The 115343-nt window shown below is 32.5% G+C and carries 93 protein-coding genes, 3 tRNA genes and 1 pseudogene (2 of these 97 cut by a window edge); 74 read left to right on the top strand and 23 right to left on the bottom strand.

Annotated features, from left to right (window positions below; translation table 11 throughout):
- The 3 genes in view from Q0921_RS05345 to Q0921_RS05335 are tightly spaced (at most 22 nt apart) and all read right to left on the bottom strand, a layout consistent with a single transcriptional unit that may run on beyond the window.
- A protein-coding gene (locus Q0921_RS05345; RefSeq protein WP_299254329.1) for a hypothetical protein crosses the window boundary here: on the bottom strand, window positions 1-905 show its 5' portion. The gene continues 643 nt to the left of window position 1, outside the view; the window shows 905 of its 1548 coding nt (coding positions 1-905); the start codon lies at window positions 903-905; the stop codon falls past the left edge of the window.
- Between the two features lie 13 nt (window positions 906-918).
- Window positions 919-2664 carry a RagB/SusD family nutrient uptake outer membrane protein gene (locus Q0921_RS05340; RefSeq protein ID WP_299254326.1) on the bottom strand — a complete coding sequence of 582 codons (1746 nt, stop codon included), beginning with the start codon at window positions 2662-2664 and terminating at the stop codon, window positions 919-921.
- A 22-nt stretch (window positions 2665-2686) separates the two neighbouring features.
- Window positions 2687-5824: a TonB-dependent receptor gene (locus tag Q0921_RS05335; RefSeq protein WP_299254324.1), complete on the bottom strand. Its 3138-nt coding sequence runs from the start codon at window positions 5822-5824 to the stop codon at window positions 2687-2689.
- A gap of 668 nt (window positions 5825-6492) precedes the next feature.
- Between Q0921_RS05335 and Q0921_RS05330 the strand changes: the two genes are divergently transcribed.
- The 11 genes from Q0921_RS05330 to Q0921_RS05280 all read left to right on the top strand — a co-directional run bounded on the left by Q0921_RS05330 (window position 6493) and on the right by Q0921_RS05280 (window position 24661).
- Window positions 6493-7140 (top strand): T9SS type A sorting domain-containing protein, encoded by a 648-nt coding sequence (locus tag Q0921_RS05330; RefSeq protein ID WP_299254320.1) that lies wholly within the window; start codon window positions 6493-6495, stop codon window positions 7138-7140.
- Between the two features lie 73 nt (window positions 7141-7213).
- Window positions 7214-9862, top strand: coding sequence for a T9SS type A sorting domain-containing protein (locus Q0921_RS05325; protein ID WP_299254316.1), 2649 nt, complete (start codon window positions 7214-7216; stop codon window positions 9860-9862).
- Between the two features lie 104 nt (window positions 9863-9966).
- Window positions 9967-11235 carry an Ig-like domain-containing protein gene (locus tag Q0921_RS05320; RefSeq protein WP_299254313.1) on the top strand — a complete coding sequence of 423 codons (1269 nt, stop codon included), beginning with the start codon at window positions 9967-9969 and terminating at the stop codon, window positions 11233-11235.
- Between the two features lie 275 nt (window positions 11236-11510).
- A complete protein-coding gene (locus Q0921_RS05315) occupies window positions 11511-12932 on the top strand; it encodes a sulfatase-like hydrolase/transferase (protein WP_299254310.1) in 1422 nt (473 codons plus the stop codon).
- A gap of 839 nt (window positions 12933-13771) precedes the next feature.
- A complete protein-coding gene (gene galK, locus Q0921_RS05310) occupies window positions 13772-14926 on the top strand; it encodes a galactokinase (RefSeq protein WP_299254307.1) in 1155 nt (384 codons plus the stop codon).
- A 1-nt stretch (window position 14927) separates the two neighbouring features.
- A complete protein-coding gene (locus Q0921_RS05305; protein ID WP_299254304.1) occupies window positions 14928-15965 on the top strand; it encodes a UDP-glucose--hexose-1-phosphate uridylyltransferase in 1038 nt (345 codons plus the stop codon).
- A 34-nt stretch (window positions 15966-15999) separates the two neighbouring features.
- Window positions 16000-17025, top strand: a complete 1026-nt coding sequence (locus Q0921_RS05300) for a LacI family DNA-binding transcriptional regulator (RefSeq protein WP_299254301.1) — start codon at window positions 16000-16002, stop codon at window positions 17023-17025.
- A gap of 371 nt (window positions 17026-17396) precedes the next feature.
- Window positions 17397-20636, top strand: a complete 3240-nt coding sequence (locus tag Q0921_RS05295) for a DUF1553 domain-containing protein (RefSeq protein ID WP_299254298.1) — start codon at window positions 17397-17399, stop codon at window positions 20634-20636.
- 7 nt (window positions 20637-20643) lie between these two features.
- The gene (locus Q0921_RS05290; RefSeq protein ID WP_299254295.1) at window positions 20644-22149 is read left to right on the top strand and encodes a DUF1501 domain-containing protein; all 1506 of its coding nucleotides are present in this window, start codon (window positions 20644-20646) and stop codon (window positions 22147-22149) included.
- Window positions 22150-22172: 23 nt separating this feature from the next.
- A complete protein-coding gene (locus Q0921_RS05285) occupies window positions 22173-23282 on the top strand; it encodes a 6-bladed beta-propeller (RefSeq protein ID WP_299254292.1) in 1110 nt (369 codons plus the stop codon).
- A gap of 14 nt (window positions 23283-23296) precedes the next feature.
- Window positions 23297-24661, top strand: coding sequence for a DUF2231 domain-containing protein (locus Q0921_RS05280; RefSeq protein WP_299254289.1), 1365 nt, complete (start codon window positions 23297-23299; stop codon window positions 24659-24661).
- 49 nt (window positions 24662-24710) lie between these two features.
- Here Q0921_RS05280 and Q0921_RS05275 read toward each other — a convergent pair whose 3' ends face one another.
- On the bottom strand, window positions 24711-25601 hold the full coding sequence (locus Q0921_RS05275; RefSeq protein ID WP_299254286.1) for a phytanoyl-CoA dioxygenase family protein: 891 nt from the start codon (window positions 25599-25601) through the stop codon (window positions 24711-24713).
- A 92-nt stretch (window positions 25602-25693) separates the two neighbouring features.
- Here Q0921_RS05275 and Q0921_RS05270 point away from each other — a divergent pair, with 92 nt between their 5' ends.
- Window positions 25694-26584, top strand: coding sequence for an AraC family transcriptional regulator (locus tag Q0921_RS05270; protein WP_299254283.1), 891 nt, complete (start codon window positions 25694-25696; stop codon window positions 26582-26584).
- A gap of 63 nt (window positions 26585-26647) precedes the next feature.
- Here the strand turns inward: Q0921_RS05270 and Q0921_RS05265 are convergent, their stop codons facing one another.
- The 3 genes from Q0921_RS05265 to Q0921_RS05255 form a co-directional block, all read right to left on the bottom strand.
- A complete protein-coding gene (locus Q0921_RS05265; RefSeq protein WP_299254280.1) occupies window positions 26648-27454 on the bottom strand; it encodes an alpha/beta hydrolase-fold protein in 807 nt (268 codons plus the stop codon).
- 72 nt (window positions 27455-27526) lie between these two features.
- Window positions 27527-28651 carry a Zn-dependent alcohol dehydrogenase gene (locus tag Q0921_RS05260; protein WP_299254277.1) on the bottom strand — a complete coding sequence of 375 codons (1125 nt, stop codon included), beginning with the start codon at window positions 28649-28651 and terminating at the stop codon, window positions 27527-27529.
- Between the two features lie 166 nt (window positions 28652-28817).
- Window positions 28818-30413 (bottom strand): hypothetical protein, encoded by a 1596-nt coding sequence (locus Q0921_RS05255; RefSeq protein ID WP_299254274.1) that lies wholly within the window; start codon window positions 30411-30413, stop codon window positions 28818-28820.
- Between the two features lie 317 nt (window positions 30414-30730).
- On the opposite strand from Q0921_RS05255, the gene Q0921_RS05250 reads away from it, so the two are divergent.
- The 11 genes from Q0921_RS05250 (at window position 30731) to Q0921_RS05200 (ending at window position 45443) form a co-directional block, all read left to right on the top strand.
- Window positions 30731-33271 (top strand): glycoside hydrolase family 2 TIM barrel-domain containing protein, encoded by a 2541-nt coding sequence (locus Q0921_RS05250; RefSeq protein ID WP_299254272.1) that lies wholly within the window; start codon window positions 30731-30733, stop codon window positions 33269-33271.
- A gap of 119 nt (window positions 33272-33390) precedes the next feature.
- Entirely contained in the window at window positions 33391-34593 is a 1203-nt protein-coding gene (locus tag Q0921_RS05245) for a glycosyl hydrolase (RefSeq protein WP_299254270.1), read from the top strand.
- A gap of 15 nt (window positions 34594-34608) precedes the next feature.
- Window positions 34609-35625 carry an alcohol dehydrogenase catalytic domain-containing protein gene (locus Q0921_RS05240; protein WP_299254268.1) on the top strand — a complete coding sequence of 339 codons (1017 nt, stop codon included), beginning with the start codon at window positions 34609-34611 and terminating at the stop codon, window positions 35623-35625.
- Between the two features lie 23 nt (window positions 35626-35648).
- Window positions 35649-36413, top strand: a complete 765-nt coding sequence (locus Q0921_RS05235; protein ID WP_299254773.1) for an SDR family NAD(P)-dependent oxidoreductase — start codon at window positions 35649-35651, stop codon at window positions 36411-36413.
- Between the two features lie 32 nt (window positions 36414-36445).
- Complete coding sequence (gene aldA, locus Q0921_RS05230; protein ID WP_299254265.1) at window positions 36446-37897, top strand: aldehyde dehydrogenase; 1452 nt, start codon at window positions 36446-36448, stop codon at window positions 37895-37897.
- Between the two features lie 57 nt (window positions 37898-37954).
- The gene (locus Q0921_RS05225; protein ID WP_299254262.1) at window positions 37955-40147 is read left to right on the top strand and encodes a glycoside hydrolase family 3 C-terminal domain-containing protein; all 2193 of its coding nucleotides are present in this window, start codon (window positions 37955-37957) and stop codon (window positions 40145-40147) included.
- Window positions 40148-40160: 13 nt separating this feature from the next.
- Window positions 40161-41255: a mandelate racemase/muconate lactonizing enzyme family protein gene (locus tag Q0921_RS05220; RefSeq protein WP_299254259.1), complete on the top strand. Its 1095-nt coding sequence runs from the start codon at window positions 40161-40163 to the stop codon at window positions 41253-41255.
- Window positions 41256-41306: 51 nt separating this feature from the next.
- A complete protein-coding gene (locus tag Q0921_RS05215) occupies window positions 41307-42359 on the top strand; it encodes an aldose epimerase family protein (RefSeq protein WP_299254256.1) in 1053 nt (350 codons plus the stop codon).
- A 40-nt stretch (window positions 42360-42399) separates the two neighbouring features.
- Entirely contained in the window at window positions 42400-43422 is a 1023-nt protein-coding gene (locus tag Q0921_RS05210) for an L-rhamnose/proton symporter RhaT (protein ID WP_299254253.1), read from the top strand.
- A 72-nt stretch (window positions 43423-43494) separates the two neighbouring features.
- Entirely contained in the window at window positions 43495-45075 is a 1581-nt protein-coding gene (locus tag Q0921_RS05205; RefSeq protein ID WP_299254250.1) for a solute:sodium symporter family transporter, read from the top strand.
- A gap of 59 nt (window positions 45076-45134) precedes the next feature.
- Window positions 45135-45443, top strand: a complete 309-nt coding sequence (locus Q0921_RS05200; RefSeq protein ID WP_299254248.1) for a hypothetical protein — start codon at window positions 45135-45137, stop codon at window positions 45441-45443.
- Between the two features lie 665 nt (window positions 45444-46108).
- On the opposite strand, the gene Q0921_RS05195 is transcribed toward Q0921_RS05200, so the two are convergent.
- The 3 genes from Q0921_RS05195 to Q0921_RS05185 form a co-directional block, all read right to left on the bottom strand.
- A tRNA-Arg gene (locus Q0921_RS05195) sits at window positions 46109-46182 on the bottom strand.
- A gap of 15 nt (window positions 46183-46197) precedes the next feature.
- Window positions 46198-46272, bottom strand: a tRNA-Pro gene (locus Q0921_RS05190).
- Between the two features lie 58 nt (window positions 46273-46330).
- Window positions 46331-46417, bottom strand: a tRNA-Ser gene (locus tag Q0921_RS05185).
- A gap of 281 nt (window positions 46418-46698) precedes the next feature.
- Between Q0921_RS05185 and Q0921_RS05180 the strand changes: the two genes are divergently transcribed.
- From Q0921_RS05180 to Q0921_RS05165, 4 genes are all read left to right on the top strand, one after another.
- A complete protein-coding gene (locus tag Q0921_RS05180) occupies window positions 46699-48294 on the top strand; it encodes a hypothetical protein (RefSeq protein ID WP_299254245.1) in 1596 nt (531 codons plus the stop codon).
- A gap of 787 nt (window positions 48295-49081) precedes the next feature.
- A complete protein-coding gene (locus Q0921_RS05175) occupies window positions 49082-50101 on the top strand; it encodes a hypothetical protein (RefSeq protein ID WP_299254242.1) in 1020 nt (339 codons plus the stop codon).
- A 120-nt stretch (window positions 50102-50221) separates the two neighbouring features.
- Window positions 50222-50551, top strand: coding sequence for a hypothetical protein (locus Q0921_RS05170; RefSeq protein WP_299254239.1), 330 nt, complete (start codon window positions 50222-50224; stop codon window positions 50549-50551).
- A 141-nt stretch (window positions 50552-50692) separates the two neighbouring features.
- Window positions 50693-52300, top strand: a complete 1608-nt coding sequence (locus tag Q0921_RS05165; RefSeq protein ID WP_299254235.1) for a hypothetical protein — start codon at window positions 50693-50695, stop codon at window positions 52298-52300.
- Window positions 52301-52376: 76 nt separating this feature from the next.
- Here Q0921_RS05165 and Q0921_RS05160 read toward each other — a convergent pair whose 3' ends face one another.
- Window positions 52377-53615, bottom strand: coding sequence for an NAD(P)/FAD-dependent oxidoreductase (locus Q0921_RS05160; RefSeq protein ID WP_299254232.1), 1239 nt, complete (start codon window positions 53613-53615; stop codon window positions 52377-52379).
- A 103-nt stretch (window positions 53616-53718) separates the two neighbouring features.
- Here Q0921_RS05160 and hutH point away from each other — a divergent pair, with 103 nt between their 5' ends.
- From hutH to Q0921_RS05000, 32 genes are all read left to right on the top strand, one after another.
- The gene (gene hutH / locus Q0921_RS05155; protein WP_299254229.1) at window positions 53719-55248 is read left to right on the top strand and encodes a histidine ammonia-lyase; all 1530 of its coding nucleotides are present in this window, start codon (window positions 53719-53721) and stop codon (window positions 55246-55248) included.
- Window positions 55249-55349: 101 nt separating this feature from the next.
- Complete coding sequence (locus tag Q0921_RS05150) at window positions 55350-56489, top strand: WG repeat-containing protein (protein ID WP_299254227.1); 1140 nt, start codon at window positions 55350-55352, stop codon at window positions 56487-56489.
- Between the two features lie 138 nt (window positions 56490-56627).
- The gene (fabG, locus tag Q0921_RS05145; RefSeq protein ID WP_299254224.1) at window positions 56628-57359 is read left to right on the top strand and encodes a 3-oxoacyl-ACP reductase FabG; all 732 of its coding nucleotides are present in this window, start codon (window positions 56628-56630) and stop codon (window positions 57357-57359) included.
- A gap of 6 nt (window positions 57360-57365) precedes the next feature.
- Window positions 57366-58583 carry a beta-ketoacyl synthase gene (locus Q0921_RS05140; protein ID WP_299254221.1) on the top strand — a complete coding sequence of 406 codons (1218 nt, stop codon included), beginning with the start codon at window positions 57366-57368 and terminating at the stop codon, window positions 58581-58583.
- A 26-nt stretch (window positions 58584-58609) separates the two neighbouring features.
- Entirely contained in the window at window positions 58610-58855 is a 246-nt protein-coding gene (locus Q0921_RS05135) for an acyl carrier protein (RefSeq protein WP_299254770.1), read from the top strand.
- Window positions 58856-58863: 8 nt separating this feature from the next.
- The gene (locus Q0921_RS05130) at window positions 58864-59754 is read left to right on the top strand and encodes a lipid A biosynthesis acyltransferase (protein WP_299254218.1); all 891 of its coding nucleotides are present in this window, start codon (window positions 58864-58866) and stop codon (window positions 59752-59754) included.
- Window positions 59755-59757: 3 nt separating this feature from the next.
- Complete coding sequence (locus Q0921_RS05125) at window positions 59758-60681, top strand: dialkylrecorsinol condensing enzyme DarA (protein ID WP_299254215.1); 924 nt, start codon at window positions 59758-59760, stop codon at window positions 60679-60681.
- A 13-nt stretch (window positions 60682-60694) separates the two neighbouring features.
- Window positions 60695-61831 (top strand): beta-ketoacyl-ACP synthase III, encoded by a 1137-nt coding sequence (locus Q0921_RS05120; RefSeq protein WP_299254212.1) that lies wholly within the window; start codon window positions 60695-60697, stop codon window positions 61829-61831.
- Window positions 61831-62286, top strand: coding sequence for a hypothetical protein (locus Q0921_RS05115; RefSeq protein ID WP_299254209.1), 456 nt, complete (start codon window positions 61831-61833; stop codon window positions 62284-62286). The genes Q0921_RS05120 and Q0921_RS05115 overlap by 1 nt, the downstream gene beginning before the upstream one ends.
- A 37-nt stretch (window positions 62287-62323) precedes the next feature.
- Complete coding sequence (locus Q0921_RS05110) at window positions 62324-62725, top strand: hypothetical protein (protein WP_299254206.1); 402 nt, start codon at window positions 62324-62326, stop codon at window positions 62723-62725.
- The gene (locus Q0921_RS05105) at window positions 62722-63720 is read left to right on the top strand and encodes a BtrH N-terminal domain-containing protein (RefSeq protein ID WP_299254203.1); all 999 of its coding nucleotides are present in this window, start codon (window positions 62722-62724) and stop codon (window positions 63718-63720) included. The genes Q0921_RS05110 and Q0921_RS05105 overlap by 4 nt, the downstream gene beginning before the upstream one ends.
- 7 nt (window positions 63721-63727) lie before the next feature.
- Complete coding sequence (locus tag Q0921_RS05100) at window positions 63728-64486, top strand: ABC transporter ATP-binding protein (protein WP_299254200.1); 759 nt, start codon at window positions 63728-63730, stop codon at window positions 64484-64486.
- On the top strand, window positions 64479-65768 hold the full coding sequence (locus tag Q0921_RS05095) for an ABC transporter permease (RefSeq protein ID WP_299254197.1): 1290 nt from the start codon (window positions 64479-64481) through the stop codon (window positions 65766-65768). Before Q0921_RS05100 ends, Q0921_RS05095 begins: the two co-directional genes overlap by 8 nt.
- Complete coding sequence (locus Q0921_RS05090; protein WP_299254195.1) at window positions 65746-66192, top strand: thioesterase family protein; 447 nt, start codon at window positions 65746-65748, stop codon at window positions 66190-66192. Before Q0921_RS05095 ends, Q0921_RS05090 begins: the two co-directional genes overlap by 23 nt.
- Window positions 66189-67325 carry a beta-ketoacyl synthase N-terminal-like domain-containing protein gene (locus tag Q0921_RS05085; RefSeq protein WP_299254192.1) on the top strand — a complete coding sequence of 379 codons (1137 nt, stop codon included), beginning with the start codon at window positions 66189-66191 and terminating at the stop codon, window positions 67323-67325. The genes Q0921_RS05090 and Q0921_RS05085 overlap by 4 nt, the downstream gene beginning before the upstream one ends.
- Entirely contained in the window at window positions 67325-67939 is a 615-nt protein-coding gene (locus Q0921_RS05080) for a hypothetical protein (protein WP_299254189.1), read from the top strand. Before Q0921_RS05085 ends, Q0921_RS05080 begins: the two co-directional genes overlap by 1 nt.
- Window positions 67940-67941: 2 nt before the next feature.
- Window positions 67942-68199 (top strand): phosphopantetheine-binding protein, encoded by a 258-nt coding sequence (locus Q0921_RS05075; protein WP_299254187.1) that lies wholly within the window; start codon window positions 67942-67944, stop codon window positions 68197-68199.
- A 1-nt stretch (window position 68200) separates the two neighbouring features.
- Window positions 68201-69397 carry a beta-ketoacyl-[acyl-carrier-protein] synthase family protein gene (locus Q0921_RS05070; RefSeq protein ID WP_299254185.1) on the top strand — a complete coding sequence of 399 codons (1197 nt, stop codon included), beginning with the start codon at window positions 68201-68203 and terminating at the stop codon, window positions 69395-69397.
- Window positions 69397-70458: a beta-ketoacyl synthase N-terminal-like domain-containing protein gene (locus tag Q0921_RS05065; protein ID WP_299254183.1), complete on the top strand. Its 1062-nt coding sequence runs from the start codon at window positions 69397-69399 to the stop codon at window positions 70456-70458. The genes Q0921_RS05070 and Q0921_RS05065 overlap by 1 nt, the downstream gene beginning before the upstream one ends.
- 44 nt (window positions 70459-70502) lie before the next feature.
- Window positions 70503-71225, top strand: a complete 723-nt coding sequence (locus Q0921_RS05060) for a polysaccharide deacetylase family protein (RefSeq protein WP_299254180.1) — start codon at window positions 70503-70505, stop codon at window positions 71223-71225.
- The gene (locus Q0921_RS05055) at window positions 71218-71847 is read left to right on the top strand and encodes an outer membrane lipoprotein carrier protein LolA (protein WP_299254177.1); all 630 of its coding nucleotides are present in this window, start codon (window positions 71218-71220) and stop codon (window positions 71845-71847) included. The genes Q0921_RS05060 and Q0921_RS05055 overlap by 8 nt, the downstream gene beginning before the upstream one ends.
- Complete coding sequence (locus Q0921_RS05050; protein ID WP_299254174.1) at window positions 71828-72448, top strand: hypothetical protein; 621 nt, start codon at window positions 71828-71830, stop codon at window positions 72446-72448. Before Q0921_RS05055 ends, Q0921_RS05050 begins: the two co-directional genes overlap by 20 nt.
- Before the next feature lie 4 nt (window positions 72449-72452).
- Complete coding sequence (locus Q0921_RS05045; protein ID WP_299254172.1) at window positions 72453-72818, top strand: 3-hydroxyacyl-ACP dehydratase; 366 nt, start codon at window positions 72453-72455, stop codon at window positions 72816-72818.
- A 9-nt stretch (window positions 72819-72827) separates the two neighbouring features.
- A complete protein-coding gene (locus Q0921_RS05040; protein WP_299254169.1) occupies window positions 72828-73298 on the top strand; it encodes a hypothetical protein in 471 nt (156 codons plus the stop codon).
- A 76-nt stretch (window positions 73299-73374) separates the two neighbouring features.
- Complete coding sequence (locus Q0921_RS05035; RefSeq protein WP_299254166.1) at window positions 73375-75867, top strand: T9SS type A sorting domain-containing protein; 2493 nt, start codon at window positions 73375-73377, stop codon at window positions 75865-75867.
- 77 nt (window positions 75868-75944) lie between these two features.
- Window positions 75945-76385, top strand: a complete 441-nt coding sequence (locus Q0921_RS05030) for a hypothetical protein (protein WP_299254163.1) — start codon at window positions 75945-75947, stop codon at window positions 76383-76385.
- A gap of 57 nt (window positions 76386-76442) precedes the next feature.
- Complete coding sequence (locus Q0921_RS05025; RefSeq protein ID WP_299254160.1) at window positions 76443-77651, top strand: DUF2062 domain-containing protein; 1209 nt, start codon at window positions 76443-76445, stop codon at window positions 77649-77651.
- Window positions 77644-81324: a 1-acyl-sn-glycerol-3-phosphate acyltransferase gene (locus Q0921_RS05020; RefSeq protein WP_299254158.1), complete on the top strand. Its 3681-nt coding sequence runs from the start codon at window positions 77644-77646 to the stop codon at window positions 81322-81324. Before Q0921_RS05025 ends, Q0921_RS05020 begins: the two co-directional genes overlap by 8 nt.
- Window positions 81325-82866 (top strand): FAD-dependent oxidoreductase, encoded by a 1542-nt coding sequence (locus tag Q0921_RS05015; RefSeq protein ID WP_299254155.1) that lies wholly within the window; start codon window positions 81325-81327, stop codon window positions 82864-82866.
- Window positions 82867-82907: 41 nt separating this feature from the next.
- Window positions 82908-84533, top strand: coding sequence for a C45 family peptidase (locus Q0921_RS05010; protein ID WP_299254153.1), 1626 nt, complete (start codon window positions 82908-82910; stop codon window positions 84531-84533).
- A 69-nt stretch (window positions 84534-84602) separates the two neighbouring features.
- Window positions 84603-85163, top strand: coding sequence for a transposase (locus Q0921_RS05005; RefSeq protein ID WP_299254149.1), 561 nt, complete (start codon window positions 84603-84605; stop codon window positions 85161-85163).
- Window positions 85164-85241: 78 nt separating this feature from the next.
- Window positions 85242-86549, top strand: a complete 1308-nt coding sequence (locus Q0921_RS05000) for a phenylacetate--CoA ligase family protein (protein WP_299254147.1) — start codon at window positions 85242-85244, stop codon at window positions 86547-86549.
- 35 nt (window positions 86550-86584) lie between these two features.
- Here the strand turns inward: Q0921_RS05000 and Q0921_RS04995 are convergent, their stop codons facing one another.
- The gene (locus tag Q0921_RS04995; RefSeq protein WP_299254145.1) at window positions 86585-86860 is read right to left on the bottom strand and encodes a hypothetical protein; all 276 of its coding nucleotides are present in this window, start codon (window positions 86858-86860) and stop codon (window positions 86585-86587) included.
- 207 nt (window positions 86861-87067) lie between these two features.
- Here Q0921_RS04995 and Q0921_RS04990 point away from each other — a divergent pair, with 207 nt between their 5' ends.
- From Q0921_RS04990 to Q0921_RS04965, 6 genes are all read left to right on the top strand, one after another.
- Window positions 87068-87805 (top strand): hypothetical protein, encoded by a 738-nt coding sequence (locus tag Q0921_RS04990; protein WP_299254143.1) that lies wholly within the window; start codon window positions 87068-87070, stop codon window positions 87803-87805.
- A gap of 442 nt (window positions 87806-88247) precedes the next feature.
- Entirely contained in the window at window positions 88248-88670 is a 423-nt protein-coding gene (locus tag Q0921_RS04985; protein WP_299254141.1) for a hypothetical protein, read from the top strand.
- A 597-nt stretch (window positions 88671-89267) separates the two neighbouring features.
- Window positions 89268-90068: a sensor histidine kinase gene (locus Q0921_RS04980; RefSeq protein WP_299254139.1), complete on the top strand. Its 801-nt coding sequence runs from the start codon at window positions 89268-89270 to the stop codon at window positions 90066-90068.
- Between the two features lie 3 nt (window positions 90069-90071).
- Window positions 90072-90740, top strand: coding sequence for a response regulator transcription factor (locus Q0921_RS04975; protein ID WP_299254136.1), 669 nt, complete (start codon window positions 90072-90074; stop codon window positions 90738-90740).
- A 460-nt stretch (window positions 90741-91200) separates the two neighbouring features.
- A complete protein-coding gene (locus Q0921_RS04970; protein ID WP_299254134.1) occupies window positions 91201-91530 on the top strand; it encodes a YtxH domain-containing protein in 330 nt (109 codons plus the stop codon).
- 75 nt (window positions 91531-91605) lie between these two features.
- Entirely contained in the window at window positions 91606-92079 is a 474-nt protein-coding gene (locus Q0921_RS04965) for a hypothetical protein (RefSeq protein ID WP_299254132.1), read from the top strand.
- A gap of 57 nt (window positions 92080-92136) precedes the next feature.
- Here Q0921_RS04965 and Q0921_RS04960 read toward each other — a convergent pair whose 3' ends face one another.
- The 5 genes from Q0921_RS04960 to Q0921_RS04940 all read right to left on the bottom strand — a co-directional run bounded on the left by Q0921_RS04960 (window position 92137) and on the right by Q0921_RS04940 (window position 96285).
- A complete protein-coding gene (locus Q0921_RS04960) occupies window positions 92137-93330 on the bottom strand; it encodes a class I SAM-dependent methyltransferase (protein WP_299254128.1) in 1194 nt (397 codons plus the stop codon).
- A gap of 16 nt (window positions 93331-93346) precedes the next feature.
- Entirely contained in the window at window positions 93347-93925 is a 579-nt protein-coding gene (locus Q0921_RS04955) for a GrpB family protein (protein ID WP_299254125.1), read from the bottom strand.
- Window positions 93926-93958: 33 nt separating this feature from the next.
- Entirely contained in the window at window positions 93959-95047 is a 1089-nt protein-coding gene (locus tag Q0921_RS04950; protein ID WP_299254123.1) for an AI-2E family transporter, read from the bottom strand.
- Between the two features lie 64 nt (window positions 95048-95111).
- Window positions 95112-95633, bottom strand: coding sequence for a TrmH family RNA methyltransferase (locus Q0921_RS04945; protein ID WP_299254121.1), 522 nt, complete (start codon window positions 95631-95633; stop codon window positions 95112-95114).
- A 4-nt stretch (window positions 95634-95637) separates the two neighbouring features.
- Window positions 95638-96285 carry a DUF4159 domain-containing protein gene (locus Q0921_RS04940; RefSeq protein WP_299254767.1) on the bottom strand — a complete coding sequence of 216 codons (648 nt, stop codon included), beginning with the start codon at window positions 96283-96285 and terminating at the stop codon, window positions 95638-95640.
- A gap of 43 nt (window positions 96286-96328) precedes the next feature.
- Here Q0921_RS04940 and Q0921_RS04935 point away from each other — a divergent pair, with 43 nt between their 5' ends.
- From Q0921_RS04935 to Q0921_RS04910, 6 genes are all read left to right on the top strand, one after another.
- On the top strand, window positions 96329-97048 hold the full coding sequence (locus Q0921_RS04935) for a thioredoxin family protein (RefSeq protein ID WP_299254118.1): 720 nt from the start codon (window positions 96329-96331) through the stop codon (window positions 97046-97048).
- Window positions 97049-97169: 121 nt separating this feature from the next.
- The gene (locus Q0921_RS04930; protein WP_299254115.1) at window positions 97170-98999 is read left to right on the top strand and encodes a DUF885 family protein; all 1830 of its coding nucleotides are present in this window, start codon (window positions 97170-97172) and stop codon (window positions 98997-98999) included.
- Between the two features lie 37 nt (window positions 99000-99036).
- Entirely contained in the window at window positions 99037-99414 is a 378-nt protein-coding gene (locus Q0921_RS04925) for an ester cyclase (RefSeq protein ID WP_299254113.1), read from the top strand.
- 46 nt (window positions 99415-99460) lie between these two features.
- Window positions 99461-100042 carry a DJ-1/PfpI family protein gene (locus Q0921_RS04920; RefSeq protein WP_299254111.1) on the top strand — a complete coding sequence of 194 codons (582 nt, stop codon included), beginning with the start codon at window positions 99461-99463 and terminating at the stop codon, window positions 100040-100042.
- 57 nt (window positions 100043-100099) lie between these two features.
- Window positions 100100-100867: a CDP-alcohol phosphatidyltransferase family protein gene (locus Q0921_RS04915; protein WP_299254109.1), complete on the top strand. Its 768-nt coding sequence runs from the start codon at window positions 100100-100102 to the stop codon at window positions 100865-100867.
- Window positions 100868-100926: 59 nt separating this feature from the next.
- Window positions 100927-101664, top strand: coding sequence for an N-acetyltransferase (locus tag Q0921_RS04910; RefSeq protein ID WP_299254107.1), 738 nt, complete (start codon window positions 100927-100929; stop codon window positions 101662-101664).
- Between the two features lie 77 nt (window positions 101665-101741).
- On the opposite strand, the gene Q0921_RS04905 is transcribed toward Q0921_RS04910, so the two are convergent.
- Window positions 101742-103799 carry a lamin tail domain-containing protein gene (locus tag Q0921_RS04905; RefSeq protein ID WP_299254105.1) on the bottom strand — a complete coding sequence of 686 codons (2058 nt, stop codon included), beginning with the start codon at window positions 103797-103799 and terminating at the stop codon, window positions 101742-101744.
- A gap of 160 nt (window positions 103800-103959) precedes the next feature.
- On the opposite strand from Q0921_RS04905, the pseudogene Q0921_RS04900 reads away from it, so the two are divergent.
- Window positions 103960-104072 (top strand): annotated as a pseudogene (locus Q0921_RS04900) (IS1595 family transposase); the annotation flags it as partial.
- A 75-nt stretch (window positions 104073-104147) separates the two neighbouring features.
- Here Q0921_RS04900 and Q0921_RS04895 read toward each other — a convergent pair.
- Window positions 104148-104852, bottom strand: coding sequence for a 16S rRNA (uracil(1498)-N(3))-methyltransferase (locus Q0921_RS04895; RefSeq protein ID WP_299254103.1), 705 nt, complete (start codon window positions 104850-104852; stop codon window positions 104148-104150).
- Window positions 104853-104987: 135 nt separating this feature from the next.
- Window positions 104988-106010, bottom strand: a complete 1023-nt coding sequence (gene tsaD / locus Q0921_RS04890) for a tRNA (adenosine(37)-N6)-threonylcarbamoyltransferase complex transferase subunit TsaD (protein ID WP_299254101.1) — start codon at window positions 106008-106010, stop codon at window positions 104988-104990.
- A 126-nt stretch (window positions 106011-106136) separates the two neighbouring features.
- On the opposite strand from tsaD, the gene Q0921_RS04885 reads away from it, so the two are divergent.
- Both Q0921_RS04885 and pfkA read left to right on the top strand, forming a co-directional pair.
- Window positions 106137-110519, top strand: coding sequence for a translocation/assembly module TamB domain-containing protein (locus Q0921_RS04885; protein WP_299254099.1), 4383 nt, complete (start codon window positions 106137-106139; stop codon window positions 110517-110519).
- A gap of 25 nt (window positions 110520-110544) precedes the next feature.
- The gene (pfkA, locus tag Q0921_RS04880; RefSeq protein WP_299254097.1) at window positions 110545-111531 is read left to right on the top strand and encodes a 6-phosphofructokinase; all 987 of its coding nucleotides are present in this window, start codon (window positions 110545-110547) and stop codon (window positions 111529-111531) included.
- 639 nt (window positions 111532-112170) lie between these two features.
- On the opposite strand, the gene Q0921_RS04875 is transcribed toward pfkA, so the two are convergent.
- The 3 genes from Q0921_RS04875 to Q0921_RS04865 form a co-directional block, all read right to left on the bottom strand.
- On the bottom strand, window positions 112171-112731 hold the full coding sequence (locus tag Q0921_RS04875) for a hypothetical protein (RefSeq protein WP_299254095.1): 561 nt from the start codon (window positions 112729-112731) through the stop codon (window positions 112171-112173).
- Window positions 112732-112794: 63 nt separating this feature from the next.
- Window positions 112795-113175: a RidA family protein gene (locus tag Q0921_RS04870; protein ID WP_299254093.1), complete on the bottom strand. Its 381-nt coding sequence runs from the start codon at window positions 113173-113175 to the stop codon at window positions 112795-112797.
- Window positions 113176-113364: 189 nt separating this feature from the next.
- A protein-coding gene (locus tag Q0921_RS04865) for a putative LPS assembly protein LptD (RefSeq protein WP_299254091.1) crosses the window boundary here: on the bottom strand, window positions 113365-115343 show its 3' portion. 802 nt of this gene lie beyond the right edge of the window; only the last 1979 of its 2781 coding nucleotides appear in the window; the start codon falls outside the window, past its right edge; it ends in the stop codon at window positions 113365-113367.

Genomic DNA, 115343 nt, shown 5'->3' with positions numbered 1-115343 from the left:
CCGATTAATGAAACTAATAAAACATTTTTTTCTGAAGGATCTAGCCTTATACTTTGTATAGTTGCCGGAATGGAAGTACTGTTGTTTTCTATACTCAATGAAAACTGATCACTTACTATACTTGCTTCATCCATTTCTCTACTAAATTCCAACGCTAAAGTCCCATCTCTTTTCCCTGTTACTCTATCTAGAGTTACAGGATCTGTAGAAGGAATTACTTTTATTAAGTTTGTAAAAGATGAAACTGCAGTTCCTAACGGTCTATTGGTATTAGCTTCGACATCAATGTCATAAGAACCAATTCGTTTGTAAGTTACATCAATTTCATTAACTCCAGAAGCTGTCTCAGGATCTCCACCATCAAGTGTCCAATCAATATTTTGAGGTTCTCCTGTAAGTTCAAAAGTATATCGAATTGATCTACTTGCTATTACTTCATTTTCAGCATTATTACTGATGTCTAATGCTGCTCCAATAGTCCCGTCAGGATTGATATAATTTCCTTTAAGATTTATCGCTATAGGTTCGATTACTCGGACTACAATAGTTGTATCTAATTCACGTCCTCGTAACTGGCCATCAACATAAGCATCTTCTTCGAAGACTTGGTTTAAGGTAATATTATGTTCTCCAATCCTTGTAAAAACAGCTTTTACAACATCACTATTAGATGTTGTTACATTGGCAACACCCTCAGGGAAGGTCCAAATTCTGGAAATTACTCCTGTTGAGACATCTCCAAAAGTAAGATTAGAATTTAATCGGATTTGATTACCTTGACTTTGCTCAGAGGTAAAAATAACTCTTTGACTAGGAACATTGATGTCTACATCATCATCCTGACAACTTATAATAGCTATAGTGCTAATTATAAGGATTATCATATATCTTAACAGCTTTTTCATATTCATAAAAATTTTAATTACCAATTTGATCGTTTGTTTGTAATTCTGTAGCAGGAATAGGGAAATAGTTATGAATGGAGGCGTTATAGTTTTGACTTGCTTGACCAAAATCAGGTCTTACCTTTTCTCTTATAAATAGTGGAGCCACTCCGACACCACTCCCTGGTACATTTGGATTTACAATAACATCCAAAATTCCTGTTTGATTTTGAATTCTCCATAATTCATCTTGTAACAGTTCATTTAGGACATTACCAGCAATACCCCACCTTACTAAGTCTTTCCATCGATGCCCTTCAAAACAAAGTTCTAAAGGCCTCTCTACTCTTCTTAAATGAGTCATTACTGATGCTACTGATGCAGTAACAAAAGGTTGAGTACCATTTACTTGTTCGCTTATGTGAAATTGCGGAAAACCTCCATTGGCAATAATATAATCTCTTAGCGTTATAACTCCAGCTCTTCTTCGAATTCTATCAATAAATTCGATAGCGGTGTCAACATCACCATTTGCTTCCAGAACAGCTTCTGCATACATTAAATAAACATCTGCAAGGCGTATATGCCTGAAATTAATTTCAGAACGACTATTTCCATCTTCATTTCCTAAATGATACCAGTTAGAATATTTTTTAGCATAAGAACTTTGGCCAAATACCCATCCTGGTTTGTCATTTATGGGTAATCCATAATATAAGCCGTCACCATCAACAGGAACAATACTTGCACCCATTCTTTTGGATTGAATATTTCCATCATTGATAGGATTATTGGTGTCTATTTCGTCTCTTACAAAAAGTTCGTGAAGAAAATAAGTTGGTAGTACTACATTAAACGCTCCAAACTGTAACTGTCCGATAGATGGTGCAATTCCACTTGCTTCGGCTCCGGTCTCAAAAGTATTATTATCAACCACATTACCATTAGCTCCTGGATTGAATTCTGTAGAATAAGGAGTTTCTAAAATAGATTCAGTATTAAACTCAGTTAAATGCGAAAAGTTGTCTAGATTATTAGGAGCAAGGTTATAAATATTAGAATCTATTACTTCTCTAAACTCTGTTACTGCTTGTGTCCATTGTTTTGAGTATAAATACGTTTTTCCTAATAATGCGGTAGCCGCTCCCCAAGTTACCCTTCCTAATTGAGATGAAGGCCAAGCTTGCGGGAGGTTATCCTTAGCAAAGATAAGATCTGGTATAATTACTTGATTTGTAACTTCTTCTATTGAACTAAAAGGGGCAGCTATCTCTTCTGCAGTTCTAGGTACAGAAGTTCTAATGACGGCACCTCCATAGGTATGCGTTAATTGAAAATAATAGAAAGCTCTTAAAAAACGAGCTTGTGCTTCAATTGATCTAGCTTCCTCAATGTCATCAAATATTTCGATATTATTAGGGAGTTGTTCGAGAACTTGATTGGCTCTAAAAACTCCAATGTATAGTTCATTCCATTTGTTTACCACTTGTTCGCTTGCATCTCCAAAGTTTAAAGTAGCAAATTCGATTTGACGATAGAAATTTTCAGTGCCAGCTTCATCTCCTACGATCATCTCAAAAGCAAGTCCTGATCCACTAACGGCTTGAAATTGAAGAGCACCATATACTGTAGTTAATGCTGTATCAAAGTCATTTGGAGTTCTCCAAAAAGTTTCTTCGGTTATTGCATTAGAATTTTCTACATCTAACTCACAACCTGTCAGTAGTATCATACTAAGGAAGAAAGTAATGTAAGTATTTAAGTTGTTTTTAATTTTCATAATAAAATTGTATAAGTATATTTTAAAAACCAAGTTGAACACCAAATAGAATTCTTCTCGAAACAGGATAGGATAATTGATCTACTCCTCTGGTAAAGATCCCGTCTCCACCTATTTCAGGGTCAAAACCACTATAATCTGTAAAAGTAAAAGGGTTTTGGGAAGTTGTATAAACTCTGACCTTGGTAAATAAATTAGGTAAATTTTCTTTAGGAATTGAATACCCTATAGTGATATTTCTAATTCTCCAATACGATCCATCCTCTAAGAAAAAGTCTGATCTTGGTCTTGTGCTAGTGCTTACTAAACCTGCTCTTCTTGCTGGAATATTTGAATTTGGGTTTTGAGGTGTCCATTGACCAAATTGCTCTTCATGTCTACCATATACATATGCAGCTAGTCGTGCTCCATTATATACTTCTGCGCCATAAGAAAAGTAATTTTGTATAAAAAAATCGAAACCCTTATATTCAAGATTTAGATTAAAACCAGCTTCAAATTCTGGTTGTCCTGAGCCAGCATAAACCCGGTCATCATCATTAATAGTACCATCTGCAGTATCAGCTATTCCATCACCATTGGTATCTAAAGTAGGTTGGTTTATGTAAGCAATATCACCTATTCTGGCATCTGGTACTATTTGTTGATATGCTTGTAATTCTTCTTGCGTCTGAATTACACCTTCATTTTGTAGTAAGAAAAATGAACCTGCTTCAAATCCTTCAGCTAAAAAAGTAGTATTGTCAGCATTTCCTATTGTAAATATTGGAACTCCTCCAGAAAAACCTCTTCTTGTTCCATTAAGATCAGTAATTTCGTTAACATTTCGAGTAAAAGTACCTGAAACGCTCCATTTTAATCCATATGTCGTTTCATCTTTATAAGATAGAGAAAGTTCAAGCCCTTGATTCGTTAAGTTTCCTGCATTAATGATTCTACTTCTAAAACTATCATCTCTAGGAGCACTTGTTCCCGTAGAGGGAGGAAGTCTTTCTTCTAAAAGTAGATCTTTTCTATCATTTATATAGTAATCGGCTGTAAAACTAAGTTTATTCCTAAACATGGATAAATCAAGGCCAAAATTTCTAGATATCTTGGTTTCCCATTGGATATTTGGATCTACAATACGTCTACCAATTTGACCGAATGCCAGATTTTCTTCGGAACCAAAGATGAAATTAACTCCTGACTCTATTGTTGGTATAAAAGGTGTTGGGTTTGTCCCAGCAACAGTTTGATTTCCAACTTCTGCTATACTTCCTCTAAATTTAAAATTATTTATAAAGTCAAGTTTGGCATTTTTGAAAAACCGCTCTTCGCTTATGTTCCAACCTACAGAAAGTCCATAAAATAATTTGAATCTGTTTTCTGGTGCAAAATTAGATGATCCATCTCTTCTGATACTACCTGATAATAGATATCTGTCATCAAAATTATACTGAACTCTACCTAATAAGCCGCTTAATTTATTTGTACTATCAAATCCACTAGGGTTAATTGGTTCTTGTCCTTGTCCTAAAACATCAGTATCATTACTGGCAAGTCCAATTACCCCAGTATTAACAGTTTTTGTATCGAATTGTTCGTAAGATGCTAGAGCTAACAATTTGATGTTGTGATTTCCTATATCAAGATTATAATTCAGAGAGTTTTCAACGGTACTTCTTTGATTTAAAATAAAGCTTTCTTGTAAAATAGCATCCTCTCTTGACGCACCTGGTACAAAATCTCCATTAACATTAAATAATAAGTATTGTGGCCTTAGAAACTTTCTTCTAAAGTCCCAAGTATTTCTACCTAAGTTAATTTTATATGTCAACCCTTTTAGAATTTCATAGTCTAAGCTAAAAGCAACATTAGAGCTTTTTATTCGCCTTTCATCAACATCGTTAAGAAGTCTGGTTAAAAAACTTAATAATTCGGGCTGACCACTACCTACGCCTAGCTGAACTACTCCATTAACTGGCTCCACATCTGAAATAGCAGGCTGAAAAGGTTTTTGGGCAACTGCTTGTTCTAAAAGAGCAAAAGGCTCCTGTTGTCTAAGTTCATCTGTAATAGCTATACTTGTGAATATTTTTAATCTTTCTTTTCTGTATTGTCCGGTAATTCTTGTTGTTAACCGATTGAATCCAGAATTTATCAATACACCTTCTTGATCGAAATAGGATCCATTAATGTTTAGTGATAAATCTCCAACACCACCTGAGATGTTAAGATTATGGTTTTGTATAAGCGCATTATCATTTTGAACGTCTCCAACGAAGTCACTTTCAAAATCAAGAGCATTTGGGTTTAAAAAGAACGTGTTGTTTACAGTTCCATCAGCATCATTAATGGCTTGATCAGAAAAAAGCTGTTGGTTGGTATTCATTAAAGGTACTCCCGAAGTGATATTTTGAACAGCTAAATAAGTTGAGTAATCAACTTTAAGCTGTCCGGTTTTACCTTTTTTTGTAGTAATTAGAATTACACCATTAGCAGCTCTTACGCCATAGACAGCAGCAGAAGCTCCATCTTTTAATATATCTATAGATTCAATTTGCTCTGGTGCTATATTGGGATTTCCTTGAAAAGGAATTCCATCTACTACAAAAAGTGGCCCCAAGGAACCAGGACTTAAAGAACCTACACCTCTTATTTGGATATTCGCTTCTTCTCCTGGTCTACCACTACTTGCCTGAATATTTACACCTGCTACTTGTCCTTGTAACGATTCCGCAACATCAGATACCGGAGCTTTTGAAATAATTTCAGCAGTAACATTACTTACAGCTCCTGTTACTTCAATTTTACGTTGTGTTCCATATCCTATTACAACTACTTGCTCTAATTCTTGACTATTCTGTGCCAAAACGATATTCATAGTTGTTGAACCTCCAACGACCAAAGATTGTTTTATAAAACCTACTGAAGAAAACACTAAAACATCCCCTTTATTTGCTTTAATAGCATAGTTTCCATCAAAATCAGAAACTGTACCTTTTTTGGTTCCTTGTATCAATACGTTTACTCCTAATAGAGGCATATTACTTTCATCAGTAATTGTTCCGGTAAGATTAAATTCTTCTTGTGCTTTTGAACTAATAGAATATAGCATCAAAATACATATCAATAACCAATGATATTTTTTGTTCTTAATTGTTTTTTTGTTTTTCATAAATAATAAAAGAAACTTAAGTGAAATTTAATACTCGTTAATGATTTCTCATTTTTTTGAACCTAATTCATCCAAATAATCAAAACAAACATATTAAGCTTAAAGTTTTATTAAAAAAAAAACAACTAGACAAAATATAGACGAGTGAGTTTTTATGAATAAAACCGTTAAATTTTTGCCTGATTCTTTAATAAATACCAACGACTATTTGTGTTTTGATAATAAAACTAATAGAGAGGTTGTAGTTGTTACAGATTGCTATGAAAGACTATTGAACAATGCATAATAACTAGATTTTTATATTTTTAGTATTTAAAGATTTGAAAAGAATTTATTTACATAAACATAACCTATGAGTTATGGTTTTATGTATTCATTACATTTTTTTTACTTTTTTTAAAATTAATCAATTAAACCATAATTTTTTTAAAGTTTTGTTATGATAAAAGTAGAATTTTGTTCTTTTTTTTCATAGTTCAGTTTTAGTCTAGTTTGGTTTTTGCTTGTTCATTTTATTAAATATTAATTTTATAATTCTTTGTGTATTTAGAGTTATTTTTTTTCAGAAATATTTTTTCAAGCTATTTTTTTCCGACATCAATTGAGCTTGTGAGAGGGTATTAGTTCAGATATGCAACGTGTTTTTCTAATCTAAAAATGTTAATATTATGAAAAAAGCTACACTAATTTCTTTTTTGTTTACTGGTTTTATTGGTATTTCTCAATCTATTGTTTGGAACAACCCTATTGCGGCTGTGACTCCAGGCCAAACTATAACTTTAGATGTTTCTTATGATTCAGGGTCAGAAGATTTCTTCTATGTAGGTGTATTATTAAGAGAAGTTGATGCTTCTTTTAATATTGTAAAAGACTATAATCAAATATTTCCTATAAATGAGAGTGGTGGGCAACAACCAAATAGCCAGTCTAATGTTACTTTCAATTATACTGTAGACGACACAGCACCTAATTCCTCAGCATTACCTACAGGGAATCAATATTTAATGATTGTTTTTATGTCTTATAACAATGATGGAGGGTTTGTAAATGATAATATGCCGGTCACTGTTGATTCTACATTATCAATCGGTGATTTTGATACGAAAGAAAATTTCACGGCTTTTTATCCTAACCCGGTAAAAGATATAATACATTTTAATGATAATGTTGTTTCAAAAGAATATAGGATTATTGATATAACTGGAAGAATAATAAAATCTATAAATGCGCAAAAAACAATCAATGTAGAAGAGTTAACAACTGGTAGTTATTTTATAGAAACAGAAAAAGGTATCGGAAAGTTCTTCAAAATCTAATTTGGATACTAGTATTAATCAGCTTTATAAATCCTTTCAATAATAATATTTTAAATAGATACCTTTTTTTACTATGAATAAAGAAATAAGACACTCTCAATTTCACTTAAAAATAACCGTCATTACAATTGTCATTTTTGGTTTTAGTAAATTGTGGTCACAGGTAAATGTTGATGTTAATTTTGATGTTAATCATACTATTGATGCAGTTACTTCTTTCGATAGAGAAAAATTTATTACTTGTCATTCCGATCCAAGTGAAAACGACTTTAATGGAGACTTAGATAAGATGGAATATCTTATTAATGATTTAGATGTATATTTTGGGAGAGAAACGGGTAGGATGCGTTTTCAATCAAGTCAAGTGATAGAAGATCCTGCAAGAATAGGATTTGCAAGTCCTAGCGATATTACTGTAAAAGGTGATCAATCAAAAAATAATTATGCCAATAATACTATAAGACATTCGTATGAGAAAGGTCGCTTAATGACAGCTGCTCAGGATGTACCTTTTTATCCTAATGGCAATAATGCAACTGGACAAGGATGGTTTTTTTCACAAACAGATACGGCTTCAGAACCTTTTGGAACAGCTACCGGAGAATATATGGGACGTTTTCTTAGGGATTCTCACGGAACTGGTGGAACAACGGGAAATATTAAACCAACTTGGGTAGAAGTTATGAATGAACCTGTTTGGCCACTTGTTGATTTTAATTTACATGGCGGAGGAACTATTGACGATATTTTTAGAATGCATATTTCTGTTGCTGATGAAATAAAAAAATATTCTCCTGATACTAAAGTTGGAGGATTTACAACAGCTTTTCCGAATTTAGAAAAGTTAGGAAGGATCGATACATCTCCATTTGGACAATGGGAAGAACGATGGAAACGTTTTATCGATGAAGTAGGGCCTAAAATGGATTTTTATTCAATCCATTTATATGATTTTCCTGGTATTGGTGGAGGTTTAGAGCAATATCGCAAAGGTAGTAATATGGAGGCTACGATGGATATGATAGAGCATTACAATACTATTGTATATGGAACTGTTAAACCTTGGGTTATTTCTGAGTACGGGTCGCAACTACATGATTGGTATAATGAACCTTGGTCTCCTTTTAGAGACTGGCTTTTCTTGAAAGCACAATCTTCTATGTTAATGCAATTTATGGAACGGGCTAATGTAATCGAAAAAACAATTCCATTTACAGTAATGAAAGCAGAATGGGGATTTGGTAATTTTAGTAATAATGGAGTGCCTTATTATTGGAGAATGATGAGGAAAGAAAATGAACCTAGTTCTTACTCAGGAGATTGGGTTTGGTCAGAATATATTAAATTCTATGAGTTGTGGTCAGATGTAAAAGGTGTGAGAGTAGATACAAAGTCTACTGATCCAGATATAATGGTGGACGCATACATTAATGATGATAACGCCTACCTCATTCTTAATAATATCGATGAAAACAACCTCAATGTGCAGCTTAATGAGTTTGGATTAAATGGAAATTTAGTAACAGGTGTAAAAGTAAAACATTTGTATCTGGGTTTGGATAATACTCCAAAACTAGACACCATTTTGATGTCCGAAGTTCCTGAGAATATCACAGTGAATAAAGAAGGCTGCATGATAATTGAATATATTTTTGACGCACCTGTTATAATCAACGAGTCGTCTGCTGAAATTAAAACGTATGCCACAACTTACAAGCAACCTATTACTGCAAATACAGCGATTAATTTTACTATTCCTAATGTATCCATAGGAAGTTTTGGAGAAGGTGTTATACGATTAGGAATTGGAAGAGATAAGGATAAGAACAGGATCCCAATGGTTTCAGTTAATGGAAATAGTACAACAGTTCCATCAGATTATAGAGGAGATGATCAAAATGACAGAAATAGTTTTTTTGGAATATTAGAGGTGCCTGTATCTAATGATTTGTTATTGAACGGAGATAACATTGTGAGTGTAACATTTTCTGATAACGGAGGATTTGTAAGTAGTTGTGCTTTGCAAAGTTTTGAATTCTCAAAAGATATTATCAGATCAGGAAGTAATATTCAAAGAGACAGAATGATCACATTTAATAATAGAGAATCTTTTATTATAGGAAGTTTTTCGGATCCTGTTGTAGAATTCGGCCAAGTCATGGATATAAATGTCACCTATAACACAGAGATTATAAATAACGCAGAAGAAAATCTAAGCTATGTAGCTACTCAAGTTAGACAGTTGGATGGCTCTGGCGCTACAGTTAATACTAGTACATTTACAACATCAATTCCTGGAACGGCGGATAATACAGGAACACTAACATATCAATATACTGTCCCAAATAAATTTGACGATGATACGGATATACCTCTAACCGAGAATCTGCCCTCGGGACATCAATTGTTATTATTAATTTTTATGTCAGTTGATGGAGATAGTAATTTTGCCAATGCTAATGATACTATTATTATCGCAGAAAATGTCTTATCTGTAGGCGATATTATTAATCCAGATAACACAATACGACTTTACCCTAATCCATCCAAAGACAAAGTATATCTTAGCGGGAAATTCAACTATTGGAGATTGTATTCTTCCACAGGTAAATTACTTAAAGAAGGCGAAGAGAAAAATGTTAATACTTCCAATTTATCTTCAGGCCTGTATTTCATCAATTTTGATAACAAAGGGAAACCAATAAAACTGGTGAAACATTAATTTTTTTTAAATCTTTTCGATGGATGGCATTATTTGTAGAAGTGTTTAAATAAAAATAACGAAGACTTGTGAAAAAGGATGTTTAATTAATACTAGAAATTAAAATGTTTGAAAAATTGTTTTTTAATAATAACCTAAGATGTTCAGTGTTTTTCTTAATGGGTTTTCTTATTACTGGATGTGGTAGTGATGACTCCAGAACGAATAATGGACAGGTTGATAAGAAACCAGTAGCTGTCAACGATAGTTTAACGGTAGAAGAGGATAGCGTCTCCGGAGAGGCAAATAGAATAACCGTATCTACAAATGATACTTTAGGAACAGATGGAGACAATTATAGTTTAACAACTGATCCGATACAAGGCATGGTAACCGAAGTTAATGACGGTGTCTTTGAGTATATACCTAATTATAACTTTGATGGAGTAGATAGTTTCACTTATACAATAACTGATGCTAACGGTGATGAAGCAACTGCAAAAGTTAATATTACAGTGAATCCATATATTCCTTCACCAGATGATTTTGACAACATCAATCCCGATTTGCCTTCTTTCGTATCTATAGATGATACTACTCCTCTTGATAAAAAATGGGTAAAACTAGAAGCTATGTCTGATGAGTTTGATACTTGGGATAGTACTAAATGGTTTAAAAGCAATTGGAATTATGAAGTTCCTGTTTTTATGTCTTCATCTAATGATAATTCAGGAGTTTCTGATGGGAACTTATGGATAAAAGCTACTTTGAATGAATCTAATCCAGAGGAAAGATGGTTTCAAACAGCAAGAATTCATTCAACAGAAAAAACGAGCTACCCAATGTATACGGAAGCACGAATAAAAACAGCTCACATATCTGCTTATAATACATATTGGCTAAACAATGGTAATATTTCAGATAGAGATGAAATTGATATTATAGAAAACAACTCTAAACCTTCTTGTAATTGTCAACCCGATTTTCCAACCACCATGAATTCTCAGTATTTTCATGCGGATTCTGATTTAACTCCAGTAACTATAAGAAAAAAAGATAATTATAGTAACAATAACTTATCAGATGCCAATCCGCTAAGAGGAGTTCAATGGAACAAGGAATATCATACAGTAGGGGTATGGTGGAAGGATAGCAAAAATATTCAATTCTATTTGGATGGTGAGCTGGCAGGAAACGTTGTAGTAGGTAATCACGAAACAGGAGAGAATTTTCCTAATCGTATTTTTACAAGAGATTTAGAAATTATTTTTGATTTATGGACCAATGAAGCGAATTGGTTGGGTGGTCTTCCTCTTAAAAGTGATTTAAGCAATGATGATATAAATACTATGAGAATTGATTGGGTTAGAACTTGGAAATTAGAAGATAAATAATCGATTAGTAGATCGAATAAATACAGCAATTAGAACGGATTATTTTAGATGCATTAGTTTTTGATTTATAAAACGGAAAGAATGTAGATCTGAAAGAGATAACAACAGTTAAAACTTTAGAGTATAGAATTTAAACATCTTTGTGCTTTTGGATTAGATATTGAATTAACCTTTCAAACTTTTATGTTTATGAGTGTAACCTTAATATTCTTTTTAACTTATAAGTTTCGAGTTTAGTTTATAGTGAAAAACAAGTTTAATATATAAACATAAAAATGTCAAGATCTAAAAAAAACACCAATGAACACATTATAATATTATTGATTATAATTTTTATTCTAATAGTTCAATTTGTTAATTCTCAAGATCGTCCTAATATTATTTTGATAATTTCGGATGATGCTGGATATGCAGATTTTGGTTTTCAAGGAAGTATGGAGATGAAAACACCGCATTTAGATCAATTGGCCGATGAAGGTATGCTTTTTAATCAAGCGTATGTAACGGCTGCAGTTTGTGGACCTTCTAGAGCAGGAATATTAACAGGAAAGTATCAACAACGGTTTGGTTTCGAAGAGAATAATGTTCCGGGATATATGAGTAATTATTATATTCATGATGATGAAATGGGGTTGCCGCTAAATGAAAAAACTATTGCCGAGTATTTGAAAGATTTGGGATATCGAACTGGACTTTTTGGGAAATGGCATCAAGGAAATGCAGATCAATTTCATCCGACCAAAAGAGGATTCGATGATTTTTATGGGTTTAGAGGTGGAGCTAGAAGTTATTTTGAATATGATGAGAATAATCCAACATCAAGAGTTGAGGATTTGCTTGAAATCGGTTTTCGTAAGTTTGGGGAAACAAAAGATTACTTAACAGAATCTTTTGCAAAAGCTACAGTTAGCTTTATTGAAAGAAACAAAGATGTTCCTTTTTTTGCAATGCTCACGTTTAATTCGGTACACACACCAATGGAAGCAACTAAAGAAAATCTTAAAGAATTCCCTGATTTAAAAGGAAAAAGAAAACAATTAGCAGCAATGACTTTGGCAATGGATAAAGCGTGCAAACTTGTTTTTGATAAAGTAAAGGAACTGGAGTTAGAAGAAAATACTCTAATTATATTTACTAACGATAATGGAGGGCCTTCTGATACAAATGCATCTAGCAATAAACCTCTGAGTGGTACCAAAGCAAATCACCTAGAAGGCGGTATTAGAGTTCCGTTTATCATGAAATGGAAAGGTAGAATCCCTAAAAAATCAAACTATGATTTACCAATCAGTACTTTGGATTTATTACCAACGTTCTATGGCCTAGGAGGTGGGAATTCCAAAGATTTGCGTGATATTGATGGGGTAAATTTATTTCCCTATATATCTGGAAAAAATAAAGCTAGACCTCATGAAATAATGTTTTGGAAGAAGGAAAACAGAGGGGTAGTTCGTAAAGAAGACTGGAAACTAATTAGATATCCAGATAGACCTGCTGAACTTTTTTACCTTCCTAATGATATGTCAGAACAAAATGATTTAGCTTCGGAATATCCAAAAAAAGTAAAGGAACTGTTTAGGTTGTTGTTTGAATGGGAATTAACATTGGAAAGGCCAAGATGGCAATTAAAAAGAATGTATGAAGGCAAAGCCCTCGAAAGGATGGATCAGTATAGAATCAGAAATAATAGGCAATGATTAGTTTTTTTTAAGAAGTTTACAAAAATTGTGTCCAAAACCAATTATTATATATTACGAAAAAAACATTTTAATATAGGATTAGATAATGTTTTTTTAGGGTAAGGGAATCGAAACCATTTGTTTTTTTTTAATAATCAAACTGTGATAAAAAACCTCCTTTTTAGAAGATGATTTATTTTTCCGTTGAGTGTTTTTTAATAAATCAAGTGATAATATTTTTTTCTAAAATTATGAGGGGCCAGTTTTTTTTTAATTTGCTCATACAATAACTGTAACTACAGAAGTGTAAAGCTTTCTGGTAACAATTCAAATTCAATCGGGTAATATCTTCTTGCTGTGTATTTTGGTTTTTCCATAGCATATCTTACCATTAGGTTATGATTTAATACTATTTCAGGTAAATCATTTATAGAAAACCAGAATGCCTCGTGTGTGCTACCTAGATCCTTATTATGTTCATTTATTCAAAATTAAGGTATATTGAGCAATGCAAATACATCGTGCTTCAGGATTTCGGTTTACGTTGGAATATGTTTTAAGTTCTTTAGTGAATATTTGTTCTAAACCTGTCTCATTAGAGTTCTAATCCAACAAAACTCCCAATCAATAACCAATAACCTTTTAGAAGCTCCATTTCTCGTTTAAAAAATATAATTTTTCAAGTTTCTTTATCAAAACCAAAAGTGATACAGTCGATCGCAACAAACACTTTTTCTTTGTTACTATATCAATCGTTTTCCTGCTTTTAAGGAAAAACGATAAAAATATTATTAGTAAATATAATAAATGTATTTTTTACATTTATTATATTTGTTACTTTAATTTATACCACTACCATGAATAAAGAAAACAATTTTAATCCTGAGATCATAGTTGCCTCTCCTGGAAGAATAAACTTCATTGGCGGACATACTGATTATAACAATGGATTTGTACTCCCTGCAGCAATAGATAAAAAAATAAATTTTCAACTTAGAAAGAATGGAACGGCAAACATCTGTAATGTTCATAGTGAAAATTACAACAAATTTCTTGTTGTTGACCTTAATAAAATAGAACCTAGTATAGAAGGTTGGGAGAATTATATTTTAGGAGTTTTACAGCAGTTATTAAATCGATCTGATGGTATCATGGGATTTGATTGTGTTATTAGTAGTGAATTAGCTATTGGTTCTGGCTTAAGTTCTTCTGCCGCTTTAGAATGTGGATTGGCCTATGGAATCAATGAGCTGTTCAATCTTGGTTTGTCAAAACTTGAAATAGCAAAATTAAGTAGAGATGCAGAGCATGAGTATGTGGGTACAAAATGTGGAATTATGGATCAATATGCATCTGTTTTTGGAGAGGAAAATAAGGTGCTTTTTTTAGATTGTCATTCCTTAAAATATAAATTGATCCCTATGTACCTAACGGATTACAAAGTATTGGTTATTAATACTAACGTGGAACATAATCTTTCTAGCAGTAACTATAATACAAGAAGAGAACAATGTGAAGATGGAGTAGAAGTAATCAGAAGAAAATATAAATCAGTTTCTTCTTTAAGAGAGGTAACTTTAAAAATGCTTGCAGAGGTAAAAGAACTTATGTCACCTGTTATATATCAACGATGCCTTTATATAGTAGAAGAAAATATAAGAGTACAGAAAGCAGCAGATTATTTAAAAAATAATGACCTTAAGGAATTTGGAAAATTACTATATAAGTGTCACGAAGGATTAAGACATCAATATGAGATTAGTTGTGATGAATTAGACTTTTTAGTAGATTTTTCAAAAGACAAGGAATTTGTTATTGGATCTAGAATGATGGGTGGTGGTTTCGGTGGATGTACTATAAATATTATTCATAAAGACTTCATCGATGACTATACTCAGAAAATAAGCCAGGCTTATCAAGATCGGTTTCATATAAAATTGGATGCTTTTCAGGTGATGCCAAGTAAGGGAACTAGTCATCAGGTAATTACTGTTCAAGAAAAAAAACTTTAAAATGAAAGAGATTAATAATAATCCACATAGAAGGTATAATATACTTACAGGAGAATGGGTCTTAGTATCTCCACACCGAACCAAAAGGCCCTGGCAAGGAAAAGAAGAGAAACAAGTGATCGAAAAAAGGGCATCATATGACGAAGGTTGTTATTTATGTCCGGGAAATACTAGAGCAAGCGGAACTACTAATCCGAAGTATGATGGTCCTTATGCTTTTGTAAATGATTATTCGGCCTTACTACCCGATACTCCAGAAGAAAATTTCACAGATGGACTTCTACAAGGTATTTCAGAAAAGGGAATTTGTAAAGTTGTGTGCTTTTCTCCTGACCACTCTTTGACATTGCCTTTAATGAAAGAAGAAGACATACAAAAGGTAATTGAATTGTGGAAAAAAGAATATGAAGAGTTAAGTGAAAAACCATACATCAATCATGTACAGATTTTTGAAAATAAAGGTGATGTGATGGGATGCAGTAATCCTCATCCCCACGGACAAATATGGGCTCAAGAGTCCATTCCTTTAGAGGTTTCCAAAAAAACAAGTCAAATGAAAAAGTATTGGGGAACTAATACTAAGAGCTTATTAGAAACGTATATAAAGCAAGAATTAGACGCAGAAGAAAGAATAATTTATGAAAATGAGCATTTTGTCTCTTTGATTCCTTATTGGGCAGTTTGGCCATATGAAACGATGATTGTACCCAAAAAACATAAGAAAAATATCAAAGATTTAAACAAGGATGAAATAGCTTCGTTTGCTAATATTATAAAGGATTTGACGATTAGGTACGATAATTTGTTTAAAGTAAGTTTCCCTTATTCAGCCGGAATTCATCAAGCTCCAACTGATAAAGATTCTCATGAGGAGTGGCATTTTCATATGTCATTTTATCCTCCCTTATTGAGATCTGCAACCGTAAAGAAGTTTATGGTAGGTTATGAAATGTTTGCGGATCCGCAACGGGATATTACCGCTGAACAGGCAGCAAAAACACTAAAATCATTATCACCAAAACATTACAGTGATAATTAATTTTAAGTTTTTTTAAAATTGAAAATAGTTTAATATGAGCAAGCAAATGATGACATTAAAAAAACTCTCAGGATTATCTAATTTTTCGATATCCACTGTTTCAAAAGCTTTAGCGGATAATCCTGAGATTAGTGTAAAAACCAGAAATAAAATCAAAGGACTTGCCAAATTATACAATTATAGCCCCAACTTAACAGCAAAAAATCTAAAAGAAAGAAAAACAAGGACAATTGGGGTCATCATTCCTAATATTTTGGCACATTTTTTTGCAAAAGTATTGGCGGGTATCGAAAAAGAAGCTACTGAACAAGGGTATCATATTATTACTTGTATATCAGATGAATCTTATGAAAAAGAAGTAAAAAGTATTGAAATGTTAGCAAATGGAAGTGTTGATGGTTTTATTATTTCGATATCTAAAGAAACTTTTGTAAAAGAGAACTATCAACATTTACAGAGTGTTATTAACAAAGGATTGCCGGTTTTAATGTTCGACAGAGTAACAAATAGGATTGATTGCGATAAAGTGGTCATTAACGATTTTGAATCCTCTTATAATGCGACAAAAAAATTAATGAGATCTGGTTGTAAAAATATTGTTTTTGTGTCTCCAATTCATAATACTAGTGTGGGATTAGAAAGAGTTAGAGGATATAAAGAGGCTATTGAAGAGGAATTAATATATAAAGGAAAGCAAGAAACATTGATTATTGAGGATTATAAGAGGTTTTCTAAAGATTTCCTTGAGTTTATAAAACACAATAAAGTAGATGGAGTAATGGCAGCAGATGAGCTTTCAGGAATTTATACCATGAATTTAATTATAGGAGCTGGATTTAAAGTTCCAGAAGACATAGCAGTAATAGGTTTTACAGATGGTATTCTTGCAGAAAATAGTAATCCACCTTTAACTACAGTTGATCAGCATGGAACTAATTTAGGTAGTATAGCAATAAAAAAGATTGTAAATAGGTTAAATAATGCAACAGAAACAAAGGAGTATAAAACCACTGTTGTAGAAACTACTCTTATAGAAAGAGGTTCTACGATTTTTTCATAGTTATTGATTTATAGCGGATGGATTATGCCTCAATACTTAATTATATATTTCCCGTTTATAGCTATTCTCTATAGTATTTTATAAAAAGGGAGTGTTAGGGTACATTACACATAAAAAGTATATGTGCTAATAGATTACTTTTTTTCAATATTAAGAACGGTAATCATAAGATTATACTTATAAACGATCCAAATTATTTATGTAGATTCTCTTATTAAAAGCTAATAAAGAAGTAATGATTATGATCATTTAATGATATAGTTTAGTTTTAAAACAGTGATTGTCTAGTTTTTGTTCAGTTGGTGGAAAGTGCCAAAAAGTGATGATATAGTAGTTTTGGTCTCATAATATTAGTGATTAATTAATAGAAAATGAGAAAAGCTTCTTTTTTGATAATTTTTGTTGTTTTAGGCGTCTTTTTAGGATGTGAACCTTCATTGCCTATAGATGTAGCTGATGCTTATGAATCTTTACCTTCAACAGTAGATTATAATATACATGTAAAACCAATTTTATCTGATAAGTGTTTTTTATGTCATGGTCCAGATAAAGCAAAAATATCAGCGGGTTTACAATTGCATACTTCTGAATCAGCTTTCGCAGAATTACCAGATTCACCGGGTAAGTTTGCCATTGATCCAGGAAGTCTAAAAAAATCTGAAGTTTTTCATAGAATTTTATCGGAGGATTCCAAGATTATGATGCCAACTCCAGAATCCTACCTGAAATTATCTGCAGAGGAGAAGGCTATTCTTATTAAATGGATAGAGGATGGAGCAGAATATAAGGATCATTGGGCATTTATTCCTCCAGAGAAATCTAATACACCTGTATTGAAAACTGAATCTTCCATAGTAAACCCTATAGACAATTTTGTAATTAAAAAATTAAAAGAACATAATTTACAACTAGCTGAAAAAACAAGTAAAGAGTTATTGTTACGAAGAGTATCATTAGACTTAACTGGTTTACCACCTACTAAAGAAGAAATACTGAGTTTTATAAATGACGATACACAAGATGCATATGAAAAACAAGTAGATCGACTCTTATCTTCCAAGCATTATGGTGAAAAAATGGCTGTAGACTGGCTAGATTTAGCGCGTTATGCAGACACTCATGGATATTTTGTAGACCGCTATCGTGATATGAGTCCTTGGAGAGATTGGGTTATTACTTCTTTTAATAAAAACATGACTTATGACAAGTTTATTACTTGGCAATTAGCAGGAGATTTATTAGAAAACCCGACTAAAGAACAAGTTTTAGCTACAGGTTTTAACAGATTACATCCTCAGAATCTGGAGGGAGGTATTATAGATGAAGAATTTAGAGTGGAATATGTTTCCGATAGAACAAATGTAGTTGGTCAAGGTATTATGGGACTAACGGTGGCCTGTGCAAAATGTCACGATCACAAGTATGATCCAATTTCTCAAAAAAATTACTTTGAATTATTCAGTTTTTTTAATCAAGTAAACGAATCTGGTCAAATTCCTTGGGATTGGTCTATACCTGTTCCGACACTGCTACTTCCGACAGAAGAAGAAGAAGAAATGATGACTTATATTGAAGGTCTTATAACTGATTCGAAAAATAAGGTTGAAGAAATAGTATCTAATGAGAAGGAAAATGTAGATAAATGGATACGGAGCGAAAAATATAAAAAAGATGTTTTTATAGACTCAAAACATTTAGTTGCGAAGTATGATTTTCAAAACAAACCTATCCGTAATATTTTGAATTACAGTCAAAAAAATGAAATGAAAACTCAGTTTGCAGGTAATCAAAAAATAGTTTTAAAAGAAGGGTACCAGGGAAAAGGTTTAGAGTTTGATGGTGATGCCTGGTTGGATTTAGGTGATGTTGGAATTTTTCAAAGGAGCGAAGCTTTCAGTATAGGTATAAGGGTGTTCGTGCCTAAAGACCTTAAAGAAGGAGTTATTTTTCATAAAGCGCAAGGAACAAGATTGCATAGCTATCGCGGATACCATTTATCCATAACAAAAGACAATACATTTGAGTTGTTATTAGCACATGTATGGCCAGATAATGCTATTGTAGAAACTACAATTAATGAGGTACCAAGAGATGAGTGGATTCAACTAACACTTACCTATGATGGTTCTAGTACTGCTGGTGGATTAAAACTTTATATGAATGGAGAACAGATGCAAACTGAAGTGGATATTGATAATCTTTATAAAGATATTATTTTTCATGATTTAGAGGATTACATCTATTCAGAGCCAATAGAACCAGGGTTACAACTAGGAGCAAGATGGAGAGGTAAAGGTATAGCGGGTGCAGTAATTGATGATTTAATGGTATTTGATAAACAACTAACTTCTTTAGAAATTAAAAAACTAACGGCTCCCCAACTCTTAGAACCATTAATTTCAAAAGGATTCAATCAGCTCTCTAATAAAGAGAAAGAGAATTTAAAGTTATATTATTTATCATCTAAATCTGCACCTGTTAAAAAAGCTATTTCTTCTTTTCAGAAAGTGAGAACTACGTATGTTGATAGTGTGGATAATATACAAGAGGTAATGGTAATGAAAGACTCTCCAGAGCTTCGTAAAAATTATATTTTAGAAAGAGGACAGTATGATACTCCAGGAGAAGAAGTGTTTCCGGATACCCCCGAGAGCTTACCTGCGATGTCTGCAGATTTACCTAGAAATAGATTAGGCTTGGCAACATGGTTAACAGATCCTAAACATCCATTAACATCACGAGTAGCTGTGAATAGATATTGGCAAAATTTCTTTGGGACTGGAATTGTTGAAACTTCCGAAGATTTTGGGAATCAAGGTAGTTTACCTACGCATCCTAAATTATTAGACTGGCTAGCCACTGAATTTGTAGAATCAGGATGGGATCTTAAGAGATTAAATAAACTCATTGTAATGTCTCGTACCTATAAACAAAATTCGAATGCATCTGATAAATTACGTGAGTTAGATCCTGATAACTCTTTACTGGCAAGAGGACCTTCTAAGCGATTGTCAGGAGAGATGTTGCGAGATAATGCATTGTTAGCAAGTGGGTTGCTTAATACTAAGGTCGGAGGAGAAAGTGTGAAACCTTATCAACCAGATGGCCTCTGGAAAATGACCCATTTACCATATGAAAGAGATAAAGGAGAGAAATTATACAGAAGAAGTTTATACACCATCTGGAAGCGAACCGCTCCTAATCCTACCATTGCTACGTTTGACACTTCTACAAGAGAAATTTGTATGACTCGTAGACAAGAGACCAATACTCCTTTGCAGGCGTTGGTATTATTAAATGATCCGACATATATAGAGGCTTCAAAAGTATTGGGTGAAAAAATGACGACCTTCTCTTCAATAGAAGAAGGAATTAAAGATGTATACATTCGATTGACAGGAAAACAAATAACAATGCCAGAATTAGACTTATTAATAAACCTTCAAAAAGAAGAGCTAGCAAAGTTTAAAGGTGATCCTATTAAAGTTAAAGGATGGTTAACATCTGGAGATTTTGTTTTTGATAAAAATGATAACCTTCCAATGATTGCTGCAAATGCAGTGGTTGCAAGCACTATTATGAATTCGGATGCAACAATAACTAAAAGATAATACTATTATGTGTGATCACCATGATACATTACGATCTAATAACAAAGATCTTCAACAAATCGAAAAAATGTTGGATAGAAGATCGTTTTTAACCAAAACATCTCTAGGTTTTGGTGCCTTAGCGTTAGGGTCATTATTAAATGCGGATAAGGCCTGGAGTGCAGTAAAGAATAACACTAAGCCTGATTTGGAGATGTTTAGTAGAAATGATTTGGGGTTGCCGCACCATCTGCCCAAAGCCAAGCGAGCTATTTATTTATTTCAGAGTGGAGGACCTTCTCAAATAGAACTGTTTGATTATAAACCAAAGTTAAAAAATTTATATGGTCAGGAACTACCTGATTCTGTAAGGAAAGGGCAACGATTAACAGGGATGAGTGCAGATCAAACCTCTTTACCAATAGCGCCTTCTATTATAGATTTTAAACAATATGGAGAATCCAGAGCATGGATAAGTAGTGCGATGCCCCATTTGTCTGAAGTGGTAGATGATATATGTTTTATAAAATCAATGCAAACGGATGCTATTAATCACGATCCTGCGATTACCTTTTTTCAGACAGGTAGTCAACAAGCAGGTAGACCTTCGATCGGTTCATGGCTAAGTTATGGTTTGGGTTCTGACAATGAAAATTTACCCACCTTTATTACTTTAGTTTCTAAAAATGGAGGAGGACAACCATTGTATGCACGTCTTTGGGGAAATGGATTTTTACCAACTGAACATCAAGGAGTACAATTTAGAAGCGGGAAAGATCCAGTACTCTATCTTACGAATCCTGAGAATTATGACGGTCGTGACCGTAGAAATATGTTAGACTATCTAGGTAAATTGAACGAGGTACAGCATGGTTTTTATGGAGATCCTGAAATAAACGCACGTATGTCCCAATACGAGATGGCGTTTCGTATGCAAACCTCAATACCAGAGGTTACTAATATGAGTGATGAGCCCGAATATATTTTTGATATGTATGGCAAGGATAGTAGAGATCCAGGTACTTATGCTGCGAATTGTCTGTTAGGAAGAAAACTACTGGAAAAAGGAGTCAAATTTGTACAGTTATACCATCAAGGTTGGGATCAGCACATTGGATGTCCTAAAGGAGTATTAGGAAATGCGAGAAAAACAGATCAGGCGAATGCTGCATTAATAAAGGATCTGAAACAAAGAGGTATGTTCGAAGATACCTTATTGATTTGGGGAGGCGAGTTCGGAAGAACAGTATATTCACAAGGAAAGTTAACCGCTACTGATTATGGACGAGATCATCATCCTAAAGCCTTTACGATGTTTATGGCTGGAGCTGGAGTTAAACCAGGAATTACCTACGGAGAGACAGATGATTTTAGTTATAATGTTATTAAAGATCCTGTACATACTCACGATTTTCAAGCTACATTACTACATCTTTTTGGAATTGATCACGAACGTTTAATATATAAACATCAGGGAAGAAGATTTCGATTAACAGATGTTCATGGACATGTAGTGAAAGATATATTAAGTTAATCAATTATATAACAATATTTTAGATGCCATCAAGAAGAAATTTCATAAAAAATACAACTTTATTGGGAGCTGGAATTACTACAAGTACTTCTTTTGGATTTCATATAATGAAAAAGAGCTCGACAAAAAAAGAAGGGATTATCGGACATGGTAAGTATCAATACCGAATCGTAAGAGATTGGGCCGATATCAGTATTGTAAGGAATCCTATTCTTAATTGTCACGAAATGCAGATTGATAGTAAAGGCAGGTTGATTATGATGGGAGATCATACGGGTAATAATATTTTGATCTTTGATAAATCGGGTAAACTACTTGATTATTGGGGGACCTCCTATCCAGGAGGACATGGGCTAACCTTATTTGACGAAGGAGGCGAAGATGTTTTGTTTCTTACAGATTCTGGTTGGTTTTTGAATAAAAAAGGAGAATGGGTTCATCATAACGGAAGAGTCACTAAAACAACTACAGATGGTAAAGTTGTTTTTGATATTGGACATCCACAAACTATAGAGATTTATAAACCTGGAGATCATTTTTGTCCCACAGAAACAGCAATAGGACCTAATGGAGATATCTATGTAGCAGATGGATATGGAATGGATTATATTATTCAGTATGATACTAATGGTAAATATATAAGACATTGGGGCGGAAAAGAGAACAGTGATCCAAATTACAAATTAGACAATGCACATGGAGTAGCTATTGATTATAGAAATAAAGCAAATCCATTGGTTGTTTGTACCTCTAGAAACGAGCAATCTTTTAAATGGTTTACCTTAGATGGAAAGTATGTTAAAACTCTTCATTTGCCAAATATGCAAGTTTGTAGACCTGTTTTTGATAATCAAAATCTCTATGCCGGTGTTTGTTGGTCACAACCTAAAGTTGGAAGAACTACCTGGAAAGATCATACCGGATTTGTTACAATTTTAGAAGGAGACAAAGTAGTGTCAAACCCAGGTGGTACGGCGCCAGAATATAAAGATGGAGAATTGCAAAAATCTTATCAACTAAACAATAAACCAATTTTGCATGGGCATGACGTATGTGTGGATGAAGATAAAAACCTATACATCTGTCAATGGAACGCTGGCGGAACTCCTCCATTAAAATTAGAAAGAATTTAAAGAAAAGAAAAGTAATGAACGAAGTATCCGATATTGTTTTATTTTTTGGAAGATTTCATCCATTGGTAGTACATCTTCCAATTGGATTTTTGTTTTTTGCATTTATTTTAGAAATACTGGCAAAATTTCAAAAAAAAGATCGATTAAAAGTAGCAATCCCTTTAGCCCTATTTCTAGGTTCAATTAGTGCCATTGGAGCCTGTGTGTTAGGATATATGTTATCCTTAAGTGGAGATTATGATAGCCATGCTCTAGATAAACACTTCTGGTTTGGAGTAGCGACCACCGTTCTAGCGGTCTTTGCTTGGATTTTAAAAACAGAAAGAATAAAAAACGGTATTAGGGATTCTGTAAAACTGAATATTGCGACGCTTACTTTTATAGTGTTATTGCTAAGTGTTACTGGTCATTATGGAGGAAATTTAACACATGGATCGGATTATCTTACTACATATCTACCTTTTGGTAAAAAGGAAAGAATAGAAGAGTTTAAAATCAATACAATAGAAGAAGCACAAATTTTTACCAACGTAATAAACCCAATTCTTGATAGAAAATGTATAAGCTGTCATAATTCTTCTAAAAAGAAAGGAGGACTTTCTTTAGAGGGGGAAGTGGCTATTTTAGCCGGAGGAAAAAATGGTGCATCCCTAATCGCCGGAAATAGTAGTCAATCCGAAATCATAAAGCGAGTCCATTTGGATCCAACGAGTAAAGGGTTTATGCCTCCAGAAGGAAAAACGCCATTAACTAATGAAGAAATAAAAGTTATTGAATATTGGATAGATCACGGTCAAGCAAATTTTGAATTAACAGTAGGGAGTGTTGATACTCCAGAAGATATTAGAAAGATACTAGAAGAACAACTTCATCTCAATGGTAATAATACCTCAGGAGTAACTATGAGTAAAGCAGCCGAAATTCCTGACAAAATATTAAATAAATTAATTAATAAAGGGGTAAGCATACGCGAAATTGTAGCAGAAACCAATCAGCTAGATGTATCAATAGTATCAACAAACAAAGAAAAGTTGAGCAAACAGGGTATAATCGAATTGCTAGAAGAGTTGTCAAAAATAAAGAACAATATCGTTTGGTTATCCTTACCTTCTCAAGGAATTATAGATAAACATTTAGAAATTATAGGGACTTTTACAAATGTACGACGTCTGGGTTTACAGGAAAATAACATTTCGGATAAAGGTTTATCTTATCTAACAAACTTAAAACAATTAGAAAGCCTAAATCTTCATAGTAATACAGCTATAACTGATAAAAGTTTACAGAAGCTAACAAAAATTAAAAACTTAAAAAGAATATACCTTTGGGGTACATCAATCAATGAAAATAAAATCAAAAGTGATAAAACAATCTTTTGAACTAAAATGATCAAAATGTTATTTTTAAACAGATAAAAACAGGTCCATATTATTTAAAAATACCTGTAGATAAAAGAGGGAAAAATTTCCCATCCATTAATAGATCTTTTTTAACTGGTGGGACACCTTTTAGGATCACATCATCGGTATCAGATAATGTTCCATCACCAAAAACGTTAATAACGAAAGCTCTTCTCGGTTTTTCGGAATTATTCTCAAAAGAACCGTGAACCATTAGTGGATGATGAAAAGAAGCATGTCCTTTTTTCATTTCAATTGAAATAGGGTTATCGAGAGCTTTTGTTTGTTCTTCATTTAAAAACTCTAAAAGCCCAGTCATTTCTCCAGTTAAAGATGGTTTGTCAAGCAATCCCCATTTATGGCTTCCAGGTATATATTGTAAACATCCATTTTCTTTAGTTGCATCATCTAAACCAGTCCAGCAAGTAAGATGTTGCATTGGTTTCGTTCTTGTCCAGTATGAGTAATCCTGATGCCAGGCGACTACACCCCCATGTTTGGCTGGTTTACAAAATAATTGATCATGCCAAAAGCGAACATTTTGTTCTCCAAGAAGTTGATACGAAGCCATAACAAAGGCAGGGTTCCATAAGATATCGTGAAACCCTTTTGATACTCTCCAATGTCCTAGAGAATGAAAAATAACTCGATTAGGATCTTCGGATTCGTTAGAATGAAACTCGTATAAAAGATCATGTTTAGGATGGTTAGGGTCCATAATGTCTTGTAATTCGTCTCGTAATACATCGATTTGTTTGTTGTTCAGAACTTTAATATTGTGTATGTATCCATATTCTTTAAAATGTTCCACTTGATTATTGTTCAATCGATATTGTTCCCAATCTTTAGCATCTTTTGGCCATTCGAATAAGTCTGAAATATGTTTGCTATATTTTGCTAAATCACGATGTGTTTTCATTTTTTTTATTGAATATGATTATGTTCAAATTTACAATTCATTGGAGTTAAAAAATTATACTATTTTAGCAATAAATTAAACTTTATTGATATTTGAGTAATAAGAGTAATACTAAAATTGCAGTTCCGTTAGAAAGAGTAAAGAAGTCTATTCATTCCTCTTTTTTCACAGGTGTTTATGAGCAACCTTATTTTAATGGTGTATGGCATTATCATCCTGAGTTTGAACTGCTCCTGGTGACAGAGGGTAGTGGGACTCGTTTAGTAGGTGATCATGGAGAAGAATTCAAGCCTAATGATTTAGTTCTTTTAGGTGGTCTGTTACCTCACACTTGGATATCTGATTCAAAATATTTAGAAGAAGATTCTGAAGAATTTTGTAAATCAATATATGTTCAATTTAGAAAAGATATTTTTGGAGCTCATTTTATTGATATTCCAGAACTAAAAACCGTAAGAAAAGTATTAAAAATATCTGAACGAGGTTTGAAAATTAAAGGAAAAAATAAACCCGAGATTATAAAAATATTACATAAAGTTCCTCAGCTATCTTCTTTTGATCAATTATTAAGTTTGTTAAAAATTCTTGAGCTAATTAGTACTTCTGACTATGAATTATTAGCTTCGGAGGACTATATTAAACAACGTTTTTATCTTAAATCTACTCGTGTTCTAAAAGTACACGAATACATTATGGAGTCTTATCAACGAGATATATCAGTAAATGTTTGTGCACAAATGGTTGGAATGACAACATCTTCTTTTTGTAGATTCTTTAAAACAGAGACAAGTTATACTTTTACAAAGTATGTGAATAAAATTCGTATTGATTTCTCTAAAAAACTTTTGTCTAATACAAATATATCAATTAAAGAAATTGGTTATGAATGCGGATATAATTCTGTTCCTTATTTTAACAGGCAATTCAAAAAAATAGAAGGAGTTCCCCCATTTACTTATCGTAAACTCTCAAGATATAAATAATACTTTTAAAACTCTATGCTTCTTAGAGTACTAAAAAGTTTTAGAAAATATACTGTCAAATAATTATTTGTTTAGGATATTGTCAAAAAATAAGAAGGTGTCTTTTATATAGGTTTCCCAGTAAGGCCATTCATGTTTGCCCGGATTTTCCTTATACATATGTTTTATATTTAATTTTTTTAGTTGTAGATGTAGTTTTCGATTGCTTTCGATGAGTAGATCATCAATACCACAATCAAATCTAAATGGTGGTATATGTTCTTTGTATTTTAATATAGTTTGATAGATAGATTCATTTTCTTTTTCAAGTTGATGATATGAAGTCAAGGGTTCTTGTACAAAAAGTTTGATTTCTTTCAGTACAGTAATCGATGATAAACCAGATACAGCCATAAACATGTGATGATTTTTGACACCTAAACGTAGCGCTCCAAATCCTCCCATAGATAATCCGGCGATACATAATTTAGATTGTAAACTTGCTTGAGGGATTAATTCTATAACCGCTTGAACCACATCCTCGGTAATCCATTTTTCAAAATCAGCATGAGTGTGAGGTAGATATCCACTTCCATCTCCCCAAAGTCCATCAGAAGGCATAGCAATGATCATAGGTTTTATCTCCTTATTTTTAATCCATGATTCCATTTTTAGATGAATACCTGTTTTCTGTGACCAGATCCAATGACTGCCATATACTCCGTGGAGTAATATTGCTATTGGTAAATCCTCCAGATTATAACCTGATGGAACATATACGGTAATATCTCCTCTCTGCCTAAGGTTACTACTCTTAACTGTAATATGTCGTAATTGATTAGATTCAAAGCGTGGATCTGATATTTCTGTAGTTCTAAATTTTGAGAGCATATAGCACTGTGTTAATTATATTTGTTTTCTTAGACAGCGTTTTGCGAAAAAACTATTGATGTAATAGTAAGTTTAAGGTTCAAAAATTATAACGCCTTTTGCGTTTTTTCCGGAAAGCATATCGTCAAAGGCTTGTTGCAATTTTTCGAATTTATATGTAGACGTTATCATTTCGTCTAATAATAAGTCACCTTTACTATAGAGTTCTAAAATTTTTGGAAAGTCAATTTGTGGTCTACACTTACCATAAAGTGGGTTAATATATATTTTATCCCATTCGAATAGTTGCATATCGATTGTAACTTCTTGTTCAATCCCACTTACCTGAACCGCTGTACCTGCGTTGCGAATCATTCCTAAAGGCGCAGCTCCTAATTCTGGTATAGCAGTACATTCAAATGCAAAATCAGCTCCTCTTTTCCCTACAATCTCTTTAACTTTTATCGTAGCTTCTTTTAACCCTTTATCAGATTGTTGTGCTAGTACAAAATGAGTAGCGCCAAATTGCTTTGCCATTTCTAATCTTGCTTTATTAATGTCTATGGCTACAATTTTAGCTGCACCTGATACTTTAGCTCCCTGAATTACATTAAGTCCGACACCTCCAGTTCCTATAACTGCTACGGTAGACCCAGGAGTTACTTTGGCGGTATTAACTGCGGATCCATATCCAGTCATAACACCACATCCTATGATAGATGCAGAACTAAAAGGGATTTCTGTTTGATATTTTATTACTGCCTGTTCTTTAACAATAGTATGAGTAGATAATGTGCCAATATTAAAAGAACGTTCTATACCTTTATTTTTAAAAGTAGTACTTTTTAATCTTGCGTGCCCTTTTGATACTTCTCCATCTGGTAGTACATCTCCAGCAACTACAGGAGAGTTATTTTCGCATATATGTTGATTCTGTTCCTGACATTGAAAACATTTTCCGCAAGGAATGGCCCAATTAAGAATTACTTGATCTCCCGGTTGAACGGAAGTGACATCAGGACCTATTGCAAGCACGATTCCTGCTCCTTCGTGTCCTAAGATTACAGATCTTCCCCAATAAAGAGAATCATAGTCTGTATGACATAAGCCGGCTGCCATCATTTTGACTAATACTTCATCATTTTCTGGTGGTAATATAGTAACTTCTTCAATAGAGAAATCTCCATTTCCCGAACTAATAGCTGCTTTTACTAACATGTCTAAATCGTATAAATGTTGTTCGCAAAGTAAAGTTTAATCACAGCTAATTATTATACCTTTTTGCCAATTAATTGTATCATATAAACATGGGTGTTATTTCTAAAATATAAGAGTATCTATAATATTCATAGTTTTTACGAAATGAATTATAGTAGCAGTTTGATTAATAATTAGAAATGAATTCTACTAAATTATCGTTTCTTTCTAACTTCAACTTTTTTCGTAATCTATATCTAGAGGTATGTACACTTTCGACGGATATTCCTAGTAATGATGCCATATCTTTGCTTGAAAAATTTAGTTTTATTAATGCACATATCTTTAAATCAGTTTGAGTTAGTGTTGGAAAATTTGATTTTAGGTTTTTGTAAAAATCTTGATTGATATTTATAAACCTTGCCTCAAATTCTTTCCAGTTACTTCCCATTCCAGATTGTATTGACTTAATGATTTTATTTACAGAATTTAAGTTAGGGTTATCTTTGTTTTCAGACAATGAGTTTTTTAATCCAACAATAAACTCATCTTTTTCGATGAGTTGTAGGGCAGATTTGGCGAGTTCTTTGTTTTTAAATTTAATCGCTTTTTTACTTTCATTTAGTTTTAATCGTTGTCTTTGTTTCAATAAACGCTTCTCTCTTTTATGTTTTCTTTTTAAGTTTTTAAATACCATTATACTAACAATGATTAGAAAAAAAAGTATTACAAATAATAAAATGAATCTTAGAAGGGATATTTTTTGTTTGCTTTCTAGTTCTGACAACCGCCGTTCTTTAAGTAATTGTTCTTGCTTTTCTTTTTGCAAACGGTATTTATCTTTGATTTCAAATAAATATTCATTGTTTTTACTATTTATTCCAAAGATTTTATTTTCTAACTCAATTGCCTTTTTAATATGGAAAAATGCTTTTTTGTATTCTTTAGAATCATAAAATAACTCTGATAATTCTTTATGATTAATGATTTGATAGTTCATATGACTATTATGGACATATGATAATTCTAGTGATTGATTATAATGAAATTTACTTTTGTCAAAGTCTTTTTTTATCTGATAAAGTTTTGCCAGAAAATAATGGATAATTACTAAGTATGATTCATTATTTTCTTTAAAGTATTCTTGAGATTTTAGAAGTATCTCTTCAGCTTTGATATAATTACCTTCATTTACTAAAAGAAAACCTTTTTCAGATTCTAAAAAATAGTTTCGAATTCCTTCATTTTTAGATTGAAAATATAAATAACAGCTGTCAATATATGTTTTTGCCGTTTCAAAGTCTTTGTTATACCTGTAAAAGTTAGCAATAGAAAAATAATCGCTGATAGTATAATCAATACTAATTTTGTTTTTAGAAGAAAGTTCTTTGCTAATTTCCAATGCATTATCAAGATTCTCTAAAGCTTTTGTATTACGATTATAAAAGCTGTAAAGCCATCCTAATGATTGGTATACTCTGGATTTAGAGAATTGATCATTGCTTTTTTCAGCAAGAAATAATGCTTTCCAATAGCCATCATATGCTTTTCCATAGTTAAGATTATGTCCATATAGTTCGGATAATTCATTAATACTATTTATCAGATTAAAAGTGTCTTTTTTAAAGGAAAAAAACTCTATGCTTTTTTCATAATTATGAATGGATTTTTCAAAATTTACAAACTTATTTTTTCTTGCCTCTTCTAAGTACTGGTTTAATTTATATGTTTGTTGAGACCATATCGGTCTGGAATATAGAAGTGTCGTAAGCACGACAAACATTATATAAAGGGGTGTGTTTTTTAACATTTTTTTTTATTCTGCCTACGGCTATTTGAGCTAAAATTGAATAATTATTTTATTTCCACTATTGTTATCAATGAATTTGATAAAAAAGAGACTATTGTTTTAAGTAATTCTCATAAAATAACAAAAAATAAAGAAGGTTTAATTACAGATTGAAATAGGTCTATGCGAAAATAGTGTTTTTGTCTAGTACTTTAATACTCGTCATGTCGGATGTTCAGTTTATGTCTAGTTGTATATGAATTAGGATTATAAGGTAAATGTGATATTTGTAGAATATTAATTTCATATTCATGACAATGACTTTAAGAACTATTCTTAAATTTAGCTTTCTTCTTAACATTTTTATAGTTTATTCTCAAAATTATTCGGAAATCGGTAATCATGATTTTAATGATGACTGGGGTTTTAAATTAATTGAAAACACCGGCACATATGATAGTGGTCTATATAAGGATTGGACAAAAATTAATGTTCCTCATGATTGGAGTGTGGATTTTTCTTTTGACTCAATTAAAGGAGAAGGAGCTACAGGATATTTGCCAGGTGGTAGAGGTTTATACAAAAAGGAGTTTATTATACAGGATACAAAACCAACTACTACTTATGTATTATTCGATGGTGTATATAATAATAGTACGTTTTATCTAAATGATAAGCATGTAGGTTTCCATCCTTATGGATATTCTCCTTTTTATTTTGATATTTCTGATTACTTGAATAGAGAAAACGGCAAGAATATTATAAAAGTTGATGTTGATCGTAGTAAGTATGTAGACAGTAGATGGTATTCCGGATCTGGAATTTATAGGAATGTAAGATTAGTTCGTAAAAATAATTTACATATTCCTATTTGGGGAGTTTTTGTTACTACACCACAAATCAGTGATGAGGAAGCTATAGTAAATATAAAATCTACTATTAAAAATAAACATGCTGAAGATCAAAAATTTAATCTTCAAATTAAAATCTTTGATGATACTGGGAAAATCGTAGCTAAAGTCATAGAGCCATTAAATATCGCGTCTAAGAAAGACACTGATGTAGAGAATAAATTGAGTATATCTAAACCATATTTATGGGGTATTAAATCACCAAGAAGATATGAAGCGGAAATTACGCTATTGCAGGGAGAAGAGATTATCGATAAAAATACTGTAAAATTTGGAGTAAGAAAGATAAAGTTCGATACTAACAAAGGCTTCTTTCTAAATGATATAAATATACCAATTAAAGGCGTATGTCTTCATCACGACGGAGGTATTGTAGGCTCAGCTGTCCCAAAAGATGTTTGGAGAAGAAGGTTAATGAAATTAAAAGATGCTGGCTGTAATGCTATTAGAATATCTCACAATCCCGGGTCAGATGAATTTTTAGACCTGTGCGATGAAATGGGATTTTTAGTACAAGATGAGTTCTTTGACGAGTGGGATAATCCTAAAGACAAACGATTAAATCAAAATGAACAGATTGTGGATTCCATTTCTAGAGGGTATACCGAGTATTTTCAAGAATGGGCAGAAAAAGACCTCAAAAATACCATATTAGCACATAGAAATCACCCCTCAATTTTTCAATGGAGTATTGGGAATGAAATTGAATGGACATATCCCAGAAATGCTGACGCAACAGGTTTTTTTAATAATATGAATTGGAGCGGAAACTATTTTTGGGAGAAACCACCGCATAGTGTTGATCAGATCAAAGAAAAATTAGCGACACTACCAGAAGGGAAATATGATATAGGAAAAACGGCTAAAATGTTAGCAGCTTGGACTAGAGAATTAGATACGACAAGATATGTAACTGCTAATTGTATTTTACCTTCTGCAAGTCACCTTTCAGGGTTTGCTGATGTATTGGATGTTGTAGGATATAGTTACAGAAGAGTGTTATATGATTATGGTCATGAAAATTACCCGGATAAGCCGATTATGGGAACAGAGAATCTAGTGCAATGGCACGAATGGAAGGCCGTTCAGGAACGTCCGTTTATTTCCGGAGCGTTTCTTTGGACAGGTATTGATTATATGGGAGAATCCCATGAGCAATGGCCTAGAAAAGCTACACCAAGTGGGATGTTAGATGTTGCAGGATTTGAAAAACCATCTTTTCATATGATGAAAACCCTTTGGAGCGGACAACCTCATATATATGTAGCGACACAAAAATTAGATAAGTCTATTTTTAAAGAAGAAGACAATACAGGATCTCCTGTAGAAAGGAAAAAAGGAGCTTGGAAAAAAGCGCTTTGGGTATGGCACGATGTGAATGAGCATTGGAATTATAAAGAAAATGAAAAAATAGTAGTAGAGATATATTCTAATTATGACGAGGTCGAATTATGCTTGAATGAGAAAAGTATAGGTGTTAAAAAACTAAAGGATTTTGAAGATAGAATTTACAAATGGATTCTTCCTTTTCAAAAAGGAGAACTGAAAATAACAGGCAAGAAAGATGGGAAAGTTGGAGAAATTAAAATATTGAAAACAACCGGTAAAAGAAATAAAATAAAACTAATTACGGATAAAGAAGTCATGAATGCTGATGGAATTAGTGTTGCTCATGTAATTGCTCAATTAGAAGATATTAATGGGAATCCAATAAAAAATATTGAGGATACAATTACTTTTTCAGTTGATGGAAATGTAACGGTACTAGGGGTAGATAATGGATCACCATTTAATGTACAGGATTATAAATCTAACACAATCAAAACTGATAAAGGAAGATGTTTATTACTTATTCAATCTAAAAAAACGAAAAGCAAAGTTACTGTAAAAGCTGCGGCAAAAGGTTTGATTAGTAATGAGTTGAAAATTAATATTAAATAGTTTGTACTATAAATAAATTCTTAATTACAATATACCATATGAACCTAAATTATAAAATTGTATTTCATTTATTAGTAATCTTTATAATAACAGCTTGTAATAAGCATGTATCTGATGAAATGAAGACCAAGATAGACAATGAAAAACCTAGCGAATCAATTTTAGACGTCTCTCCAGAAAAATTAGATCGTTTTGGAATTACTAATAAAGAATATTTAAGTACAGCTTCTAAAAGAGCACTACAATGGAAATATGTAGAAAATGATTGGTACCGTGTATTTAATCAAATGAAGCCATTAAAAGGAGATTTAGCTTATGAGGAAGGTGTGGTTCGTCGTGATCCATCTGCAGTAATCAAGGTCGATGGATTATACCATGTTTGGTATTCTAAGAGTATTGGAAAAACAGATGGTTTCGGAGGAGATATAGAAAATGATAAAGTATTTCCTTGGGATCGTTGTACGGTATGGCACGCTACCTCAGAAGATGGTTGGACTTGGAAAGAAGATAAAGAAGTAGCGGTACCATTAGGTGAAAAAGGAACATATGACGACCGTTCTATATTTACTGTAGAAGTAATGGAATGGGATGGATTCTATTATTTATGCTATCAAACTATCAAATCTCCATATGATGTGCGTACTAAAAACGAAGTTGGTTTGGCTTGGTCCAATTCACCCTTTGGCCCTTGGGAGAAGAGTAATGAGCCTATCCTAAAACCTGCTGAGAATGGAATTTGGAAAGGAGAAGAACAAAATCGTTTCAATGTAGAAAAAAAAGGAGATTTCGATTCTCATAAAGTACATGATCCTTGCATTCTTCCTTATAACGGAAAGTTCTATCTATACTACAAAGGGGAACAAATGGGAGAAGAAATAATGTATGGAGGACGTCAGATTCGTCACGGTGTAGCAGTAGCAGATAATCCAAAAGGTCCATATATAAAGTCTAAGTATAATCCGATTTCTAATTCTGGACATGAAATTTGTGTATGGCCTGTTGATGAAGGTATTGCTTCTTTAATAACCACAGATGGTCCTGAAAGAAATACTTTCCAATGGTCACCCGACGGAATTAACTTTGAGATTCGTGGGGCTGTCAAAGGAGCTAATATGCCGCATGCAATTGGTTTAAATAGAACTATTGAAGCTACTAGAGAAAATCCAACAGCAATTTTTGATTGGGGATTATCACACGTTTACAATAGTTGGAATTACCAAAGTATTATGCGATTTGATTCTTATCGCAAAACATCTCATGTAGCCCAAGGAGCCAAGACGCCTGATGGCAAGAAAGAAAAAAACAAGCAAAAAGATAATTAATAAAAAGAAGTAATATTGAGAGCAACAATATACGAAGGTAATAAAACCTTTAGCGTAGTAAATAAAGAAATAGCCATACCAAAAGAAGGAGAAGTACGTATTAAAGTAGCTTATTCTGGTGTATGTGGAACCGATGTACATATCTATCACGGAATGATGGATAAAAGGGTTAATATTCCTGAAACTATAGGCCACGAAATGTCCGGTGAGGTTGATGCATTTGGGGAAGGAGTAACCGGATATGAAATAGGAGATAAAGTGGTTGTGAGACCTTTAGATGATCGAGGTATAAAACCTTCCGATAAAGAGTTTAATCACATATGTGAGAATCTTAAATTTATAGGAATTGATAGCCCTGGTTCTATGCAGCAATATTGGAACGTACCTTCTTTTACACTGCATAAGCTAAAGGCAGAAACAGATTTAAAATTAGCTGCACTTATAGAGCCATTATCAGTAGCAGTGCACGATGTAAGGCTTAGTGAATTAAAACCCGGAGAGACGGTGGTTGTTTTAGGTGGGGGACCTATTGGATTGTTGGTAGCTATAGTGGCAAAAGACATAGGAGCCAACGTAATTATTTCAGAAGTGAATCCTGTGCGTATTAATAAAGCAAAAGAATTAGGTTTTGATACAGTAAGTCCTTTAGATTCTGATTTAGTACAATATGTTAAGAATAAAACAGAAGAACGATTAGCAGATGTTGTTTTTGAAGTAGCAGGGGTACAACCAGCATTGGATATAATGACAGAAGTGGCAGGTATAAGAGGAAGAATAGTGATGGTCGCTATTCACGGAGAACCTAAACCAGTAAATCTATTTAAGTTTTTTTGGAAAGAGTTAAAATTAATAGGAGCAAGAGTATACGAAAAAGAAGATTATGAAAAATCAATTCAATTGATTACCAATAATCAACTTCCTTTTGAAGATCTCATTACAGATGTTCAACCCTTAACTAATATTCAGCAAGTATTTGAAAATATTGATAAAAATCCTGACGGACTTAAAGTACTGATGGATTGTCAGCAATAAACTAACAACGTATAATAATGAGCATTTTAGATAAATTCAGTTTAGAAGGAAAAACAGCTTTGGTAACAGGGTGTAAACGAGGTATAGGGAAAGCTATGGCTATTGGTTTAGCAGAGGCTGGAGCTAATATCATTGGGGTATCTGCAAGTTTAGAAAAAGAAGGAAGTGACGTACAGCAAGAAGTAAAGAAAATAGGGAAGGGGTTTAAAGGATATCAATGTGATTTCTCAGATAGAAAATCACTGTATGAATTTATTAAACAAGTAAAGTTAGATTTTCCTGTAATCGATATTCTGGTTAATAATGCAGGTACAATTTTAAGAGCTCCTGCTGCTGAACATTCTGACGAATATTGGGATAAAGTAATTGAGGTAAACCAAAATGCTCAGTTTATCCTAACCAGAGAAATCGGAAAAAGAATGATTGAAAGAGACCAAGGGAAAGTGATTTTCACCGCCTCTCTTTTAACATTCCAAGGAGGAATAACAGTTCCAGGATATGCTGCAAGTAAAGGTGCTATTGGACAAATGACTATGGCATTTGCTAATGAATGGGCATCAAAAGGAGTAAATGTAAACGCAATTGCTCCCGGATATATCGCTACAGATAATACGGAGGCACTTAGAAATGATCCAGAACGCTCAGCATCAATTTTAGGAAGAATCCCTTCTAATAGGTGGGGAGCACCAGAAGATTTTGCAGGTCCCGTAGTGTTTCTGGCTTCCGAAGCTGCAAATTATATGAGTGGTTCCATTATGGTCGTTGATGGCGGATGGATGGGTAGATAATTAGAATAACAATATCAGAAAAAAGAAAGAATATGAACACCAAAAAATATCAACTATTTATTAATGGAGAATGGATCAACGCAACTTCTGGAAAAACAGCTGACATTACTAGTCCGATAGATGAAAGTGTTGTTGGGACTGTTCAAATGGGTGTAGAAGAGGATGCAGCAATTGCACTCGAAGCTGCAGAAAAAGCACAAAAAGAATGGAGAAAAGTTCCAGCTAGGAAACGGGCAGAATTGATGCGTAAATTTGCAGAAGAAATTAGAGCTAATAAACCATATTTAGCAGAATTATTGACTAGAGAGCAAGGTAAAATCATCTCTTTAGCAGAAATCGAAGTAGAGGTAACGGCTACGTTTATTGAATACGCTTGTGATTGGGCACGACATATAGAAGGAGATATAATGCCTTCTGATAATGAGAATGAACATATTTATATACATAAAATTCCTAGAGGAGTTGTAGTAGCTATAACGGCTTGGAATTTTCCTTTAGCGTTAGCAGGAAGAAAAATAGGTCCGGCATTAGTCGCAGGAAATGCAATAGTTGTAAAACCAACACAAGAAACGCCATTAGCAACTTTAGAATTAGGTTTTATTGCGGAAAAAGTAGGGTTGCCAAAAGGATTATTAAATGTAGTAACAGGTTCAGGAAGAGTGTTAGGAAATGCATTGGTTGAAAATCCAATTACCAAAATGGTAACAATGACAGGAAGTACTCCGGCTGGGCAGCAAATCTTTAAAGCTGCAGCAAAGAACCTAACACATGTTCAATTAGAACTAGGAGGGAAAGCTCCTGCGATAGTTTTTAAAGATGCAGATTTAGACCAAGCAGCCGAGGCAGCTTTTAATTCTCGTTTTGATAATTGTGGTCAGGTATGTACCTGTAATGAAAGAATGTATGTTCACGAAGGTATTTATGATAAGTTTATGTCTAAGTTTCTAGAGAAAATTAAATCCTATAAAGTAGGAAACCCTTTAGATAGAACAGTTTCAATGGGGCCAAAAGTAAATGCTTCTGAACTTAAAAATATGGAGCATTTGGTAAACGTAAGTGTAAAAGAAGGGGCTACTATCGCTTGTGGCGGTAAAAGACCTGAAGGACCAGAATTCGAAAAAGGATATTGGTTCCAACCAACCATACTTACGGATGTAACCCAAGATATGACTATCGTACATGAAGAATCATTTGGACCAATACTACCTGTAATTAAGTTTGCAGACTTTGATCAAGTAATCGGATATGCTAATGATTGTGAATATGGATTGGCTGCGATGATATTTACTAAAGATATGGCTACCATCTTGCGTTGTAATGACGAATTAGAATTCGGAGAAATCTATGTGAATCGTGGACATGGAGAGCAACATCAAGGGTTCCATAATGGGTACAAGCTCTCTGGAAGCGGAGGTGAAGATGGAAAATATGGTTTTGAACAATACCTAGAGAAAAAGACTTTTTATATGAATTATGGTTCATGAAAAAACTATTCTTTAAGATATGTTAAATGAATTTTCGGATATTATATTGAGCTGCTTATGAAATATATTTTTGGTATTTTTTTGCTATCATTATTTGTAAGCTCAAATGTTGTTGGTCAAGCCAAATTTAAATGGTTTGATGAGTCTATTTCATTTGAAAAAAGGGCTGAATTATTAATTAAGGAAATGACTCTTGAAGAAAAATTTAAACAATTAATAAATAATTCACCTGCAATTCCCAGACTAGATGTGCCAGAATATAATTGGTGGAATGAAGCTTTACACGGAGTTGCTCGTAATGGAAAGGCTACGATATTTCCTCAGGCAATAGGCATGGGAGCAACTTTTAATCCAGATTTGATTAAGGAAATGGCCTCTGCAATATCGGATGAAGGAAGAGCTAAATTTAGAATATCTAAATCAATAGGAAATAGGGGATTATATAGTGGTTTGACTTATTGGTCGCCAAACATTAATATATTTAGAGACCCAAGATGGGGGCGAGGTCAGGAAACATATGGAGAAGATCCGTATTTAACATCAATGATAGGCATAGCTTTTGTAAAAGGCCTTCAAGGGGATGATACAAAATATTTAAAATCTACGGCTTGTGCAAAACATTTTGCTGTGCATTCAGGTCCCGAGGCATTACGACATACATTTAATGTAAACCCTTCAAAATTAGATTTATATGAAACATATCTCCCAGCTTTTGAAGCATTAGTAAAAGAAGCAAACGTTCAGGGAGTTATGGGAGCGTATAATGCAGTCTATGGTGATCCATCCTGTTCAAGTTCTTTTTTATTAAATGAACTATTAAAAAAGGAATGGGATTTTAAAGGGTACATAGTTTCAGATTGTGGAGCTTTAGGAGATATTGTTAACGGTCATAAAAAAACAAAAACAATAGAAGCAGCAGCTGCATTAGCGTTAAAAAATGGTGTCAATCTAAATTGCGGATGGGTATATAATAAACTTCCCGATGCATTGAAAAAAGGCTATATAACCGAACAGTTAATTGATGAACGACTAAAACAATTATTTCTAATACGGTTTAAGTTGGGATTTTTTGATAGAGAAGAAAGTAATTCTTTTAATGAAATATCAGCTGAGGTTATCAACTCAGAGAAGCATAAGAATATTGCCAAAAAAGTTGCACAACAGTCTATTGTTTTACTAAAAAATGATAAAAATGTTTTACCACTGGATAAAAATATTAAATCCCTATATGTTACAGGGGCTTTTGCATCATCAAGTAATATTTTAATAGCTAATTATTATGGAATGTCTTCTAATCTAGTTACAGTTCTAGAGGGCATAACGGAGAAGGTTTCCTTAGGAACCTCTCTAAATTACAGACAAGGAGTATTACCATTTCAGGAAAATCTAAATCCGCTTAATTGGGCACCGCAAGTAGCTAAAAATATTGACGCAACAATTCTGGTAGCTGGGATCTCTAATGAAATAGAAGGAGAAGAAGTAGATGCAATAGCATCAGAACACAAAGGAGATAGAAAAGATTTACAATTACCTCAGAGCCAAATAGCGTACATAAAGGAAATTAGTCAAGTGAAAAAGGGGCCATTGATTTTAGTAATTGGAACAGGAAGTCCAGTTTCTTTGGACGAAATAGCGCCTTTTGTTGATGCAATTGTCTTAATGTGGTATCCTGGAGAGCAAGGAGGAAACGCAGTAGCCGATGTTATTTTTGGTGATGTAGCGCCATCAGGACATTTACCGATTACTTTCCCCAAAAATGTAGATCAATTACCACCTTTCGATGAATATTCGATGAAAGGAAGAACCTATAAATATATGGTTAAAGAACCTATGTATCCTTTTGGTTTTGGATTGTCTTATTCGTCAGTGGAATTTAACAATTTGAAATCTAGTACTAATCAAATCAAACAAGGAGGTCAGTTTGAGCTATCTGTAGATGTTGAAAATACTGGAAATTATAATTATGAAGAAGTTGTGCAATTGTATTTGGTTCCTATAAACGGAGAAAGTTATTTACCTAAATATTCTCTAAAAAAATTTGAAAGAGTTCAATTAAATATAGGAGAAACTAAAGAGATTAAGTTTAGGTTAACGGATAAGGATTTTATGCAAACTAATTTTGAAGGAGAAAAGACTTTGATGTGTGAGGAATATGGAATTTGGATATCCAATGCCTTACCAAGTCAACGCAGTATAAAACTTGGATCGGCAAAGCCTATTCATACAAAAATAAAATTTAAAAAAACTTAGGATACTATAGATTATGAATACACAAATTTCTTCAGTAAATACTCGTTTATTTGAAGTGCCATTGCCAGAAGTATTGTCTGATGCAAAACATGGAGATCACTATCACTTTGAGTTAGTTACAACCACTATTACCCTTAATGATGGTACCCAAGGTACCGGATATACATATACCGGAGGTAAAGGGGGTAGAGCAATAAAAGCCATGATTGAGTATGATTTTAAAGAGGTGCTTATAGGTAAAGATGGTTCTGATATAGATGGTATTTATGACTTTTTAGAGTGGCATATTCACTATGTAGGAAGAGGAGGTATCGCATCTTTTGCAATCTCTACAATTGATATCGCATTATGGGATATTCATTGTAAAAAGAAGGGACTACCTCTTTGGAAAGTGGCAGGAGGAATAAGTAATAGTTGTAAAGCTTATTGCGGAGGTATCGATTTGATGTTTCCTCTTGAGAAGCTTCTAAACAATATGGAAGAGTATAAATCCAGAGGGTTTAATGCCGTGAAAATTAAAATAGGGCGAGAAAATCTTGATGAAGATATTGAAAGAATTAAAGCCGTACGAGAATATATTGGACCAGACGTAACGTTTATGGTTGATGCTAATTATTCTATGGATATTAATAAAGCTTTAGAAGCTATAGATAGATTTAAGGAATATGATATCACTTGGTTCGAAGAGCCAATCATACCAGATCATTATAAAGGATATGGAAATATAGTTGATAGAACTGGTTTTCCACTTGCTATGGGAGAAAACCTACATACCATTCACGAGTTTGAGTATGCTTTTGAGCAAGCCAAGCTTTCATTTATACAACCAGATGCATCTAATTGCGGAGGAATTACCGGATGGTTACGAGTAGCAAAACTGGCTAAAGAACATAACATTCCGGTCTGTTCTCACGGAATGCAAGAATTGCATGTAAGTCTAGTTTCTGCGCAAGAAAATGCAGGTTGGCTTGAGGTGCACAGTTTTCCTATTGATGAATATACTACTAGACCATTAGTAGTAGAAAATCATCGGGCAATAGCACCGGATATACCGGGCATAGGTGTTGTTTTTAATTGGAAAAAATTAAGATCCTTTGAGCAACAATAGCCAAAATTGAAGTCGTTCAACATGTTTAATAATCACTCATTTTAATCGCACATGAAAGTAGAAAAAATAAAATTTGGCACCGTTGAAAATAACATAGTATCGCTTTATCAATTATCCAACAAGAATGGAATAGTGGTGAAAATATCAAATTACGGAGCAACAATCACTTCTATTCTAACACCAGATAATAAAGGTAATTCCAGAGAAATTACATGTGGTTTTGAACGTGTAGATAGATATTTCTCTGATGAGTATAAAAATAATGCTCCTTATTTTGGAGGAACAGTAGGCCGATGTGCATCAAGAATTCATGAGGGTAAATTTACAATAGATGATAAAGTATATAATCTAGTCGGCAATGATAGAGGTAATCATTTACATGGAGGAACCCAAGGATTTGATAGGAGAATATGGAATGTACAAAAATGTAATGAAGAACAAGATCAAGTTACACTAATAATGAGCTTGCATAGTTTGGATATGGAAGAGGGATATCCTGGTAATGTTATTGTAGTTACAAGTTTTACACTTACTAATAATAATGAATTGATTATCTCATATGAAGCTGATACAGATAAAGCAACTCCCATTTCGTTGACAAATCACTCATATTTTAATTTATCTGGGTTTAGAGAAACTGTACATGATCATAAAGTAAATATATATTCAGATGCTTTTTTAGAAGGAGATGAAAAAGGTGTTCCGCAAGGAGGAGTTGTAAAAGTTGAAGGAAGGCCTGAAGATTTCAGAAAAGGTAAATTACTCAAAGAAGCCTTAGATCATATGGAAACTGGTTTTGATCATTATTTTTTATTTTCAAAAGATTTTAAATTAAAAAAAGTAGCTTCTTTTGAGCATTCTGAAAGTGGAAGATGTATGGATGTTTCAACAACAGAACCTGGAATGTTGTTTTATTCAGGATATTTTACTTCAGACTTACTAAAAAGGGAGAATGGTGATCAGTATGGTCGGTATAAAGCATTTTGTTGTGAAACACATCGATATCCCAATGGGGTCAATTTAGATGGAGCACCTAAGGCAATTACACATCCTGGAGAACCGTATACTAGCAAAACCATATTTAAATTTTATACGTCTAATTAGATATATAAAACACATTTTCAACTTATAAAATTCAATAATTATGACAATAGGAATACTATTTGCTGTCCTTGCGGGATTAATGCTAGGGCTATACGCATTACCGGAAAAATACACTAAAGGCTACGAATTCGAGAATACTTGGGGTATGATGTTTTTTATCAACATGCTTGTTATTCCTATTACAGCTGGTTTTTTACTAATTAATGGATTTAATGAAATTATTAGTAATATACCAATCGATATTTTATGGAAAATGGCACTTGCTAGTATTCTTTGGGGTATTGGAGCAATGATGTGGGGTAAAGCTATTAATTATATTGGCTTGTCTTTAGGCTTTTCTATTTTTATAGGGACTGTTATATTAGTAGGATCATTATTACCATTTTTAGTAGACGGCTTGCCACCAAATAACGTATTTGTAGTAATGTTTCTAGGGATTTTAGTGGTATTATTAGGAGTGTTTTTCAATGGTAAAGCAGGGATGTTAAGACAAGCTGCTAACGACCAAAATAGTAGTAGCGAAGGAGCCTCCTCTAAATCGTCTTCTATGACTATTGGTATTATTATCGCTATTGTTGGTGGATTGTTGGCTACAGGCTTTAGTTATGCAAATGCCTATGGCAGGCCTTATTTACACGAAGCTTGTCAGAACGCAGGAAACCCAGATTGGATTACCGCTGTGATGGTAATGGTTGTTATTTATGTCTCTGGGGCACTCTTTGTAATCCCTTATTTTATTTATCAGTTAAGTGCCAAAAAATTATGGAGTAAATTTAGTTCAATACATACCCCTAAGAATTTATTTTTCACTTTTATTATGGCGTTATTAAACTTTGCTGCTTCAGGAACCTTTGCATTTGCTGCCTATAAATTAGGATCTTCAGGAAATACCGTTGGGTATGCTATTTTTAATACGGCATGTGTGGCAATAGCTATTATTACCGGAATACTTACAGGCGAATGGAGCAAAACGGGTACTAAGCCTAGAAAAATACTTTATTTAGGATTGATTGCTATGATTTTTGGGGTTATTATTATTGCTTCAGGGAATGCACTGCGTTAGTCCAAAGTTGTTATAGAAATGTAATCATTCCTTCAATAACTTATTACTCAAAGACATTATAATTAAAACTTTATGGGCATTATCACTTTTCTTAGCTTTACCCTTTTGGTAGCCGTTATTTCCTATTTTTCAACACGAAAGACCGATGAAAAATCTTCTACCGGATATTTCCTAGGAGGAAGAAGTCTTACAGCTCCAGTAATTGCAGGTTCGCTATTGCTTACTAATCTTTCTACAGAGCAAATTGTAGGCCTTAACGGGCAAGCCTTTTCAGAAGGGATTTTGGTAATGGCTTGGGAGACGTTAGCAGCTATTGCTATGGTGGTTACCGCCCTGTATTTATTACCTAGGTATTTAAAAGAAGGATTAACTACGATCCCACAGTTTTTAGAAAAAAGATATGATGTTAATACTAAATCTATTACTTCTGGATTATTCCTTACTGGTTATGTAGTAGTTCTTTTACCTATTGTTTTGTATTCTGGATCATTAGCTATTAGTACAATTTTTGATATCCCAGGTTTACTTCAAGTTGATAAAACCATTGCACTATGGATTACTGTTTTTTCAATTGGGATTATTGGTTCTGTTTACGCCATTTTTGGAGGGCTTAAAGCAGTAGCTGTTTCGGATACGATCAATGCTGTAGGTCTTTTGATAGGTGGATCTATGATTCCGGTTTTAGGTCTTATGCTTATAGGAGATGGGAATATAATTGAAGGTTTTACTACATTGTTTGAAGCTAATAAAGATAAATTTACATCTATTGGTAACGAAGATTCTTCAATTCCTTTTAGTACAATATTTACAGGGATGATGTTAGTACAGTTGTTTTATTGGGGAACTAATCAAGCAATTATACAAAGAGCTTTGGGAGCTAAAAATTTAAAAGAAGGTCAAAAAGGAATGATGTTAGCCGCTTTTATTAAAGTATTAGGACCGATATTGGTTGTGTTACCAGGTATAATTGCGTTTCATCTTTATGGAGATAGTATCACTAATCCTGATGAAGCATATCCTACTCTAGTTAAAAAAGTATTACCCCTTTCAATGGTAGGTTTTTTTGCGGCGGTTTTGTTTGGTGCAATTCTTAGCTCATTTAATTCGGCATTAAATAGTTCGGTGACATTATTTGGTATAGATATTTATAAAGAATATATAAACAAAGGAGCTTCGGAGATCCAAGTAGTAAAAGCCGGAAAACTATTTGGAGTTGGGTTGGCATTTTTATCAATGTTTATAGCGCCTTTGATTGCGAATGCACCTTCGGGTTTATTTGGATATTTACAACAAGTCAATGGATGCTATACGATTCCTATTTTAACGATTATCATCGTGGGATACCTCACAAAAAAAATACCTGCTATTGCAGCAAAAATAGCAATTGTTTCTGGAGCAGTAATCTATCTGATTTATGTAGTATTAGATAATACGATACTAAAAAATACTTTTCCTCATTTTTTACATGTTCAAGGATTTCTGTTTTTGTTAAACGTTCTGATAATGATTTTAATAGGTAAATTATATCCCAGAAAAGAAGCTTTTCAAATTGAATATACACGAGAGGTCGATATTAAACCATATAAGTATGCAATACCTGTGGGATTGCTTATTTGTATACTAGTAATAAGTATATATTTAGTTTTTAGCTAACAATATGATTGTAGTTAATTCGTGAGATAAAACATTAAGATCTTTTAAAAATAGAAGTTGTGAAAACCATTTTAATATTATTAGTCATTATTATATTCAACGGCTACAGTTGTAACGATAAATTTTATGATAATAAATCAAATAACAAAAAAGATTCCATAGTAGCTCCTTTTACTGGAATCGATACCATAACGACAAATGACTGGTGGAATAGAAAGCCTAATGAGATAATAGATGTTAACGTCAAAAGAAAAGATGTAATTGCATTTGGGATTTGTACCACTTATAATAATAAACTTAAACTTAGTGCACAGTTATTTCCGTTGTATCCGGAAGAAACGAGAGAGGTTCGGGATACGGTCTTATAAGGTTTTAATAAGAAAGAAAAAGAAGTCACATTTGAGTGTTGGCTAAGAGATGTTGACGTTTCAATTAAAGAAGCAGAGCAATTTAAAGGATTCCCTCTTAAAGTAAACATCAATAACAAATAGAATTAAAATAACAGGGTAGCGGTTAGTAGATGGCTACTTGTTTTTAATTGAAATACCCGGAAATTTTCTGGTTAAGCGCAGTCGAAACCTGTTTTTTTTTAAGAATAGTTCTCGACTCCGCTCGAACTGATAGTAGTAATTGTTTTAAAATTCATAATAAAGATTCGTAATTTTTCCCTCTATTTAATGATTATTAAACAAAAACAAATTAACGAAAATTTTTGCATTCGGTGAACTAGGGTTTATTTGTTCGCACAGTGTTGTATAACTTCAGAAAAAAGGGGTCGAAGTAGTTATTATATAGAATTGTTTTCATTCATTAAGGAATGTATTAAACTGAATTAAAAAAATCACTGGAAAAAACCCTGTTTTTGAAAAAATCGATCTTAGCACGTTTTATAAGTCACAGATCAAAGAATGTTTTCTGAATTTGTTGTTTCGTAAATTGCAATTGTAGTGGTCACTTTTTGAAGTTTGTTTCATTACTCTTTGATGAAGAACATAAAACAAAAAAGTCTCACTTTTTTAAGTGAGACTTTTTGTGAGCCCGATAGGATTCGAACCTATGACCGCCTCCTTAGAAGGGAGGTGCTCTATCCAGCTGAGCTACGAGCCCGTAACTCTAATAATGTCGGGGTGGCAGGATTCGAACCTGCGACCTCCGCGTCCCAAACGCGGCGCGATAACCGGGCTACGCTACACCCCGAAGTGTAACTTTTCAAAATAATAATAATTAAAATTAAATTATTATTCTAAAATATTAGCGGAGAGACAGGGATTCGAACCCTGGGTACCATTACTGGTACGACGATTTAGCAAACCGTTCCTTTCGGCCACTCAGGCACCTCTCCAAATTCATTATTTTATATGAACTCCACATTAATATCTCAAATGCGGATGCAAATGTAGCTTTTATGAGACTACAATGCAACATTTTTTTAGCATTATTTTAGTTTTATATGTGTCAAATTTTTAAAAAGTTGAAAATCAGTTTTTTCATTGCAAATAAATTTATAAAAAATAATAAATGAGTTTATAATTTATGAAAATAGACGTTTCATTCAAGAATCATATCTTTGTGCTACTTGACCTAATTATAGACGTTATGTATTCAGACAAAAAATCATTAAAAATGAAAATAAAGCACCTTTTTCTATTCGTATTTTTTATTAGTTCATATTCATTCGCCCAAAAACCAATCCTTTCAGAAGAATTTAATTTCAAAATTGGAGAAAAGTATAAAAGAATTAGAAGTTCTAATTCATATTATGTTGCTTCGGGAGACAGAATGGTTGCTATTAAGAAAGGAAGAAATGATATGACGATTCAGCGTTTTTCTTTAGAAGATCTTAAAGAAGATGTGAAAAAAAGACAGGTAATCGAAGATAAAGGAGATTTTCAGACGGTAATGAATCTTAATGGGAAGGCAGTTGTTTTTTATACAGTTAAGGATAAAGCGTATGCTCAAAAAATATCACTTACTGGTATTATAGCTGAGAAACCAGTTCTTGTAGGTAGTGATAAGGATAATATCAATAATGATGTAGGTTTTAAAAGTACGTATGGTTTTGATGCAGGTGGGCGGATTAATAAGTTTGTTTTTAAAAAATCATTTGATGGAACGAAGTTGTTAGTATTGTTTAGAGTAAAAACAGCTGACGACAAAGCCGATAGAATAGGAATTAGTGTATATGATTCGAATTTAAAACTAATTTGGAGTCGAAAAGTAAAATTACCTTATACAAGCAAATGGTTAGAAAATGAAGATTTTGCGATTGATAACGAAGGAAGTTTTTATATGACAGCTTCCGTATTTAATTCTCAAGCAGAAGAAAAGAACAAGTTAGATTATTCCTATAGAACAGAAGTTTTTAAAATAAAAGAGAATCCAAAAGAGATTGTTAAAAGTAAAATAGAACTATCGGGTAAATCAATTATGGATGCGGTTATTGGTTTGGATAAGCAAGGGAAAGTAAGAGTTTCCGGTTTTTATGTAAATAATGATAATAAACTAGAGGCATCAGGTCTCTTTTCTGCTAGTTTGGATGAAACTGGTCTTGTTAATTCTGTTTTAAAAAATGATATTCCAGAAGAAATAGCAAAGCAATATGCACTAAAAAGGGAAGAACGTATTAATGAAGGTACTCAGGATGAAAAGGATAAAAAAGATTTTGAAAGTTTAAAAGTTAATGATGTTGTGTATAATGAAGATGGAAGTACAGTAATTCTTGGGGAACAGCGATATGTAGAATCTTTTACCACATCTAGTTCTTCAGGTTCAAGAACGACTTACAAATATTTTTATAGAGATATAATTGTGTCAAAACTTTCTCCGGAAGGAACTGTAAAATGGTTTCATAGGTTGCCTAAATATCAAACAGGAGCTAGAGGAAAAAGGAGTATGTCATATATTAATTTTAAAAATGCAGGTAAACATTATCTATTTCATATAGACGACTTCACTAACTTAAAAAGATCTTTTGATGAGTATCCTACAAGATATTTTGATGGTAAAAAAGAGTTCTTATACCTAACTTCATATACCATAGACGATGCTAGTGGAGAAGTAACAAAAGATCCTATTCTTACGGGAAGTGATATTAGAAATTCTCGTTTGGATAATCTAGAAGTTTATAAAGTAGCAACACTGCCTAATCAAGATATGATTTTTGAAGCTTATGATGGTAAGAAGAATAATCTGTTACTTAGAGTTTCTCTAGCTAAATAATAATTTTCCTCACTGTTTTAATCAAAGTAATAAATCCTGCCCTAAAAGGGTGGGGTAATTTTACCGTAATATCTTCACTTTTGCAATTGTAATCTTTCTAAAAAGGTTTAAGTTCATTAATTGAGACACAGAAAACATGAAAAATTCTATTTTGTTGCTACTAATTGGTGCATTATGATGTTACATATACAATATTAGGTCTTGAAAAAAATGAAATTAGTTTTTGTGGCGTAACTAGTTACGTCAGAAGCTGATACTAAGTCTTTCATTTTTTTGAGAAAATGATTAATCATAGAGAGGCAAAAAACACAAGTTTTTTCTTAGTTGATATATGTCTTTGATTATAAATATATAGATTGTTATATTTGCACGAAATTTACGCTAATAAAAAAGTTAATTTTGTTGTTATTGGGTTTTTTGTCGATTCTTTTTTAGGTTTTGTAGTGAAGAGTGTTTTGTTTTTGTAATGATTGAAAAATAATCCTTAGAGAATTTTGACACTAAATTGTTTTGATGCGCTGCCTCAAAAATCTAATGTAGAAGTTATGTTATACATTCATGATTTTGAGATAGGAGATATCGGAATCAGAGCTTCACTGACAAGTGAAATTTCTAAAAAAAATAAAAATGATATAGTAACATTTGTCTTCTGTTTGACACTAATAGAAAACACGTATTTTTTGAATGAAAAGACACTTTTTAAAAGTAGATCCTTTTTTTGAAGAAGTCTTAAGTACGTTAACTTAGTTTAAAGAAAGCTAATAAAAAAATATATAAATAAATTAATATGAAAAAAATTATAGTTATCGGTTTGTTATTAATTAGTGTTATGACCTATTCACAAATTAATGTTGGTAGAAGTAGGTCTCCTATTAATTTATATGTTGTCGGGCATAAAAAAGAAGTGTTTGAAAAAGTGAAAAACACAAAAACAGTTTTTGTGTTGCCAGAAAGTTTGGATGTTGAAAAATTACAGACGCTAATAAAAGATATTTGGACCGTTAATGAAATAATTTTTATTGATCGAGAAACATTTGAAAATCAACAAGAAGATTATATCAATGCGGATTTCTCTATCATTAGACACGTAGACAGTGGTTATTCTAAGCAAAAAACTGGAGGTTTTATGGGGCCTGGAACTAGAACCGTTGGTGCTTTCATTGTGTTTAAATTTATGATGATTTCGGACTTTAAAAAAATAAGGAAAGATAAAAAAGGAAGATTGAAATATGATGCTACAAATATTGCCGAAATATTTTTCACCCCTAATATTAGATTAAGACAAGATTTTAATTATAGTGAGGGAGGGAAGATGAAAATCGGGAGTTTTGATAAGATTAACGAAAAATATGGGGAGGAACCTGGTTTCTATAATTTTGATTTAGGTTATATAAAAAATTATTTCCAAGAATTAAATAGAAAGCTTAATAACGAAGAGGTTCTAAAGATTGAAGATGGTATTGTAAATAAAGAAAAACTTAAAGAGCTTAAGGATCAAGTGCTGTATGCGCCAGAGTGGGTTTTGAAAAAATACAATGCTTTAGCTGCAACTTGGGGGAAGACAAGAACAGCTGATAAGCTTTTTGCGAAATATAATTATAAATATGAAATTATCTCTAATGAAAGTCTTAATGATAAAATATTAGCCGGAGAAGATTTTTATTACCTTATGCATACACAGTTTAATCAGAAAAAGATTATTTCTGTGATTAATAGTGTTTCAGGTGAAATAATTTATTTAGAAGAGGGTGGTTCATACAACCTTAAAGATTCTGATTTAAAAAGTATTGCGAAACTTATTAAATAATGATTGGGTGTCCTATAAGTAAAGGGCGCAATTTCCTATGTTATTTCAATACTAGAGTTCAATGCAGCTAATCTGGTTTTAAGTTTTATGTATAAAAAGATATAATAAAATTTTGCACTAATGATATTGGGTAATGGACCAGAGTACTTGAGTGCGATACCAATTTATCATAATGGACAATTAACAGTAGTGGTTAATGATGATCCTAAAAATATTGGTGTAACTAAAATCGATGACGTAAAAAAGGCAAAAAACTATACTAAAATGATACCCGCAGTTTTTTCTTTTGATGAAGAAACCGGAGAAATATCTAGAACAGATCCTGATGAATTCGAAAAGAAACAAATAGTTGTAAAACCTGCTACAAAATATAGAACGAGTTCCAATACATATTGGATTTATGGAGGTAGTAGAGAAGGAAGTTCATTAGGGAAATTAATTTTAAATTAATCTTTTAAAGAGTCGTATAAATATTCTATATGTAGATAAAGAAGAGGATAGTTTGAAGAGGCGGTTTTTTATGTACAGGGTGTGAACTACGTTTGTAGAAAAAAACTAAGAAACTAATAACTTTGTCCTAAATAAATAAATATGAAAAATAGATTTTTACTCCTATTACTTCTTATTGTGGTAAATGTATGTGCACAAGATCCAAAATTATCAGAAGAATTTACTGTGGAAGTAGGAGAGGAATATGGCGAAACCGATGGCAGATTAAAAGAGTTTTATAAATATAATGATTATGTGATAAAATTAGTTAATCATAAATCTTATGATCTGATTATCCAAAAATTTGATCCAGTTACGCTAAAAGAAATTGAACGAATAGAGAAAGTAGACTTTTTTAAAGATGTAAAAAAGGGGAGATTACTTGGAGTAGAGCGTTTAAGTGATAAACTGATTCTGCTATATCGTTTATGGGATAAGAAAGCTAAAACTACATCATTTAGAATTAGAACAATAGCTCTTGGTAGTTTGGAAATAACTGATTTTAAGACTATTGTAATCCAAAAAGGTGAAGTGTCAAGGAACTCATCTTATTATAAAACTTCTTTTGATGAAAATAAACTATTAATTGTATGCAAGCTAAAACCCCAAAAAAACAAAAGTTCTAAAAATATAGATATATTTTCTATACATGTATTTGATGAGAATGTTAACGAGATCTGGAGTAATAATGTTAAAATGCCTTATACGAAAACTACAAGTATGAACCTACGTTTTTCAATTGATAATGAAGGGAGTTTTTATTTTTTAACTAGGGTTTATAAAGACGAAAAGAGTAAAAAAAAGGCACTTTTTTTAAATCCAGAAAGTACTATAGAGTTACTAAAACTTAAAAAAGATACTGATGAGTTTACTATAAGTAAGATAAAAATGGATGGGTATTTTGTTTATGTCCCTGCGATATTTCAAAACCCAGAAGGTGGTGTTGTTGTGACTGGTACACTTGGGAAATCATTTGATGTCAAGAAAAAAGAGAGTGTGCTTGTTCCTATTGGATTTTTTATATCAAAATTTACTGAAGAAGATACTGCTGGGGAAACCAATACTTATGACTTTTCGGATTCAATTCTTAATAAATATAAAGAGGATAAAAGAATTAGTAAGAAAGCAATAAGCAAGTTGGGACCCTATTTTAAAGATATGCAAATTACAGATATGGTGTTTAACGAAGATGGGAGTACAATTTTACTAGGAGAACAAAAAAGTCAATTTTCAAACAATATGAGTAATCCTAATATTGGTATAGATATAAGATATTCGTCGAGCTTTAATGATATTTATGTTGCGAAAATTCTAGCGGATGGGACATTAAGTTGGTCTAAGAGATTGCCTAAGCAGCAGCGTGTAGATAACCGTGGTGCTTCAGAAATGTCTTTTAAGTATGTTGATCTTAACACTAAACATTATTTGTTTTATCAGGATCATATTGCTAACCTAAATTTAGATAAAGAGGTATCTCCTGGACCTTTGTGGGATCTTACTACAGGGTATCTAATGGCGTATACTATTGATGATGTTATTGGTAGTGTTAAAAAGGAGGCGGTTTTTAATTTGGTAGATGTTAATAATGGAGACAAATTAGAACATTTTGTTACTGACAATGTGTTGAAAATTTCTGATTCAGAAATATTAATTGAAGGCTTCGAAGGTAGTAGTAAAGATTTTTTGGTAAAAGTTACTACTAAGAAGTAAGGATGAAAATATAGAAACAACAAAGGAGGCAAGTGCCTCCTTTGTTGTTTCTATATTTCTTAGTAAGAAGAAATTACTAAGACATATTTTCTTCCATTTCTATCAGTTTAGCTACATTTCTAATTAAACGATTATGTTTTTTAACAAAAGGGTTTGTTTTATCCCAGACATACCCAGCCAATACAGCACATATTTGTTCTTTAAAAACAGGGTTCTCGTTTTTATGAAAAATAATCTTCTGCAGGTTTCCAGTATACCACTCTTTTACATAAGTAGAAAACACATCTACACCATCTTTTATATAGTCAACAAAATCAGCTTGCCAATCAACCTCCTGATTGTTTAGTTGTTTTACAGCTAATTTGGCAGCCAATAAACCAGTTTCTGTAGCAAACGATACTCCAGATGAGAATACCGGATCCAAAAACTCAGCACTATTTCCGGTAAGGACAAAACCATCTCCAAATAATTTGGTAACATTTTTAGAAATGTTCTCTACTTTATATGGTTCAAAAAGGTAAGGCACATCTTTAAACTGATCATAATAATATGGAGAAGTTTTCATCATTTGTTCTAAAACTTCAGTTTTATTTCCTTCGAATTTATTGATCCAATCCATAGGCCCTACAAATCCAATACTGGTGTTACCATTAGAGAAAGGGATGTACCAAAACCAAACTTCAGTCTCTATAATTTCAAAAGTTATTAAAGTTCCTTCGGTTCCTTCAGGGCGATTAATGTCTTTTACCTGGGTGAAAATTGAACCGTGTTTAGCAATTTTTGGAGAAGCTTCTAGACCAAGTTGACGCGCAATTACACGTCCAAAACCACTAGAATCTATAATGAATTTAGCTTCAATTTGACTTTCTGAACCGTCCTTGTGTTTAACAGTAGTAAAAGAATCGGTTCCATTAAATTCTACATTTGTTACCTCTGTTTCAAAATCAACACTAACTCCTTGCCTAATAATTTCATCTGTTAAGGTTTTATCGAAATGATCTCTGGGTACTTGCCAAGTCCAATCCCAACCTTCACCATACTTTTTGCTAAAGTCAAAACATCCATGAACTCCATCTTTTATAAATCGGGCACCGTATTTTTTTTCATATCCCTGTTCCATAAGGCAATCGAGAAGGCCTGCTTCTTCAAAATTATCCATGCATCTAGGAATCAAACTTTCTCCAACCTGAAATCGAGGGAATTTCGTTTTTTCAACTACCTTAACATTGATTCCATGTTTGTTCAGATAAGCAGCACTCACACTGCCTGACGGACCAGCACCAATAACCAGTACATCTACATTTTCTTTTTTCATAATTTTTAAAGGTACATTAAATACATTACATTTGCCCACGGTAAAAATAAAGAGTAAACTTTAATTTTTTTACAAATATTGGAAAAAACTTACTAATTCGCGAATGCTAATACTAAAAGAAAGGTTAGAAATAAAAGATTTTCTCAGCGTAATTTTTAACGATGAGAAGCTTGCTGTAGATGAATCAATAGTGAAAAGAGTTGATGATAGCTTTAGGTTTTTAGAAAAATTTTCTGAAAATAAAGTGATCTACGGAGTAAATACTGGATTCGGGCCAATGGCTCAATATAAGATTGATGATAAGGATAGAATAGAACTCCAGTTTAACTTGATTAGAAGCCATTCTTCAGGAACTGGTAAAGCTATGGAACCCGATTTTGTTAAGGCGTTAATGTTAGCTAGGCTTAATACATTATCCTTAGGCAAATCTGGAGTTAATGTGTCCGTAATTAGTGGTTTAAAAGATCTTATTAATAACGATATTACACCATTGATTTTTGAACATGGAGGAGTAGGAGCGAGTGGTGATTTGGTGCAATTAGCACATTTAGCGCTAGTACTTATTGGTGAAGGAGAGGTTTTCTATAAAGGAGAAAGAAGAAATACTGCTGACGTTTTTAAAGAATTGAATCTTAAGCCAATTGAAGTTAAGATTAGAGAAGGGTTAGCCTTAATGAATGGTACTTCTGCAATGACAGGAATAGGTATTGTAAATGTAATCAATGCGCAGAAACTATTAGATTGGTCAATTTCATGTTCTTCGGCCATCAATGAAATAGTAGAGGCTTATGATGATCATCTTTCTGAAGAATTGAATCATAGTAAGCTTCATTTAGGGCAACAGGATGTTGCTCGTAAAATGAGGGAACATTTATCCGATAGCCAGTTAACCAGAGACCGCACAAAACATTTGTATTCTGGTCAAAATGGAGATACCTATTTTAAAGAAAAGGTTCAAGAATATTATTCACTTCGTTGTGTTCCTCAAATTTTGGGCCCTGTTTGTGATACCATAAAACACGTAGGTAGAATATTAATTGAAGAATTAAATTCTGCAAACGATAATCCTATTATTGACGTAAAAACGGAACACGTGTATCATGGTGGTAACTTTCATGGAGATTATGTTTCTTTAGAAATGGATAAGCTTAAGCTGGTAGTAACCAAGTTATCAATGCTTGCAGAACGTCAATTAAACTATCTTCTGAATTCTAAACTTAATGATATATTACCTCCTTTTGTTAATTTAGGAAAGCTTGGGTTTAATTTCGGAATGCAAGGAATTCAATTCACCGCAGTTTCTACAACTGCAGAGAATCAAATGCTTTCTAACCCTATGTATGTTCATAGCATCCCAAATAATAATGATAATCAAGATATTGTTAGTATGGGTACAAACGCTGCCAATATAACCAAAACGGTTATCGAGAATACATTCGAGGTTCTAGCAATAGAATTAATGACCATTGTACAGGCATTGGAACATCTCGATTTTGGAGATAAGTTGTCAAGTAGAACTCAGAAGTTGGTTGAGGATATCAAAAAGATAGTTCCTCCTTTTACTAAAGACTATATTACATATCCTTTTGTTCAAAAAGTTAAAGATTTTTTGAAGGAAAATGATGCCTACTAAATATTTTGAATTAAGATTTAGTTTATAAACCTTATAAAATTATACATGTTTACTTGTGTTTAATTTTTGGCACTAAATAATAAACCTTAAATATAAATATGATGAAAAAAGCATTTTTAATTACACTAACATTAGTATTTGGTTTACAAGCAGTAATTTCTCAAGAACTTGCAAAGACAAGAGAAGGAGGGAAATTCGGATACGTTAATAAAAAGGCAGAGTTTGTAATTTCACCAAAGTATAAAAAAGCAAATAATTTTGCAGATGGGGTTGCTCTTGTTTTAGAGGGTAAAAAATGGGGATATATTAATCCAGATGGACAATGGCTTTTAGAACCTCAATTTAGTAAGGCTAAAGATTTTAATAGCGGAGTTGCTATAGTTCTAAAAGAAAAAGAATGGATCTATATTGATAAGAAAGGTAAGGAATTAGCGTATTCTGATGCAGAAAAAATATATCCTTTTAAAAATGGTGTAGCCTTTGTTAGAAGCGAGGATATGGTGGGTTTGATGAATCCGGAAGGACAGGTTATTGTAAAACCGGCATATAAAGTTATTAAAGGCTTTCAGAATGGATATGCTAGATTTGCTAATCAATCGGGACAATGGGGGATTATTGATAATAAAGGAAACGTTGTAATTAAACCAGAGTATACATCAATTGGTAATTATGTAAATGGTGTTGCGAGAGCTGAAAAAGGAGAAGATGTTTATGGTATTGTTAAAGATAACTCCTTCAATAAAGTAGATGGAGCTACTAAGCTTTGGGATTTCAGAAGTGGTGGAAAATATACAATTGCTCGAAAAGATGATAAAATAGGTTTTATTGATAAAGAAGGTAAGTGGGTTATAGAGCCTCAGTTTGTTAAGGCAAAATCTTTTAAAAATGGATATGCTGGTGTCTATGATGGTAACAAATGGGGGTTTATTGATACTAATGGTAAAGTAATTATCGATTATAAGTATAATGATGTTGATTATTTTGCAGAGAATGGACTAGCTCCAGTGAAAATAGATGATTGGGGATTTGTAAATATAAAAGGAGAATTAGTTATTGAGGCTAAGTATGGTATCACGTCAGGTAGCTTTGGGTTTTTGTCAGGAAGAGTAGCTGAAAAAGGATTTGTAGATGGATTGGCGCGGGTAAAATATAATAAGAAATGGGGCTTTTTAAAATCAGACGGGAAATTATTAGGGGATAAATGGTTTGAAAACGCAGAGCCTTTTATGAAAATTAAATAGACTTTTTAATACATTAACAACATTAGACGATTGTTAAAATTGTTAGGAATTTTTTAATATTGTTAATTAAATCTTAATTTGGAATAATTGTTGATTTTTCAATTTAATAATTATTTTGTTTTAAAACCAAAATTGTAAATGAAATACGCCCTTGTAACTGGTGGGTCCAGAGGAATCGGAAAAGCAATTGCTGTGAAATTAGCAAAAGAACTAGGGTATCCAGTTCTGATTAATTATCAATCGAATGATACTGCTGCTAATGAAACAAAAAAAATAATCGAAGATCAAGGAGGGCAGTGTACGTTGCTAAAATTTAATGTCGCAGATGTAGACAATACGCATCAGGTACTGGATAGTTGGATAACAGATAATCCGGATGCAACTATAGAAGTGATTGTTAACAATGCAGGAATAACCAGAGATGGTTTATTTATGTGGATGAAATCAGAAGACTGGCATGATGTTTTGAATATAAGCTTAAACGGTTTTTACAATGTAACAAATCATCTTATTCAGAAAATGCTAACTAATCGTTACGGTCGTATTATAAATGTTGTTTCGGTTTCCGGAGTAAAAGGAACTGCTGGTCAAGTTAATTATTCTGCAGCAAAAGGAGCGCTAGTTGCAGCTACAAAGGCATTAGCTCAAGAGGTAGCAAAACGTAAAATTACAGTAAACGCAGTTGCACCTGGTTTTATAAAAACAGATATGACGGCAGAGATGGATGAGAAAGAGTTGAAGCGTATGATTCCTGTAAATCGTTTTGGAGAAGCAGAAGAAGTAGCTGATTTAGTAACTTTTTTGGCATCTAAAAAAGCATCTTATATAACAGGGGAAGTTGTTAATATTAATGGAGGAATTTATTCATAAGAGATTATGCGAAGAGTAGTTATTACTGGAATGGGAATTTATTCTTGTATTGGAGCGAATATTGATGAAGTTAAAGAGTCATTGTATCAAGGAAAATCCGGTATTATTTTTGAACCATCTCGTAAGGAGTTTGGATATCGATCTGCGCTAACAGGAACAGTGCCGAAGCCAGACCTGAAAAAGGAGTTAAGTAGAAGACAACGTGTTAGCTTTGGCTCAGAATCTGAATATGCTTATATAGCAACAAAACAGGCATTTGATCAAGCTGGTATTGATCAAGAGTTTTTAGATAATGAAGAAATCGGTATTCTGTTTGGTAATGATAGTACGGCGGAATCGGTGATGCAAGCAATTGATAAAATTAGAATTAAGAAAGATACTACTTTGGTAGGGTCCGGAGGGGTTTTTAAATCTATGAACTCTACGGTAACCATGAATCTTTCTACTGTTTTTAAGTTAAAAGGAATTAATTTTACAATTAGTGCGGCTTGTGCCAGTGGTTCACATTCTGTTGGAATGGGATATTTACTTATAAAACAAGGGTTACAAGATTATGTGTTGTGTGGCGGAGCTCAGGAGATTAATGATTACGCATTTGGTAGTTTTGATGGATTAGGAGTTTTCTCTATAAATGAAGAAAATCCTATGAAAGCATCAAGACCTTTTGATAGTAAAAGAGATGGATTAGTACCAAGTGGTGGCGGTGCAGCTTTATTTATGGAGTCTTATGAAAGCGCTGTAAAAAGAGGAGCGACGATCTTAGGAGAGGTTGTAGGTTATGGTTTTTCTTCTAATGGGGATCATATTTCAACACCTAATCAAGAAGGCCCGGCTAGAGCTATGAAAAGAGCTGTAGAACAGGCTAACATTAAGCCAGAAGATGTAGATTATGTAAATGCACATGCAACTTCAACTCCAATAGGAGATGCAAATGAAGCAAAAGCAATAAATGAAGTTTTTGGGGGGTCAAAACCATATGTTAGTTCTACAAAATCAATGACGGGACATGAATGTTGGATGGCGGGAGCTAGTGAAATAGTATATTCATTAATTATGTTGAATAATTCATTCATAGCACCTAATATTAATTTAGAATCTCCGGATGAAGATTCGACCAAGTTAAATTTGGTAAAAGAAACTGTAGATAAAAAAATTGATGTATTTTTGTCGAATTCATTTGGATTTGGGGGCACAAATTCTGCAATCGTTATAAAAAAGGTTTAGAATAGAAAAAAATTACGAGAAAGATGATGGAAACAAGTGTAATTGTCGAAAAAGTAGACGAATTTTTGATAGAAGAATTCGAGGTTGAATCGGATGATATTGCTCCCGATGCGAACCTGAAGGAAACGTTAGATTTAGATAGTTTAGACTATGTGGATCTTGTGGTAGCTATTGAAGCTACTTTTGGAGTGAAATTGGTTGGAGATGATTTTGTCGGTATCGAAAGCTTCAAAGATTTTTATGATTTGATAGAAAGTAAAGTCAATATTTAAGAGACATAATGGCTCAATGGGAAGGTAAAGCTAAAGGAACACCTTTAGGGTATAAAATATTCATATTCCTCATAAAGAACTTAGGTCTTAATGCTGCCTACTCTGTTTTGGTATTTGTAGCTGCTTACTATCTCATATTTTCTTATACTACAACAAAAGCAAGTTATTATTTCTACAATAAAAGGTTAAAACAGTCTTCCTTTAAATCTATCCTCAGCGTTTATAAGAACTATTTTGTTTTTGGTCAGACTCTTATTGATCGGACAGCTATTTCTTTCGGATTAAAGAAAAAGTTCGTTTTTGCATATGATGGTAAAGAAAAAATACAAGAACTTTTAGAAAAAAGAAAAGGAGGTATTGTATTTAGTGCACATGTAGGTAGTTTTAATATAGCTCGTTATTTTTTTGATGAATTTGATATGACCAATACTGGAGTTAATCTAATGGTTACTGATCAAGAAAATGAGCAGATTAAACAGTATGTTGGAGCTGTATCTACTGACACTACAATGAAATTTATTGTAATAAAGGAAGATATGTCTCATATTTTTCAAATGAACGATGTTTTGGCTAATGGAGAAGTAATCATTTTTGCTGCGGATCGATATGTTGAAGGAATACAGTATCTTGATCATGAGTTTTTTGGTAGGTCAGTAAAGTTCCCTTCAGGGCCTTATAAATTAGCTGCGAGAAAGAAAAAACCTATTCTTTTTATGTATATTATGAAAGGATCAGGCAAGCAATATAATTTGTATGCACGCGAGCCTGAATTTTCAGAATCATCAATCAAACCTAGCCATGTATTAAGAGAGTATGTCAGAAATACTGAAATTATGGTTAAAAAGTATCCCTTACAATGGTTTAATTACTATGATTATTGGGATGATCTTAAAACCTAATTTATGAAGGATATACTGGTGTTGTATTATAGCCAAAGTGGTCAATTACGTGAGATATTAACAAATCTGGTTAGACCGTTGGAGCTAGATGAAAACTGTACCATTACTGTACAGGAGATTTGTCCAGAAGAATCATATCAATTTCCTTGGAATAAGAAAGACTTTATACAAGTTTTCCCTGAATCTTATTTGCAGATACCAAAACCTAACAAGTCTATTCCTGATGCTGTAAAAAATAAAAAGTATGATTTGATCATATTTGGCTATACTGTTTGGTATCTTTCACCATCAATTCCAATTAATTCTTTTCTAAAAGGAGATGATGCAAAAGTATTGCTGAAAGATACTCCGGTTATAACTGTTAATGGTTCTAGGAATATGTGGATTTTGACCCAAGAGAAAGTTAAAAGATTATTGGTGGATTGTAAAGCGGAATTGGTTGGAAATATAGCCTTTGTAGATCGACATTGGAACCACATTAGTGTAATTACTATTGTGCATTGGATGATGGGGGGTAAGAAAACTAAATATTTAGGCGTTTTTCCAAAACCAGGTGTGTCGGATAAAGACATAAAGGAAGCTGGGAAATTTGGACTAATTGTAAAAAAATATCTTTTTCAAGAAAATTTTGAACAATTACAAGAAACGTTAGTAAAAGATGGTGCGGTTCGGGTAAAACCTTTCTTAATTAGGTCAGATAAATCTGGAAATCATATCTTTAGTAAGTGGTCATCATATATATATAAAGTAGGGCTAAAATCACCAAAAAAGAGAGCGAAATTGTTGAACTTTTTTGAGTATTACCTACAATTTGCTATTTGGGTTTTTGTACCAATAGTTTTTATTATATTTTTGTTGACTTATTTGCCTTTTTATGGACGGATAAAAAAGGACATCAAATATTATCAATCAACAAGATTACGATAAGTAATCATTATTTATGAAAAACGTTTATATAACAAAAACAGGGCATTTCTTACCAAATCAGCCAGTCTCAAATGACGGAATGGAAAAAAGACTAGGTATGATTGATGATCAACCTTCTAGAGCAAGGAGAATTGTTTTAAGAAATAACGGTATTAAAGAAAGATACTATGCTGTTGATGATTATGGAAATATAACTCATAATAATGCTCAACTTACTAGAGAAACAATTAAAAACCTTTGCGATTTAGATTTTTCCGAAAACGAAATAGAATTACTTTCTTGCGGGACTTCAACTCCAGATAATTTGTTGCCTTCTCACGCTTCTATGGTACACGGGTTGTTAGATACAAAAAACAGTATTGAGCTAAATACTGCCTCTGGTGTGTGCTGTTCAGGGATGAGTGCGTTAAAATATGGATTCCTTTCCGTTAAATCCAATAGTACAAAAAATGCTGTTTGTACTGGCACAGAAAGAGTTTCTACATGGATGCAATCTAGAAAGTTTGATAAAGAAGTAGAGAACTTGAAATCTCTAGAAGAACAACCGATTATAGGTTTTAAGAAAGATTTTCTTCGTTGGATGTTATCTGATGGGGGAGGTGCATTTTTGTTAGAAAGTGAACCTAAAGGAGAAAACCCATTGCGTATTGATTGGATGCAGGCTTATTCCTATGCTCATGAACTGGAAGCTTGTATGTATGCTGGTGGAGATAAAAATGAAGATGGAAGTTTAAAGCCTTGGAGTGAATATGAACCCGAAGAATGGTTATCAAAATCTGTTTTTTCACTTAAACAAGACGTAAAAATTCTTGATAAACACGTAATAGAAAAAGGTGTAACAAGCCTTAAGGACTCTGTGGTTAAAATGGGCTTTCAAGTTGAAGAAGTGGATTATTTCTTACCACATTTATCTTCATTTTTTTTCAGGGATAAATTGTATGAAGAATTAGTTAAACAAAATATTAAAATACCAAAGGAGAAGTGGTTTACGAATCTTGGAGCAGTTGGAAATGTAGGTGCAGGATCTATTTATCTTATGATTGATGAGTTAAAAAACTCTGGGAAGTTAAAAAAAGGCGATAAGGTATTAGTAATTGTTCCTGAGAGTGGTCGTTTTATGTATTTCAATATGTTGCTTACTGTTTGCTAATGAATAATCAATTAGAACATACTATTACAGATATCGATTTTATTAAAAAATTGATTCCACAAAAGGATCCTTTTGTTATGATAGATAAGTTGTTGTACTTTGATACAGAAAAGGTAATTTCCGGTTTAAAAGTAACATCTGATAATATATTGAGTACGGATGGATATTTTACAGAAGGTGGACTTATCGAAAATATGGCTCAAAGTATCGCTTTGCACAGAGGGTATAGAGGATATGTAAATCGTGGAAAAGACAAAAAACCTAAAACTGGTTTTATTGGATCTATAAAACATGCTACAATTCATGCGTTACCAAAATCAGGAACCGAACTTATAACTACTGTGAAGATAATAGCAGAAATAATGCAAGTTTCGTTGGTAGAAATTAATGTTAATGATTTAGAAGGAAATCTGATAGCTTCTTCAGAAATGAAAACTATTATTGTAGATCCTTAATTCTGTCTTATATTTTAATTTGAATTTTTTTAGTGATATGAAAAAAGAAGACGTTCCTCAGGATGAAAGTAGCCTTTCCAAAGCAAATATAAAAGAAGTCGTATATGCTGTAGATAAAGAAGGGAAATACGGAAAAGAACTTAGTTCTGGTTGGGATGCAAAGACTATAGCTTTAAATAAATCTTTAGAATTAATAGAAGAGCAACTTAAGGAGACCATTCAGAAAATAAAACAAGGAGAGCTTAGTCCTATCGCTTATTATATGGAATTACAGCGTATGGATGTTGTCGTTTTATCTGGATATGTTGGTTTATGGCAATGGAAAGTGAAAAGACATTTAAAAGCTAGTATATTTAAAAAATTAAGTAAGAAGACATTAAAGAAATATGCTGAAGCTTTCGAGGTCCCTTTAGAAGAACTTAAAAATCCAAAGATTTGAAAATAAACTTTGAACACAACCAATCTGCTCATTGCGAAAATGGAGTGGTTTCTAATCTATTGAATTATAATGGACTCAAGGTGAGTGAACCAATGGTTTTTGGTATTGCTTCTGGGGTTTTCTTTATATATATCCCGTTTATAAAAGTTAATTTTGCACCTGCATTTAGTTTTAGACCTGTTCCTGGATTTATCTTTTCTAGAGTGAGCAAGAGGTTAGGTTTTAAAATTAAGAGGCTTAAGTTTAAATCTAAAGAGAAGGCACAGCAAACGTTAGATGCTGAATTATCTAAAAATAATCCTGTTGGATTGCAAGTAGGAGTGTATAACTTATCATATTTCCCGGATGAGTATCGTTTTCACTTCAATGCACATAATCTGGTTGTTTATGGAAAACAAGGAGATGATTATTTAATAAGCGATCCAGTAATGCCAGAAGTAACTACTTTAACTTCTAAAGAATTAGAAAAAGTACGTTTTGCTAAAGGACCGTTTGCGCCTAATGGACATATTTATTATCCTACTCAATTACCAAATGATATAGATCTTAAAAAAGCAATTACAAAAGGAATTAAACAAACATATAGACATATGTTAGCCCCAGTTCCGGTAGTTGGATATAGAGGGATCAGGTATGTGGCTAAGCAAATTCGTAAATGGCCTGATAAGATTGGAGTAAAAAAGACAAATCATTATTTAGGACAGTTAGTTCGTATGCAAGAAGAAATAGGAACTGGTGGCGGAGGTTTTCGATTTATTTTTGCTGCGTTTTTACAAGAGGCTTCTGTAATTATGGAAAACCCTAGGCTTGCCGAACTTTCAAAAGAAATGACTGCAGTTGGTGACCAATGGAGAGATTTTGCTATTGATGCTTCTAGGTTATATAAAAACAGAAGTAGAGAAACTGATGCTTATAATAAAATTGCGGATAAGTTAGATGCAATTGCTCTAGCAGAGAAAGCCTTCTTTCTAGATCTTAAGAAAGCAATTAAATAATTTAGAGATGGATGTTACTCCTCTTATTCAGATAAAAAATATTTCTAAACAATATAAAGGAGCTACTTTTCTTTCTTTAGATACTGTGAGTTTAGAAATTAACAGAGGAGAAATATATGGTCTTCTTGGGCCTAACGGAGCAGGGAAAACTACATTGATCTCCATTTTATGCGGTTTGATTAAACCAACTTCTGGACAAGTATTGATTTCTGGTAAGAGCTTTAAAAAAGACTTAAAAAAAATACAAAAAACTATAGGCGTTGTTCCTCAAGAATACGCTTTATATCCAAAATTAACTGCAAAAGAGAATTTACTGTATTTCGGGAGTATGTTTGGTATAACAAAATCCAAACTAAAACCAATGGTTTTGTCTCACTTGGATCAATTAGGGTTATTACCTTTTGCGGATAAAAAAATTAAAACGTTTTCTGGTGGAATGAAAAGAAGAGTTAATCTTGTAGCGGGAATACTTCATAATCCAGAACTATTATTTTTGGATGAACCAACTGTAGGAGTAGATGTTCAGTCAAAACAAGCAATTACTAAAAAACTAAAAGAACTTAATAAGGCAGGAACAACGATAATCTATACATCACATCATCTTAGGGAAGCGCAGGATTTATGTTCTTTGGTTGGAATTATTGATTCTGGTAAAATTATAGCCGAGAATACTCCTTCTAAGCTAATTTCAGAAAGCAAAGAAGCAAGGAACTTAGAAGATGTTTTTATAGAACTTACAGGAAGAGAACTTCGTGATTATGCATAGATTTCTAGCTTCCATAAAAAAAGAGTTTTTATTGCTCCTTAGGGACCCCGGGGGGTTAATTATATTGTTTATAATGCCAATTCTATTGGTAGTTGCAATTACATTGATTCAGGATGCTACTTTTAAATCAATTTCAAGTAATTCTATAGAAATTTTATTGGTAGATAAAGATAATGGGAAGTTGTCAATTGAAATTAAAAAGAGCTTTTCTGAAATAGAGTTTCTAGAACCGATTGCTGAAATAAATAATATTCCGTTAACAGAAGAAAAAGCAAAGTTTTTAGTTGCTTCCGGCGACTACCAACTGGCAGTTGTTATTCCTGAAGGATTGAGTGATGGACTTCAAAAACAAATAGATAAAAATATAACCAAAATCCTTGAAGAGTTTGAAGGCGCAGTAGATTCTTTAAAAGTAGAAGGTGTTCAAGAAAAACTATCAAATAAGGTAGTAAAGTTGTATTTCGATCCGATAACACAAGAAACTTTTAGAAGTTCTGTGATATTTGCGGTAGATAAATTAGTCGCGAGTATAGAGACTAAATCGATTTACGAGGCTTTCCAAAAAGAATTAGGAGAATCAGAAAGTCTTAAGTCTTTTAATCGAGACAATTTTGTAAAATATGAACAGATAAACCCTTCTTTATCTGGAGAATTAATTCTTCCTAACTCGGTGCAGCATAATATACCGGCTTGGACATTATTTGCTATTTTCTTTATGATTTTACCATTATCATTGAATCTTGTACATGAAAAAGGACAAGGAACATTTGTTCGTTTACAAACAACACCAATCAATTATTCAACAATTATAGCAGGTAAAGCATTTTTGTTTCTATTAGTAAGCTTATTACAGTTTACCTTGATTTTGCTTTTAGGGATCTTTGTGTTCCCAAAATTAGGTTTGCCTATTTTGGATTTGGGAGATAATTTAGGATTATTATATCTAGTTGCTTTATCTTCTGGATTAGGAGCTATTGGATTAGGAATTTTGTTAGGAACTGTTTTCAGTTCGCACGAACAAGCAGCTCCTTTTGGAGCCGTATTAGTTGTTTTGTTAGCTGCAATTGGAGGGGTTTGGGTTCCTGTATTTGCAATGCCTGATACGATGCAACTCATTGCTAAAATCTCTCCTATGAACTGGGGATTGGAGGCTTTTTATGATTGTTTTTTAAGAAAAGGTAGTTTGATAGACATTCTTCCCGAAATTGGTTTGCTAATTGGCTTTTTTATTAGTACTATCGTAATCGCTATATTATATTATGAAAAGAAAAAGGCGGTCTAAAGAGATTATAACCGATATCAAACACGTTCACGAGGTAAGAGTCAGATTTAATGATTGTGATCCTTTGAGTATTGTTTGGCATGGTATATATATAACATATTTCGAGGAGGGAAGAGAAGCCTTTGGTAGAAGCCACGGAATTTCTTATCTTCATGTAAAAGATAATGATTATGTAACACCAATCGTTAATTCTAATTGTGATCATAAGTTACCGCTTAAATATGGTGATATTGCAACAGTAGAAACGGTATATGTAGATAGTCCTGCTGCAAAAATGATTTTTAGATATAATGTATATAATCAAAAGAAAGAGCTAGTTTGTGTAGGGGAAACTACACAGGTGTTCTTGGATATGGACGGTACTATGTCTCTTAATATTCCGGAGTTCTTTCTTGATTGGAAACGTAAAGTGGGGTTATTATGAAAAAAGTCTACTTAGTTGCCGATAATATAATTTCTCCTCTTGGGTTTTCTACTGAAGAAAATGTAGAAAATCTGCGTTTAAACCAGACCGGAATCAAAAAAGTTGATGATAATTATATTTGGTCAGAGCCATTTTTTGGAGCGGTTGTTAATAATGATAAGCTTTCTGAGGCTTGGGATATAATTTCAAAGGATTCAGGATATACTAAGTTAGAAAAGATGATGTTAATATCTGTTTCTAAATTATTGGCTGAGAATTCTTCTTTGGATATAACGAAATGTGGAGTTGTTATCTCTACTACAAAAGGAAATATTAACAGCTTGAGAGATGATTCTTATAAGAAAGCCTACCTAACAAGTATTTCTAAAACCGTTCAAGATTATTTTAAATTAGATCATACGCCTCTTATCTTATCTAATGCCTGTATTTCTGGAGGATTAGCTCTGGCCGTCGGAAAACGAATGATTCAGTCCGAACTTTTTGAAGATGTGGTTATAATAGGTGGAGATTTACTCTCTGAATTTACACTTTCAGGTTTCTTTTCTTTTCAGGCAGTAAGTCCTGCTCCTTGCAAGCCTTTTTGTAAAAATAGGACGGGTATAAGTTTAGGAGAAGCAGCAGCTAGCGTTTGGTTGAGCTCTAATAAAAAAAATGTTACCGAAGAAGTAATCAGTATTAGTGGAGATGCTTCAGCTAATGATGCAAATCATATTTCGGGACCTTCACGCACTGGAGAAGGATTATATATTAGTATAACAAAAGCTTTAAAAGATGCAGGTATAGAAAGTAATCAGATTGATTATATTACTGCGCATGGAACGGCAACTCCATATAATGATGAAATGGAAGCCATTGCTTTTAATAGAGCTGGAATGAAAAACGTTCCTATCAATAGTCTAAAAGGATACTATGGACACACATTAGGAGCTTCTGCCTTAATCGAAAGTATCATAGCCAGACATTGTCTAATTAATAATGAGTTATTCGCTTCATTAGGCTTTGAAGAATTAGGAGTCTCGGAATCAATTAATGTAATTGCCAAGAATCATAAAAAAGAATTAAAAAGGGTACTGAAAACTGCATCTGGTTTTGGTGGATGTAATGTGGCACTGATTATTGAAAAAGAGGTATAGTGATTAAAGAAAAGTATTACATATCAGATTTTTGTTCGATTCGAGATAAAAAGGTCTTTAAGAATGGAGAACAGTTATATATTGATTCAGAATCAGATAGTCTGAAGGATTTTGGAAAAGGAATTTATCAGTATTTAGAATTAAAATATCCGAAATTTCACAAAATGGATGAGTTGTGTAAGTTGGGTTTTTTAGCTTCAGAAGTTTTATTAAGAGATAGCGATAAATTGGACCAAGATACCGCACTGGTATTGTCTAATAGGTCGTCGAGTCTTGATACAGATAGAAAACATCAAGTAAGTATTCAGGATCGTGAAGATTTTTATCCGTCTCCGGCAGTTTTTGTTTATACACTTCCTAATATCATTATGGGAGAAATAAGTATAAAGAATAAAATGAAAAGTGAAAATGCATTTTTTGTTACGGAAAGTTTTGATGCGGATCTTATGTCGAAATATTCTAAAATTTTAATGGATACAGGAAAAGCAACCAATGTTATTTGTGGTTGGGTAGATTTGGATAATGACAAATATGACGTATTTTTGGCTTTTCTTTCTAAAAAAGGCAGAATAGAGCTAACAAAAGAAGAATTAAATAATTTATACAATCAATAGATATGGCTGAATTAAGAGAAGAGCTAAAAGAAAAATTAATAGAACAATTAAGTCTTGAAGATGTAGAGATAGGTGAAATAGGAGATGATGATCCTCTTTTTGGTGATGGTTTGGGCTTAGATTCTATTGATGCACTTGAACTAATTGTATTATTAGAAAAAGACTATGGGATTAAATTAAAAGATCCAAAAGAAGGTAAAGCTATATTCGAATCTATCGGCGTTATGGCAGATTATATAGCAAAACATCGTACAAAATAATATGAATAAAGGCATTGCCATTACGGGTATGGGAATCATTTCTTCTATTGGAAATACCGTAGAGGAAAATCTTGATGCTTTAAAATCAGTATCACCAGGTATTTCTCGAGTCGAGATGCTAAAAACCCGGCACAGTGAAAATATCATGGTTGGTGAGATTAAAAAAACCAACAATGCCTTAGAAGAAGAACTTGGATTAGAGCCTTTACACAGTTTTTCCAGAACAGCTATGATTGGAGCTATTGCTGCAAAAGAAGCACTGCAGGATGCTCATATTTCGGATATAAATGAATATAGAACGGGCTTTGTTTCTGGGACTAGTGTAGGAGGTATGGATACTACCGAAAAACATTATCTAGGATACAACGAAATTGAAGATCATAGAAGATTCATTCAGGCGCAACATGCTGGTTTTACGACGCATTCTATTTCTAATTATTTAGGGATAAAGGGATATGTCTCTACTATCAGTACTGCTTGTTCTTCTGCAGCGAATGCAATAATGCTTGGAGCACGCATGATTCAGGCAGGTAAGATAGATAGAATGGTTGTTGGAGGAACAGATGCTTTGTCTAAGTTTACTATAAATGGATTTGGTACTTTAATGATTTTATCAGATGCTGAGTGTTGTCCTTTTGATGATAATAGAAAAGGATTGAACCTGGGAGAGGCAGCTGCTTACTTAGTATTAGAAAGCGAAGCAATCGTTGAGAAAGAAAATAAAAAGGTTTTAGGTCGTGTTACTGGTTGGGCAAATGCCAATGATGCGTACCATCAAACTGCTTCGTCATCTGATGGAGAAGGTGCATACCTTGCCATGAATAAAGCACTGAAGGTTGCTAATATGACTGCTAAAGAAATTGATTATGTAAATGCTCACGGAACAGCAACTCCTAATAATGATTTATCAGAAGGTGTTGCTATGACTAGAATTTTTGGAGAAGAAAACACTCCATTGTTTAGTTCTACAAAGGCATTTACAGGGCATACGCTAGCTGCAGCGGGTTCTGTAGAAGCGATTTATTCGCTTTTATCGCTAAGGGAGAATCTAATTTTCCCGAACTTGAATTTTAAAACTAAAATGAAAGAGTTTTCATTAGTCCCGGAAACCGAATTGGTTGCTAAAAAAGTGAAAACTATTTTGTCTAATTCTTTTGGTTTTGGAGGCAATTGTTCCACTTTAATTTTTACAAAATAATGAGCGATTGTTTTATAAATGGTATTGCTAGCATTTCTGCACAACGTACAACGGATCCAGATACGTTTTTAGAAGATATAATATCTTATAAAGAGGCTATATTTAGATCCCACGACCCTAATTATAAAGAGTATATAAAGCCCGCAGCTATGAGACGAATGTCTAAGTCTGTGAAGATGGGAGTTACAACCGCGTCGATGGCTTTAAAAGATTCTGGATTAGAAATGCCAGATGCTATAATTACGGGCACAGGAATGGGCTGTAAACAAGATTCTGAGAAGTTTTTGGAAAATATTCTTCATAATGATGAGGAATTTTTGACACCAACACTGTTTATTCAATCAACACATAATACTGTTGGAGGTCAAGTAGCATTGGGATTAGGGTGTAAGGCGTATAATCTTACATATGTTCAAGGGGCAGCTTCGTTCGAAACTTCTGTTATGGATGCTCAGTTAATGTTGTTAGAAGAATCAGGAAAAAATATTTTGGTTGGTGGTATTGATGAAATTGCGAAAAACTCTACGTTGCTTCATAAATTAGATGGTCAGATCAAAAACACTGATATCGATGTAATTAATTTATTGGACTCGAATACATCAGGTACAGTTGCTAGTGAAGGTGCTACATTTATGGTTTTAGGTGCAAAAACTGATAAAAGTTTAGCTAATATTGTTGATGTAGAAACTATAAGTGAAGCGACACCAGATGAAATAAAGATGAATATCGAAAAATTTGTTTTACGCCAAGGGTTGTCTATAGATGATATAGATGCTGTAGTTTTAGGTAATAATGGAGATGTAAAACACGATGATTATTATAAAAACTTACAATCTTCGATTTTTTTAAATATAGAACAACTCTGTTATAAGCATTTGATAGGTGATTACCATGTTGCCTCTAGTTTTGGTTTTTGGCTTGCTTGTAAAATTTTTAAAACTAATCAGATACCTTCTATCTTGAAGGTTAATGATGTTACTTCAAAAAATCATAATAATGTACTTTTGTATAATCAATACCTTGGAAGAGATCATAGTATTGCGTTGTTGCAACGATGCTAATTAGGAAAATAGTTAATATTATATCAATAATTGTAGGTATTCTTATGATTACCGCAATTAGTTTCAATAAATTTCCCTGGTGGAGTTTACTTGTACTAGGGTTTCTTTGGCTTCTAATTACTGCTTACGGAGTTACGAATATAAGATCGGGATATTTTCTTAAAAGTTTAAGTAGCAATCCGAAGTTACCAGAGAAAAAAATAGCCATTACTTTTGATGATGGTCCAGATCTCAATACTTTGAAGATTCTGGAAGTGCTAAATAAGTATAACGTTAAAGGAACTTTTTTTTGTATTGGAAAGCAAATCGAAAAACATCCTGATATACTTAAAAAAATTATACAGGAAAATCATATCATTGGAAACCATACTTTTACTCATGATAAACTTATTGATATCTATAGTACGGATAAGTTTACTAGTGAAATTAAGGAAACAGATATTATAATAGAAAAATTTTCAAAAAAAAAGCCATTACTTTTTAGACCTCCATATGGAATTACTAATCCTAATATAGCTAGAGCTGTTAAAAAGACTGGACACGCTGTTATTGGATGGAACAAGCGGTCATTTGATACTACAATTCCTTCAGAAAAAGTAATACTTAAAAGAGTTACAAAAAACTTAAAGGGAGGAGATATTATACTGCTTCACGATACAAAAATAATTACTATAGCAGTATTGGAACAATTGTTGCTATTTTTGCAAAGGAATAACTTTACAACAGTTACTATAGATGAACTATTTTCGATACAAGCATATGCTTAGATTTTTATTATTTGGTTTTTTTTTCTTAAATTTTTATTGGTTACAGGCTCAAGAGGTGGCACTTTCTAAATTAGAAATGGACACTTTTAAGAATGCAGTAAGTATCAGTGCAAAACAGTCTAAAACAATTGTAAATACATTTACGCAAATAAAACATATTGATTTTCTGTCTAATGATATAGAAAGTAGTGGAGATTTATACTTTAAATCACCAAATGTTATCAAATGGTCTTATACAAAACCATATGAGTATAGTGTGATTTTTAAAGATAAAAAGCTATTTATTAACGATGCTGGTAAAAAAAGTGATATTAATCTTGCCTCGAATAAAGTTTTTAAAAAATTGAATGATTTGATTGCGAAAAGTGTAAGCGGTGATATGCTAGATGATACTCAGTTTTCTATTAATGTTTTTAAGAATAATGATCAATATATAGCAAAACTATCTCCAAAAGATCAAACCTTAAAAAGTATGTTTAAGCAGATTGTTTTAAACTTTGAGTCAAAAAAATACTTAGTGTCCAGTGTTAAATTAATAGAACCTTCAGGAGATTATACACTTATAAAATTTCAGAATACCTCTGTAAATAAAACTATTCCTGATGCGATATTTGCTCATTAGTATACTGATTGTATCTGTTTTCGGTTGTAAAGTTGTAACGGTAGATAACTTTGTGGAATCTGAAGTGGAAATAAATGATATAGTGCAAAATCCATATTTTTCAAATCTTGATATTGATTATGTATATAAAGCAGACATAGAAGTGTATGGCAATGAATTTAGTGGTATTCTTATTTTGAAAAAGGTAACTCCACAGAAACATCGCATCGTTTTTACTTCACAATTTGGCAGTACTTTTTTTGATATAGAGTTTGAGAAAGATGGATATAAAATTAATTCAATTGTAGAGCAGCTTGATAGAAAAATTATCTTAAATACATTAATCAGAGATTTTTCATTATTAATCAAAGAAACAGGAACGGTTGAGGAAAAGTATTACGATGATTCATATAATGTCCTCAAAAATGAAATAGACAAACGCTATAATTACTACTTTTATAATCAATCAGACCTGAGATTATATAAAATAGTTCATACCACTAAAAGAAAAGAAAAGTTTATGATACTTTTTAAAGATATTTCTAAAAGTTTGATAGCTAAAAATATACGTATTGATCATAAAAATATAAAACTAAACATAGAGTTAAACTTCTTAAAATAATAATATGCTAATAGCTGATTTATATAAAATCAATAAAGATTCTGTAAGGGACGGTATACAAACTACGACTATATCTTTAAATCCTGAAAGTGAAATCTTTAAAGGTCATTTTCCAGGTAATCCGATAACTCCCGGAGTTTGTACATTACAGATTATTAAGGAGCTTACGGAAAATAGAAAAGGATGTTCTTTATTTATGAAAAAAGCTTCTAATGTGAAGTTTATGGCTGTAATCAATCCTGAAAAGACTCCGGATTTAGTTATTACTAATGATTTTACAGATAATGAAGAGGAAATTAAAGTAAAGAGTACCGTAAAGTATGATGATACCATAGCGCTAAAAGTTGTGGTTACTTTTGTTAAATTATAAATTAACGATATGAAATTTTTTGCCTTATTTGTTGGATTACTTTTTATGAATGCTAATACAGCCGATATTGTTGAAGTAAGAAATTCATATAGATATGCAAAAGATTCCAAAGAGAATACTGAGAAATTTTATGAATTAACGCAGAGTATAAACCACGAAGAAAGTACTGTGTTATCTGCTTATTACGGATGTGCATTAACCCTAAAAGCTTCATTTTCAAAAAAAACCATGGATAAAATATCTTTTTTTAAACAAGGAAAGAAGTTGATTGAAGAAGCAATACAATCCGATCCTGATAATATAGAACTAAGGATGATTAGACTGAGTGTACAAACTAGTGCTCCTAGAATTACCAGATACTACAGGGATATAGAAGAAGATAAAAGCTTTCTAACGAAAAATATAGATAAAGTTCCCTCTTCCAAATTAAAGAAATTTATCAAAGGATTTATGTCGACTTCACAGGCTTTTAAAGAATAATTTTTCAAAAAAAAAGTAGGGTTTTTTAAGTTTTTACTGTTTTAGTTATAATAGACTAATTCTAACTAACACATAAATGAGAAAAAATTTCCTTTTTTTTATAACAGTTTTAAGTTGTTATATAATAACAGCACAAAATTGGCGTAATTCACCTGCTAAAGATGATAGTAACTATTTTGAAGTGGTGGATGAAAAACGTCAGGAATACACTTCAATTAGCAAAAGTAATACTAGATCAGATAGAAAAAAAATTAAACAATTTGAGCGTTGGGCTTATTTTTGGGAGAGTCGTATAAATGAAGATGGTTCTTTTCCAAGTCCTTTAATGACTTATAATGAGTGGAATAAGTATCAACAAAATACTCCAGTAGAAAAAAATGAAAATTTGGCTAGCTGGACGTTAATAGGACCTAAGGTGATTCCAGAATCTGAGACTACCTTTTATGCAGGTATGGGAAGATTGAATGTAGTTACTTTTAATCCGGCAAATACCGATGAAATATGGGTAGGAGCACCTGGAGGTGGAATCTGGAGATCTAATGATTTCGGAAATACCTGGATACCTAAAGGAGATAACATTCCTAATCTCGGTGTATCAGATATCGTTTTTCATCCAACGAATAGTGATATCATGTATATGGCTACAGGAGACTATGATGGATTTCAGAACAATTCTATTGGAGTTTTAAAATCTACTGATCACGGAGAAACTTGGGTGACAACTGGTTTAAATTATGAAGTTACGCAAACAAGATTAATAGCACATTTACTTATAGATCCTAATAATCCAGATACTATTTTTGCTACTACAAATGCTGGTATATATAAATCAACTGATGCGGGAGCAAATTGGAGTTTAAAAACAACAACTACAGGTTTTAATGATATAATGTACCAAGAAGGTTCGAGTACCGCTTTATTTGCAACTGGAGGTAGATCTACAACTTTTCATATTTCTACGGATAATGGAGAAAATTGGACTGCTTCATCTACTGGTTTGACTAATAGAGGTCGTTTTGATATCGCTACGACTGCAAGTGATCCGGATTTTTTGGTTGGAATGAATAATGGAACTGTTTTTAGATCTACTGATGGAGGAGCTTCCTGGAATTCATCATCGATATCCACTCCATCTTCATTGAGTACGCAAGGAGGATATAACCAAACAATTTTAATAGCACCAGATAATGCAGATCTAATTATTATAGGTGGAATTGATGGATGGCGAACTACTAATGGAGGGTTTACTTGGCAAAAATACCTTGATGGATATTGGGTGCCTGGAAATCCATTTTTCTATGTGCATTCGGATCATCATGATTTAGAATTTTTACCAGGAAGTAGTACGGAGGTTTTTTCTGCTAACGATGGAGGTTTGTTTGTAGGTAATATTGCGACTGATGATGCATGGCGAGATTTATCTTCTGGTCTATCAATAACACAATATTATAAAGTTGCAGGGACACCACAAAATGCAGATTTTTTACTAGCAGGGGCACAGGATAATGATATTACCCAATATAATGGAACGGATTGGATTAATAGAAATTTTGGAACTGATGGAGTAGAGGCTTTATGGAATTATAGTGATTCTAATATAGCTTGGACATGTAGTCAAGCTGGATATGTAGAAAGAACTACAGATGGATGGGCAACACGAACTACAAGACTAACTACCCCAAGTGGAGCAAGATTTGTTTGGCCTTTGGAGATAGATCCTATAGACCCAAATACCATTTACGGTGGGTTTGGAAATATTTATAGATCAACTGTTTCTGGAGATTTTTGGGGCAATATGAATTCACCTGGTGGGGCTCCTAGGGCAATTACAATTGCTCCTTCGGATAATCAAGTTCTCTATGTAACTGATGGAAATGGTGTTTATACAACTTCTGACGGAGGTTCGAGTTGGGATACGTTGACTTTACCCGTAAATGGTCTTGTAACAAGTATTGCAGTTAATTCTACTAATCCAGCAGAGGTTTATATTTGTTATGGAAGATATAATGATGGGAATAGAGTTTTTAGATCGGATAATTCTGGAACTAGTTGGACCAATATATCAGGAACTCTACCTAATGTTCCAATGCATAAAATTCTTTATTTAACTGGAGGAGATGGAGATCTTTTCTTAGGATCAGATATTGGAGTTTTTCATAGAAATAATTCAAGTACTGATTGGGAGGTTTATGGAGAAGGATTACCAAATGTAATCTCCAATGATTTAGAGGTACATTATGGAACAAATAAATTAAGAGTAGCAACCTATGGACGTGGTGTATGGGAAATCTCAATCAACCCTTCTGTATTAGGAATTGGAGAATTTGATGATAGTAGTGTGTTGAACATATTCCCTAATCCAACCGATGGAATATTTACCGTGAAATTAGCTGATTTTGATAACGAATCTGAAATTACCATATATAATATAATTGGTGGCGTAGTGAAAAGTTTTAAAACAGACGAAGTAACTACTACAGTTGATTTATCCTCATATAGTTCGGGAGTTTATCTAGTTGATTTGAAAAATAACAACAAGAGAATAGTAAAAAGGATTATAGTGAAATAATTAAAACCATAATTTTTTAGACCGGTAAAGAATGCTTATTTTCTTTACCGGTTTTTAATTTATAGAAATAGACAAAAATGAAATACGTATCCGTGATAATTACTTTCTTAACAATGTGCACAATCTTATCTTGTAAAGAAGAAATTTTATTAGTGTCTGCAGTTAAAGAAATAACCATACCAGGAAGGCCAAATCAAGATCAATTTGTTCAATATAAAATACAATTTGAAGTAACTAAAGATGATCAAAATATTAAAATAGAAGATATTGCTTTTCCTCAATTAGATATCAAAAAAGAAAAATTAAGATTTGATATTATGGATTTAAGCTCTAATTTGATTGTTTCAAATATTATAAAAAAGGGTGAGTATTTATTAAATATTAAGCCTGATAGTGAGTTTCAGAATCAAATGATTACAGCCAAAAAAGATGAAATTATAGTTTCTATAGTTAAGAACAATAGGATAGAACAAATCAAAATTTCATCTTTTGTTGAAAAAACAAAGAGAATTAGATAATATTTCTATTTGTTTAATCGTATCATACCCTATTTTTGTAATGGAAAAAATAGCACTGTGACTGTAACTACATTATTAGATCATCGTTTTGAGACACTAAATTGCTGTGTTTTCATTCCTACATATAATAACCAGAGAACTTTAGATAGAGTTATTCAAGGTGTTCTGGAGTATACAGATAGGGTTATTATTATAAATGATGGTTCGACTGATGATACAGCTAGTATTTTAGAAAACTATCAAGACCAAGCTGTAATAATTACTTTTCCAAAGAATAAAGGAAAAGGAATGGCGTTAAGGGAGGCTTTTAAACAAGCTGACCGTTTAGGATATAATTATATAATTACCATAGATAGTGATGGTCAGCACTTTCCCAACGATTTAACCTTGTTCTTAGACGAGCTGGAGAAACAAGATCCTAGTTCATCTTTATTATTGATAGGTTCTCGAAATATGGATGATCCGTCAGTACCTGGTAAAAGTAGTTTTGGAAATAAATTCTCTAATTTTTGGTATTACATAGAAACCGGAATTAAACTAAAGGATACGCAGTCGGGATATAGATTATATCCAATAAAGGAGATTAGTAAACTAAAACTATTCACCACAAAGTTCGAGTTAGAAATAGAGGTAATTGTTAAACTTGCTTGGAGAAATGTAGAAGTTCGGAATATACCAGTCCAAGTGTTATATGATGAAACTGAACGTGTATCTCATTTTAGACCTTTCAAAGATTTTACTCGAATTAGTATCCTGAATACTTGGTTAGTGACATTAACGTTGTTTTTTTACTTACCCAAACGGCTTATAACTAGGGTAAAAAAAAAAGGGTTTAAACAATACTGGAAAGAAAATGTATTAAGAAGCAATGATCCTCCAATAAAAAAAGCAAGTGCTATTGCTCTTGGTTTATTTATAGGTATTGCACCGTTGTGGGGATTTCAGACTATTTTGGTTATATCACTTGCAATTGCTTTTAAACTTAATAGACCTATTGCATTTTTGTTTTCTAATATAAGTATACCTCCACTAATTCCATTTATTATTTATGGTAGTTATCAGATTGGTGCTATTGTGATGGGAAGAGAAATGGACGTTACGCTTAATATAGAAGATATAAAATCTGGTACAGATATCTTCAAAAGTTTAGGGCAATATATAATAGGGAGTCTTATTTTGGCAACATTAGTATCATTGATTTCAGGAGTCAGTGCGTATTTGTATTTTAGCTCTAGTAAATCCAAAAGTAATGCAATAGATGCATAAGTTTTTTCTTTTAGTATATCAGTACATCAGGCAGAATAGATTAATTGCTTGGCCTATAATTATTGGCGTTTTTGCTGTATTTGCATTTTTGGCAAGTAAAATTGGGTTCGAAGAAGATATTACTAGGCTAATTCCTAATAGTGGTAAATCAGAGGTGACACAGAAAGTTCTAAAAACGGTATCGTTTTCGGATAAAATTGTGGTTAATATCACTAATAAAAATGAAAACCCCGATGATCTTGTAGCGTATGCTTCAGCGTATATAGATTCTATTAATACCCATCTTCCTAAATATGTAAAAAAAATACAAGGTAAAGTTGCCGATGATAACGTAATGGAATTATATGATTTTGTATATAAACACCTTCCGTTTTTTCTTAATGAATCGGATTATCAATATATAGATCAGCAAATCAACCCGGACTCTATTGCGGAAGTTATCGAAAATAATTATAAAACTTTAATTTCTCCGGCTGGCTTAGTTACCAAAAAATTTATTGTAAAGGACCCTTTGGCATTAACCCCAAAGGGACTTCAAAAACTAGCCCAATTACAGTTAGGAGATAATTACGATTTATATAACGGTTTTTTAATTACTAAAGACCGAAAAAATTTGTTATTATTTCTTACACCAGCTTTAGCAACTAATGAGACAGGAGAAAATACATTTTTTGTTGAAAGACTAAAAAAAATTACAACTGACCTAAATAAAAAATATTCAGAACAGGCGGAAGCGAATTTATTTGGAGCGACATTATATGCTGTAGCGAATGCAAAACAAATAAAACACGATATACAGCTTACGGTTAGTATCGCGATGAGCATCTTACTATTGATTTTGATTTTTTTCTATAGAAAACTCACAGTACCACTTATTATTTTTACTCCTACCGTTTTTGGAGCAATCATTGCCATAGCAGTATTGTATTTGATCAAAGGAAATATATCTGCCATATCTTTAGGTATAGGATCTGTTTTACTGGGTATTACATTAGATTATTCGCTACATATTCTTACACATTTTAGAAACAATAACAATGTAAAAGAGCTATATCGAGATGTTTCTATGCCTGTTATTATGAGTAGTTTAACTACTGCTGTTGCTTTCTTGTGTTTGATTTTTGTAAAATCCGAAGCGTTAAATGATCTTGGGGTTTTTGCTGCAGTGAGTGTAGTGGGAGCATCTATTTTTGCTTTGATATTTATTCCACAGGTATATCGTTTTTCTGAAAGTAAAAAAGCTAAAAGAAAAACATTTATAGATAGAATTTCTCAAACAGATTTTCATAAAAGTAAGGTTCTTATTTCAATTATAGCGGTAGTATTTGTTATTGGGTTATTTCTGTTTCATAAAGTAGGATTTAATACCGATCTAAGTAAAATGAACTATCAGCCAGAAGAGTTGATAGCGGCAGAAGAAGATTTGGATAGAATCAATAACAATAAGGCTAAGTCAATTTATTTGGTTTCATACGGAACATCGCTAAATGAAGCTTTAAATGCAAATAATAAATTATTTGAGACTTTACAACAGAAGAAGTCAAATAAAGAGTTAATTAACTTCAGTTCCGTAGGTGGAGTTGTTCTTTCTCAGGAAGCTCAAATTGAAAAAATAAAGTTATGGAATGAATTTTGGACAAAACAACGGGTAGATACCATTACTAATTTATTGAAAGAAAAAGGAAGTGTTGTTGGTTTTAAACCAGAAACATTTACTCAGTTTTATGCAACATTAAATTCAGAAACTAACCCCATTAGTTTTAATGAATATCAAAATATTAAGGAACTATATCTTGATGAATTTGTGACTAATGAAGATGGTTTTTCTACAGTGGTTTCTGCTATAAAAGTAGATCACGAGAAAGCTGATAATATAAATACTTCTTTAAGTAAGATAGCGAATATTGTTGTGATTGATCGAAAGCAATTGAATGAGACTTTGCTAGGAAATCTTAAGAATGATTTTAATTCATTAATTGGGTATTCTCTGATAGCGGTAGTCTTATTGTTATTATTGTTTTATAGAGACCCTATGCTCACATTGTTAACTGCATTACCAATTGCAATTACCTGGGTGATTACATTAGGAGTTATGAAAATGTTGGGTATAGATTTTAATATTTTTAATGTAATTATCTCCACTTTTATTTTTGGTTTAGGAGTAGATTATAGCATTTTTATCACAAATGGACTTGTAAAAGAGTTTACGTATGGCGTAAAAGAATTGTCTACGTATAAAACCTCTATTTTACTATCGGTGATAACGACTATATTAGGAGTTGGAGTGCTAATATTTGCAAAGCATCCAGCACTTCGCTCCATTTCTATAGTATCTTTAATTGGAATTCTATCAGCAGTTTTAGTAGCGTTTACGATTCAGCCAATGTTATTTAGAGCATTTATTACTAACCGTGTTAAAAAAGGGTTGACACCGCTTAGAATACGTCAAACTATCTGGTCTATCTTTAGTTTTGGATATTTTATAATAGGAGGATTTATTGTGTCGATAATCAGTAGTTTGATTATTCCTTGGTTTCCGGCACGTATGAAAAAGAAAATGGCCATTTTTCATAGCGTTACCTCTAAATTGATGAGATCCGTTTTATATTCGAATCCTTTTGTAAAGAAAAGAGTATATAATCCAGAAAATGAAGATTTTAGTAAGCAATGTATCATTATTGCTAATCACTCTTCGTTTTTAGATATTATTTCTGTTGGAATGTTATACCCTAAACTTATATATTTAGTGAAGGATTGGGTGTATGATAATCCAGTTTTCGGAAGAGCGGCAAAACTAGCAGGATTTTATCCGGTTTCTTCGGGTATAGAAGGTGGTGTAGAACACCTGCGCGAAAAAGTGAAACAAGGATATTCATTAATAGCCTTCCCAGAAGGATCCAGAACAAATACCGCTAAGATGAGTAGATTTCATAAAGGATCATTTTATCTCGCTCAAGAATTGAATTTGGATATACTACCCGTAGTAATTCACGGTAATGCTCAGGTGTCTCCAAAAGGTGATTTTATCATTCACGATGGAGCGATACAATTAAAGATTTTACCAAGAATTGCCGCAGATAACAAGAAGTTTGGAAACGGTTATGTAGAGAGAACTAAAAAGATAAGTACTTATTTTAGAGAACAGTTTTTTGAACTTCAAAAAGATCTAGAAGGTGTAAATTATTATAAAAAGGCATTATTAAATAATTATAGGTATAAAAGTTGCTTTAAAGAAGTCAAAGTTGATTTTGAATTACTTAAAGAAAAATACTATAAGGCAGCAAGTTTTATTGAGCATAAAGACCGGGTTTTACAATACAGTGATGATTATGGACAGTTTTTGTTATATCTAAGTTTTAAAAAGCCATATGCTAAGCTGAAAGGAGTGCTAACTCAAGATGAAAAATTGGCTATCGCAAAAAACTGCTATAGTACTAAAAGAAATAAAGTGGAGTTTGTGGATCATCAAGATTTGACATCGACAAAATTTGATGTACTTTTGTTACATACAGCTACACCAATACAACCAAAATACATAAAAGAAATACTATCAGAAGATATAAAGCGAATTATTATATTTTCCGAAAGTAACGAGTTTCTCGAATTAATGAAAACTACCTTTCGAGTAGATATTCAGGAGTTTGGGTTAACAGTTTTGAATAGAATAAAATAGATGCAAGAGAAATTTGATATCATTATTATCGGAAGTGGATTAGGAGGATTGGTTTCCGCAAATATCCTTGCTAAAGAAGGTAAGAAGGTATGTGTCTTAGAAAAGAACAACCAGTTCGGAGGCAATCTACAAACTTTTGTTAGAGACAAAAGTATATTCGACACTGGTATTCATTATATAGGAGGTTTGGATAAAGGTCAGAATCTATATAGGTACTTTAAGTATCTTGAAATTATAGATGATCTGAAAATCAAAAGAATGGATATTGATGCTTATGATGTAGTTACTTTTGATGATGATGCGTTTGAGTATCCCCATGCACAAGGATATGATAATTTTGTAAAACAGCTAGTAAAGTTTTTTCCTGAAGAAGAAAAAGGAATAATGGAATATGTCGATAAAGTAAGGGATACTTGCTATAGATTTCCATTATATAATTTACAGGAAGGAGATCGATATTATGGAGAAGATCTGTTAACACTTAAAGCTAAGGATTATATAGATAGTGTTGTAAAGGATCCTAAATTAAAAGCAGTGCTTGCTGGCTCCAATCTATTATATGCAGGTGATCCAGATAAAACACCGTTTTATGTACATGCATTATCTGTTAACTCATATATGGAAAGTGCCTGGAGGTGTATTCAGGGAGGAAGCCAGATTGCTAAGTTATTAGTAAAACGATTTAGAGCGCTTGGAGGTAAGATTTATAAGTATCAAGAAGTAAATAAATTTAGTTTTGAAGAGAAACAGATAGTATCCGTATCTACTACCAAAGGAGATACTTTTTTTGGAGATCATTTTATTTCTAATGTAGATCCAAAACTTACCTTACAGATTATAGGAAAAGAACATTTTAGAAATTTATACTATAAGAGAATTCAAAATACAGAAAGTATTATATCTTCATTTAGCATATATATAGTTTTCGAAAAAGGTACTTTTCCTTATATCAATAAAAACTATTATCATACGCGTACGCCAGAGAAAGTATGGACTACACAAGAATATACAGAAGAAAACTGGCCAGAAGCATATTTGATTTCTACCAATGAAGATCTTAAAAATCCGGGTTTTGCAGAAAATTTGACTTCTATTGCCTACATGCGATTTGATGAAATGAAACCTTGGGCGGATACTTTTAATACGGTTTCACAAAAGAATGATAGAGGAGAGGATTATGAAGCGTTTAAACAACGTAAAATCGAAGCATATTTAAAAGAGATAGAGAAAAAGTTTCCAAATATTAGATCTTGTATAAAATCAGTACATACTTCTACACCTTTATCCTATAGAGATTATATTGGTTGTTATGAAGGATCTATGTATGGTTTTGCAAAAGATGCAGATAATCCGATGAAATCCTTTTTATCACCAAGAACTAAGATTCCTAATTTATTATTTACAGGTCAAGGGTTAAATATGCATGGTGTTTTAGGAGTGACCATAAGCGCAGTTGTAACTTGCGGAGAACTAGTAGGTAAAGAACATTTGCTAAAACAAATTAAAGGTACTTTGGAAGAAAAAGAATTATCTAATTTATAATGAGGAATTTTTTCTATTATATATTTCTTCTCCTTGTCGTAATGGCGTCATCATCTTGTGGTGTGAAGAAGTCATTGGCAGCAAGACCAGATATTTCTGGGATCGAAAATGTCGATACTACTAGAATAAAACATAGCCAGACTTTTTTTACACTTAACAATAATCTTCTTCGTAAAAACAAGCAAGGATTATGGGAAATGTATCTAGAAGGAAAACCTTTAGAAAGAGGAATTGCTGCAGGAAGTTTAGGGAGAGAATTAATCAAAATACAGGAAGACGCTTTTATAGGTAAGATTACAGAGCTGATTCCTTCAGAAGGGTATCTTAAGTTTTTAAGTAAAATTATAGCTTGGTATAATCGTAAGTTACATTTGAATGTCCCCGAAGAGTATAAAACTGAAATTTATGGAGTTTCTAGATATGCCTCCAATGATTATAATGATTTTGCAGAACCCTATGTGCGTATGCTTTATGCACACGGAGCTCATGATATAGGACACGCATTACAAGATTTAATGCTGGTAGGATGTACATCTTTTGCTGCCTGGGATGAAAAAACAGTAGACGGTAAACTTTTAATTGGTCGTAATTTTGATTTCTATGCAGGAGATGATTTTTCCAAAGAAAAACTAGTCACGTTTATGAATCCATCAGAAGGATATAAATTTATGACTTATGGATGGGCAGGCATGATGGGTGCATTATCAGGAATGAACGAAACGGGATTGACAGTTACCATTAATGCGGGTAAATCAAAAATACCATTAATTGCCAAGACCCCCATTTCTATTTTAACCAGAGAGATATTACAATATGCATCCACTATAGAAGAAGCAGTAGCAATAGCTAAAAAAAGAGAAGTTTTTGTGTCCGAATCTATTATGATTGGTAGTGCTAAGGACAAAAAAGCAGCATTGATAGAAGTTTCTCCCAATAATTTTGGGGTATATAAAGTGCCAAATACCAATCAATTGGTGTGTTCTAATCATTTTCAGAGTGATACGTATACCGAAGATAAGCGTAATCAGAAAGCAATAGCAGAAAGCCATTCCCTCTATAGATATCAGAGAATGACAGAGCTTTTATCAGAAAATGATAAACTAAACCCCGAAAAAGCGGTGGCAATATTGAGAAATAGAGACGGTCTGGATGATAAGCTAATCGGATATGGTAACGAAAAGGCTTTAAATCAAATGTTGGCACATCACGGGATTGTATTTCAACCAGAAGAACGAAAAGTTTGGGTTTCTACAAACCCTTACCAAATGGGAGAATTCGTAGCCTACGACTTGGATGAAGTTTTTGATAAAATAAAATCACAAAAAGAAGAAGTTGTTATTGCTTCAGAATCATTGAACGTGCCGGAAGATCCATTTATTCATACACAAACGTATGCTAATTATGAAGCGTTTAGAGTGCTAAGCAGAAAAATTGAAGCAGCCACAGATAATGAAGAGAAAGTATCTGAGTCAGCGCTTTCGAAATTTCAAAATTTAAACCCGAATTATTGGGCTACTTATTTTGTACTGGGTAAATACCATTACATACAAAAAGAGTATAAGAAGGCATTAATTGCTTTTAAACAAGCTCAAAAAAGAGAAGTAACCACAGTTCCTGATATGGAGAATGTAAAAAAATATATCAGAAAATGTGAACGAAAAATATAGGATGTAATTATTTAGACCTCACAGATCTTAGAGACCTGTGAGGTCTCGAAAGATATTAAATAATAATAAATGAAATATGAACCTCTAATTTCTGATACATATTTCCACATATATAATCGTGGAAATAATAAAGAAGATATATTTAAAGAGGATCGGAATTATGATTACTTTTTAAAGCTTCTTGATAAATATATTACTTCTGTTTGCGAAATTTATGCATACTGTCTTTTAAAGAATCATTTCCACTTAATAGTAAAAACAAAATCAGAGGTTGGAGATAAATCAATTTCTCAAGGGTTCTCGAATATGTTTAATACATATTCCAAAGCGATTAATAAATCATATAACAGAACGGGTAGTCTTTTTACCGATCGATTTTCTAGAAAGAAGATTGATAATGAACAATATTTAAGACAGTTAATAATTTATACGCATCTCAACCCACAACATCATGGATTGATTAATGATTTTAGTAATTATATGTATTCATCATATAAGAGTTATTTGTCCGATAAACCATCTAAATTGGATAGAGAATTTATTTTGTCTTTATTTGAGGGAAAATCAAATTTTGAATATGCTCATTTGCATAAGAAGAGAGAAATTGAAAGTGATTTAAGTTTAGAATAATGGTAAACTTCATGGAGTAGACCTCACAGGTCTCTAAGACCTGTGAGGTCTGAAAAAGAATAAAAAGAATAGATATAAATGACAAAAAATATAGAACAAGCTACGCAAGCACAAATAGAAGATCTTCAGAATGAAAAACTTCAGGAGTTAGTAGCTTTTGTTTTACAATATTCTCCTTATTATAAAAGATTGTTCGCTTCACTTGATATCTCAAAATCAGCTATCAAAACCGTTCAGGATCTTAAAAAACTTCCTATTACAACCAAAGATGATTTACAAGCATATAATGATGATTTTTTGTGTGTGCCTAAATCGGAAATTATAGACTATGTGACCACATCAGGTACATTAGGAAAACCCGTTACATTTGCTTTGACAGAAAAAGACTTGAAGCGATTGGCTTATAACGAAGCAACTTCTTTCGAAACCGCGGGAGTAACTAAAACAGATGTGGTACAATTAACCACAACCCTAGATCGTAGATTTATGGCAGGGTTGGCTTATTTTTTAGGAACCCGAAAATTAGGAGCGGCTATGGTTCGTGTAGGATCGGGGATCCCAGAATTGCAATGGGATTCTATACAGCGTTTTCAGTCAACCTATTTAGTGGTAGTGCCTTCGTTTTTGCTGAAATTAATATCATATGCAGAGGCTCATGGAATTGATTATAGCAACTCTTCTGTAAAAGCAGCAATATGTATTGGAGAACCACTAAGAGATCAAGATTTTAATCTAAATACTTTAGGAAACAAGATCAAAGAGAAATGGGATATTGATCTGTATTCTACTTATGCATCCACAGAAATGAGCACGGCATTCACAGAGTGCGAAGCACATCAAGGAGGGCATCACCGCCCGGAGTTGATTATTACTGAGATTCTTGATGAAAATGGTATTGCGGTTGAAGAAGGAAAAGTAGGAGAGCTGGCAATCACCACCCTTGGGATTGAAGCCATGCCTTTATTAAGATATACTACAGGCGATATGGTGCAAGCACATACAGAACCGTGTAGTTGTGGTAGGACTACCATGCGATTAAGTCCTGTACTTGGTAGAAAGAAACACATGATTAAGTATAAGGGAACTACCTTATATCCACAAAGTGTTATAGAAGTACTTACCAGTTTCGAAGGATTAGGAATGTATGTAATCGAAGTAGTTATTGGTGAGCTTGGTACTGATAAATTGTTAATACATATATTGGATTCTTTAAGCGCTTTACAACAAAAAGAGTTAAAAGAACATTTTAGAGCAAATCTGAGAGTGGTACCAGATTTAGTATTAAACACAAAAGAGGCTCTAAAAGCGAAAAAATTCCCTGAGATGAGTCGTAAGCCTATTTCTTTTATAGACTCTAGAGAAGCTTTACCATCAAGCAAGATCTGACAGATAAGCACTATCTCATAGTTAATGCTATCCCACTAGTTCAGTAGGTTACATACAATTACATAATACCCAACTACAGTATCATGATATGTGTCTATAACGTCATGATACCCATCTACAGTATCGTGATAGGTATCTACAACATCATGATACCCATCTGCAATATCATGATATGTATCTACAGCGCCATGATACCCATCTGCAGTACCATGATATGTGTCTACAACGTCATGATATATATCTACAATGGCATGATGCATATCTACTATGCCATGATACGTATCTACAGTACCATGATGTAGGATTACCATAGCATGAAGTCCAGTTACATTCCCATGATACCCGTCTACAGTGCCATGATAGCAATCTACTCATAGAAAATGAGTAATAGTGGTTACTTCTTCTTTTTAAAATTCAGAAAATTATAAAGAATATCTCCTAATTTTTTTACAACTATTTAAGGGAATTTGTAGTGTTTTTTGTAGTTTTAAAGAATACTAATTTAAAACCTATATATTATGAAAATTAAACACTTCACACAAGCGTTTATTGTTTTTGGGCTTTTATTCTTTGTTTCTTGTAACCAAGAAGAAACAACGTTGGAAACAATCGAACAATCCACAGAAGATCTATTTGCTAAAAATTGGCAAGAAGCAGATCTTTCTGAATTTTTTACAGGAGAGGAAATGAATTATCCAATTGCTACACAACTACTACAGAATGTATTGAACCACAAAGATGTATATCAGATACGTTTTGTGCCAGGGATATTAAACAACAAGTTACAGGTAAAAGTAGTAAGTATTGATGCTAAAGGTACTGTCTTGGCAGAAGAGTTCATCAAACAAACAGAGAGCTTAGCGATAAGTGAACAGTTAAATAAATTACGAGAGATTAGTTTTAATAAAGAAGCTATAATCGATCCTACAGTAGCAAAGCATATATTGCAATTTAATGAAGCTGCCGGTTTTGTGAATTCTTGGCAACAAAAGTCTAACACAGATATCAATGAGATCACTTCTTATAATGGGGAGCGTATCCGTCATTTTGCTTTAGAACCTAATGTAGTACAACATATGATTGGTTTAGAATCAGAATCTATCAACTTATCTTGGGGATTAAACAATGATAATAAACTGACAACTGTTTTAGTACCGATCACTAATAATCGTATAGAAACGGCTACTAAAAATGGAGGTAGTGGACCAGCCTATGATTTTACATTACCTTGTCCAAATACTTGTGATCCTGATTAAAAGATCAAGAGTTTTGTAGCATGATTATAAAGGGCAGAATAATATTTATCAAGACCTCACAGGTCTCTATGACCTGTGAGGTTTGTTTCTTCGATTACAGGGTACTATTTTCTCTCCTTTTGAACGAGTGATTAGAAAAGGGTTTGTATATTTTAGACCTGACAGGTTTCTAAAACCTGTCAGGTCTATTAATTCAGGATTCTTAAAAATAGATTTTTTATGTATTTGATTTTCAATCAAAAGAGCTATCTCCATTTCAATTTCATAAATTTTTCACATTTGTCTAAGGATATACGTAGCAATTATCATAAATTTAGGGAATGTTAATTCAGATAAAATCAACTTTAGATTGTATCTAAAGTTGGGATAGTATTTACAAACCATATACCCCATATTTTGTAAGCTTATTTAATCATATTACTAATTTAAACCAAAAACAAAAATGAACTCGGACAGCGAAAACACAATTTCTAAAGACACAGGAGCACAATGGACAGCAAACTGGAGAGCGCAACATCCTAATGCGGTAAATGCATTTTTAATACCAGCAGTAGATTTTGTAGAAGTATTAAATGAAATTGGAGTATTAGACGATGCTGCCGCACAACAGGCGCAAACAAATGCTAACAATTTAAATTCTAAAGTAAGAGGGTATTTAGCTATTGATGGTGATGGTACAGAAAAAATAATTTTTGTAGGAACTGAAAATGTTGATGGAGTCGATAGAGATATCATTGATGGTACAGTGGATGGGAATCCTACAACGTTAAAATCATCAGCATCAGATACTACAACTAGTGGAATTTATGATGTAACAAACCCTTGTCCACCGTTTTGCGATTCAAATAGTCCCTTGAATCAATAAAATGGAGTTAACCAAGTTTTTAGGTTATTTTTCCACTGTTTTATTGATTATTAATACAGTACTTTACATAAAAGCCTTGCATAAAAGTAAGGCTTTTATGTTTTTTGCTTTTTTTTTAATAATTAGTACAATTGTACAAGTATCGATGTCAATACTTGGAGCCATTTTACATTTGTCAAATCTATATATGGTAAATGTTTTCTTAATGTTGCAGTTTTTGTTATTATCGTTTTTTTTTAAATCTTTATTAAAAAAGAATATTATTTTGGTTTTTACAGCATTGATTATTGCACTTCTGGCTTACCAGTATTTACAAGATCTTGAATTGTTTTTTAGGTATAATCCCATAGGAATTGGTATAACGCATTCTATATTAGTGATTTATGCGATATCTTATTTATATCAGGTATTGCAGAAACAAAAACCTAAATTTCTTTATGTTACGATTGGATTATTTTTATACCTTATTTGCAATACATTAATCTTAGCCTCTGGAAATTTAGTGTTCAATATTAATATATCTCAAGAAGTTTATGCTATTTTATTTAGAGTAAATGCCGTTTTATATATTATCTTCCAAATCCTAATCTTTATTGAATGGAGAAAGAATTACTACAAGAAGATTCCCAAATCATTGTGATTATCTTAATTGCTATTTTAGTCTTATTGCTTATGGCAGTTGCATTGGTGCTTTTCTTTTTCTTTTCTCGTAAAAAGATTATTGCTGCCGAGCTAGAAAAAGCCAACTTAGCATTGTCTTACCAAAAAGACTTGTTACATAGCACCATAGAAACACAAGAAGAAGAACGTAAACGAATTGCACAGGATTTGCATGATGCTATTAGTGCCAAACTTAATGTGGTAAGTCTTAGTGCCAATGTGTTAATAGATGGTACATTAGATAAGAGAGAACAGCAACAAACCTTACAACATATATTATCCGTTACCACCAGAACTCTAGAAAGTTCCAGGCGATTGGCGCATAATCTTTTACCGCCAATTTTAGAGAATTTTGGGCTTCAGGCGGCTATAGAAGAACTCTGTGATGAATTTATCAGTAGCAAAAAAGTGAAGGTAAATTATGAGATAAAATATAAAGATCTATTGTCTAAAAGCAATGAATTGCATATCTTCAGGATTATTCAGGAACTTCTGAATAATTCCGTCAGACACGGTAAAGCCGAAAATGTAATATTAAAAATAGATGACACTAATGAGCAATTAGATCTAGAATACGTTGATAATGGAGACGGATTTGATACAGAATCTGTAAATAAAAATAAGGGAATAGGCCTCAGAAATATAGAAAGTAGAGTAGAGATACTCGATGGGATGCTTTCATATTATAGTGAGATTGGTAATGGAGTGACTTTTAATATTAGCACTAAAAAAACCTAAACCATGAAAAAAGACATCATAAAATTAGCCATAGCCGATGACGAAACATTATTTAGACAAGGAATTACTTTCATCCTAAATAAAGAAAGTAATATAGAGATTTGTATTCAGGCAGAGAATGGTAATGACCTAATCAAACAATTAAACCTATCTAGAGATTTACCTGAGGTTATTTTAATGGATCTCAAAATGCCAGATCTTAATGGAGTAGAAACCACTAAAATTGTCAAGAAAAAATTTCCAGAAATTAAGATCATCGCATTAACCAGTTATTATAGTAAACCCTTTATTACGAATATGATGCAACAAGGTGCGGTAGCATATCTTGCTAAAAATGCCACACCGACAGAAGTAGTAAATACCATAAATCAAGTGGCTGTAAAAGGTTTTTATTATGATGAAAATGTTATGAGTATTCTGGAGGAAGCTTCTTTGAAGATGAATAAACAATCCAGAGATGATGAGTATCTAACTAAGCGAGAGCGAGAAGTTTTAAAACTAATTTGCGAACAAAAGACTACAATAGAGATTGGAGAACAATTATTTATTAGCCCAAGGACAGTAGAAGGACATCGTAATAATTTATTAGTAAAAACGGGTTCTAAGAATATTGCTGGATTAGTAATTCATGCGATAGAGAATCAAATTTTCGTTAGAAATCAGCAGATCTAAAAGTTTTAATTTCTTTTGAATACTGTATCCTTTTGCTTTAAGTTAATAGTGTTAAATAAAATAAGATAAAAATTCCCTATTAACATATTTTTATGTTAATAGGGAGTTCTAAAGGTTAAAACCCGTTAAAGCACTTGACAAAATTACTATTTGCTATATATTAAAAGTGTTGATTTATTAAACAAACATTAATAGATAGACAAATAGGAAAAAGAATTATCATTCAATACTATTTCCTTAGAATTTGAAATTTTAAAAAGTTATTGAATACATTTTATGTGTATTCTGATTTCTAAGAATTATGTTGGAAATCTTCTTGTAAGTTCTATTACTGAATAGCTTTTTCATTCATATTTACAAAAATTATATTAAATATCAGTTATAAATTTCTAACTGCTAGATTTTTGATTGAACCTTTCAAATTCACTTAAAATTAATTTTTAATATTTAAAACTTATTTATGTCAAGTAACAGCAACACTATTATCGGATTAGCAACAGGAGCAGCACTCGGAGCAGTAACGGCACTTCTATTCGCACCCGATAACGGTAAGAATACTAGAAAAAAAATAAAAGTTAAAGTAAAAGATACAAAAGAAGATTTGGTAGAACGTGCGAATATAATCTCGAACGAAATCACATCAAAATTCAATTCTGAAAAAGCCGAATTCTCAAAAGAAATTGATGGTTTAGTAAATGATATGAGTTTAAAGGCAGATGATGTAATCGTAACCTTAGAAAAAAAATTGGAAATGTTGAGAAAAAGAAATGAAAAGATTAATGCTAACTAACGGCTCGTTAAACGTCGTTGATACTAAATAAAATTAAAAAACAGTTAGTAATTAATAATTTCAAAATATAAAAACATGAAAATTTTAAATAAAATACCATTTATAGCTCTATTATTCACCTTCGCAACTGTAACTGCGCAAGAACCCAATATGGAAGTTACGAAGCAAACAATCGTGAAAACATATGAATTGGAGAGAGGAAATAAGACAATCCCTTACGTAATAACCATATGGAATAAAGAATTGGATCCAATTAAGTTAGAAAAAGAAGATCGATACAAATTGAATCAAGATCGAGTAGATGCTCAAGAAAGAATTACAAAAGTTATTACCATTGATGATAAGTACGATAATTCTTTTGATAACACCATTCAGATTTCATATTTAAAAGAGGTTGATAAAGATTTTAAGATTATGCCAACCGATGAAGGATTCGTTATTATGGTGAAGGGTGAAGAATTTAGATATTCGGTAAATGATAAAAACTATAAAGTAAAATCTGTCGATAAGAATTTCTTTATGATTGAAAGAAAATCAGATTCTAAATAAAATTGTCTTTCAGAAATAAAGCTTAAATTGAAAAGTCGAGTCACATTTAAATTAGTTTTAAATGTTGACTCGATTTTTTTTACATACCAAAACTATTTTTTCGTTATTACAATTTGTTGTAAAAAACAGATAGAGATCACCACCGTCTTTAATTTTAAACTTTTTACGAATTGCAGAAACGGTTTCGGGAAAATTACGTGTAGTAATATTTGCTTTAGTGAGTCTTTCTTTCCTTAGGACTTGTTTTTGATATGGTAATACCGAAATTATTTCGAAGCTTCTTCCTGGGAATTTTATCTTTTTATCCGAGGTATAAAGATGAGAATGTTGGTGAAGCTTTTCTAATTTAAAAGTTTCTGCGACACTAAAGAAACCACCTGATTTCATAATGGCTGCGTTAGGTTCATAGATATATTTTTTGGGTAATGAAAGTTTTGGAGAAATGCTACTTTCTTTCTTTAATGAAAAGGAAAAGGATGTTTTTTTATCTTTTATTAGGTTGATAGTATGGATGACAGTGTCCCTTTTATTTCCTTTTTCCAGAACCCAAAGCAGTTCTTTTACTTCATTGTTTAGAGCAACCACATGAATTTCTTTGACGAATTGTAATGCTTTTATTCCAGAATGGATATCTAGAAGCGGAGAAGTTTTTATCAGGATATTATTGCTTTTTGAAAATAAAAAATCCAGATTGGAAGGTACATCAGGTAGGCAATCATTAAGAAAGAAAACCTTTCCTTTACTATCGTGTCTTCTGGATGGATCGATATAGATCCAATCGATATGCTCTTGGTTTTCCAGAATTTCTAATCCGTCACCAATGTGTGTTTCAATTGTATTTGTTTCCAAAACCTGAAAATTATGTGCTGCAATTTCACTTAACGTTGGATTTAATTCACAATGAATAAAACGTTTCATCTTTTTGGAAAAATAATAATCATCGATCCCAAAACCACCAGTAAGATCGATCATAATGTCGCCAGAGACTAACTCACTTTTGTAAATCGCCGTCGCTTCAGATGAGGTTTGTTCTAAGTTTAGTATTGGAGGATAATAAATTTCTTTAGTTTGGTGCCATAAAGGTAGTTTGTCTTTAGCTTTAAGCCTTCCACTAATTTGTTGGGCGAGTTCCTGAACAGTAATATTTTCAAAAGGACTTCCAGATAGTATCAACTTTGTTAGATCTATCTTGTCATCCGATTGTTTAAAGATGAAATCTTGTATTTTTTTATGTAAAATATGGTAGTTCAATTTTTTTAAATAAACGTTAATGAACCGAGTTAATTAATGCCAATGTTTCATTTATAAAATTGGTTTTGGATAAAACATAACCACCTCTATCATTTTTGTGTTTTTCGGCTAATGTTATTTTTAGTTTTTCATAATCTTTTGCTCTCAAAGGATTAGAAATAAGATAGTCCCTAAATTTAACCTGTTCCCACATAAGGTTATCACTAGGACACATATGAATATGAAAAATTTGCTCTTTAGTACCGTCAAGTTTATAACCTTTTCCAAAATTCATATAGGCCTCGAATTCATCTCGTTTTGGGACTAAGAAATATGTGTAACCAATGGTTTCAAATTGTTTAATAATATTCTCGTTAAAAAGTGATTCTTTAGGAACCTCGATAATGATATCTATATAAGGTTTAGATTTGATATCGGGTATTGATGTGCTCCCAAAATGGGCAATACGGGTTATAAATTCTTTAGAGATAGTATTTGTTATAAGCTGTTCTTCTTGCTTGTATATTGTTTTCCATTTTGGGGAATGATTAACTAATTGGATAGGAAACAAGGTGTTCCAATCTTTTTTAGTTAAATCATAGAGTGTTTTTTTCATGTGTAGAGCTTTTTATAGTCAACGGATTGGTAATTAAAGTTCTTTAGTCAATTGCTTAACAATTTTATACTCCGATAAAAATTCTTTTGCAATTACTTTAATAGCAGTGTAAAAGGGCACAGCTACAATTAATCCGCCAATTCCAAATAATGCTCCAAAAATAAGAATCGCTAGAAAAATTTCTAAAGGATGTGATTTTACACTGTTTCCAAAGATCAACGGTTGATTCAGGAAATTATCAATCAATTGGATTACAATATATCCGATCAAAATATAGGATAATTTTGGCAAAATAACTGATTGAAAATCGTATCCTAAGTTACCCGTAGTAGCTAGGATCAAAACCAATGCTCCACCAAATAAGGGACCTACATATGGTATTAAATTAAAGATAGCAGCTATTAACGCTAATGCAATAGCGTTATTCACTCCAAAAATTAATAATAAAATAGTATATAATACAAATAGAATCAACACCTGAAGCAGTAAACCTACAAAATAGCGGGATAATAGATCTTTGATTTTAGTAAAAGCTCTCATAAATCTGGTTTCATTTTCTTTCTTAGCAAAAACAAGCATACTGTTTTCTAATAGTTTGCTGTCCTTAAGTAAAAAAAATGAAATAAATAATACAGAAAATAATCCAATCAATAATGCACCAAAACCACTTAAGAACGTATTGATGGCATTCGGTATTGCTTTAAGATCAAAGAATTGCATCAGATCTGTTTGCTTAATCAATTCCACAAAGTTCAGTTTTTCTACATTGAAATAATCACTGATCTCCTGATTTAAGCGGTCGAGATCATCACCAACTTCATTGATATCGATTTCCCCAATCAGTTGCCCTTGCTCCGTAACAATAGGAACGAATAGTAAAAACAAACTAAGAAACAATCCTATAGTAATAAATAGAGCAAACATTACCGCAATGGTATTGTTAAATTTCAACCTCCTTTTCAGGAACTGCACCAATGGTCTTCCCATTAATGAAATTACAGCTGCAAAGGTAATATAAAGTAGGATCGATTGTATCTTATATAAAAACCAGAGTAGCATCAGCACACCAACAAGTATTGCTATTGCTCTCAGAATACCATAAGCGATTGTTTTAGAATTCATATATAATTTTTTTCAGAGAAGCTAAAGTTTAATAATATATAAAAACTTTTTCTATCATCTTTTATTAATTTTCATTGATCATTAACTGCTTTGTAATCTCATAGAGTGCAATTCCAGTAGCTGTTGCTACATTCATACTACTATTCGTACCATACATATTTATATGTATGTTTTTAGTTGTTTTTATTAATATCTCTTCAGAAATTCCTTGACTTTCATCACCAATAATAAGGGCGATTTTGTCATCAGTAGAAAAATGTGTTTCTGATACAGGAACACTATTTTGTGTGATTTCTAATCCAATAATCTTATATCCATCAGATTGTAATTTATCAATAACGAGTGCTATTTGATCTTCTTGTTCATAAGGTATTATTTCGTGAGTGGCTCTAGCGGTGCGTTGCATTCGTTTACTAATCACTGTGATATCTTCTCCACAGAAATATATTTTTTCGATTCCAAAACTATCCGCAATTCTAAAAATACTACCAATATTTGCTGGGGCATTAACACGGTTACAGACTAGCGTGATAGGAAATTTTTTTTTGACAAAAATAGTGTTATTGTGATGTAATTGCGCTGTCATTTATCTAATTCTCAAAAGCATATTTGATTATATTTGCACCCATTTTTAGTGCTTTTTGACGAACTTCTTCCGGGTCATTATGAATTTCGGGATTTTCCCAGCCATCACCTAGATCACTTTCGAATGTGAATAGCAATACCAACCTTCCTTCGTGAGCTATTCCCAAAGCTTGTGGACGTGCACCATCATGTTCGTGTATTTTAGGTAGTCCTTTTGGAAATTTATACTTTGCCGAAAAAATAGGGTGAGAAACAGGTAATTCTATTAACTCCTTATCCGGAAATATTTTGATCAATTCTTTTTTGATGTAAGGTTCCATACCATAGTTGTCATCAATATGTAAAAAACCACCACTTAGTAAATAATTTCGTAAATTCTCTGCATCTTGTTCTGTGAAAAATACATTTCCGTGACCAGTCATATGGATATATGGATACTGAAAAAGATCTACACTCTCCGGTTTTACTGTTTTAGGTTTGGGACTCATTGCTGTGCGAATGTTTTGGTTACAAAAACTAATTAGATTAGGTAATGCAGTAGGGTTGCTATACCAATCGCCACCACCATTATATTGTAATACTGCAATATCCTGAGCTAATGCAACTCCAGAAAATAATAAGAGGCAAATAAAACCTGTAAGTTTTGTGATCATCATCGTCTAAATAATAGACTTTAAAAGTACTAAAATAAACGGGATGATAAGAAACCTTTTCATACTATTAACGATCATAATTTCTGGACTGATTACTGCTCAGGATGATAGCGAGGCAATTGTGGTAATGGAATTATTTACCTCCCAGGGATGTAATAGTTGTCCACCAGCGGATAAATTATTAGATACTATCAAAGAAAAATATGAAGATAATAATGTTTTTGTTTTATCCTACCATGTAGATTATTGGAACCGACTAGGTTGGAGAGATCCTTTTAGTGATGAAGCGTTTAGCGATTATCAGAGAGACTATGCTCAGCAGTTTAATAGTCGATCCATTTATACGCCACAATTGGTAGTTAATGGAAGCGAACATTTTACAGGATCTAACGGCCCCAAAGCGCTGACAGCAATACACAAGTATTCGAAATTTAAAACAACCAATACCATTAAAATTAATGATCTAAAGAAGGAAGATGATCAGATTAAAATCGAATATAATGTAGAAGGTTCAGCGTTTGATCAGGTTACTTTTGCGTTAATCGTATCAGAACGAACAACAAATATAAGTAGCGGAGAGAATAGAAACAGAACGCTTAAAAACACTAACATTGTTGTTAATCGTTTGGTAGTATATAAAGAATCGACTGCGGTTACTTTGTCTATACCTGATTGGATAGACCAAAAAGATGAATTGGCGATTATTGTTTATGCCCAAGATAAAAAGTTAAAGACTACTGGGGCTACTAAGATACATATCTAATGTATATTTAGGACGTTTACATTAACTGTTGGAACGTTTTAAATTAGTATATAATTTCTTACCATAACATTTATTATCTTAGTAATTACAATCAATCATATTTATATATAAATCATTCATCATGGCAAAAAAACGTACTTGGAAATTTTGGACCTCAAGAACTTTACTCATCATTTTGATTTTGGGATTACTTTGGTTGGTAAACCTTATTTGGTTTCGACCATTTAGTATCAATCATTTTTATGATAAAGTATTCTTAGAACTAGCTTTAGACAGTCCTGAACTAACAACATCTATGGGGATTCCTGTAATCTATGACCGGTCTAAGGATGAATTAGATGATATATCTGATGCAAAACAATGGGAATCTTTCAATAAAATGAAAGAAGATTATAAAACTTTACAAAGTTATAATTTTGAAAATCAATCAGAAGCCAATCAATTAAATACTAAGATTTTAGGCTTTTATCTAAAAGGTTTAAAGGAAGGAGAACAATTTTTCTATCATGATTATCCAGTAAATCAAATGGGAGGAGAGCAGAATTCACTACCAAGTTTGATGGAAAATTCTCATAAACTTAGAGATAAAAGTGATGCTGAAGCATATATTACACGTTTATCTCTTTTTAAAACTAAGTTTGAGCAACTAATAGAAAATCTAAAAATAAGAGAGAACAAAGGGATCATTCCTCCTAAGTTCGTTATAGACCGTGTATTGGGTGAAATGAATGGTTTTATTGATGAGAAAGAGTCAAATATTCTGTACACTAATTTCGAGATTAAAATAGACAAATTAGAGGAGCTTTCTCAGGAAGAGAAGGATACGCTTAAAAAACAAGTCGAAGATGAAATAGAGACTACCGTTTTTGGTGCATATAAAAGACTTATTACTTATTTCGAAAAGCTTAAAGTAAAGGCTACAACAGATGATGGAGTTTGGAAATTACCTGATGGTGAGGCATATTACCGTTATCAACTAAAGCAGCGTACTACGACAGATCTGGATCCTGAAGAAGTGCATCAAATCGGATTATCAGAAGTCGCTAGGATAAAAAGTGAAATGCAAGAAATTCTTTCTGCCGAAGGGTATGCAGATTCTACAAAAACATTAGGTGCTATTATCCAGGAATTAAATAAAGAAGAACGTTTTCTTTTTCCGAATAATGATGAAGGAAGACAAATGGTACTTGATGAATATGACCGTATACTATCTGAAATCAACTCAGGTCTAGATGATGCCTTTGATATCAGACCAAAAGCAGGTCTAGAGGTAAAGCGCGTTCCAGAATTTAAAGAAGAAGGATCAGCTGGTGCATATTATAATAGACCAGCTATGGATGGTTCACGGGGTGGTGTTTTTTATGCGAATCTTAGAAACGTTCATGAATCTGTAAAATTTGGTATGAAAACATTAGCCTATCACGAAGGAGTACCAGGGCATCATTTTCAGATAGCCATTCAGTCAGAATTGGAAGGGGTCCCTATTTTTAGAACTATAGGTCTTTTTACATCATATATAGAAGGTTGGGCTTTATATTCTGAACAGTTAGCATGGGAACTTGGTTTTTATGAAAATGATCCTTTTGGAAATTTAGGAAGATTACAAGCTGAGATGTTTAGAGCAGTTCGTCTTGTGGTGGATACTGGTATTCACCATAAAAAATGGACAAGAGAACAAGCGATTAATTATATGGTGCAAAATACAGGAATGACTACAACTGAAGTTACTACAGAAATAGAGCGATATATTGTTTGGCCAGGACAAGCTTGTGCATACAAAATAGGAATGCTTAAAATATTAGAACTTCGGGAGAAAACAAAACAGAAACTAGGTGATCGTTTTGATTTAAGAGATTTTCATAATGCAGTTTTAAAAAATGGGGCAGTTCCTTTAGATATTCTAGAAGAGATTATTGATACATATATTGAAGATATTCAAAAGCAAAAATGATAATTGGGGATATAAAAACAAATGATAATTAAAGATTATGAATCAAGAAGAAAATAAAAAGAACGCTATTGCTTTTTATAAAAAAGCTTATGAAGGAAATCCTAAAGAGGCTGTTCAAAAATATCTTGGTAACCAATATATCCAGCATAACCCTGATGTAGCAGATGGGATTGAGGGTTTTATTTCCTATTTTGAAAAGATGCAAAAGGAATATCCGGATAAGTCTATTGAGTTTGTAAGATGCATTGCAGAAGGAGATTTGGTGTCTCTTCACACACATCAAATTTGGCCTGGAAATGACGAGTATGTTACTATGGATTTTTTTCGTTTCGATCAGCAGGGAAAAATATGTGAGCACTGGGATGCTATACAACAGATCCCTAAAAAATCTGCAAACCCAAATACAATGTATTAATATCAAAAATTAACATCAAATTTTTTTATAAAAATAGGCTAGAGGTATGAAAATAGCATATATACTTTTTGATGAAATAACACTTTTGGATTTTATAGGGATTTATGACCCAATAAAAAATATGAAAACAAAAAAATATATCAAAAACCTAGATTGGGAATTATGTGCAATAAACAAAACCATTAGAGATAGTTTTGGGTTGGAAATGGTTGTTGATAAAATAAAACCTGATTTATCTGATTATGATATGGTGATTGTTCCTGGAGGTATAGGAACAAGAGAATTACAATATGATAAAGAATTTATAGATTGGTTGCAAACAGCGAATGGAGTGAAATATTTAGTTTCGATTTGTACAGGAAGTTTGTTATTAGGGGCTGCAGGATTTCTCAAAGGAAAAATGGCAACAACAAATTTTAATGAATATAGGTCGCTAGAAAAGTACTGTGATACAGTTTTGGATAGTAGAATAGTAGATGATAGTAATGTGATTACTGCTGGAGCAGTAGCTTCATCATTAGATCTTGGATTGTATATATGCAAAAAGCTAATTGGAGAAGAGAAAACAGAAGATATAAGAAAAGGAATGGATTATCATCCAAAAGAATTCAAAATTACAATACATTAGCCAATAATAGTTTTTCAAGATTCTTTTAAACCTAAAAGAAATTTATAAATAACTTACATGGCTAAATTACCGAAGCAATATCAGTTTTTGGATGTATCGGATTATGGAAGATCTCCGGGGCACTGGATCGCGGACTCGTTAAAAAATACGAGATTGACTCCAATTCACGTGACTACTTTGTTTATTGTTTCAGGTATTATGGCAATTGTAAGTATGCTATATGAATATAATGTTATCGCAGCATTTTTCTTGATTTTGAAATCTATTTTGGATGCCGCAGATGGTGAATTGGCAAGAATAAAACGCACACCTTCTTACATTGGTCGTTATTATGACTCTATAGCTGATATTATTTTAAACTTTCTATTTCTATTTACCTTTTGGTATATCACAGATATTTCTATCATATTTATGTTGTTAGCTTTTGTTGGAATTCAATTACAAGGAACAGTTTATAATTATTATTATGTGATCTTAAGAAATACTGTAAAAGGAGACGCTACTAGTAGAGTGTTTGAAGATTCCGCTCCAATAGCAATGGCAGGAGAGAAACAACGCACAGTAAATATTTTTTATAGGATTTACGATATACTTTATATAGTTTTTGATAAGACGATATATTTCCTTGATAAGGATGCAAGTAACAGTAAACCTTTTCCAAAATGGTTTATGACATTGATATCTGTTTTCGGTCTTGGATTTCAGCTGTTGTTCATGGCAATAATGTTATTACTTAATTTAGAGGAATACGTAATACCATTTTTTATAGGATACTCGATGTTGATTCTTGTTTTTATAGGAATTCGAAGGTTTGTTTTGAAATAAATACAATCTTTTGAAGAATAATAGTTACCCATTTTTTCCTAACAGATAAAATATTCAATTTGACTAAATATCTGACATTTTCTGATTTAGATGAGCATCTTGTAATAGAATATAGGAAGGCAATAACGATGGCATTTCCTGAGATTATTCTAAATTCTCAAATTACTAAAAAGTATTGGAGTAGGTTAGAAAAGTACTTTCCGCATACTCAACTATTTATAATAAGTGAGGATAATAATCTAATAGGTTTTATGAATGCAATACCAATCTTTTGGGATCAATCATTAAATGAATTACCTAATGAAGGTTGGGATTGGCTTTTAAAAAAAGGGGTTGATGATTTTGAAAAGAATCTTACACCGAATAGTTTAGGAGGGTTGCAAATTATAGTTACAAAGGAATATCTTGGAAAAGGATATAGTAAGTTATTAATTGCTAACGGAAAAAAAGTTAGAGAGGGTTTAGGATTAAAGAATTTTATAATTCCTATAAGACCTATTCAAAAATATAAGTATCCCGAGATGAAGATGAAGGATTATATGAGTCTAAGAGAGAATAATGAAATTAGGGACCCTTGGATAAGAACACATTTAAAGAGTGGAGCAGACATTATTAAAGTTTGCAAAAACTCTATGAATGTAACTGGTGATATTGATTTCTGGGAAGGTTTATTAAAAGCGAAGATAAATAAATCAGGAGCTTATAAGGTTAAAGGAGCGTTGAATTTAGTGACAATCAATATAGAAGATAATTATGGAGAATATAGAGAAGAAAATATTTGGATAAATTATAGATAGATTTATTCTTATACTAAATCTGTCTAGTCCTAAATAATCAGTATCGATTATTTAGGACTAGACAGATTAAAAAATGTTTATTCGATTACTAATTTTTTAGTAATTGATGTACCGTTTTGATCTAGTCTTATAATGTAAATACCAGTATTTAGGTATGATACATTTAAACGAGTATCACTTAAAGTTTTAGAAATAACCTGTTTTCCTAACAAATCGAACACGCTAATATTAACAGAAGTGCTAGATTTTGTAGTAATGTTTACAAAACCTGTGTTTGTAGGGTTGGGAGATATGGCGAAGTTATCTGTAGGTTGATCAAATGAATCAACCGATAGCGTACTTGCGTTATCATTAACATCACCTGGGGTACCTAAGTCACCACTACCAAATGCCGTAATAGCTTCAGTCCAATTTGCTCCATCATCATTAGCAATGCTATTTAAGTCGTTAACAGATAACTCCATACTTGCTCCTGTAGGATCAGGAAAAGTTGCTCCATTATCCCAAATAACTTGATCGATTACAGTAGAGTTACATTCGATAATGAGGCCATCGGTACCGTTTCCTAAAAATATATCACGAGCTGAATATGCATAATCTAAAGTAATACTACCATTAGGATCTCCAATAACAATATATCCATTTGCAGGGATAATTAAAGAATTTGCTATTACGTGAAGATCATTGATACCATCATCATCTTTAATAGTCCAGCTAGCTATATCAATAGGACTTGCTGTAGTATTGTATAATTCGAAATATTCTCCGTTAGGATCATCTCCATCAGAAACGGGATTTTGCATTATTTCTGTGATGATAATATCACCAACATTTGCACATACAGCAATCGGAGATACTGTACCAGTTAATCCAATCGTTTGGTCTATTGCACCTGCAGAAGATATTGTAATATCCCCAGCATAAGTATTAGCCGTTAGACCAGATATCATTCTTACGAAAACTTCAATACTATTTACTGTTCCCATATTGGGTGTGATAGCAACAGAAGATCCAAAACCAGTTCCCGAAGTAAGAGATACCTCAAAATTAGCAGGTGCAGTTATTGTAATATCATCAGTAAGAAATAAACCTTCTACATTAAAACTATCTTCAGCAGAAGGATCTGCTCCTTCGAAATATGTAAAATCATCAATAAATCCGTTAATCGTAAATTGAGGATCAGCTGGAGAAACAGTTCCGCTCAATGGTACAGTTTGATTAGTAGCTCCAGCAGATGATGCGGTAGCATCTCCCATATAGGAATTAGATGTTAAACCTGTTACCAAACGCACAAAAACAGTGGTAGTAGCTACAGTTCCTGTAGTCGGTGTAATTGCAGCAGAAGATCCGAAACCTGTTCCTGTAGTTAGTGAAATTTCAAAATTCATAGGTGCTGCCACTGTAAGATCTGCTGTAAGGTTAGTTCCGGAAACTGTAAAAGTGTCCTCAGTAGAAGGACCATTTGCTTCAAAATAATCCAATCCAGAAACTGCACCGCCAACATTTATAGTTGGTGTTGTGGATGCAGTTGTGGAATATGTTCCGATACCACTTATGAGAGTTTCAAAAGTATCAGTCCCACCTTGACAAGTTCCAAGATTGTTTAATGACCTTACTCCTGGTATAGTCCAGTTTACTTCTGTAAAACCAGCATCAGGTCCGGTACCGTCAACTCGTTTAGCATAAGAATCAGCATTTTCCCATGTAGTTCCAGTTCCATCTGTATCATCTACACCATATTGATCAACTGTTGCACCAGAGCTATTAAGTATAATTTTAACTCTATCGTTTCCATTAACATTCATGGTTCCAGATGTTATGATATTAGCAGAAACTAAAGAAGGAAATTCAGTTGATATACTAGCCGCACTACCTGCAGTTGTTACATAAACAAAACCATCTGTAACAATACCAAAACCAGAAAGATCTTGAGTGTTTCCAAATGTTGTTCCTGCGTTAATTTGATTTTCCAAAGAGTATAATGAGAAATCTACCATTCCATCAGCATAAATTTCTAATAGTTTAGGATTTCCTCCAGAACAATCTCCATCTACAATAGTCGTAATAATTGGAACTTGTCCAAAAGATGTTATAGCATAAACAGCCATAAAAAATAAAAGATATTTTTTTTTCATAATAAGTTATAATAATTGAATAAAAAGTTTAGTGTTCAATATTATGTGTCATAGCTTTGCAAAATGTTACCTAACAATTGATACTTTTTATGATAATTTTTTAAGAATTAGTCGTATTATTAAAAAAATGAGAGAGCCTCGCGTAAGCGAAAAGTATTCAAAAGGGAAATATCTTTGGCTATACCTTCATGAGTTTATTTATAAACCGGATAGAAGATATTTTGGAGAAAACTATTCGATAGACTATTGATAGCAAGCATCACAGGATTATGATGAATTACAGATATTCAAAAAAAAATTATTGTGATTAGATAGAAACAAGCCTCTTTTATTACTATACGATAAACGCTATGAATTTAGAAAAGCGACACTATGCACAGCGACAATAGCTGCAGTTTCTGTTCTGAGCCTAGTTTCTCCTAAAGTAACAGGTTTATATCCCACCTTTATTGCTTTTTTAATCTCTTTATTAGAAAAATCACCTTCAGGACCAATTAATATAGTAGTACTGTTTTTTATAGTCAATGTATCTTTTAATGATTGCTTTTTTGTTTCTTCACAATGCGCAATAAGTAATTGATCATTATTTTCTTTTTGGATAAAATCCAAAAATGAAATTGCAGGATTTAATTTTGGTAAATAATTTTGTAAAGACTGTTTCATAGCGCTCTGTAAAATACGCTCGAAACGTTCTAATTTTATAACTTTTCTCTCACTATGATCACAAATTATTGGTGTGATTTCGTCAATGCCAATTTCGGTAGCTTTTTCCAAAAACCATTCATACCGATCATTCATTTTAGTTGGTGCAACTGCAAGATGTAATCTATAGTTTTTAGGGGTTTGGAATTCTTTATGCTCTAATTGTATAATGCATTTATTGGGACTAGAAAAAGTTATTTCTCCTTTGCAAAGTAATCCAAACCCATTTGTGATCTGAAGTGCATCACCTTCCTTTTTTCTTAATACTTTAGAAATGTGTTTGCTTTCCTCTCTAGAGAACTCAAATTCTCTAGTAGTTTCTGTAATATCTTTGCTATAGAATAATTGCATATTATTATAGACGGTTACTAGTTATATATTAAATTAAAAGTAACTAAGTATTATTATTATTATTATTATTATTTGAGCTTTTGGCTACTCAATATTTAATACACTTTACTTTATGCTTTGTGCATAATATTATGATCAAAACTTGCTTCTGGCTTTAGCCACAACATCCATATCAGTGAAATCTTTTTTAAGATATTTTAAATACCCAACGATTCCTATCATAGCTGCATTATCGGTGGTGTATTCAAATTTTGGTACAAAAGTTTTCCAACCATACTTATGTTCTCCTTCTTTCAGGGCTTTTCGTATTCCTGAGTTGGCAGATACACCACCACCTATCGCAATGGATTTTATTCCAGTTTCTTTAGAGGCTTTTTTTAACTTATCCATTAGGATATTGATAATTGTATATTGGATAGATGCGCAAACATCTTCTAGATTTTCTTTTATAAAGTTAGGGTCTTCTTTTACCTGTTTTTGAACAAAATATAATATTCCAGTTTTAAGTCCACTAAAACTAAAATTCAATCCATCTACACGTGGCTTCGTAAATGGAAATGCTTTAGGATTTCCAGATCGAGCATGTTTATCTATTAAAGGTCCTCCAGGATAGGTAAGTCCTAATATTTTGGCACTTTTATCAAATGCTTCTCCTACAGCATCATCGATGGTTTCTCCAATAATTTCCATATCAAAATGGTCATTAACTCTCACGATTTGAGTATGCCCCCCACTAATTGTTAATGCAAGGAATGGAAAATCAGGTTTTTCAAATTCGTCTTCATCAATAAAATGCGCCAGAATGTGTGCCTGCATATGATTGACATCAATTAGAGGAATGTCCAAGGCTAATGCTAATGACTTTGCGAATGAAGTCCCAACGAGTAAAGAACCCATTAAACCGGGGCCACTAGTAAATGCAATAGCACTTAGATCAGATTTATCAATATTTGCCTGTTTTATGGCTTGATCAATTACAGGAACAATGTTTTGTTGATGTGCTCTGGAAGCTAATTCAGGGACGACACCACCATATTGTTCGTGAATTTTTTGCGTAGCAACAACATTTGATAATACAGTACCGTTGCATAATATAGAGGCAGAGGTATCATCGCAAGAAGATTCAATACCTAAGATGTATACATTTTGTGAGCTCATTATGAGGAAAAGGGCATAGAAATTGTTAATATTGTCAGCAAAGTTAAAACAATAAAACGTATCAAAAAATTCGGGAAAATATTGAAGAGGGTTTTACTTACCCTTATTTCGCTATTTATACTACTGGTGATCTTATTTTCCATTCCTGCAGTTCAAACTTTTTTTGGTAGAAAAGTCACGAATTACCTTAATAATGAATATGGTGTAGATATAAACATAGGTCGTGTAGGGTTAACGTATTCTGGAGATATTAATCTCAAAGAAATTTTTGTAAAAGATCATCATCAAGATACTTTAATATATGCTCAAAGCATTGCGACTTCAATTCTAAATATTAGGGAGATTTCTAAAGGTCGGCCAGAATTAGGGAACGTTGCTATAAATGATCTCACATTTAGAATGAAAATGTACAAGGATGAGCGTAGTGATAACCTAATGACTTTTGTTAGAAAATTTAATAGAGGTAAAACTTCTACATCAAAAACAAAGTTTTTATTGACCACTGGGAATGTTACTATGGAGGATAGTAAGTTTAGTTATTTAGATGAAAATCTAAACACTCCCAGAATTGTCGTATTAAGAGATATTACCTTAGATGCAGAAAGCTTAAAAGTAGATGGAGAAGATTTTTATATTACAACTAATGTACTTTCATTTAAGGACCATAGAGGGTTGAATGTTTCTAATTTAAAAACGGGGTTTTCGATTACACCTACTGAAATGAAGTTTCGTGAATTACTTATAGAAACAGTGGATTCTAAGGTAGAGGGTGAAATTGTGTTTTCATATAAAAGAGGAGGACTTGTAGATTTTGAGAATAGTGTGAATATTAATGCTGATTTTACAAAAGCTACTATCTCAACCAATGATTTAATACCTTTTTATAAAGAGTTTGGTGATAATGAAGATTTAATACTGAAAAACACTACTGTAAAAGGTACTCTTAATGATTTTAAAATATTAAACTCAAACATTACAGGATTAGATAGATCTATAATTCAAGGAGATATTAGAATACGAAATGCGGTGACGAATGCTTCTAAGTTTCGATTGGATGGGGATTTAACGAACTTAACAACTAATTATTACGACCTTGTTAATTTACTGCCAGGGATTTTAGGAGAATCATTGCCAAAACAGTTATATCAATTAGGAAGCGTAAAAGGTGTAGGAACTACCATTGTTACTATCAAGGATGTTGACGTAGACATGGATTTCTATTCTCAATTAGGAAAAATCAATGCTTTTGTTTTATTAGGGAATCTTGATAATGTAAAAGAAGCAACATACAATGGAAATGTTATTTCTAGTAATTTTAATATTGGACAATTATTAAGTAAAAAAAATCTAGGAAATGCCGCTTTTGATATCCACGTTGATGGAAGTGGATTTACCTTGAAAAATCTTGACACAAAATTAGAAGGAGATATAAGAAAGTTAGAATTTAACGGATATTCTTACACTAATCTGAATGTGTTTGGAAATCTAAAAGATCCTGTTTTTGATGGAAAATTAATTTCTGATGATCCTAATGTGAAATTTACTTTCAATGGGGTGGCTGATTTATCAAAGGAAATTAATAATTATGATTTTGCCGCAAACGTAGATCATATAGATTTAAAGCAGTTAAATATTTTCACCAGAGATAGTATGTCGATTTTTAATGGTGATGTAATAATGAAAATGAAGGGAACCGGAATTAATGATGCGTTTGGTACAATTTCTTTCGAAAAAACATTGTACAAAAACCAAAACGCAAGTTACTATTTTGATGATTTTGATATCACTTCTAGTTTTGACGATCAAAATGTAAGAACTATTACTATGAATAGTCCGGATATTATTGATGGAAGTGTTAAGGGAGTCTTTAGGTTTGAGAATGTATATGATTTATTTCGTAATTCTATAGGTAGTTTATATACCAATTTTGAACCTACAGAAATCACAGATAATGAATTCATGGAATTCAATTTTAAGATTTATAATAAAATTGTAGATGTGTTTTTTCCGGAAATTGAGTTCGCGCCTAATACGTTTATTAAAGGTAAAGTAGAAAGTAACGACTCTGAATTTAAGCTAACTTTTAAGTCTCCATCAATTAAGGCTTTTGATAACTTAATGAAAAAGGTAGATATACAAGTGGATAATAAAAACCCATTATTTAATACATACGTAGCTATTGATAGCATCGATACTAAGTATTATGATGTGTCTAAGTTTAGTTTGATTAATGTGACGCTAAAAGACACATTGTTTATGCGATCAGAATTTAAAGGGGGTAAGAATAATGTGGATAATTATAACTTAGAATTTTATCATACGATTAATGAAGATAATAATTCCGTTATAGGATTTAAAAAATCAGACTTTACTTTTAAAGGATATACCTGGTATGCAAATCCCAATAGAAGTAAAAGTAATAATAAAATCATTTTTGATAATAATTTTCAAAATATTGATATTCGATCAATCCTGTTGAGACATGAAGAAGAACAAATAAGTGTTTCTGGTGTTATGGAGGGTAAAAATAATAAAGACATAAAGGCAACCTTCGAGGATGTTGATTTAAATAAGATTACTCCATATATAGAAAACCTAAAATTATCTGGAGTAGTAGATGGAGATCTAACGGTACTTCAGGATAAGGGCGTCTATTTCCCAAGCTCTACGGTAATCATTAATGATTTGGCTGTAAATGATTCGGAGTTAGGAGAGCTGAGAGTAAATGTGTCCGGTAATGAGTCGCTTACAGAGTATAAGGTGAATACCAGATTGGTGAATAAGAACAATGAAAAAACACTTTCTGCAATTGGATCTATTGATGTGTCTAATAATAACCCGGACATGAATATTGATGTAAGTTTGGATCAGTTAGATATGTCTGGATTTAGCGCATTGGGCGGAATTGTGATATCAGATCTTAGAGGTTTGGTAACAGGTAATGCAAAAGTGACCGGAAATTATGTAAACCCTTCTATAGATGGGGTTTTAAAACTGAATGAAGCTGGGTTAAAAGTACCATACCTAAACGTGGATCTCGATTTCGATGATGATTCTAGAATTATCTTAAATGAACAACGTTTTAATTTTGATAATGTAGATATTACAGATACAAAGTATAATACAAGAGGAATTTTAGGAGGATTTATTGGTCATCAACATTTTTCTAAATGGGAGCTGGGGCTTAAGCTAACTGCTAATGAAAGATTATTGGTACTAGATACAGAAGAAGATGAGGAGTCCTTGTATTATGGAACAGGCTTTATTAGTGGGGATGCAACTATAAAAGGTCCTACCGATGGTTTAGTTATCAATGTAAATGCTACCACGGAAGAAGGAACTATTTTTAAAATACCATTAAATGAATCCGAATCGATTGGGGATAACTCCTATATTCATTTTTTAACCCTCGAAGAAAAGAAAGCACGTTTAGAAGGTAAAGAAATCATATTAAAAGAAATCAAAGGATTAGCGCTTAATTTTGATCTAGACGTTAATGATAACGCTTTGGTAGAAGTTGTTGTAGATAAGAAAACAGGTAGTTCTTTAAAAGGACGTGGAGCCGGGACATTACTTATAGAGATCAATACAAACGGTAAGTTTAATATGTGGGGGGATTTTGTGGCGTACGAAGGAAGTTATAATTTTAGATACGGTGCTTTGGTTGGTAAAGATTTTACAGTAAGATCAGGGGGAAGTATTAACTGGGATGGTAGTCCAACTAGAGCAAAGCTTAATTTAAGTGCGGTATATAAAACCGAAGCTAATCCTGCAGTGTTACTTGAGAACGCTACGATCAATCGAAAAATTCCTGTAGAAGTAGTGGTTGATCTAAATGGAGAATTAATACAGCCAGACCTTAATTTTAATATAGAATTACCAAATTTAAGCTCTGTTGCCAAGAGTGAATTGGAATATCAATTAGAAGACCAAGCGACAAAAGAATTACAAGCATTATCGTTAGTTACCCAAGGACAGTTTTATAGTGGGAATCTAGATCCGACGTTTATAACAGGAAACCTGGTTGAACGAGCTGCAGGATTGGTAAATGGTATATTTTCTGGTGATGATGATAAATTTAGAGTAGGTGTGAACTATGTTCAGGGAAATAGAAATGTTGATCAAGAAGCTGCAGACCAATTTGGAGTTACCGTTTCTACTCAGATCAATAATAAAATCCTTATTAATGGACGAGTAGGAGTTCCTATTGGCGGAGTTAGCGAATCTGTAGTGACAGGAGATGTTGAAGTAGAATATCTCTTTAATGAGGAAGGAACATTAAAAGGAAAGATTTTTAACCGTCAGAATGAGATTCAATTTATAGGTGAATCGCAAGGTTATAAACAAGGTTTAGGTATTTCTTACTCTGTTGACTTCAATAATTTTAATGAACTTTGGGAAAAGGTTTTTAATGCTAAAAAACAAAAAGATACTTTGGTTGTAAAAATTCAAGATACAACCAAAATAGACACACCAGAATTCATTAATTTTACAGATAAGAATAAGTAATTTGATTAAATTTCACACACAATAAATGGCTAGACAAATTAAAACTATCGGAGTAATGACCTCTGGCGGTGATTCTCCAGGGATGAATGCTGCGATACGAGCAGTTGCTCGTGCCTGTTCATATTACAATGTAAAGTGTATTGGTTTTTATCGAGGATATCAAGGAATGATAGAAAATGATTACTGTGAACTCAATGCCAGAAGTGTACGTAATATAATAAGTACAGGCGGGACGATCCTTAAATCAGCTCGTTCTAAGGAGTTTAGAACAGCTGAAGGAAGAAAAAAAGCAGCAGAGAATCTCAAAAAAGCTGAGGTTGATGCTATGATATTGATCGGTGGTGATGGTACTTTCAAAGGTGGTGAAATATTTAGTAAAGAACACAATATTCCTATTATTGGCGTTCCTGGAACCATTGATAATGATATTGCAGGTACTAATTTTACAATAGGATATGATACTGCACTGAATACCGTTGTAGAAGCCATTGATAAGATCAGAGACACCGCTAGTTCACACGATCGTTTGTTTTTTATAGAGGTGATGGGACGTGATGCAGGATTTATAGCATTAAATACTGGAGTAGGAGCGGGAGCAGAGGAAATACTAATTCCAGAAGAAGATTTAGGACTAGATAGGTTACTAGAATCCTTAAAACGAAGTAAACGTTCAGGTAAATCTTCTAGTATTGTAGTTGTTTGCGAAGGTGATAAGATTGGAAAAAATGTGTACGAACTTGCTGATTATGTTACTGAGAATTTACCAGATTATGATGTAAGAGTAACTGTTCTAGGACACATGCAGCGAGGAGGTACTCCTTCTTGTTTTGATAGAACATTAGCCAGTAGGCTCTGTGTAAAGGCGGTAGAGTCTTTATTGGATGGAGAGGAAAACGTAATGGTTGGTATACTTAATAATGAAATAGTTTCAACCAATTTTCATGAAGGATTAAAAGAAGATCATAGTATTAATAAAGAATTACTGCGTATTTCAGATATACTTTCTGTATAATGCTACGCCTTATATAGATTTCTAATGAAATTATGCTTTCTTTTTTAAGGGTATGCGTTACATTATTAATACTAAACTCGATTTTTCTTCGAAAATTTCTACAGTTATAGGGAAGTAGTTTTATGTGTTTTTGTTTTTTGCCCTTTGTTTAAAAACCAAAACTATAATTACAAAAGAAAGAATATGGAATTTTGTAATAGAAGATAAAGTAGCAAGGACTAAAAATAGAAAAGCGAGATCATTTTTAATATATCTCGCTTTTTAAGGTTTCCAATAATTTTGTGCCCAACAACTTGTAGGCAAGACCGAATTTTTATCGCTCGGTGTTTCCTGAATTTTCATCTTCGATTACCTATGAATTGCATAAGCTGAAGATGCAGGAAGTTCTTTTAAAAAGTTCATAAACGACGTAAAGTTAAACCTGAATGTAAATAGTGAATTTTTCATAATATATTTATTTAATTATTAATTACTATTTAATATTCAATTGCCGTGCCAAAATTAAAAAATCATTGTAAGGTGCTAATTTTTATCATATTTTATAAAAGTTCTAGCTAAAGTTTTAAAGTAAGAAGTAAAAAAAAAATATAAGACTAAATAGATAGATCATGTTTATATAATTTTATAATTATTTTTAAGCTAACTAGACAAATTTCTAATACACTGTTCTCTAATTTTCCATATCTCACTAAATGAAAAATTTAGTTTTTCAGAGATAATCCACTCTTTGATAAAATCTTGATGGTATTTCACCTTGTAATCTCCTACCTGATCTGGTTGTATGCTTTTTTCAATTAGAACATCGTTTTTAATCTTTTCAAAATCCGATGAATGGGAGGTTACATCAATTGTTTCATCATTATATCTTAGATAGCAATGTGCTTCTGGAATATATTTCAGATCATTATCCAGAAGGGCATTTCCTATTTTAGGAGTATTTGTATGATTCATTTTATAGATACCTATAATAAGCTCTATTTCCTGTACTTCATTTAGATTTGCGATCCTTTTTAATAAAGCATGTTTAGAACTGCAGGTCCCTCTATTTTCTGTAACAACTAGTGAAGCATCAGTTCTATTAAAATTTCTGCCATAGGGAATGTTTTTCATGTAGTTTATAAGTTCAAACCAAGAAGTGATTCCTTTTTCTAGGATGACTTTGGATAAACGATCTTCGGAATTAATTTTGAAATCAAACATGATTGAAAATATAAAACTCAAGTAAAATTTACTTGAGTTTTATAGTATATTTTTTAAAAGAACTTATTTAACGGCAATCACAGAGATTTCTACGTTTACAAATTTTGGTAATGCTGCAACAGCAACCGTTTCTCTGGCAGGGGCAGTTTCTTCATTAAAGTAACTTCCATATACTTCATTTACTTGCGAAAAATTATTCATATCACTAAGAAAAATTGTAGTCTTAATAATATTTTCGAAAGTCATATCTACTTCATCCAAAATTGCTTTAAGATTTTGCATCACCTGTTCTGCTTCTGTTTTTATGTCATCCATGACTAGTTCACCCGTTTCTGGATTAATGGCAATTTGACCAGAGGTGTATAATGTATTTCCGTTAAGAATAGCTTGATTGTAAGGTCCTATAGGAGCTGGAGCTTTAGAAGTAGTTATGATTTTTTTCATGATTTGTGAAATAGTGTGATTTGTTTTAGTAGAATTCTATCAAAAATAATATTTATTCTTCGAAATTTATTACAAAACAATAATAGTTCTTATATCTAATAATACAGTAATCTAAAACTTAAGGATTCCATTGTCATAAGCTCCAATGTATGTACTAGAAACCTAATTATTCAGAAATCAAGAAATAATTTATAATTGTCTGTCTGGTTCTCGTCTTTTATCGTATTTAATATCACTAAGAACTGAAGATTTAATTCCGATAAAAAAGTTCCAAGACGTTCGGTCACTAAAAGGGATCCAGTTAAAACTCATATTCCAGCTGTCCAAATCTCTTTGGAATCTAAGGTTGGTATATGTAAATCCCGGGTTTTTAAGATCATATCCAGAAGATACACCTACAGACCATTTAGGAGCTAATTCTACATCACCAGAGAACATAATCGAATGAGATGATATTTCGTTTTGTCGAGCATTATTACTATAGTTAACGGTGTAGGATAAGCGTAAGGACCAAGGAATTTTATAACTATAATTTTTTACATCCTTTTGTTCACGATCGTTATCGTTTTGTCGATATGTTTGCTCTTCTCTAAAATCTGTTCCTCCACCAAACAGGTTATCTGGCCTACCGCCATTTCTTAAAGTTTGGTTATTTAAAGGGTCTTCTTCAGATTTTCCTTTTTCAAAATCTTTGCTAGAAAACGAGTATCCAAAATTAGCACTAGCTCTAGTTAATCTAAACAAACTACCACCATTATCAATGTTCCAAACATCAATTTTACGATTGTTATTGTCCAATGCATAAGGATCTAACTCCATACTAAAATTAATATCTAACTTATTCTGAACAATGGGAATATTTCCAGTAATAGATAAAGGACTAACTTGAAGCGAGTCACCAGCAATATTATAAGCTGTTCGGAGATTTAAATTATTTAATAATACTACTTTTTTTGCTTCAGTAGTAGTAGTATCCCTGCTTTTTACCTTTGCTTCTAAATTATTACTTAAGGAAAACCCTACACTACTCGAAAAAGTATTACTTGGCGCACCAAAAAAACCACCTTCAAAACGAGAATATTCAACCACTTCTGTTTCATCAATATCCGGTGTGCTCAGATCATCGGGGATTGTGTATTCATCATAGAATTGATCAAAAGCTGGATTGATACTGTAACTTATAGCAGGTCTCATCGTATGACGAATCGCTTGTATTTTTTTATCTTTTTTAAAATTAAAGGTACCATAAATAGTGGTTCCTAAACTAGCTGAAAAATTATAAGTTCTATAAGCATCAAAACCTGCAATAGTATCCCTTACGACTTCACCTGCTCCATCATTGGCATCTTCATCAAATCTTTGGTTGATGGTTTCAAATACCCAGTTTTCTTGAAAACTTGTTCCTGTAGTAGCACTTAAATATTGAAAAATCTTAAAATTAGTACTGATAGGAATAGAATGTTGCATTCCTATACTTGCTCCCTTAAACATTTCAGCAGTAAAAAGTTCTTCATCCGTAGTCTCAATGTTATTTTCTCCTCTAAAGTTATATTGCGTATTAATATTCTGAATAATTCCTTTTTTAACGCCTACTTTCGGTGCAAAAGGAAATATTCTTGATACACTAGCATTTACATTAGGGAGTGATAGATTTACTATTCCTGTTTGAGTATTAGATCTATGCGTAGCGGCTAAATTAACATTTACTTGTGGATCTCCTTGGAACGTTTTAGCATAGGAAACAGAAGAACTAAGTTGGTTATTTAAGAAATTACCGGTATTTAATTGATTTGTAGACTGCTGAAAAAAGTCACTACTACCAAAGTTTACGGATGCAGAAAATCTTGAGTTAGGGTTTGCTTTTGCATCCTGATTATGAGTCCACTGAATATTATATGTAGTAGTTCTTGAGAAATCAGGAAAACCTCGTTCACTAGTTAGATTGTTTTCAAACCTAAACCGAACATTACCTCTGTATTTATAACGCACTGCATATGCAGATTCCGTTAGGAGTGTATAACTGCCATTTGTATAATAATCACCAGTAATTGTTAAATCGGCAAAATCACTTAGTGCAAAATAGTATCCACCATTCTGAAGGAAATATCCTCTATTATTTTCTTCTCCATAACTAGGGATAATGAAACCAGAAGTTCTGTTTTCCTGCA

It is taken from the genome of uncultured Aquimarina sp. (assembly GCF_947496855.1).
GTDB lineage: Bacteria > Bacteroidota > Bacteroidia > Flavobacteriales > Flavobacteriaceae > Aquimarina.
Note: the sequence above shows the minus strand (reverse complement) of the source record. Positions and strands in the feature narration are given on the sequence as shown.

Coding starts and splice junctions, on each gene's coding strand:
- Q0921_RS04995 (WP_299254145.1), bottom strand. CDS start 86,860: ATGGTAATCCTACATCATGGTACTGTAGATACGTATCATGGCATAGTA.
- tsaD (WP_299254101.1), bottom strand. CDS start 106,010: ATGAGCTCACAAAATGTATACATCTTAGGTATTGAATCTTCTTGCGAT.
- Q0921_RS05315 (WP_299254310.1), top strand. CDS start 11,511: ATGTCAAGATCTAAAAAAAACACCAATGAACACATTATAATATTATTG.
- Q0921_RS05305 (WP_299254304.1), top strand. CDS start 14,928: ATGAAAGAGATTAATAATAATCCACATAGAAGGTATAATATACTTACA.
- Q0921_RS05005 (WP_299254149.1), top strand. CDS start 84,603: ATGAAATATGAACCTCTAATTTCTGATACATATTTCCACATATATAAT.
- Q0921_RS05295 (WP_299254298.1), top strand. CDS start 17,397: ATGAGAAAAGCTTCTTTTTTGATAATTTTTGTTGTTTTAGGCGTCTTT.
- Q0921_RS04975 (WP_299254136.1), top strand. CDS start 90,072: ATGAAAAAAGACATCATAAAATTAGCCATAGCCGATGACGAAACATTA.
- Q0921_RS05330 (WP_299254320.1), top strand. CDS start 6,493: ATGAAAAAAGCTACACTAATTTCTTTTTTGTTTACTGGTTTTATTGGT.
- Q0921_RS05010 (WP_299254153.1), top strand. CDS start 82,908: ATGGCGTCATCATCTTGTGGTGTGAAGAAGTCATTGGCAGCAAGACCA.
- Q0921_RS05065 (WP_299254183.1), top strand. CDS start 69,397: ATGAGCGATTGTTTTATAAATGGTATTGCTAGCATTTCTGCACAACGT.
- Q0921_RS05115 (WP_299254209.1), top strand. CDS start 61,831: ATGAATAATCAATTAGAACATACTATTACAGATATCGATTTTATTAAA.
- Q0921_RS05220 (WP_299254259.1), top strand. CDS start 40,161: ATGAATACACAAATTTCTTCAGTAAATACTCGTTTATTTGAAGTGCCA.
- Q0921_RS04980 (WP_299254139.1), top strand. CDS start 89,268: ATGGAGAAAGAATTACTACAAGAAGATTCCCAAATCATTGTGATTATC.
- Q0921_RS05000 (WP_299254147.1), top strand. CDS start 85,242: ATGACAAAAAATATAGAACAAGCTACGCAAGCACAAATAGAAGATCTT.
- Q0921_RS05205 (WP_299254250.1), top strand. CDS start 43,495: ATGGGCATTATCACTTTTCTTAGCTTTACCCTTTTGGTAGCCGTTATT.
- Q0921_RS04875 (WP_299254095.1), bottom strand. CDS start 112,731: ATGTTTGATTTCAAAATTAATTCCGAAGATCGTTTATCCAAAGTCATC.
- Q0921_RS05280 (WP_299254289.1), top strand. CDS start 23,297: ATGAACGAAGTATCCGATATTGTTTTATTTTTTGGAAGATTTCATCCA.
- Q0921_RS05300 (WP_299254301.1), top strand. CDS start 16,000: ATGAGCAAGCAAATGATGACATTAAAAAAACTCTCAGGATTATCTAAT.
- Q0921_RS05150 (WP_299254227.1), top strand. CDS start 55,350: ATGAAAAAAGCATTTTTAATTACACTAACATTAGTATTTGGTTTACAA.
- Q0921_RS05040 (WP_299254169.1), top strand. CDS start 72,828: ATGAAATTTTTTGCCTTATTTGTTGGATTACTTTTTATGAATGCTAAT.
- Q0921_RS05340 (WP_299254326.1), bottom strand. CDS start 2,664: ATGAAAATTAAAAACAACTTAAATACTTACATTACTTTCTTCCTTAGT.
- Q0921_RS05095 (WP_299254197.1), top strand. CDS start 64,479: ATGCATAGATTTCTAGCTTCCATAAAAAAAGAGTTTTTATTGCTCCTT.
- Q0921_RS05035 (WP_299254166.1), top strand. CDS start 73,375: ATGAGAAAAAATTTCCTTTTTTTTATAACAGTTTTAAGTTGTTATATA.
- Q0921_RS05325 (WP_299254316.1), top strand. CDS start 7,214: ATGAATAAAGAAATAAGACACTCTCAATTTCACTTAAAAATAACCGTC.
- Q0921_RS04895 (WP_299254103.1), bottom strand. CDS start 104,852: ATGCAATTATTCTATAGCAAAGATATTACAGAAACTACTAGAGAATTT.
- Q0921_RS05180 (WP_299254245.1), top strand. CDS start 46,699: ATGAAAATAAAGCACCTTTTTCTATTCGTATTTTTTATTAGTTCATAT.
- Q0921_RS04915 (WP_299254109.1), top strand. CDS start 100,100: ATGGCTAAATTACCGAAGCAATATCAGTTTTTGGATGTATCGGATTAT.
- Q0921_RS05100 (WP_299254200.1), top strand. CDS start 63,728: ATGGATGTTACTCCTCTTATTCAGATAAAAAATATTTCTAAACAATAT.
- Q0921_RS05030 (WP_299254163.1), top strand. CDS start 75,945: ATGAAATACGTATCCGTGATAATTACTTTCTTAACAATGTGCACAATC.
- Q0921_RS04920 (WP_299254111.1), top strand. CDS start 99,461: ATGAAAATAGCATATATACTTTTTGATGAAATAACACTTTTGGATTTT.
- galK (WP_299254307.1), top strand. CDS start 13,772: ATGAATAAAGAAAACAATTTTAATCCTGAGATCATAGTTGCCTCTCCT.
- Q0921_RS05020 (WP_299254158.1), top strand. CDS start 77,644: ATGCATAAGTTTTTTCTTTTAGTATATCAGTACATCAGGCAGAATAGA.
- Q0921_RS05090 (WP_299254195.1), top strand. CDS start 65,746: ATGAAAAGAAAAAGGCGGTCTAAAGAGATTATAACCGATATCAAACAC.
- Q0921_RS05140 (WP_299254221.1), top strand. CDS start 57,366: ATGCGAAGAGTAGTTATTACTGGAATGGGAATTTATTCTTGTATTGGA.
- Q0921_RS05265 (WP_299254280.1), bottom strand. CDS start 27,454: ATGCTCTCAAAATTTAGAACTACAGAAATATCAGATCCACGCTTTGAA.
- Q0921_RS05060 (WP_299254180.1), top strand. CDS start 70,503: ATGATTACCGCAATTAGTTTCAATAAATTTCCCTGGTGGAGTTTACTT.
- Q0921_RS05050 (WP_299254174.1), top strand. CDS start 71,828: ATGCGATATTTGCTCATTAGTATACTGATTGTATCTGTTTTCGGTTGT.
- Q0921_RS05170 (WP_299254239.1), top strand. CDS start 50,222: ATGATATTGGGTAATGGACCAGAGTACTTGAGTGCGATACCAATTTAT.
- Q0921_RS05015 (WP_299254155.1), top strand. CDS start 81,325: ATGCAAGAGAAATTTGATATCATTATTATCGGAAGTGGATTAGGAGGA.
- Q0921_RS04965 (WP_299254132.1), top strand. CDS start 91,606: ATGAAAATTTTAAATAAAATACCATTTATAGCTCTATTATTCACCTTC.
- Q0921_RS05070 (WP_299254185.1), top strand. CDS start 68,201: ATGAATAAAGGCATTGCCATTACGGGTATGGGAATCATTTCTTCTATT.
- Q0921_RS05210 (WP_299254253.1), top strand. CDS start 42,400: ATGACAATAGGAATACTATTTGCTGTCCTTGCGGGATTAATGCTAGGG.
- Q0921_RS05130 (WP_299254218.1), top strand. CDS start 58,864: ATGGCTCAATGGGAAGGTAAAGCTAAAGGAACACCTTTAGGGTATAAA.
- Q0921_RS05275 (WP_299254286.1), bottom strand. CDS start 25,601: ATGAAAACACATCGTGATTTAGCAAAATATAGCAAACATATTTCAGAC.
- Q0921_RS05175 (WP_299254242.1), top strand. CDS start 49,082: ATGAAAAAAATTATAGTTATCGGTTTGTTATTAATTAGTGTTATGACC.
- Q0921_RS04990 (WP_299254143.1), top strand. CDS start 87,068: ATGAAAATTAAACACTTCACACAAGCGTTTATTGTTTTTGGGCTTTTA.
- Q0921_RS04930 (WP_299254115.1), top strand. CDS start 97,170: ATGGCAAAAAAACGTACTTGGAAATTTTGGACCTCAAGAACTTTACTC.
- Q0921_RS05085 (WP_299254192.1), top strand. CDS start 66,189: ATGAAAAAAGTCTACTTAGTTGCCGATAATATAATTTCTCCTCTTGGG.
- fabG (WP_299254224.1), top strand. CDS start 56,628: ATGAAATACGCCCTTGTAACTGGTGGGTCCAGAGGAATCGGAAAAGCA.
- Q0921_RS04950 (WP_299254123.1), bottom strand. CDS start 95,047: ATGAATTCTAAAACAATCGCTTATGGTATTCTGAGAGCAATAGCAATA.
- Q0921_RS05320 (WP_299254313.1), top strand. CDS start 9,967: ATGTTTGAAAAATTGTTTTTTAATAATAACCTAAGATGTTCAGTGTTT.
- Q0921_RS05335 (WP_299254324.1), bottom strand. CDS start 5,824: ATGAAAAACAAAAAAACAATTAAGAACAAAAAATATCATTGGTTATTG.
- Q0921_RS04935 (WP_299254118.1), top strand. CDS start 96,329: ATGATAAGAAACCTTTTCATACTATTAACGATCATAATTTCTGGACTG.
- Q0921_RS05285 (WP_299254292.1), top strand. CDS start 22,173: ATGCCATCAAGAAGAAATTTCATAAAAAATACAACTTTATTGGGAGCT.
- Q0921_RS05055 (WP_299254177.1), top strand. CDS start 71,218: ATGCTTAGATTTTTATTATTTGGTTTTTTTTTCTTAAATTTTTATTGG.
- pfkA (WP_299254097.1), top strand. CDS start 110,545: ATGGCTAGACAAATTAAAACTATCGGAGTAATGACCTCTGGCGGTGAT.
- Q0921_RS04870 (WP_299254093.1), bottom strand. CDS start 113,175: ATGAAAAAAATCATAACTACTTCTAAAGCTCCAGCTCCTATAGGACCT.
- Q0921_RS04985 (WP_299254141.1), top strand. CDS start 88,248: ATGAACTCGGACAGCGAAAACACAATTTCTAAAGACACAGGAGCACAA.
- Q0921_RS05215 (WP_299254256.1), top strand. CDS start 41,307: ATGAAAGTAGAAAAAATAAAATTTGGCACCGTTGAAAATAACATAGTA.
- Q0921_RS04940 (WP_299254767.1), bottom strand. CDS start 96,285: ATGATCACAAAACTTACAGGTTTTATTTGCCTCTTATTATTTTCTGGA.
- Q0921_RS05125 (WP_299254215.1), top strand. CDS start 59,758: ATGAAGGATATACTGGTGTTGTATTATAGCCAAAGTGGTCAATTACGT.
- Q0921_RS04970 (WP_299254134.1), top strand. CDS start 91,201: ATGTCAAGTAACAGCAACACTATTATCGGATTAGCAACAGGAGCAGCA.
- Q0921_RS04955 (WP_299254125.1), bottom strand. CDS start 93,925: ATGAAAAAAACACTCTATGATTTAACTAAAAAAGATTGGAACACCTTG.
- Q0921_RS05255 (WP_299254274.1), bottom strand. CDS start 30,413: ATGTTTGTCGTGCTTACGACACTTCTATATTCCAGACCGATATGGTCT.
- aldA (WP_299254265.1), top strand. CDS start 36,446: ATGAACACCAAAAAATATCAACTATTTATTAATGGAGAATGGATCAAC.
- Q0921_RS05250 (WP_299254272.1), top strand. CDS start 30,731: ATGACAATGACTTTAAGAACTATTCTTAAATTTAGCTTTCTTCTTAAC.
- Q0921_RS04925 (WP_299254113.1), top strand. CDS start 99,037: ATGAATCAAGAAGAAAATAAAAAGAACGCTATTGCTTTTTATAAAAAA.
- Q0921_RS05045 (WP_299254172.1), top strand. CDS start 72,453: ATGCTAATAGCTGATTTATATAAAATCAATAAAGATTCTGTAAGGGAC.
- Q0921_RS05245 (WP_299254270.1), top strand. CDS start 33,391: ATGAAGACCAAGATAGACAATGAAAAACCTAGCGAATCAATTTTAGAC.
- Q0921_RS05165 (WP_299254235.1), top strand. CDS start 50,693: ATGAAAAATAGATTTTTACTCCTATTACTTCTTATTGTGGTAAATGTA.
- Q0921_RS05135 (WP_299254770.1), top strand. CDS start 58,610: ATGGAAACAAGTGTAATTGTCGAAAAAGTAGACGAATTTTTGATAGAA.
- Q0921_RS04945 (WP_299254121.1), bottom strand. CDS start 95,633: ATGACAGCGCAATTACATCACAATAACACTATTTTTGTCAAAAAAAAA.
- hutH (WP_299254229.1), top strand. CDS start 53,719: ATGCTAATACTAAAAGAAAGGTTAGAAATAAAAGATTTTCTCAGCGTA.
- Q0921_RS05225 (WP_299254262.1), top strand. CDS start 37,955: ATGAAATATATTTTTGGTATTTTTTTGCTATCATTATTTGTAAGCTCA.
- Q0921_RS04905 (WP_299254105.1), bottom strand. CDS start 103,799: ATGAAAAAAAAATATCTTTTATTTTTTATGGCTGTTTATGCTATAACA.
- Q0921_RS05075 (WP_299254187.1), top strand. CDS start 67,942: ATGGCTGAATTAAGAGAAGAGCTAAAAGAAAAATTAATAGAACAATTA.
- Q0921_RS05160 (WP_299254232.1), bottom strand. CDS start 53,615: ATGAAAAAAGAAAATGTAGATGTACTGGTTATTGGTGCTGGTCCGTCA.
- Q0921_RS05290 (WP_299254295.1), top strand. CDS start 20,644: ATGTGTGATCACCATGATACATTACGATCTAATAACAAAGATCTTCAA.
- Q0921_RS05120 (WP_299254212.1), top strand. CDS start 60,695: ATGAAAAACGTTTATATAACAAAAACAGGGCATTTCTTACCAAATCAG.
- Q0921_RS05110 (WP_299254206.1), top strand. CDS start 62,324: ATGAAAAAAGAAGACGTTCCTCAGGATGAAAGTAGCCTTTCCAAAGCA.
- Q0921_RS05260 (WP_299254277.1), bottom strand. CDS start 28,651: ATGTTAGTAAAAGCAGCTATTAGTTCGGGAAATGGAGATTTCTCTATT.